104 protein-coding genes, 1 tRNA gene and 5 pseudogenes are annotated in these 99,322 nt (G+C 65.8%); 45 read left to right on the top strand and 65 right to left on the bottom strand.

Going from position 1 to position 99,322, the window contains the following annotated elements:
• Window positions 1-87: 87 nt before the first annotated feature.
• The 12 genes and pseudogenes from IE122_RS18390 to IE122_RS10490 all read right to left on the bottom strand — a co-directional run bounded on the left by IE122_RS18390 (window position 88) and on the right by IE122_RS10490 (window position 10,868).
• On the bottom strand, window positions 88-1,173 hold the full coding sequence (locus IE122_RS18390) for a DUF3363 domain-containing protein (protein WP_373299131.1): 1,086 nt from the start codon (window positions 1,171-1,173) through the stop codon (window positions 88-90).
• 129 nt (window positions 1,174-1,302) lie between these two features.
• Window positions 1,303-1,713: pseudogene (locus IE122_RS18385) on the bottom strand (replication initiator protein A); the annotation flags it as partial.
• Between the two features lie 5 nt (window positions 1,714-1,718).
• A complete protein-coding gene (locus IE122_RS10535; protein ID WP_189621120.1) occupies window positions 1,719-1,976 on the bottom strand; it encodes a helix-turn-helix transcriptional regulator in 258 nt (85 codons plus the stop codon).
• 91 nt (window positions 1,977-2,067) lie between these two features.
• Window positions 2,068-2,589 (bottom strand): DUF2285 domain-containing protein, encoded by a 522-nt coding sequence (locus tag IE122_RS10530; protein ID WP_505831879.1) that lies wholly within the window; start codon window positions 2,587-2,589, stop codon window positions 2,068-2,070.
• 36 nt (window positions 2,590-2,625) lie between these two features.
• Window positions 2,626-3,060: a hypothetical protein gene (locus IE122_RS10525; protein WP_189621118.1), complete on the bottom strand. Its 435-nt coding sequence runs from the start codon at window positions 3,058-3,060 to the stop codon at window positions 2,626-2,628.
• A gap of 657 nt (window positions 3,061-3,717) precedes the next feature.
• A pseudogene (locus tag IE122_RS10520) lies at window positions 3,718-3,960 on the bottom strand (hypothetical protein); the annotation flags it as partial.
• Window positions 3,961-4,000: 40 nt separating this feature from the next.
• Complete coding sequence (locus IE122_RS10515) at window positions 4,001-4,939, bottom strand: SDR family NAD(P)-dependent oxidoreductase (RefSeq protein WP_189621117.1); 939 nt, start codon at window positions 4,937-4,939, stop codon at window positions 4,001-4,003.
• Window positions 4,936-5,703 carry an SDR family NAD(P)-dependent oxidoreductase gene (locus tag IE122_RS10510; protein WP_189621116.1) on the bottom strand — a complete coding sequence of 256 codons (768 nt, stop codon included), beginning with the start codon at window positions 5,701-5,703 and terminating at the stop codon, window positions 4,936-4,938. The genes IE122_RS10515 and IE122_RS10510 overlap by 4 nt, the downstream gene beginning before the upstream one ends.
• 13 nt (window positions 5,704-5,716) lie before the next feature.
• Window positions 5,717-6,505 carry an alpha/beta fold hydrolase gene (locus IE122_RS10505; protein WP_189621115.1) on the bottom strand — a complete coding sequence of 263 codons (789 nt, stop codon included), beginning with the start codon at window positions 6,503-6,505 and terminating at the stop codon, window positions 5,717-5,719.
• A 99-nt stretch (window positions 6,506-6,604) separates the two neighbouring features.
• On the bottom strand, window positions 6,605-8,950 hold the full coding sequence (locus IE122_RS10500; RefSeq protein WP_189621114.1) for a TonB-dependent receptor: 2,346 nt from the start codon (window positions 8,948-8,950) through the stop codon (window positions 6,605-6,607).
• 68 nt (window positions 8,951-9,018) lie between these two features.
• Window positions 9,019-9,552: a 3-phenylpropionate/cinnamic acid dioxygenase subunit beta gene (locus IE122_RS10495; protein WP_189621113.1), complete on the bottom strand. Its 534-nt coding sequence runs from the start codon at window positions 9,550-9,552 to the stop codon at window positions 9,019-9,021.
• Window positions 9,549-10,868, bottom strand: coding sequence for an aromatic ring-hydroxylating oxygenase subunit alpha (locus tag IE122_RS10490; protein ID WP_189621112.1), 1,320 nt, complete (start codon window positions 10,866-10,868; stop codon window positions 9,549-9,551). Before IE122_RS10490 ends, IE122_RS10495 begins: the two co-directional genes overlap by 4 nt.
• 164 nt (window positions 10,869-11,032) lie before the next feature.
• Here IE122_RS10490 and IE122_RS10485 point away from each other — a divergent pair, with 164 nt between their 5' ends.
• Entirely contained in the window at window positions 11,033-11,719 is a 687-nt protein-coding gene (locus IE122_RS10485) for a GntR family transcriptional regulator (RefSeq protein WP_229814009.1), read from the top strand.
• A gap of 48 nt (window positions 11,720-11,767) precedes the next feature.
• Here IE122_RS10485 and leuB read toward each other — a convergent pair whose 3' ends face one another.
• The 3 genes from leuB to IE122_RS10470 all read right to left on the bottom strand — a co-directional run bounded on the left by leuB (window position 11,768) and on the right by IE122_RS10470 (window position 15,580).
• The gene (leuB, locus tag IE122_RS10480; protein ID WP_229814007.1) at window positions 11,768-12,877 is read right to left on the bottom strand and encodes a 3-isopropylmalate dehydrogenase; all 1,110 of its coding nucleotides are present in this window, start codon (window positions 12,875-12,877) and stop codon (window positions 11,768-11,770) included.
• Entirely contained in the window at window positions 12,877-14,553 is a 1,677-nt protein-coding gene (locus tag IE122_RS10475; protein WP_229814005.1) for a CocE/NonD family hydrolase, read from the bottom strand. Before IE122_RS10475 ends, leuB begins: the two co-directional genes overlap by 1 nt.
• An 88-nt stretch (window positions 14,554-14,641) precedes the next feature.
• Window positions 14,642-15,580, bottom strand: a complete 939-nt coding sequence (locus tag IE122_RS10470; RefSeq protein WP_189621110.1) for a LysR family transcriptional regulator — start codon at window positions 15,578-15,580, stop codon at window positions 14,642-14,644.
• 45 nt (window positions 15,581-15,625) lie between these two features.
• Between IE122_RS10470 and IE122_RS10465 the strand changes: the two genes are divergently transcribed.
• The 10 genes from IE122_RS10465 to IE122_RS18380 all read left to right on the top strand — a co-directional run bounded on the left by IE122_RS10465 (window position 15,626) and on the right by IE122_RS18380 (window position 23,786).
• A complete protein-coding gene (locus IE122_RS10465) occupies window positions 15,626-16,828 on the top strand; it encodes a muconate/chloromuconate family cycloisomerase (RefSeq protein WP_373299129.1) in 1,203 nt (400 codons plus the stop codon).
• Between the two features lie 3 nt (window positions 16,829-16,831).
• Entirely contained in the window at window positions 16,832-17,122 is a 291-nt protein-coding gene (gene catC / locus IE122_RS10460) for a muconolactone Delta-isomerase (RefSeq protein ID WP_189621109.1), read from the top strand.
• A gap of 32 nt (window positions 17,123-17,154) precedes the next feature.
• Window positions 17,155-18,051, top strand: a complete 897-nt coding sequence (locus IE122_RS10455; protein WP_189621108.1) for a dioxygenase family protein — start codon at window positions 17,155-17,157, stop codon at window positions 18,049-18,051.
• A gap of 17 nt (window positions 18,052-18,068) precedes the next feature.
• Window positions 18,069-18,776 (top strand): CoA transferase subunit A, encoded by a 708-nt coding sequence (locus IE122_RS10450; protein ID WP_189621107.1) that lies wholly within the window; start codon window positions 18,069-18,071, stop codon window positions 18,774-18,776.
• On the top strand, window positions 18,776-19,435 hold the full coding sequence (locus IE122_RS10445; protein WP_189621106.1) for a 3-oxoacid CoA-transferase subunit B: 660 nt from the start codon (window positions 18,776-18,778) through the stop codon (window positions 19,433-19,435). The genes IE122_RS10450 and IE122_RS10445 overlap by 1 nt, the downstream gene beginning before the upstream one ends.
• Complete coding sequence (locus IE122_RS10440; protein ID WP_189621105.1) at window positions 19,435-20,205, top strand: alpha/beta fold hydrolase; 771 nt, start codon at window positions 19,435-19,437, stop codon at window positions 20,203-20,205. The genes IE122_RS10445 and IE122_RS10440 overlap by 1 nt, the downstream gene beginning before the upstream one ends.
• A gap of 5 nt (window positions 20,206-20,210) precedes the next feature.
• Window positions 20,211-21,413, top strand: a complete 1,203-nt coding sequence (pcaF, locus tag IE122_RS10435) for a 3-oxoadipyl-CoA thiolase (protein WP_189621104.1) — start codon at window positions 20,211-20,213, stop codon at window positions 21,411-21,413.
• A gap of 165 nt (window positions 21,414-21,578) precedes the next feature.
• Window positions 21,579-22,754 (top strand): MFS transporter, encoded by a 1,176-nt coding sequence (locus tag IE122_RS10430; RefSeq protein ID WP_189621103.1) that lies wholly within the window; start codon window positions 21,579-21,581, stop codon window positions 22,752-22,754.
• Window positions 22,755-23,059: 305 nt separating this feature from the next.
• Window positions 23,060-23,599, top strand: coding sequence for a hypothetical protein (locus IE122_RS10425; RefSeq protein WP_229814003.1), 540 nt, complete (start codon window positions 23,060-23,062; stop codon window positions 23,597-23,599).
• On the top strand, window positions 23,538-23,786 hold the full coding sequence (locus IE122_RS18380; RefSeq protein WP_505831884.1) for a hypothetical protein: 249 nt from the start codon (window positions 23,538-23,540) through the stop codon (window positions 23,784-23,786). The genes IE122_RS10425 and IE122_RS18380 overlap by 62 nt, the downstream gene beginning before the upstream one ends.
• A 17-nt stretch (window positions 23,787-23,803) precedes the next feature.
• Here IE122_RS18380 and IE122_RS10420 read toward each other — a convergent pair.
• From IE122_RS10420 to IE122_RS10405, 5 genes and pseudogenes are all read right to left on the bottom strand, one after another.
• A pseudogene (locus IE122_RS10420) lies at window positions 23,804-24,634 on the bottom strand (DUF2493 domain-containing protein); the annotation flags it as partial.
• A gap of 120 nt (window positions 24,635-24,754) precedes the next feature.
• Window positions 24,755-25,261: pseudogene (locus IE122_RS18625) on the bottom strand (DUF7146 domain-containing protein); the annotation flags it as partial.
• Between the two features lie 227 nt (window positions 25,262-25,488).
• Window positions 25,489-27,600, bottom strand: a pseudogene (locus tag IE122_RS18560) (ParB/RepB/Spo0J family partition protein).
• A gap of 172 nt (window positions 27,601-27,772) precedes the next feature.
• Window positions 27,773-28,969 (bottom strand): DUF932 domain-containing protein, encoded by a 1,197-nt coding sequence (locus IE122_RS10410; protein WP_189621102.1) that lies wholly within the window; start codon window positions 28,967-28,969, stop codon window positions 27,773-27,775.
• Between the two features lie 358 nt (window positions 28,970-29,327).
• Window positions 29,328-29,402, bottom strand: a tRNA-Gly gene (locus tag IE122_RS10405).
• Between the two features lie 230 nt (window positions 29,403-29,632).
• On the opposite strand from IE122_RS10405, the gene IE122_RS10400 reads away from it, so the two are divergent.
• Window positions 29,633-30,529 carry a tetratricopeptide repeat protein gene (locus tag IE122_RS10400; protein WP_189621134.1) on the top strand — a complete coding sequence of 299 codons (897 nt, stop codon included), beginning with the start codon at window positions 29,633-29,635 and terminating at the stop codon, window positions 30,527-30,529.
• A gap of 5 nt (window positions 30,530-30,534) precedes the next feature.
• Window positions 30,535-31,149: an LON peptidase substrate-binding domain-containing protein gene (locus IE122_RS10395; protein ID WP_229813995.1), complete on the top strand. Its 615-nt coding sequence runs from the start codon at window positions 30,535-30,537 to the stop codon at window positions 31,147-31,149.
• Between the two features lie 138 nt (window positions 31,150-31,287).
• On the opposite strand, the gene IE122_RS10390 is transcribed toward IE122_RS10395, so the two are convergent.
• The 6 genes from IE122_RS10390 to argB form a co-directional block, all read right to left on the bottom strand.
• A complete protein-coding gene (locus tag IE122_RS10390) occupies window positions 31,288-31,923 on the bottom strand; it encodes a MarC family protein (protein ID WP_189621100.1) in 636 nt (211 codons plus the stop codon).
• Window positions 31,920-32,657, bottom strand: coding sequence for a hypothetical protein (locus IE122_RS10385; protein WP_229813993.1), 738 nt, complete (start codon window positions 32,655-32,657; stop codon window positions 31,920-31,922). The genes IE122_RS10390 and IE122_RS10385 overlap by 4 nt, the downstream gene beginning before the upstream one ends.
• A complete protein-coding gene (gene folD, locus IE122_RS10380; RefSeq protein ID WP_189621099.1) occupies window positions 32,654-33,544 on the bottom strand; it encodes a bifunctional methylenetetrahydrofolate dehydrogenase/methenyltetrahydrofolate cyclohydrolase FolD in 891 nt (296 codons plus the stop codon). The genes IE122_RS10385 and folD overlap by 4 nt, the downstream gene beginning before the upstream one ends.
• Window positions 33,537-33,824 (bottom strand): YggT family protein, encoded by a 288-nt coding sequence (locus IE122_RS10375; protein WP_189621098.1) that lies wholly within the window; start codon window positions 33,822-33,824, stop codon window positions 33,537-33,539. The genes folD and IE122_RS10375 overlap by 8 nt, the downstream gene beginning before the upstream one ends.
• 95 nt (window positions 33,825-33,919) lie before the next feature.
• Window positions 33,920-34,489, bottom strand: a complete 570-nt coding sequence (locus tag IE122_RS10370; RefSeq protein WP_189621097.1) for a hypothetical protein — start codon at window positions 34,487-34,489, stop codon at window positions 33,920-33,922.
• Between the two features lie 75 nt (window positions 34,490-34,564).
• A complete protein-coding gene (gene argB, locus IE122_RS10365) occupies window positions 34,565-35,464 on the bottom strand; it encodes an acetylglutamate kinase (protein ID WP_189621096.1) in 900 nt (299 codons plus the stop codon).
• Between the two features lie 170 nt (window positions 35,465-35,634).
• On the opposite strand from argB, the gene IE122_RS10360 reads away from it, so the two are divergent.
• Window positions 35,635-36,006, top strand: coding sequence for a hypothetical protein (locus IE122_RS10360; protein ID WP_189621095.1), 372 nt, complete (start codon window positions 35,635-35,637; stop codon window positions 36,004-36,006).
• Between the two features lie 12 nt (window positions 36,007-36,018).
• On the opposite strand, the gene IE122_RS10355 is transcribed toward IE122_RS10360, so the two are convergent.
• Window positions 36,019-36,444, bottom strand: a complete 426-nt coding sequence (locus IE122_RS10355; RefSeq protein ID WP_189621094.1) for a DUF1330 domain-containing protein — start codon at window positions 36,442-36,444, stop codon at window positions 36,019-36,021.
• Window positions 36,445-36,503: 59 nt separating this feature from the next.
• Window positions 36,504-36,974 carry a VOC family protein gene (locus IE122_RS10350; protein ID WP_189621093.1) on the bottom strand — a complete coding sequence of 157 codons (471 nt, stop codon included), beginning with the start codon at window positions 36,972-36,974 and terminating at the stop codon, window positions 36,504-36,506.
• 321 nt (window positions 36,975-37,295) lie between these two features.
• Here IE122_RS10350 and IE122_RS10345 point away from each other — a divergent pair, with 321 nt between their 5' ends.
• A complete protein-coding gene (locus tag IE122_RS10345; RefSeq protein WP_189621092.1) occupies window positions 37,296-37,925 on the top strand; it encodes a glutathione S-transferase family protein in 630 nt (209 codons plus the stop codon).
• Window positions 37,926-37,946: 21 nt separating this feature from the next.
• Here the strand turns inward: IE122_RS10345 and IE122_RS10340 are convergent, their stop codons facing one another.
• The 6 genes from IE122_RS10340 to IE122_RS10315 form a co-directional block, all read right to left on the bottom strand.
• Window positions 37,947-40,214: a TonB-dependent receptor gene (locus IE122_RS10340; RefSeq protein ID WP_189621091.1), complete on the bottom strand. Its 2,268-nt coding sequence runs from the start codon at window positions 40,212-40,214 to the stop codon at window positions 37,947-37,949.
• 31 nt (window positions 40,215-40,245) lie between these two features.
• Window positions 40,246-40,764 carry a cytochrome b gene (locus tag IE122_RS10335; protein ID WP_189621090.1) on the bottom strand — a complete coding sequence of 173 codons (519 nt, stop codon included), beginning with the start codon at window positions 40,762-40,764 and terminating at the stop codon, window positions 40,246-40,248.
• 10 nt (window positions 40,765-40,774) lie between these two features.
• Window positions 40,775-42,829 (bottom strand): TonB-dependent receptor, encoded by a 2,055-nt coding sequence (locus IE122_RS10330; RefSeq protein ID WP_229813991.1) that lies wholly within the window; start codon window positions 42,827-42,829, stop codon window positions 40,775-40,777.
• Window positions 42,830-42,960: 131 nt separating this feature from the next.
• Window positions 42,961-44,352: a porin gene (locus IE122_RS10325; RefSeq protein ID WP_189621131.1), complete on the bottom strand. Its 1,392-nt coding sequence runs from the start codon at window positions 44,350-44,352 to the stop codon at window positions 42,961-42,963.
• A gap of 254 nt (window positions 44,353-44,606) precedes the next feature.
• On the bottom strand, window positions 44,607-45,359 hold the full coding sequence (locus tag IE122_RS10320) for an NYN domain-containing protein (RefSeq protein ID WP_189621089.1): 753 nt from the start codon (window positions 45,357-45,359) through the stop codon (window positions 44,607-44,609).
• Window positions 45,359-45,697 carry a hypothetical protein gene (locus tag IE122_RS10315; protein WP_189621088.1) on the bottom strand — a complete coding sequence of 113 codons (339 nt, stop codon included), beginning with the start codon at window positions 45,695-45,697 and terminating at the stop codon, window positions 45,359-45,361. The genes IE122_RS10320 and IE122_RS10315 overlap by 1 nt, the downstream gene beginning before the upstream one ends.
• Before the next feature lie 821 nt (window positions 45,698-46,518).
• On the opposite strand from IE122_RS10315, the gene IE122_RS10310 reads away from it, so the two are divergent.
• Genes IE122_RS10310 through IE122_RS10300 form a run of 3 tightly spaced genes read left to right on the top strand, consistent with a single transcriptional unit; the run spans window position 46,519 to window position 48,190 of the window.
• Entirely contained in the window at window positions 46,519-46,893 is a 375-nt protein-coding gene (locus IE122_RS10310; RefSeq protein ID WP_189621087.1) for a PadR family transcriptional regulator, read from the top strand.
• On the top strand, window positions 46,883-47,461 hold the full coding sequence (locus IE122_RS10305) for a DUF1700 domain-containing protein (RefSeq protein WP_189621086.1): 579 nt from the start codon (window positions 46,883-46,885) through the stop codon (window positions 47,459-47,461). The genes IE122_RS10310 and IE122_RS10305 overlap by 11 nt, the downstream gene beginning before the upstream one ends.
• 12 nt (window positions 47,462-47,473) lie before the next feature.
• On the top strand, window positions 47,474-48,190 hold the full coding sequence (locus tag IE122_RS10300; protein WP_189621085.1) for a GIN domain-containing protein: 717 nt from the start codon (window positions 47,474-47,476) through the stop codon (window positions 48,188-48,190).
• Window positions 48,191-48,281: 91 nt separating this feature from the next.
• Here IE122_RS10300 and IE122_RS10295 read toward each other — a convergent pair whose 3' ends face one another.
• The 3 genes from IE122_RS10295 to IE122_RS10285 all read right to left on the bottom strand — a co-directional run bounded on the left by IE122_RS10295 (window position 48,282) and on the right by IE122_RS10285 (window position 50,408).
• Window positions 48,282-49,148, bottom strand: coding sequence for a metallophosphoesterase family protein (locus tag IE122_RS10295; RefSeq protein ID WP_189621084.1), 867 nt, complete (start codon window positions 49,146-49,148; stop codon window positions 48,282-48,284).
• Window positions 49,149-49,158: 10 nt separating this feature from the next.
• Window positions 49,159-50,034, bottom strand: coding sequence for a diacylglycerol kinase family protein (locus IE122_RS10290; protein ID WP_189621083.1), 876 nt, complete (start codon window positions 50,032-50,034; stop codon window positions 49,159-49,161).
• A gap of 95 nt (window positions 50,035-50,129) precedes the next feature.
• A complete protein-coding gene (locus IE122_RS10285) occupies window positions 50,130-50,408 on the bottom strand; it encodes a hypothetical protein (RefSeq protein ID WP_189621082.1) in 279 nt (92 codons plus the stop codon).
• A 278-nt stretch (window positions 50,409-50,686) separates the two neighbouring features.
• Here IE122_RS10285 and IE122_RS10280 point away from each other — a divergent pair, with 278 nt between their 5' ends.
• Window positions 50,687-50,998, top strand: coding sequence for a UrcA family protein (locus tag IE122_RS10280; RefSeq protein WP_189621081.1), 312 nt, complete (start codon window positions 50,687-50,689; stop codon window positions 50,996-50,998).
• An 800-nt stretch (window positions 50,999-51,798) separates the two neighbouring features.
• On the opposite strand, the gene IE122_RS10275 is transcribed toward IE122_RS10280, so the two are convergent.
• From IE122_RS10275 to IE122_RS10265, 3 genes are all read right to left on the bottom strand, one after another.
• Window positions 51,799-52,527, bottom strand: coding sequence for a LytR/AlgR family response regulator transcription factor (locus IE122_RS10275; protein ID WP_189621130.1), 729 nt, complete (start codon window positions 52,525-52,527; stop codon window positions 51,799-51,801).
• Between the two features lie 90 nt (window positions 52,528-52,617).
• Window positions 52,618-54,018 carry a sensor histidine kinase gene (locus IE122_RS10270; RefSeq protein ID WP_189621080.1) on the bottom strand — a complete coding sequence of 467 codons (1,401 nt, stop codon included), beginning with the start codon at window positions 54,016-54,018 and terminating at the stop codon, window positions 52,618-52,620.
• Window positions 54,019-54,144: 126 nt separating this feature from the next.
• The gene (locus tag IE122_RS10265; protein WP_189621079.1) at window positions 54,145-55,668 is read right to left on the bottom strand and encodes a fumarate hydratase; all 1,524 of its coding nucleotides are present in this window, start codon (window positions 55,666-55,668) and stop codon (window positions 54,145-54,147) included.
• A gap of 190 nt (window positions 55,669-55,858) precedes the next feature.
• On the opposite strand from IE122_RS10265, the gene IE122_RS10260 reads away from it, so the two are divergent.
• The 6 genes from IE122_RS10260 to IE122_RS10235 all read left to right on the top strand — a co-directional run bounded on the left by IE122_RS10260 (window position 55,859) and on the right by IE122_RS10235 (window position 59,632).
• Complete coding sequence (locus IE122_RS10260) at window positions 55,859-56,470, top strand: protein-L-isoaspartate O-methyltransferase family protein (RefSeq protein ID WP_189621078.1); 612 nt, start codon at window positions 55,859-55,861, stop codon at window positions 56,468-56,470.
• Between the two features lie 2 nt (window positions 56,471-56,472).
• Entirely contained in the window at window positions 56,473-57,924 is a 1,452-nt protein-coding gene (locus IE122_RS10255; RefSeq protein WP_189621077.1) for a TolC family outer membrane protein, read from the top strand.
• Between the two features lie 101 nt (window positions 57,925-58,025).
• Entirely contained in the window at window positions 58,026-58,484 is a 459-nt protein-coding gene (locus IE122_RS10250; protein ID WP_189621076.1) for a DUF2497 domain-containing protein, read from the top strand.
• A gap of 45 nt (window positions 58,485-58,529) precedes the next feature.
• The gene (locus IE122_RS10245; RefSeq protein ID WP_189621075.1) at window positions 58,530-58,964 is read left to right on the top strand and encodes an acyl-CoA thioesterase; all 435 of its coding nucleotides are present in this window, start codon (window positions 58,530-58,532) and stop codon (window positions 58,962-58,964) included.
• On the top strand, window positions 58,961-59,335 hold the full coding sequence (locus IE122_RS10240) for a (2Fe-2S) ferredoxin domain-containing protein (protein WP_189621074.1): 375 nt from the start codon (window positions 58,961-58,963) through the stop codon (window positions 59,333-59,335). Before IE122_RS10245 ends, IE122_RS10240 begins: the two co-directional genes overlap by 4 nt.
• Before the next feature lie 87 nt (window positions 59,336-59,422).
• Window positions 59,423-59,632 (top strand): hypothetical protein, encoded by a 210-nt coding sequence (locus IE122_RS10235; protein WP_189621073.1) that lies wholly within the window; start codon window positions 59,423-59,425, stop codon window positions 59,630-59,632.
• A 62-nt stretch (window positions 59,633-59,694) separates the two neighbouring features.
• Here IE122_RS10235 and IE122_RS10230 read toward each other — a convergent pair whose 3' ends face one another.
• Complete coding sequence (locus IE122_RS10230) at window positions 59,695-59,985, bottom strand: hypothetical protein (RefSeq protein ID WP_189621129.1); 291 nt, start codon at window positions 59,983-59,985, stop codon at window positions 59,695-59,697.
• Window positions 59,986-60,807: 822 nt separating this feature from the next.
• Here IE122_RS10230 and IE122_RS10225 point away from each other — a divergent pair.
• The 3 genes from IE122_RS10225 (at window position 60,808) to xth (ending at window position 62,490) form a co-directional block, all read left to right on the top strand.
• Complete coding sequence (locus IE122_RS10225; RefSeq protein ID WP_189621072.1) at window positions 60,808-61,233, top strand: CBS domain-containing protein; 426 nt, start codon at window positions 60,808-60,810, stop codon at window positions 61,231-61,233.
• Between the two features lie 100 nt (window positions 61,234-61,333).
• Complete coding sequence (locus IE122_RS10220; RefSeq protein WP_189621071.1) at window positions 61,334-61,705, top strand: HesB/IscA family protein; 372 nt, start codon at window positions 61,334-61,336, stop codon at window positions 61,703-61,705.
• The gene (gene xth / locus IE122_RS10215; protein ID WP_189621070.1) at window positions 61,702-62,490 is read left to right on the top strand and encodes an exodeoxyribonuclease III; all 789 of its coding nucleotides are present in this window, start codon (window positions 61,702-61,704) and stop codon (window positions 62,488-62,490) included. Before IE122_RS10220 ends, xth begins: the two co-directional genes overlap by 4 nt.
• A 27-nt stretch (window positions 62,491-62,517) precedes the next feature.
• On the opposite strand, the gene IE122_RS10210 is transcribed toward xth, so the two are convergent.
• From IE122_RS10210 to IE122_RS10165, 10 genes are all read right to left on the bottom strand, one after another.
• A complete protein-coding gene (locus IE122_RS10210) occupies window positions 62,518-63,132 on the bottom strand; it encodes a cell wall hydrolase (protein WP_308430414.1) in 615 nt (204 codons plus the stop codon).
• A gap of 226 nt (window positions 63,133-63,358) precedes the next feature.
• Complete coding sequence (locus tag IE122_RS10205) at window positions 63,359-63,697, bottom strand: DUF1491 family protein (protein WP_189621068.1); 339 nt, start codon at window positions 63,695-63,697, stop codon at window positions 63,359-63,361.
• 11 nt (window positions 63,698-63,708) lie between these two features.
• Complete coding sequence (locus tag IE122_RS10200) at window positions 63,709-64,221, bottom strand: PaaI family thioesterase (protein WP_189621067.1); 513 nt, start codon at window positions 64,219-64,221, stop codon at window positions 63,709-63,711.
• Window positions 64,211-64,672 carry a PTS sugar transporter subunit IIA gene (locus IE122_RS10195; protein ID WP_189621066.1) on the bottom strand — a complete coding sequence of 154 codons (462 nt, stop codon included), beginning with the start codon at window positions 64,670-64,672 and terminating at the stop codon, window positions 64,211-64,213. The genes IE122_RS10200 and IE122_RS10195 overlap by 11 nt, the downstream gene beginning before the upstream one ends.
• 142 nt (window positions 64,673-64,814) lie before the next feature.
• Window positions 64,815-65,384 (bottom strand): ribosome hibernation-promoting factor, HPF/YfiA family, encoded by a 570-nt coding sequence (hpf, locus tag IE122_RS10190; RefSeq protein ID WP_189621065.1) that lies wholly within the window; start codon window positions 65,382-65,384, stop codon window positions 64,815-64,817.
• Window positions 65,385-65,409: 25 nt separating this feature from the next.
• On the bottom strand, window positions 65,410-66,093 hold the full coding sequence (dnaQ, locus tag IE122_RS10185; RefSeq protein ID WP_189621064.1) for a DNA polymerase III subunit epsilon: 684 nt from the start codon (window positions 66,091-66,093) through the stop codon (window positions 65,410-65,412).
• Between the two features lie 204 nt (window positions 66,094-66,297).
• The gene (gene coaE / locus IE122_RS10180; RefSeq protein WP_189621063.1) at window positions 66,298-66,894 is read right to left on the bottom strand and encodes a dephospho-CoA kinase; all 597 of its coding nucleotides are present in this window, start codon (window positions 66,892-66,894) and stop codon (window positions 66,298-66,300) included.
• Window positions 66,891-67,700, bottom strand: a complete 810-nt coding sequence (gene aroE, locus IE122_RS10175; protein ID WP_189621062.1) for a shikimate dehydrogenase — start codon at window positions 67,698-67,700, stop codon at window positions 66,891-66,893. The genes coaE and aroE overlap by 4 nt, the downstream gene beginning before the upstream one ends.
• On the bottom strand, window positions 67,697-68,278 hold the full coding sequence (locus IE122_RS10170) for a Maf family protein (protein ID WP_189621061.1): 582 nt from the start codon (window positions 68,276-68,278) through the stop codon (window positions 67,697-67,699). Before IE122_RS10170 ends, aroE begins: the two co-directional genes overlap by 4 nt.
• Window positions 68,279-68,307: 29 nt before the next feature.
• Entirely contained in the window at window positions 68,308-69,156 is an 849-nt protein-coding gene (locus IE122_RS10165) for a pyruvate, water dikinase regulatory protein (protein WP_189621060.1), read from the bottom strand.
• A gap of 340 nt (window positions 69,157-69,496) precedes the next feature.
• Here IE122_RS10165 and hemE point away from each other — a divergent pair, with 340 nt between their 5' ends.
• The 4 genes from hemE to IE122_RS10145 all read left to right on the top strand — a co-directional run bounded on the left by hemE (window position 69,497) and on the right by IE122_RS10145 (window position 73,184).
• Complete coding sequence (hemE, locus tag IE122_RS10160) at window positions 69,497-70,525, top strand: uroporphyrinogen decarboxylase (protein ID WP_189621059.1); 1,029 nt, start codon at window positions 69,497-69,499, stop codon at window positions 70,523-70,525.
• A gap of 23 nt (window positions 70,526-70,548) precedes the next feature.
• Entirely contained in the window at window positions 70,549-70,992 is a 444-nt protein-coding gene (locus IE122_RS10155) for a CopD family protein (protein WP_189621058.1), read from the top strand.
• A 188-nt stretch (window positions 70,993-71,180) separates the two neighbouring features.
• Complete coding sequence (rho, locus tag IE122_RS10150) at window positions 71,181-72,437, top strand: transcription termination factor Rho (protein ID WP_189621057.1); 1,257 nt, start codon at window positions 71,181-71,183, stop codon at window positions 72,435-72,437.
• Between the two features lie 18 nt (window positions 72,438-72,455).
• Window positions 72,456-73,184 carry a TerC family protein gene (locus IE122_RS10145; RefSeq protein WP_189621056.1) on the top strand — a complete coding sequence of 243 codons (729 nt, stop codon included), beginning with the start codon at window positions 72,456-72,458 and terminating at the stop codon, window positions 73,182-73,184.
• A 6-nt stretch (window positions 73,185-73,190) separates the two neighbouring features.
• On the opposite strand, the gene IE122_RS10140 is transcribed toward IE122_RS10145, so the two are convergent.
• Genes IE122_RS10140 through IE122_RS10130 form a run of 3 tightly spaced genes read right to left on the bottom strand, consistent with a single transcriptional unit; the run spans window position 73,191 to window position 76,481 of the window.
• Window positions 73,191-74,159: a quinone oxidoreductase family protein gene (locus tag IE122_RS10140; RefSeq protein WP_189621055.1), complete on the bottom strand. Its 969-nt coding sequence runs from the start codon at window positions 74,157-74,159 to the stop codon at window positions 73,191-73,193.
• 24 nt (window positions 74,160-74,183) lie between these two features.
• Window positions 74,184-75,767 carry an FMN-binding glutamate synthase family protein gene (locus IE122_RS10135; protein ID WP_189621054.1) on the bottom strand — a complete coding sequence of 528 codons (1,584 nt, stop codon included), beginning with the start codon at window positions 75,765-75,767 and terminating at the stop codon, window positions 74,184-74,186.
• Between the two features lie 15 nt (window positions 75,768-75,782).
• Window positions 75,783-76,481, bottom strand: coding sequence for a dienelactone hydrolase family protein (locus IE122_RS10130; RefSeq protein ID WP_189621053.1), 699 nt, complete (start codon window positions 76,479-76,481; stop codon window positions 75,783-75,785).
• 118 nt (window positions 76,482-76,599) lie between these two features.
• Between IE122_RS10130 and IE122_RS10125 the strand changes: the two genes are divergently transcribed.
• The 6 genes from IE122_RS10125 to IE122_RS10100 all read left to right on the top strand — a co-directional run bounded on the left by IE122_RS10125 (window position 76,600) and on the right by IE122_RS10100 (window position 82,544).
• On the top strand, window positions 76,600-76,878 hold the full coding sequence (locus IE122_RS10125; RefSeq protein WP_189621052.1) for a DUF6489 family protein: 279 nt from the start codon (window positions 76,600-76,602) through the stop codon (window positions 76,876-76,878).
• 61 nt (window positions 76,879-76,939) lie between these two features.
• Window positions 76,940-78,229, top strand: a complete 1,290-nt coding sequence (gene mnmE / locus IE122_RS10120) for a tRNA uridine-5-carboxymethylaminomethyl(34) synthesis GTPase MnmE (protein ID WP_189621051.1) — start codon at window positions 76,940-76,942, stop codon at window positions 78,227-78,229.
• A 69-nt stretch (window positions 78,230-78,298) separates the two neighbouring features.
• Window positions 78,299-80,146 (top strand): tRNA uridine-5-carboxymethylaminomethyl(34) synthesis enzyme MnmG, encoded by a 1,848-nt coding sequence (mnmG, locus tag IE122_RS10115; protein WP_189621050.1) that lies wholly within the window; start codon window positions 78,299-78,301, stop codon window positions 80,144-80,146.
• A complete protein-coding gene (gene rsmG, locus IE122_RS10110; protein ID WP_189621049.1) occupies window positions 80,143-80,778 on the top strand; it encodes a 16S rRNA (guanine(527)-N(7))-methyltransferase RsmG in 636 nt (211 codons plus the stop codon). Before mnmG ends, rsmG begins: the two co-directional genes overlap by 4 nt.
• A 6-nt stretch (window positions 80,779-80,784) precedes the next feature.
• A complete protein-coding gene (locus IE122_RS10105) occupies window positions 80,785-81,561 on the top strand; it encodes a ParA family protein (protein WP_189621048.1) in 777 nt (258 codons plus the stop codon).
• Window positions 81,558-82,544 carry a ParB/RepB/Spo0J family partition protein gene (locus IE122_RS10100; RefSeq protein WP_189621047.1) on the top strand — a complete coding sequence of 329 codons (987 nt, stop codon included), beginning with the start codon at window positions 81,558-81,560 and terminating at the stop codon, window positions 82,542-82,544. The genes IE122_RS10105 and IE122_RS10100 overlap by 4 nt, the downstream gene beginning before the upstream one ends.
• Before the next feature lie 134 nt (window positions 82,545-82,678).
• On the opposite strand, the gene IE122_RS10095 is transcribed toward IE122_RS10100, so the two are convergent.
• Both IE122_RS10095 and msrC read right to left on the bottom strand, forming a co-directional pair.
• Complete coding sequence (locus tag IE122_RS10095; RefSeq protein WP_189621046.1) at window positions 82,679-83,344, bottom strand: glycine zipper 2TM domain-containing protein; 666 nt, start codon at window positions 83,342-83,344, stop codon at window positions 82,679-82,681.
• Between the two features lie 181 nt (window positions 83,345-83,525).
• Window positions 83,526-84,008, bottom strand: a complete 483-nt coding sequence (msrC, locus tag IE122_RS10090) for a free L-methionine (R)-S-oxide reductase MsrC (protein WP_189621045.1) — start codon at window positions 84,006-84,008, stop codon at window positions 83,526-83,528.
• Window positions 84,009-84,073: 65 nt separating this feature from the next.
• Between msrC and IE122_RS10085 the strand changes: the two genes are divergently transcribed.
• Window positions 84,074-85,552: a PQQ-dependent sugar dehydrogenase gene (locus IE122_RS10085; RefSeq protein ID WP_189621128.1), complete on the top strand. Its 1,479-nt coding sequence runs from the start codon at window positions 84,074-84,076 to the stop codon at window positions 85,550-85,552.
• Window positions 85,553-85,585: 33 nt separating this feature from the next.
• On the opposite strand, the gene IE122_RS10080 is transcribed toward IE122_RS10085, so the two are convergent.
• Complete coding sequence (locus IE122_RS10080) at window positions 85,586-86,437, bottom strand: ATP-binding protein (protein ID WP_189621044.1); 852 nt, start codon at window positions 86,435-86,437, stop codon at window positions 85,586-85,588.
• A 91-nt stretch (window positions 86,438-86,528) separates the two neighbouring features.
• On the opposite strand from IE122_RS10080, the gene IE122_RS10075 reads away from it, so the two are divergent.
• Window positions 86,529-87,497 carry an L-threonylcarbamoyladenylate synthase gene (locus tag IE122_RS10075; RefSeq protein ID WP_373299128.1) on the top strand — a complete coding sequence of 323 codons (969 nt, stop codon included), beginning with the start codon at window positions 86,529-86,531 and terminating at the stop codon, window positions 87,495-87,497.
• Between the two features lie 5 nt (window positions 87,498-87,502).
• Here the strand turns inward: IE122_RS10075 and IE122_RS10070 are convergent, their stop codons facing one another.
• The 5 genes from IE122_RS10070 to IE122_RS10050 form a co-directional block, all read right to left on the bottom strand.
• Entirely contained in the window at window positions 87,503-87,832 is a 330-nt protein-coding gene (locus tag IE122_RS10070) for a hypothetical protein (protein WP_189621043.1), read from the bottom strand.
• A 134-nt stretch (window positions 87,833-87,966) separates the two neighbouring features.
• Window positions 87,967-88,500 carry a CarD family transcriptional regulator gene (locus IE122_RS10065; RefSeq protein WP_189621042.1) on the bottom strand — a complete coding sequence of 178 codons (534 nt, stop codon included), beginning with the start codon at window positions 88,498-88,500 and terminating at the stop codon, window positions 87,967-87,969.
• Window positions 88,501-88,801: 301 nt separating this feature from the next.
• Window positions 88,802-89,140, bottom strand: a complete 339-nt coding sequence (fdxA, locus tag IE122_RS10060) for a ferredoxin FdxA (protein WP_189621041.1) — start codon at window positions 89,138-89,140, stop codon at window positions 88,802-88,804.
• Window positions 89,141-89,149: 9 nt separating this feature from the next.
• Entirely contained in the window at window positions 89,150-89,458 is a 309-nt protein-coding gene (locus IE122_RS10055) for an RNA-binding S4 domain-containing protein (RefSeq protein WP_229813989.1), read from the bottom strand.
• On the bottom strand, window positions 89,455-92,013 hold the full coding sequence (locus IE122_RS10050) for a helicase-related protein (protein WP_373299130.1): 2,559 nt from the start codon (window positions 92,011-92,013) through the stop codon (window positions 89,455-89,457). The genes IE122_RS10055 and IE122_RS10050 overlap by 4 nt, the downstream gene beginning before the upstream one ends.
• A gap of 190 nt (window positions 92,014-92,203) precedes the next feature.
• Between IE122_RS10050 and IE122_RS10045 the strand changes: the two genes are divergently transcribed.
• Genes IE122_RS10045 through IE122_RS10025 form a run of 5 tightly spaced genes read left to right on the top strand, consistent with a single transcriptional unit; the run spans window position 92,204 to window position 96,304 of the window.
• Window positions 92,204-93,844 (top strand): M23 family metallopeptidase, encoded by a 1,641-nt coding sequence (locus IE122_RS10045; RefSeq protein WP_189621038.1) that lies wholly within the window; start codon window positions 92,204-92,206, stop codon window positions 93,842-93,844.
• A gap of 58 nt (window positions 93,845-93,902) precedes the next feature.
• Entirely contained in the window at window positions 93,903-94,898 is a 996-nt protein-coding gene (hemB, locus tag IE122_RS10040) for a porphobilinogen synthase (protein WP_189621037.1), read from the top strand.
• On the top strand, window positions 94,891-95,472 hold the full coding sequence (locus IE122_RS10035; RefSeq protein WP_189621036.1) for a GNAT family N-acetyltransferase: 582 nt from the start codon (window positions 94,891-94,893) through the stop codon (window positions 95,470-95,472). The genes hemB and IE122_RS10035 overlap by 8 nt, the downstream gene beginning before the upstream one ends.
• Entirely contained in the window at window positions 95,469-96,026 is a 558-nt protein-coding gene (locus IE122_RS10030; protein ID WP_189621035.1) for a gamma carbonic anhydrase family protein, read from the top strand. Before IE122_RS10035 ends, IE122_RS10030 begins: the two co-directional genes overlap by 4 nt.
• Window positions 96,026-96,304: a DUF167 domain-containing protein gene (locus IE122_RS10025; protein WP_189621034.1), complete on the top strand. Its 279-nt coding sequence runs from the start codon at window positions 96,026-96,028 to the stop codon at window positions 96,302-96,304. Before IE122_RS10030 ends, IE122_RS10025 begins: the two co-directional genes overlap by 1 nt.
• A gap of 44 nt (window positions 96,305-96,348) precedes the next feature.
• On the opposite strand, the gene IE122_RS10020 is transcribed toward IE122_RS10025, so the two are convergent.
• The 3 genes from IE122_RS10020 to IE122_RS10010 all read right to left on the bottom strand — a co-directional run bounded on the left by IE122_RS10020 (window position 96,349) and on the right by IE122_RS10010 (window position 99,105).
• Window positions 96,349-96,957, bottom strand: coding sequence for a YoaK family protein (locus IE122_RS10020; protein ID WP_229813988.1), 609 nt, complete (start codon window positions 96,955-96,957; stop codon window positions 96,349-96,351).
• Window positions 96,958-96,988: 31 nt separating this feature from the next.
• Complete coding sequence (locus IE122_RS10015; protein WP_189621033.1) at window positions 96,989-97,402, bottom strand: group II truncated hemoglobin; 414 nt, start codon at window positions 97,400-97,402, stop codon at window positions 96,989-96,991.
• A gap of 95 nt (window positions 97,403-97,497) precedes the next feature.
• Complete coding sequence (locus IE122_RS10010) at window positions 97,498-99,105, bottom strand: cisplatin damage response ATP-dependent DNA ligase (protein WP_189621032.1); 1,608 nt, start codon at window positions 99,103-99,105, stop codon at window positions 97,498-97,500.
• Between the last annotated feature and the right edge of the window lie 217 nt (window positions 99,106-99,322).

Here is a 99,322-nt window from a genome sequence, read left to right as displayed (position 1 = left end):
CGAAGGCTGAAGCCAGCATCCGACTGAAGTCGGAGGGTTTGCTCCTCACTTGGGACACTGAATTTTGCAACAATGCCGCGCGTCCCGTCACAGCCCGATCCCCCGGCCGCGCCCCAAGGCCCAATCGACGCCGCCGCCCGGCGCCATGGTGCCGGTGATGTGCGCGCCGAGATGTTTGTCGAGCGCCGGGCACCAGGGTACGAGCTGGAAGCTCAGTCCCTCGTCGATCATGGCGAAGCGCCCGGAGGATAGCGTCACGCGCTCGCGATAGGTCCCGCTCACCAGATCGCCGGCGGCCGAGGCCTTGTGCGCAAGGCCGGTGCGATCGGCGATGGTCTGCACCGCCTGTTCGATCTCCCGGGAGCGGAGCGTGTCGATCAGATCGCGCGCGAGGATCAATCGCTGGCCCTGACGTCGGGCAAGCCCGAGCGATTCGAGGTGGCCAGCGCGCGCATCCATCGCCGCGCGGACTTCGAGACCGAAGCCATCGCTGGCGGCGCTGGGTTCGCCCGACAGGAGCTGGCGATCGAGCCATGTGGCACCGGGCGCCGCCACCTGTTCGGCGAGGGGCCCGTCGCTGCGGGTTGCCAGCGACAGGCGGGCCCGCCCTTTCGCGTCACCCCAGGACCGCAGTTCGACGATCGAACCGGGGGCGGCATCTCCGGTCATGTCGATGTCATCGAAACGCAGATGATGAACATGTCCGTCGATGCCATCGATTACGGCATAGGCGCTGCCGGTGAGTTCGTCGTGAAGCCCGCGTTCGACGAGGCGGCCGATAACCGGATCGGCCGGTGGCTGATCGTGGAGTTCCAGCGCCGCGGGATCAAAGGCGCGGTCTTGCCGGCTCATCGCCCGGTGCATGGTCTTGATCACGTCGCCGCGGATATCAAGATCGCGCAGCACCTGTTCGGCGCCCGCTTCCATCGTCCAGAGACCAACGTCTTCGCGCGAGACGAGGCCGAGTTCCTCCAGCCTGGCGGCACGGCCCAGCAGCAGGCGACGCATGGCAGGGTCAGCGTCGCCGCCTGGCCTCAGGTCGATCAGCCCCGCCGTCTCGCGGGCCATGTTCTGCAACCGGCGATCAAGGCTCGTCCATCGCTCGGCATCGACTTCGCGTTCGAACGCGGTGCGGATCTCGAGGTCGCTGCGAGGTCCAAGCTCGAGTGTCACGCGCTCCTCGGCCTGGGCACGAAAGCCGGAACTGATATAGCCCCGGTCGATGACGAGATCGGCGCCGTCCCCGGTCACCCCGCGTACGAGCACATGGACATGGGGGTTGTCGGTGTTCCAGTGATCGACCGCGACCGTAGTCGACTGCAGCCGGTCGAATGCGGCTTTCAGGCGATCGTAATTGTCCCGGCTGGTACCGCGGCCGATATAGGAAAGGATCGCGTGCGGTGTCGTGGCCATCAGCCGCGACGTCGGACGCCCGGCATCGCGCGCCTCGACGATCTGGCTGGCGGCCCAGATCAGGATATCGGCATCCCAGATGGCCGCCATGCCGTGTTCGGGCACGGCTTCGACCGAGATCCAGGTCTCGCCCATGCGAAAGTCGATCGGCGCAACGCGGCGCGACTTGGCGAGGCTGAAGAAGGGCCAGGTCATGAGATCCTGCGCGTCGCGCAGGGCGACAGGACCGGGCGCCGGTCGAAAGAGCTCCAGTTGCTCGCCGTGAAGAGCTGCCGGTTCGAGGGATCGGGATGACGGCACGCCGATCAGCCTTCAGCCGGGCGGCGCTTGGCGGGATAGACGGTGCCGACGCCGGGGTCGGAGGTCGAACGGCGGGTGCCGAGGTCTGCCCAGGCCTCGAGATCGTCGAGGGCATAGACCACGCGCCCGCCGAGCCGGCGAAAGACCGGACCGGTCCCATAGCAGCGGTGCTTTTCAAGCGTGCGCGGCGAGAGACCGAGCAGCTTCGCGGCATCGGGGGTTCTGAGGTAGCGCGGGCCGGAATGGGCGGCGGACGTGTGCATAGGGGTACTCCTCGGCGTCTGGGGCCAATCGCCGGGCGGCGTGGAAGGCCCGGTCGGACAGTCGCGGAGTTCCGGCGGCGCGGGGGAGCGGCTATTTTGAGCCGGCGCTTTTTGTCGCACCGGCTGGACGCCCCCGCAGCAGAGCGCGATAGCCGCCGTTCATGAGCGCGAGCGCCTCGTCGATCAGCCGCTGGGTACGGCGGCGCTCGGAGGATGCTTTCCATTCGGCACCGCGACCGATCGCGAGGCGCGGGTAGATCAGCCGTTCGGCGATCTCATGCGTGCTGGGTCGCCCTTTGCCCGGCGCCTGCAGCGCATCGAGAATGTCGAGGAGCAGATAAAGGCGGCGCGCCTGAAAGGCGGTCGGCCGCATGGCGCCGGGGCAGCGGCCGGGCGGAACGCCCGAGAGCCGCAGATCAAGCCGCCGGGTTGCCTCGGCCCGCCGAACCATCGCGCCGTCGCGCGGGATCACATAGGCGAGCGCCTGTCCTGCCCGCGGATCACGTATCCAGAGATGATGGGCGCCGCCACAATCGCCCAGGACGGCGTGGCACCCAAAGATCCCGCCCCGCTCGACTTTACTTCGTAAGCAAACGACCGGCGCGCAGCGCAAGACGCTTTCTCGTCATGTCCCTGCGGACCAAACGAGTCAGGCTGATCGGACGGGCCGATCCGACAATTCGGCAGTGGCGATCATTCGAGTGAATGCCGCCGCGCCGACCACGACCGAACCAATTGCGGCGAGCGCGATCTGCCAGAATCCCGACGGCATGAGGTGGCGCACGATGCCGTAGGTAGCGAGATAACCTGCCAAGGCAGCCGGAGCGACGAAGGCAAGCGTCACAGCAATCTTCAGCCAGGTCGGACGCAAGGCGATCAGCAGGAACCGGCCAATAGCAAGCGTTGCACCCGCCACGGTCAGTCCGACGGCAACGGAGCCTGCAATGCCCGTACCCGCCTGATGCGCCCATATGCTGACGCTGAGGCCGGCCATCACGGGTAGCGCGCTGACGGAAAGTGCGAACAGCAGCCAGCACAGCGCGCCAACGGCGGCGAGCGATGCGATGATAGCAATGACGATCATGGTGGTGGTCTCCGCGAAATCATGCCCAACGGGAGCGCCATCCACCACCACCTCGGCGCGGCCTGAAGTATAACGAGAAATTGCCTGTATCGGGAGCGGAATTCGTGCAGTTCGCCACTCCCGGACAAGCGTCCTGGCTGGTCACGTCGCGAAGGGATCGATTTCCGCGACGACTTCGGCATCGCCATCGAATTCGCTGGAGGGGACGACCGAGAGGGTTCCGTCTCCGGCGCGGAAGATGACAATTACGGCCATCAGAGAGTATGCGAGGCTTGAGGCGAAGGCTTGGGCTTGCGAGAGCGACATCGTTCCGGCTCCTGTCTTGGAGGCGGGGGACCGTCCCCCGCGCGACAGGCGCCCGATGTGTCCGGGCAAGGGCTGCAATCACCGCAGAGGCGCAGCCTCAAGGCCGCACGCCCAGCGTAGCGGACCCTTCACGGGTTGATGGCGTCAGGCCCTTGGCTGGGCCAAGGATCAGCGCTCAGGAAGCGGGGGTGGTGGACTGCAATTGGGACTTTCCTGCCGATGCCGGTGCAACCGTTGAATGTCATCTTATGCCGGAACCCGCCATTCCAAAGTCGATAAGCCGCTGGACGCCGCTCTCGAATCCGGCGGCATAACCGTCCGCAGGCCGCTCTCACATCCACACCATCTACATTAGATGTTTGGTCCCAGCATGTGATGGGTTGGCTGAACGATAAATGCTTGGGGCTTTGATTTCCAGAGTTCGTCGATAGCTTGGTAAGGCGTCCTGAACTTGAGAGCCTTGAGTTGCTTGGCGAAGTTGTAGGCGATCAGCCAGTCGCCGACGCGCCGCCAAGTGGCTTCTGCGGATCGTTCCGCAGCCTTTCGGAGCAGGTGCTTGAGCTTGGCGAAGACCTGCCCGATCGGATTGTGGTCGGCCCCTGCTGACCGACGGCGTCGATCCTCGCCTCAGACCTCAGATTGGCGTGCCACTCAGCCTGGCCAGCCGGGCAAACGTTGTGCCGACCGCACTCAGCGCATTGTCAGGCATGAGAATGCCGGCGGTGTCGGCGATCTCGGCGTTGTGCGCGTGGATGGCCTCCGCAGATATGCCCGCCGGGTTGTCGATGTCGATCCCTGTGGTTTCGCTGACCCGGGCGCGGGCGAAGTGTCCGCCACCGGCGATCAGTATTTCGCCGTTCCAGTCGCACCGGTCGCTTGCCATCCAGGTCACCGCAGGCGCAACCAGCGCCGGATCGATGTAGGGGCGCATCGCCTCGGGAAAAGTGCCCTCTCCCATGCGCGTGAGCGCGAAGGGTGCGATGGCGTTGACACGGATGCCGCGGGTCGGGGCTTCCAACTTCATCGCGTGGAGCAGGCCCATGACGCCCATCTTGGCCGTGCCGTAGGCCGCCGCATCGAGTTGGCCGTACATGCCGACCTGGCTGGTGGTCAGCACGATGGCACCCCCGCCCTGCGCCGCCATGTGCGTCCAGGCGGCGCGGCTCACCAGGTAGCTGCCAAGCACATGGACCTGAAAATGATCGGTGAAATCCGCCACGCTCGATTGCGAGAAGGTCAGCTTGCGCATCTGCCCGGCGTTGTTGACGACAATGTCGATCCGCCCCCAGCGCGAGACCGCCGCATCGACCATGTCGCGCGCATCATCGGCATCGGCCACGTTGCCGAGGTGCACGACTGCCTCGCCGCCATTGGCCGTGATCTGGGCGACAACGTCCTCCGCCGGCGTCGCGCCTTCCAGCCGGCCACCCGACATATCCACATTGGCATCGTTGACCACTACCTTGGCACCACGCCGCGCCAGATCGAGCGCATAGGCCCGACCGAGGCCGCGCCCCGCGCCGGTGACCAGCGCTACCTTGCCGTCGAAGCGGATTTCGCCGGTGCCGCTCATTCGGCGAGATATCCGCCGTCGACCGGCAGCGTCGTGCCGGTGACCCAATCGGACGCGCGCGAAGCAAGGAATTGCGCCGGTCCTGCCATCTCGGCCGGCTCGACCATGCGGCCCATCGCCATCTTGCCCACCAGCCAATCCCCGAACGAGGGATCGAGCTCGCCCGCGCCCAGCGCCGTGGCAAAGCCAGCCGGCGCGATACCGTTGACGTTGATGCCGTGGGGAGCCAGTTCCAGCGCGAGCTGCCGGGTCAGGCTGACGATCGCGCCCTTCGACGACATGTAGGCGGCGACTTGCGCCGGCCGCGCGCCGCGAATGCCCCATACCGACGCGGTGAACACGATCTTGCCGCACCCCGCCGCCTTCATCTTCACCGCCGCAGCCTGGGCCGTGATGAAGGCGCCATCGAGGTTGACCGCGTGAACCTTGCGCCAGTTGTCGAGGTCCATGTCGATGGCGGGGCCAGCCCGGCCCGCAACACCGGCGTTGATGAACACGGCATCCAGCTTGCCATGCTCCGCAACGATCGCGTTAGTCGCCGCCTTGACCGCGACCTCATCGGTAACGTCGATATGGGCGGTGTGGACCGTGAGGCCGGCAGACGCCGCCTCGTCCGCCGTCTGGGCCAGTCCCTCGTCGTTGACGTCCCAGGCAATGACCCGGGCCCCCGCCCCGGCAAGGCCCATGACGATGCCCTTGCCGATGCCGGCCCCGCCACCGGTGACGAGAATGACGTTGCCGCGAATGTCGAACAGATCGTTCATGGATAGGCTGCCCTTAGCGATCGTGGATACGGTCGAGGAAATTCAGGATGGCGCGGTTGGCCAGCTCGGGTGCTTCCAGGTTGGCGGTATGGCCGACGCCGGCGAACTTGTGCAGCGTCAGGTCGGATATCTCCATGACCATCGACAACACCCGTTCGAGCGGAAGCGGGACGTCCTCCTCGCCATGGAGCATGAGGACCGGCACCCTGATCTCCTTCAGGCGATCCGTGTAGTCCGCCTTGTGGGTCCAGCTTGTGCTTTGCGCCCACACCGCGCGGGCGGGGATCACAGTGGCCCAGCGGTCGATCCAGTGCTGCACCAGCGGCATGTTGTTCGCGTAAGTGGTCGATCCGAAGCAGAACGGGGCTGACCATTCGGCGATGTCGCGCGGCACCGGGCCGTCGATCTGCAACTCGTCGAACTTGGCCTTGAAGGCTTCCTTCTCATGGTCGGGATAATCAACCGCCATGGTATCGATGAAGATCACCGCATCGCAGCGATCCTGATATTTGAGCGCGAAGTTGATGGTGGAGAACGCGCCGACCGACATGCCGGCGGCCACGAAGGTTTCGATGCCCAGATCATCGGCAAGCCGGGCGGTATCGTCGGCCAGATCGTCGAGGCTGTGGGCCTGGGGATTGTCCTCCAGCAGCGCCCGGCTGTTCATCGAGATCACCCGGTATCCGCACTCGGCCAGGAAATCCATCTGCGGCGCGAACATCGTCGCGTCCATCAGCGTCCCGTGGTTGAGGATGATGGCGGGGCCGGAGCCCTTCTCGATGTAGCGTTCAAAACCGGCCATGCGCGACTCCTTATGATTGGCCCGATGGGTACAAGAACCCTGCCGGCTGGCACAATGGCCGGGCCGGCAGGGCGATCGCAGGTTTGGGTGGGATCGCGATCAGAAGTGGTAGCCGATGGCTGCCGTCAGCCAGCGCGGCGTGCCATAGGCGGATTCGGTGCAACCGCAGACCGAGGTCAGATCGACCTGGGTGACGAGGTAGCGCTTGTCGAAGATGTTGTTGGCGGTCAGCGTCACGTCCCACTGGCGCGATACGTCCTGCCAGCGCACGGTCGCGCCCCACAGGCTGTATCCGGGCACGTACTGGTTCGTGAAGTTCTGGTTGTTGGTGTAGAAGCCGGCGGTGTAATAGTAATTGCCGGAAAGCGTCAGATCACCCTGGGCGATGGCCCCCGGCAGAGTGTACGACACCAGCGCCGAGGCTTGGCTCTTGGCCGCGAACGGCGTACGCACGGTCTGGGGATCCAGCCCGTTCGCGACGGTCACGTCCTTGACCTTGGCGTTCAGCAACGAGCCCGAGAAATCGAACTGCAGGTTGGGCACCGGTTTGACCGTCAGGCTGCCTTCCACGCCATAATTGCGCGCGGGCTTGTTGAGCACGTAAGTGGTCAGCGCGCGCGAGCTGTAGGCTTGGTAGTTCTTGTAGTCATAGTAATAGGCCGCCGCGTTGAAGCGGGCCTTGCCGTCCCAGAACGTCAGCTTGGTACCCACTTCGTAAGCCAGCAGGGTCTCGTCACCATAAGGTATGCTGGCGTCGCCGATCGAGCTGATGGCAAGAAGGACGTTGTAGTTGCCGCTCTTGGTGCCGCGGTTGATGCCGGCGTAGACCAGCGCATCGGGATTGGGCATCCACTGCAGCTGCAGTTTGCCCGCCCACAGATGCTGGGTGCGCTTGTCGGAATAGTCTGCGCCGAACGAATAGAGGTAATCCGCCGGGTCAGTGTTGATCTCGTAAGGATCGGCATTGGTAAAGGCATAGGCACCGTAGAAGAAATTCTGCTTGTCGACGATGCCGCGCAGGCCTGCGGTGACAGAGATGGTGGGGGTAATCTTGTATTCCACCTGCCCGAACACCGAAGCCGACTGGGTGTGCAGCTTGGCGACGTTCACCGTGTCGATACCGGTGTCGGTCGCATCGAACAGGTCAGCGAAGAGCGAGCCGATCGGACCGACGAGGCCGACGTTGAAATTCGACTTGATGTCCAGCAGATAGATGCCGGTGGACCAATCGAGGCTGTCGGTAGAGCCCTGCAGGCGCAGTTCCTCCGACCAGTTGGTGGCACGGCCCTTGCTGCCGAAGTTCAGGAAGTTGGTCGGCGAGGCATCGGCGTCGAATAGCGTCTTTTTCCAGAACCGGCGGTAGCTGGTGACCGAGACCAGCTTGGCACTGCCCATGTCGTAATCGATGTGCAGGTTGACGTCGTTGCTATAGGAGAAATCGACGTTTTTCTTCGCCAGATCGGAGGAAATCTCGCGATCGCCGATGTCCGGCGGGGTATAGCCCAGTGCGTCCTTGTCGGTGAACACGGTGTCCACGATAACGCCGTCGGCGTTGGTCACGGCAACGCTCGGACGCTCGGCATAAGCGGCGGTCGAATAGCGCTGGCGATTGATGGAGCCCATGAGCCGTATGCTGAGATCGTTCGTGGGCTTGTATTCGAGCTGGAGACGTCCGGCGATGTTGCGCTTGCCGCCAAGGTCGGCACAGCACGGCTCAACGGTGGACGAACCGGCACCCGATGCGATGTCGGAAGCGGCCTGGTTCTTCCAGAACGCACCGTTGCGATCATAGAGGAACGAGACACGGGCCGAAAGGGTATCGCTGATGGGGCCGCCGACAGCCCCTTCGAGGCGCACTTGGTCGTAGCTGCCGTATGTCGCCTGACCATACCCTTCGAGCCGGTCGCTCGGCTTGTTGATGATATAGTGGACCAGACCACCGGTGGCGTTGCGCCCGAACAGGATGCCCTGCGGACCCTTCAGGACTTCCACGCGCTGCATGTCGTAAAAGCCGAAGTTCTGGCCCTGAAGGTTAGGGATGTAGCTGTCATCGACATAGACCGCGATCGGGCCCTCGGCGATTTCGGCGTAGTCGTTCTGCGTAACGCCGCGCATCGAATACTGTGCGTTCTCGCCACCCGAGCTGGACGAGATCGACACGCCCGGGGTTAGCCGGATGATGTCGGTGGAACGGGTAAGACCAAGGTCGCGCAGCTTGTCGCCGCTGACCGCCGTGATCGAGATCGGCACCTGCTGGAGGTTCTGCTCGCGCCTCTGGGCGGTGACGACGATATCGCCGATGCCTTCACTTTCGCTGCTGGTGCTTGCGGTCTCCGACGCAGTATCCTGTGCGAAGGCCGGGTTGACGACGGCCAGCGAAAGGCTGAGCGCCAGCGCGACGAGGCTCGGGGAAGGCAGGGAGCGCAAGGTAGCTAGGTTGGTCATAAACAATTCCCTCATGTCTGGTGCGGCCCAATCCCTCTCCGGTTGGTCCTTTGTGTTGCTTGCATTCATCAAAGAAAGGTCGTGATGCTGCGCGCGGTCAGTACCGATTGCGCGAAGATGATCTTGCGGCGAGCAAGGCGCAGTTCGCCGTCAACCCGGCGCAGCACGTCCTCGCGCACGCCGTGGTAGCTGTCCTCCTCAGTCTCCAGCCGCGAACGGAATAGGTAGAAGCACGAGCGCACCGGGATGTCCTCCGCGCCTTGCTCACCTACCTCGACGTTGGAGATCAGCCGGGTCATGCGCGAAGGCGGCACTTCTGCCCAGGCACCAGGAAAGCCGAGCCGGGCCACCCGCATGCCCAGCGTCGCGCGGGTATCGTCGAAGTAGGCGCTTTCATCCGCGGCAGCGACGTAGTGCCCGGCGCGATGACGCCGCTCGCGGCTTTCGACCACCGGGGCCCAGTAGTGGATGTCGTCAGTGACGAGTTCCAGCCAGGCCTTGTAATTTTGGGTATCGAGCAGCCGCGCCTCTGCATAGAGGAACTGCTGGGCTTCGAAGGTCAGCGCCATCCGGGCGAGCAGATCTTGCGAGGGCGCGCTCATCTGCTGATCTCCCCGGAGTGCGAGCGGCAGGCGGCGGGCACTTGCGGCGGCGGCGGGTCCATCGCCATCAGCTCGGCCCAGCGCGCGTACATGTTGCGCTGGTTGATGTCCGAACTCTTGTTGTCGATCCGGCCGGGAATGTCGTCGCGGGTATGTTCGTGGCCCATGCCCATCTGGTAATTGGCCATCAGCCCGCGCGCGGTGGGACTAAGCGAGGAATACGTGGTCTGCGACCAGTTATCCATGTCGTCCTGCTCCCAGGTCCCTGCCGGGCCCTGGCGCAGCATGCAGTGTCGGCGCAGCATGTCCTTCATCTCGGCTGGCATCGCCTTGTCGACGATGGTCAGGTCGCGCACTTCGGTCTTCAGCGGCCCGCGCGGGTGCCAGATGTGCAGCGAGGCAAACGGGAACTCGATCGAGAAGTTGGGAAAGATCGTCGCATGCACCGGGGTCAGCCGCGTCGCCCGCAATTCGCCGAGTTTGGCGACGAGCTGGTCCTGGATCGACTTCAGGTAATCGTCGATCCCGGCAAGGTGTCCGTAGCCGCCGCGTGCGTTGTCCTCCGATGCCATCCACATGCCCACGCCGTGCCCGTTGTCGAGCGCGGCTTGGTATCCGACCACGTCCTTGACCCGGCCGCCGGCACCTTCAAGCCCCGGCACCCGCATGATCGAGGCGTGCGTGGCCGCAGCATGATAGCTGTCGCCCACGAAATTCTCTGCGGCATGCTTCCAGTTGGTCGGAATGATCCACCGGCGCATGCCGCCGACCAGCTCGGTCCCGCCCTCGACCCGGTCGAGTAGGCAATCGAGATAGAAGCGCGCGTCGCCGAGAAATTCCTCGAGCGGCTCGACTTCGGGGTTCCAGCTCGCGAAGATGAGGCCCTTGTAGGTTGCGACCCGAGGGGCTTCGAGGAGGCCCCACTGGGTCGGGTCGATGCCGTGACGGTAATCCGCCTCCAGCCCCGGCACCACTTTCAGGGTGCCATCGGGATTGTACGACCAGCCGTGGTAGGGACACAGGAACAGCTTGGCATTGCCGCGATCGACGCGGCAGACGGTGCCGCCCCGGTGGCGGCACATGTTGAGCATCACCTTGATGCCTTGCGCAGTGCGCGAGACGATGACGGGGTCGGCCCCCATCCAGGTGGTGAAGAAATCGTTGGTCTCGGCAATTTCGCTCTCATGGCCGAGCGCAAGCCAGGTGCGACGGAAAATGCGATCCATTTCCGCGTCGTAGATTTCGGCGTCGGAAAAGATCCGACGGTCGATCAGCCCGTTTTCCAGGTCGACCAGGCGAGATACATCGAACGTCACGAAACCCCCGTGAATGTCGCACAAAGTGGTGGATTGTCGCCGCAGCTTTTTCGGATTGCTGCGGTTCGTGCTGAAAAGTTGTACGACAATTTGATCTGTGTCAACGACGTTTCTTGAGATTGTACGACAAACTTGATAGTCCGCATTCACACAGGAGTTGAAACGTGGCGGAAGCAGACCCGGGAATTGCCAGAAAAGCAGCGAATCCCACGCTTGCGCAGACGCTGGTCGAGCAGATCGAGCAGCGCATCGTGCGGGGGGATTATCGCCCCGGCGAACGGCTGGTGGAGGCGGAGCTGGCGGCCGATTTCGGCGTTGGACGGGGGAGCATCCGCGAGGCGCTCCGCCGACTCGAGGCGAATCGCTACATCCGGTTCGAGCCCAATCGCGGGGCCATGGTGTCCCGCCCGACGGCCAAGCAGGTGACCGACATGCTGCGCATCCGGGGCGCGATCGCCGGGCTTGGAGCGCGCGCGGCGGCGGAGCGGATCGCCCTGCCCGGCCACCGCGATACCATGCGGAGCTTGCTGGCCGGTATCGAGCAGGAATTGTCGGACATGCACCCGGCGCATCACCGCAAGGGCAATGGCCGCTTCCATCGCACGCTGAACGAACTGTCGGGGATCGAGGACATCGGCGCGCTGATGGATCAGGTTAACATCCCGATGCTCTACGAAATCTACTTCCGCGACCTCACCGAGGACCAGTGGCGCACGAACCTTGACGATCACTTCGACCTGGCGCGCGCGGTCCTTGCGGGCGACGGTGATGCGGCGGAGGCGATTGCCAAGCGCCACATGCACCGGATGATCGAACGCGCCACCCTGATCGCGGAACGCTGGGCGACCTGACCGGCCGGGGCCGTTACGCCGGCCGGTCAGGTCGCTGTTGCAGGAGCTTCAGGCCGCTTCCAGTTCCTCCGCCAACGCGGCGATGATGGCCGCGCCCATCGCCGTGGTCCCCACCGGCGTGCCGGCCCCCGCCACATCGGCGGTGCGCGTTCCCGTGGCCAAGGCGGCGGCGATGGCGCGATCCAGCGCGTCGGCGAGGTCATGCCGAGCCATCGAATGGCGCAGCAGCATGCCAAGGCTGGCGATCATCGCGATCGGATTGGCGATGCCCTTGCCGGCGATGTCGGGGGCGGAGCCGTGGACCGGCTCGTAAAGCGCTGCCAGCCGCCCCTGCGCATCGGGGGCACCAAGCGACGCCGATGGCAGCATGCCCAACGATCCTGCCGCCATCGCAGCCACGTCCGACAGCATGTCCCCGAACAGGTTGTCGGCGAGGATCACATCAAACTGCTTGGGCCGGCGGACGAGCTGCATGGCGCAATTGTCCGCCAGCAGATGGACCAGTTCCACCTGCGGATAAAGGTCGTGCTGCATCCGGCTGACCACCTGACGCCACAGCAGCCCGCTCTTCATCACGTTGCTTTTCTCGACCGAGGCGAGCCGCCCCTGCCGTTCGCCGGCGAGCCGGAAGGCGACGTAGGCGATCCGCTCGATCTCGTCCTCGTCGTAGACCTGGGTATCGACCGCGCGGCGGCGGCCGTTCTCCTGGGTGACGATTTCCTTGGGCTCGCCGAAGTAGACCCCGCCGGTCAGTTCGCGCACGATCATCAGGTCCAGCCCATCGACCAACTCGGGCTTGAGGCTGGAAGCCCCCGCCAGCGCCGGCGGGCAAACCGCCGGGCGCAAGTTGGCGAACAGGTCCATCTCCTTGCGCAGCCGCATGAAGCCGATTTCCGGGCGCAAGTGGTACGGCACATGATCCCATTGCTCACCGCCCACCGCGCCGAACAGGACGGTGCCGCAGGCCTGCGCCCTGGCAAGCGTAGCATCGCCGAGCGGGTGTCCGTGGCGATCGTAAGCGGTGCCGCCGGCAAGGTCGGCCTCGGTGCGGATATCGGTGAGGCCGGTGCGGTTGAGGAATGCGATCACCGCCTCCGCCTGCCCCATCACTTCGCCGCCGATGCCGTCGCCGGGCAGCAGGAGAACATCGAACGGCATCAGGCGTCTCCCTCGATCACCGGAAGGCTCAGCCAGCTGTCATATCCTCCGCCGAAATGGACGGTGTGCCAGCCGCGATTGACCTTTTCCTCAAACCCGATCGCCACATCCGAAGGCGGGATGGAGGTTCCCTGGATCACCAGCATCAGCGTCTCGCCCGCCTCGAACCGGGTCGAGGTGGGGTGGATTTCAACGGTCATCTCGGTCGGGACGCCGGCTTCCAGAGGGATCTGGCGCTTGTGCCTGAGGACGGGGCGGAACGACGTGCTCGCCTCCGACAACTCGCGATGCGAGGCGCGCAGCCAGCCGCGCGAGACGATGTCGTTCGGGTTATTGCCGCTCTCGCCAAGGAAGAACACCTCGTTGCCCTCGGCATCGAACTTCTTGAGGCCCACGAACAAGTCAGCATCGTCACCATCCTCGATCGAGAGCCACAGGTGCAGGTGGCTGTGGCCGACCAGATCGATGTCCCGATCGAAGCGGATGGAGAAGCTGGCCCGCCCGGTTTCGCTGTCATACACTTGGCTACCCTCGCCTCCCGGTGCCGCCGAACGCAGAGCGCCGTCGGCACCGAGGTGGAAGCGGGTCTGAACCGCCTGCGGCAAAGGCCAGCGCGGGCCGGTGACCGGAGCCCAGCGCGTGAGCCCGGAAAACACCTTGCCAAATACGCGCGGGGTCTCTTCCCAGCCGTTGTCGATGCCCTTGACGAAGTGGTCGAAGAACCGGCGCTGCAGCGCGAGACCGGACTCGTCGTAATAGGCCGCCCATTCGGGATCGCGGTGGATATACAGCCACTTGTCCGACGATCCGACCGTCATGAAGTTCTCGAAGGCATCGCGCGTGTGCTTGGCCTGATCCGAGATGGAGCCGCCGATCAGCGTCGGCACCGCCACGTCGGGCAGCATTGCCAGCATCTCCAGCTTCTCGGCATGATAGGGATCATCGATAAGGCGTGGCGCTCCGGCGATGTCAGTGAAGGCACGCATGCCCTCGGCGTGGACGGGATCGTTCAGCGAGGGGATCGTGAAATTCTCGAAGATCCAGCGTGACATATAAGTGTTCGGAATGCCGCCCAGGTAATCCGAACGGAAGCGGTCAGTGCGCGCGTCCCAGGGGTTGATCGCCACCAGCGCCGGCGGCCGCATCGCGGCAAGGAAATACTGGTTAGTGCCGAGGTACGAGACGCCCGAAGTCGCCACCCGACCGTTGCACCAGGGCTGCGCCCCGACCCATTCGACGATTTCGTAGAAATCCCGGAACGCTGGTATCGAGAACGGCTTGGCGACGCCCGGCGACTTGCCGAAGCCGCGCGCATCGACGTGGACCACACCATAGCCGTGCGGCACCCAATGCGCGGGATCGGGACCCTCGAAGGTCGCATCGTCGCTGAAGCGCATGACGCCGAGGTGAGTATTCTCGATCGGCAGGAACACGTCGTAGTGCTTCTTGTGCTCTTCCTTGCGATAGATCGTCATCGCGCAGATTACCGGCACCGGATCATCGCCTTCCGGCAGGTAGCAGTTGCCGGACAGCACCGTGCCGTCGGGCATCGGCACCGGAACATCAATCAGCCGGCGCATGCGCGGATAGGATGGGCCCACCGCCACATCGAAATTCGCCTGCCGCTCGAAAAATGGGCTCGCTTCGCCTTCAAGCACGGAAACTTCTCCAATCATGTACGACAATGATATTGCCTTCCGACCCAATTTCGAAGCTTATGCGCAAGACGTCAATATATTTGTCGTACAATTTTTGGATTAGCCATCAGTCCGTCGTCGGCGTCGCTTTCGCCTCACCGCTGAACACATGGCGGGCGATGGTGCGAAACAGATCGCCGGCAGCGCTGGCGTCATTGTCGCGCTGGCTCAGGATCACAGGGGACCGGGCTTGCCGATCGGCTAGCGGCACGTAGCGGATCTCGCCCCGGTGAAGCTGCTGCATCGATTGCGGCACAATGGCGATCCCGGCCTCTGCCGATACCAGCCCCAGCGCGGTCTGGATCTCGCGCACTTCGATCACCTTGGCAGGCGCCAGCCCATGATCGCGGAACAGGCCCAGCACCTGATCGGCATAGCTTGGCCGCGGCATCAGCGGATAAGCGATCAGCGGATAGCGGGCCAGAACTTCCAGCGTGACCCTGGGCGTTCGGTCAGCGTCGGCACCGGGGTCGGGGTCAGTCAGGGCCATGGCCACCGGAAGCGCTGCGACCAGCGGCTCATGCAGCAGGATTTCGCGGCGGATGGCGGCATCGTCGATCCGGACGCGGCCAAGGCCGGCATCGATCCGCCCGTCTTTCAGCGCGCCTACCTGTTCCAGTGTGGTCATTTCCACCAGATCGAGTTCGACGCCGTGCGACTGTTCGCGAAAGCGGCGCAGCGTCTCGGGCAGGCCGCCGTGCATGATCGAGCCCACCACCCCGACAACAAACCGCGCGGGCCCGGCGATGCGAAGCTGCTGCACCGCCTGGCGCATCTGCTGCACCCCGGCGAGGATCTGCGTGGTCGCCTGATAGCAGAGCCGCCCCGCCTCGGTCAGCCGCACCGGACGTTGTTCCCGCTCGAACAGCGCCGTGCCCAGTTCTTCCTCCAGCGCCCGGATCTGCCGGCTGAGCGCGGGCTGGGCAACGTGGAGCAGGCGGGCGGCCCGCGTGAAGCTGCGTTCGCGGGCGACCGCTTCAAAATAGCGCAAGTGGCGAAGTTCCATGATACCTTTCCGGCATAGAGGTAGATCGAGACAGCCTTAGCCCGGATGCCGGCAATCTCCTATGCCGGAGTGATGAAGCCGGATCGCGCAGCGCCTCGAATTTCGTCGATCGTGACCACGTTGGTCGATGTTCCCACGATCCGCCCGCACGTGCTCGCCATGGCGACGATGAAGGTCCAGACGATCTGCCTCGTGCAGATCGCATGCTCTGACGGCATCACCGGCCTGGGCGAGGCGACGACCATCGGCGGTCTCGTCTATGGTCCCGAAGCGCCCGAAAGCATCAAGCTGCTGATCGACACCTACTTTGCCCCCCTGCTGCACGACCAGCCTGCCGACCATCCGCGCAAACTGATGGCAGCGATCGACCGGCACATCGTCGGCAATGCCTTTGCCCGGTGCGCGATCGAGACGGCGCTGTTCGATGCGCAGGGGCAGCGGGCCGGATTGCCGGTCAGCGAACTGCTGGGTGGCCGCGTCCACGACCGGCTGCCCGTCCTGTGGACCCTGGCCAGCGGGGAAACCGCGCGCGATGTGACCGAGGCGCAGGAGATGATCGACCGGCGGCGACACAACGCCTTCAAGCTCAAGATCGGCAAGCGCCCCATCGCAGAAGACGTGGCCCATGTCGCCGCAATCAAACGCGCTCTGGGCGATCAGGCTTCGATCCGGGTGGACGTCAACATGGCTTGGGACGAGACTTCGGCACGCCGGGGCATCGCCATGCTCGCCGATGTCGGCTGCGATCTTGTCGAGCAACCGGTGCATCGCAGCAACCGCGCCGGGATGGCGCGGCTGCGCGCCGGTGCCCGCATCCCGATCATGGCCGACGAAGCGCTGCAGGGGCCGGCCAGCGCATTCGATTATGTCAGTGCGGCCGCCGCGGACGTACTGGCGGTCAAGATCGAGCAGTCCGGCGGCCTGTTGCCCGCCTGCGAAGTGCGGGCGATCGCCGATGCCGCCGACGTAGCGCTGTATGGCGGGACGATGCTGGAGGCGGCAGTCGGCACCGCCGCGTCAGCGCATGCCTTTGCCACTTTCCCGCGCCTGGCTTTCGGGACCGAACTGTTTGGTCCGCTGCTGCTGACCGAGGAAATCCTCGCCGAACCGCTCGAATACGCAGACTTCAGGCTGACCGTACCAACCGGGCCCGGCCTCGGCGTCCGCCTCGATGCCGATCGGGTGGCCTTCCATGCCCGTGACGCGCTGCGGCGCACCATCAGCATTCCCACCGTGCAGGAGAACTGAGCCATGCTGTTCATGGTGGAAATGGATGTGAACATTCCGCTCGATTTCGATCGGGCCGAGGCCGCGCGGATCAAGGCTGCGGAGAAGGCCTATTTCCAGAGCCTTCAGGCGGCCGGCACCTGGCGCCATATCTGGAGAAAGGCCGGCCACTATGCGAACGTCTCGATCTTCGCTGTCGATAGCAACGCCGCGCTCCACGACACGCTGATGGGGCTTCCGCTCTACCCCTTCATGACGATGAAGGTGACGCCGCTATGCCGTCACCCCTCGTCGCTCCACGACGACGACCGCTGACAGGCGACGCACGAGAGGCAACCAGAGAGATCATGGACACCAGCTTCGTAAAGACCCCGCAAATCCAGCAATTGCTCGACAAGGCCGCAGGTCTGCAGGAAAGCGGTGGCAACCCCCGGCTGAAGGCGATCGTCCGCGATCTGACCGAGGCGCTGATGGCCCTGATCGTCCGCCACGATATCTCGGAGAGCGAGTTCTGGCTGGCGATGAAGTTCCTTGGCGAAGGCGCGGGTGAGATCGGCCTGATCGTTCCCGGCTCCGGGCTGGAGCATTTCCTCGACCTCTACATGGATGCCAAGGACGCCGAGGCGGGCCGGAGCGGCGGCACGCCACGCACGATCGAAGGCCCGCTCTATGTCGCCGACGCGCCGCTGGTCGAAGGGAACGCCGATCTCAGTTCCGACCCCGATCCCGACGCACAGGTCCTGCACATGACCGGCACCGTGACCGGCCCGGAAGGCGAACCGGTGGGCGATGCGATCGTCCACGTCTGGCATGCGAACTCGAAGGGCTGGTATTCCCATTTCGACCCAACTGGCGAACAGACGCCTTTCAACAACCGCCGCCGCATCAAGCTGGCGCCCGACGGCCGCTATGCCTTTCATTCGCGGATGCCGAGCGGCTATTCGGTGCCGCCCGGCGGCGCAACCGACCAACTAATGCAGGCACTGGGGCGCCATGGCAGCCGACCTGCCCATGTCCACTTCTTCATCGAAGCGCCGGGCTATCGCACGCTGACGACGCAGATAAACTTCGGCGACGATCCCTTCGCCGCTGACGACTTTGCGTTCGGAACCCGTGAAGGGTTGCTGCCGGTGCCCAGCCGCCAGGGAGACAGCGCGTACATTGCATTCGACTTCCAGCTACAGCGCGCCGCCACCGCGGCCGAGCAGGGCTTTTCCGCGCGCAGCCGCGCCGAAGCCGGCTGAGCGGAGGGCAATCGCGCATGTCGAAAATCTATCCTTCACCTGCCGCAGCGCTGTCCGGACTGCTGCGCGACGGGATGACGATTATGTCCGGCGGTTTCGGGCTTTCCGGTAATCCCGAAAGCCTGATCCCGGAAATCCGGGCAAGCGGTATCCGCGATCTGACCGTCATCTCCAACAACGCCGGAGCCGACGGCTTTGGCCTGTGGATGTTGCTGGAGAGCCGCCAGGTCCGCAAGATGATCAGCTCGTACGTGGGCGAGAATAAGCTGTTTGAACAGCAGTACCTCTCATGTGATCTCGAACTCGAATTGAACCCGCAAGGAACCTTGGCCGAACGCATCCGCGCCGGCGGCGCCGGCATCCCCGCGTTCTACACGCGCACGGGCGTCGGCACCGTCGTGGCGGACGGCAAGCCGGCGGAAATCTTCGAGGGTGAGGAATACGTGCGCGAAACCTGGCTTCGGGCCGATCTGTCGATCATCAAGGCTTGGCGCGCCGATTCTGCTGGCAACCTCCGGTTCCGCAAAACCGCGCGCAACTTCAACCCCAACATGGCGACCGCGGGCAAGGTGACGGTGGCGGAAGTCGAGGAGATCGTCCCCGATGGCACGTTCGATCCCGACTGCATCCACACGCCAGGCATCTATGTGGATCGGGTGGTACTCTCCACCATCAACGAGAAGCGGATCGAAAAGCGCACCGTACGCCAGAGGGAAAGCGTCTGATGGCCTGGACCCGCGACGAAATGGCCGCCCGCGCCGCGCGGGAGCTACGCGACGGCTATTACGTGAATCTTGGCATCGGCATCCCGACACTGATCGCCAACCACGTGCCCGAAGGCGTCAATGTCACGCTGCAAAGCGAGAACGGCATGCTTGCGATCGGCCCGTTCCCGTTCGACGAGGACGTAGACCCCGACCTCATCAACGCCGGCAAGCAGACGATCACTGCGCTACCCACCAGCAGTTTCTTCTCCTCGGCAGACAGTTTCGCGATGATCCGCGGCGGCCACATCGACATGGCCGTGCTCGGCGCCATGGAGGTTTCGGCGGCGGGCGACCTCGCCAACTGGACGATCCCCGGCAAGATGGTGAAGGGCATGGGCGGCGCCATGGATCTTGTCGCCGGAGTCAAGCGCGTGGTCGTGGTGATGGAGCACGTCTCAAGGAACGGCAGCGCCAAGATTCTGCCGAAATGCACACTGCCGCTCACTGGCAAAGCATGTGTCGACCTTATCGTAACCGACATGGCCGTCATCGCAATCGATCGGACGAGTGGAGGGCTTACGCTGGTGGAACTGGCGCCGGGCGTCAGCGTCGGCGAAGTGATTGCCAAGACCGCAGCGCCCTTGGCTCTTTCCGCCAGACTTGAGGCACACGCCTGATGCCGTTCCTACAGATTGACGGTGTTCGGCTTTACTGGAAGCGCGACGGGCTCGATCATGCTCCGGGGCTGGTGCTGCTCAACTCGATCGGCACCGACATGGACTTGTGGGAGCCCGTCCTTGGGAATCTGAGCAAGAGCTTCGCCATCCTGCGTCTCGATGCCCGCGGGCATGGTGCTTCAGACGCGGTGCCGGGTGACCTCACTCTGGCCCGACTGGCACAGGATGTCCTGGCGGTCGCCAATGCCGGGGGCTTGGCCCGCTTCTCGCTGGCTGGCGTATCACTTGGCGGGATGATCGGGATGGAGCTGGCGCTGCGCACGCCCGATAGGCTCGACAAGCTGGCTCTCGTCTGCACCTCGGCCACGATGGACTGCAACGCATGGGCGGATCGCGTCGCGACCGTGCGCAGCCGAGGCATGGCGGCGATAGTCGATCTGGCAATGGGCCGCTTTCTTTCCAACGATGCCGATCGCTCCATAAAGGAAACCGTGCGCCGCCAGCTTTTGAGCATGGATCCACAAGGCTATGCAGCGTGCGGTGCCGCTATCCGCGACATGGACCTTGCCGGCCGTATCGCGGCCATCGCGGCCCCTACGCTGGTCGTCACGGGCCATCTTGACACCTCGACCCCGCTTTCCGGCCATGGCGAGTATCTGCTCTCCCATATCCCGGGAGCGCGCCATGTCGCGCTCGAAGCCGCGCACCTCGCGCCGTTGGAAGCCGCTGAAGCGCTGGCGCGCACTCTCACCACCTTTCTGAAAAGCTGACGATCATGCCCGAAGCTTTCCTCTGCGACGCCATTCGCACGCCGATCGGCAAGCTGAACGGTGCGCTTTCAACCATCCGCACCGACGATCTCGCTGCGCTGCCGCTCCAGGCGTTGATGGCGCGCAATTCGGCCGCCGATTGGAGCGCGCTCGACGACCTGATTATGGGGTGCGCTAACCAGGCGGGCGAAGACAATCGCAACGTCGGGCGTATGGCCGCGCTGCTGGCAGGCATGCCCGAGACCGTTCCGGGCATCACCGTAAACCGCCTCTGCGGCTCAGGGCTGAATGCCGTGGGCATGGCGGCCCAGGCGATCCGTAGCGGCGACGCCGACTTCCTCATCGCCGGAGGCGTCGAGAACATGACTCGCGCGCCCTATGTGATGGGCAAGGCACTGAACGCGTTCGACCGGGCACAGACGATCGAGGACACCACGCTGGGCTGGCGCTTTGTGAACCCGGCGCTGAAAGCCGCCTACGGTGTCGATACGATGCCGCAAACGGGCGAAAACGTGGCTGAGCAGTGGAAGGTCTCGCGCAAGGATCAGGACAAGTTCGCGCTGGCCAGCCAGGAGAAGGCGGCAAGGGCACAAGCAAGCGGACGTTTCGCCGCCGAGATCGTTCCGGTACCAGTTCCCCAGCGCCGCGGCGAACCCGTTCTGTTCGAGCACGACGAACACCTCCGCCCCACCAGTCGCGAGGCGCTGGCCGCGCTCATGCCGGTGGTGAAGCCGAGCGGCACGGTGACTGCGGGCAACGCCTCGGGACTGAACGACGGCGCTGCCGCCATGGTGATCGCTTCGGAACACGCCGCCAGCCGGCATGGCCTGATCCCGCGTGTCCGCATTGTCGGCATGGCGGCGGCGGGGATCGCTCCGCGCATAATGGGCGTCGGCCCCGTCGAGGCGGCCCGTAAGTTGCTTGCCCGACACAGCCTGAATCCAGTCGATCTATCCGTCATCGAGCTCAACGAGGCCTTTGCCAGCCAGGCCATTGCCACCTTGCGCGATCTTGGCATCCACCCGGCAGATCCGCGCGTCAATCCCAACGTGGGTGCGATCGCTCTTGGTCATCCGCTGGGCATGTCAGGAGCAAGGATCGCGCTCTCTGCCGCCGGGGAGTTGCAGCGCACGCGTGGCCGCCATGCCCTGGTTTTCCTTTGCGTCGGTGTAGGGCAGGGGCTGGCGATGCTGCTCGAGCGAACCTAATTCCGGGGCGGCGCGGCATGCGCCGACCGTGCTCGGCGGCAGGCCCCGCGAATGAGCAGAACGACCCGTCCGGCTCCCCTGCTCAGGCCAGCGACCCCCAACATTCATCCAGGAGGCCAGAAACCGATGTCTACGAGCGCTCATTCATCTATCGGATCGCGACCGATGGTCGTCGCCTTTCCGGTGTATGCCGCCGCCTTACTGCTGGGGGCGACGCTCGTCACGGTCCCTTCCAGCAGTGCCGTCATCATCGCCAGCCTCAGGCTGGATCCGGGCCGTTACGGCAGCGTGTTCATGGCCCAGCTTGTCGGCGCGCTGGTCTGCGGCGTCGGGCTGGCGGCGCTCGGCCGCAGGGTATCGCTGCACGCGACGCTGCTGCTAGCGATCGCCTGCCTTGCCGGCGCGCAGGCGCTGCTGGCGATCAGCCAGTTCGTCGCCCCGGCCACCGGCTACCTGATGCTAATGGCGGTGATGCTGTTGGTCGGCGGGGGCATCGGCATCGGCGGCGGCCCGCTCAACGCCTACCCGGCGCTGCTCTTCCCTCGCTTCCCGGGCTCCGCGGTGACGGCGGTGCACGTTGTCGCAGGGGTCGGGATGATGATGTCCCCACTCTACCATGCGCTGACCGCAAGCCTTGGCCACTGGGTCGGCGGGCTGCTCGGCCTTGCCGCATTCGGCGGAATGATCCTGATCGCTGCTGCATCAGCCCAGCTTCCGCTGGCGGCACCGGATGATACTGCCGATCACCAAGGCACCGGCTCGCCGGCGCGCGATGTGGCGACGTGGCTGCTGGTGGCTACGGCTGTCATCTACTCAATCGCTGAAGGCATATTCACCAACTGGACGATCCTGTACCTGCGCGGCAAAGCGATGGACGGTGCCACAGCATCGCTCGCGCTGACGGCCTTCTTGGGAGGGATCACCGCAGGTCGGCTACTGGCCTCGTTCCTCGCGATTAGCGTTCGCCCGCTGGTATTTCTCTACACGCTGCCGATCCTGATCGCCTTTGCATTCCTTGCGCTGCCCGACGTGAACTCGGCAGGCGGCGCGATTCTGGCATTCGGCTTCGCCGGTCTTGCCTGTTCGGCCTATTTCCCGATGCTCATTACTCACGCCGCAAGCGCCTATCCGGCAGCAATGGGCTGGATCGCCACTCTGATGATCAGCGCACAGATGGTCGGCATCGGAATCGGCACCTTCGTCGTCGGCGGGTTGGTAGGCTTGGTGCCGTTCGAGCGACTTTACCAGACATCGATAGCCTTGCCGATCGCCACCCTCGTCCTGCTGGCGCTCGCTTCACGGGTGCGCGAGGCGAAGCGTCAAATCGCGATGCCAGCTTGACCGCAGCCATTTTCCCCCGACCGCAAGGCGTCAAATTCGCCGAATTCCGCCCAGAGCTCGTAACGGCAAGGCAATGCTGGTGTCGATGTAGGGCCGTCAACAAACCTGTTCCCAATGGCAAGTTTCGTATCACCCGGACATTCAAAACCTTACCGGGAACGACGTGAATTGGTCGGGAACTGTCACTTCCGGCAAGCACAGGCACCAGGTCCATAGCCGCCAACATTGCCGACGTTCCCGGACCCAGGCTGGCTCGTCGGATTCCGCCATTGTGCTTCCACCGCGATTTCTCCGATAAAGGGTGGATGGCTCCCCTGCACCCAATCTCCGATCCAGCAGTCGCTATGCGCCATTCGCCGATGTTGCGCGCCGTTTGCCTGACACTTGATTATGTGCTCGAGAAAGGACCGATCGGCCTGACGGCAACGGGCGCGCTGAAGCGATATTTCGTCGAATGGGCAGCAGCGGAATTCGATTGGCCTTTCTACACCACCGAAGATCTCTATGCTGTGAATAAGGTCCTCAACGAATGCGACTTCCCGCCGTTGATGATCATGCATGACCTGCTGCTGAGCGCAAAACTGGCGGGGCGCAGAAATGGTGCCCTGCATATGACACGGCTTGCGAGACAACTCAGGGCCGAACCCGCAGCATTGTGGTCACTGCTTGCCCAGCAGTTTCTCTTCGCCACCGATCACACCGGTTACACGCGGTACGGCGATCAGCCGATGGGAAACTGGGACATCTTTCTGAACGTCATCAAATGTCGAAGCCCAGCATGGCCTGAGCGAGGACCGGCTCAGTCTGGTCCTGTACGGCCCCGGCGAAGGGCAAGGCTGGCGTGACGAAATTCGGATGAAGGCGGCACTCTACATTCATGTGCTCCGCCCGCTGTGCTGGATGGGACTGCTCGAAGAGGTCCGTTCCGGGGAAGGCTTCAAGCGCGATGAGACCTACTTCAAGACCGCGCTCTGGCACGAGGCCTTCAAGTTGGAGACGGACGTCCATCTCGACCCGGTGACGCAGCACTGACAAAGGCTCCAGCGCATTCATGTGAACCGCAAGACCGGAATGCCGAGCTTTCTCGCCTTGTCGGCAAGGTTTTCCTGAATTCCCGTGCCGGGGAAGACGATGACGCCGATCGGCAGCACGTCCAGCATCTGATCGTTGCGCTTGAAGGGCGCAGCGCGGCCGTGCCTGGACCAGTCCGGCGCAAAACCGATCTGCGGCACGCCGCGATGATCCGCCCAGCGCGAGGCGATCTTTTCGGCGCCCTTGGGGGACTTGCCGTGCATCAGCACCATGTCGGGATGCCGGGCGTGGACCTGGTCGAGCTTGGTCCAGATCAGCTGATGATCGTTGAAATCAAGGCCCCCGGTGAACGCGATCTTCGGACCGGTAGGGAGCAGGACCTGCTGCTCGGCGCGCTTCCTGGCGGCGAGGAAATCGCGGCTGTCGATCATCGCCGAGGTGAGATTGCGGTGATTGACCCTGGAGCCGCTATGCGGGAGCCATGGCTTGCCGGCGTGACGCTCGTAGTGATCACCGGCCTGGTCGCGCATCAGTTCGAAGGCATCCTGACGTTCGACCAGCGTCCTGCCCTCGGCGACCAGGCGCTCGAGTTCGACCGACCGGACTTCGCTGCCATCCTGCTCGCGCTGTGATCGGCGCTGCGCCTGCTCGTTGTCATCGAGTTCGCGGCCCATGCGTTCGGCAGCGCGGTGGAAGAGATTGACGGTCGACCACAGGAGATCGTCGAGATCGGGTTCAAGCCGGGTATCGGTCAAGGTGGCAATGAACGCATCGAAGATGTCGGCGACGGCCCCGGCGAGCAAGTTGCCTTCCGGCAGCGGGCGCGGGTCGGGCTCGTCGGCAAAGGGGTGCGCCGCCGAGAGTGCGGCCACCATCGGCATGGACGGCAAGATTGAGCGGAGCGACAGCATGGTCTCGATGCCTTCACCGGCAGTCATGGCCGGGCCTGCCTCGCCGAAGCGGACGGCGTTCCCCAGAAGGTCACCCATAGCCCGGCGCGGTGTCTCGATCGGAGCCTTGCCAAGCGTCGCCTCGCTGAAGCCTGCCGGATCGAGCCATGTTCGGTGCAGACCGGTCAGCTTTCCGCTGAGGTCAGTGACGGCCGCGAGCATCGCGGGCCGCATTTCGGTGGGCGCATGCTCGTCGGGCCGATAGTAGCAGCGCGGATGGAAGCGAAGCGCACTGGTCCCCTCCAAGCTGGTGATGCCACGGCTGCGCAAGTAGCTCTCGGCGAGTGTGCCACTTATCGATTGTCCAATGGCAAAGAGTCGGCGCGCCGCGCCGGGTGATCCGGATGGTGGCTTCGGTTTTCGCCGCGAACGCACGTTCGACTGCGGCTCGGGTGGTGGGAGGCTCAAGAAACGGCAGGCTTCCTCGGCAACATCCCTGAACGCGGCAAGGCCGCAAGTCTCTCGGATCACGTCGAGCAGGTCGCCATGCTCTCCCGTTGCCGCGTCGGTCCATTTGCCCGCCATGCCCTTGGCGCTGTCGTGCAGGCGGACGAACATGGATCGCCCAGGCGTGTTGCGAACGTCGCCGACCTGCCAGTAGTTGCCCTGTCGCGTGCCGCTGGCGAGATAGTACCTGCAGACATGCTCGGCCCGGTCGACAAGGGCGCGGGCGAGATTATGGGCGTCGCGGGCCATGGGGTCTCCTCCATGAGAAAAGGCCCGGCGGGCCAGTTTTCGCGAGTTACGGCAAACTATTCGGCGGCTATCGCGTGAACTTCTACGTCGGCGGGTTCATTGTCGCCGACGGGCTCGACTTCGCCCATATCCGTTTTGCCGCCGTCCTCCGCCGATTGTGCGATCCCCGCGCTTTCATCGCCGGATTGGTCCGACGACGTCTCGCCAGCTTCAGCGTGGACCGTGCGAAGCGGCTCGGGCAGCCAGCCGGTCTCCGCCAGCAGCGCCTCGGCATGCGATGCCATGTCGCCCTTCTTGAGATGGGCGATCCGATCGGCGGCGTCCTGGCCCTTCGCTTCGGCGACCGCCTGCAGGATGCGCGCCTTGGTCACCCTGCCGAAGAAGGTATCAACGCTGGGGCGCCAGTCTGCGGCCGCCATGTCGAGATCGACGGCCCTGGCCAGACGATCGGCATGGGCGAGCGCGCGCGGCCTACGGTTCCAGGCTTCGTGGACCGCATTTATCGAAAGGCTGACGACGTGGGCGAAGAGCGCTGCCCGGCGCGTATCGTCCCAGGCGCCAAGAGAATCCCACAGATCCTCCGATTCCTTGGGAAGGGCCGCTGCCCAGCGCTCGTGCCGCTTGGAGATCGCCTCGGCGCAAGTGCTGTCGTTCAATCCCGGCGCCTGCGCCCCGAAGCTGACGCTCTTGAGATCGAGCTCGAGACAGCTGTCCGAGCCGTAGTGATAGAACACCTTGAGCGTCAGTGCGTGAAGCGCGGCGAGGAAGGCCGTCTCGGGCCGTTCGCCAAGCGCCTGGCGCAAGCCGAGCGTGCGGTGCGCGGTCAGCTCGGTCAGCAGCCGGTCCGGGATCGGCGTCAGGCCTTCGTCCTCCTCAGGCTCAATCGGCGCCTGCGCAACTTCGGCGGTGACGAAGCCGTCATCGGCGCGACTGGCCATTGCCGCAGTAGCGTCGGCGGCCCCGGCTTCGTCGCCTTCCGGTTCGATCGGCTGCTCGTCCTCGGGACGCACATAGCCGCGCTCGACACGCAAGGTGCCGGAAGGCGCAATGCTGATGAAGGCGCCTGCCCGCGCGACATCGTCCGGCTCGAACCGCATCGGTCGCGCTTCGAAGCCTTCGAGCGCCGTCTCGATTTCACCCAGGCGCTCGTCGATGTCGTCGGGGAGTTCGTCGGCCTCCGAATATTCTTCGGTCAGCCGGTCGAGTTCGGCCTAGAAGGCATCGCAGGCCTTTTCCTCCTCATCCGTCAGTGCGACGGGTTCGCCGCGAAGCTGGCGCAGCCCGTGAGTGTGCCCGTAGGGGAAGTCGGGGGCGACCTCGATCCACTTCCAGCCTTCCGCGGCGATCGCGTTCGCTTCCTCATTGAGCCGCTCGGTCACCATCATGTCGACCAGGGCAACGTCCTGGAGCCAACCGCCATCGTCACCCTGGAACAGGTCGCGCATCACGCATCCGCCGGCCTCCACATAGGCGTCGAGGCCGATGAACCGCGCCCGCTTGTCGCAGGCCCGCACGGCGCCTTCGGTCAGCATACGCCGGATGGCATAGGGCTGCTTGTCGTAGGACTGGCTCAGCCGGTCGAAGACCTGCTCCTGACGCTCGTGGTCACTCGAGACGGTGAAGGCCATGAGCTGGTCGAGGGTCAAGCCGTCCTCGGCATAGACGTCGAGCAGCCTTGGCGAGACCGAGGCGAACTTCAGGCGCTGCTTGACGACGTTAACCGAGACGAAGAAGGCAGCGGCGATTTCCTCCTCGGACTGGCCCTTCTCGCGCAGCGCAAGGAAGGCGCGGAACTGGTCAAGCGGATGCAGCGGCGCGCGCTGGATATTCTCGGCCAAGGAGTCCTCCTCGGCGATCCCGTCCTCGCGCACCACGCAGGGCACGGGCGCGACCCGGGCGAGACGCTTCTGCTTCACGAGGATTTCGAGCGCGCGGTAGCGGCGACCGCCAGCCGGGATCTCGAACATGCCGGTCTCGGCTCCGGCGTCGTCGGTGACGGGCCGGACGCTGAGGCCCTGGAGCAGGCCGCGTCGGGCGATGTCCTCGGCCAGTTCCTCGATCGAGACGCCGGCCTTGATCTTCCGGACGTTCGACTGGCTCAGCAAGAGCTTGTTGAAGGGAATGTCGCGCGAGGACGACAGGGTGATCTTCTTCGCAGCAGTAGCCATGACATATACTCCGCGACGGGCGGTCGGGAGCCTCTCTCTCTCGGCCTTCAACCCGTCACGAAGCGAAGCGCCGCCCTCTTACTCGAGGACGGCGCCGCACGAACGAAGGCAGAAGGCAGACGCACCCGCCGACGCCCGGAGACACAGTCGTTGTGCCTCCGGCTTCCGGGTTTCAGGTCACGCGGTCGAACAGCTTCTTCGCCCGCGCCTCCATGTCGAGCCGGGCATCCTGATGGGCCTTGTCCCGCGCCACCGCCGTGATGCCCTGCACGAAATCGAAGACACTCGAGGGCGGATGACCTTCCTCGGCAAGCACGGTGCCGATAATCCTTGCGGTATCGGCCTTCGAGAAGCCGCGCTTGCGCAAGAAATCCGCGCGGTCCTCATCGCTTCCGGCGACGACGCGCTCGCGCGCTGCTTTGATGCCGTTGACGAAGGGCAAGGGCGAGGAATCGGCAAAGCGGGTCAGCGCCGGAGCCGCTTCATGGGCGAACCGCGAGGCGGCATATTTGGAATGCCGGATCGTGATCTCCTCGAATTGCTCGACGCCCCACAGGTTGCGGTTCTGGCACACGGCACGCAGGTAGAAGCTGGCGATGCCCAGCGTCTTGGCGCCCACTTCCGAGTTCCAGCAATAGAAGCCCCGGAAGTAGAGATCGGGCGATCCGTCGGGCAGCTTGCCGGCCTCGATCGGATTGAGATCGTCGACGAGGAACAGGAAGACATCGCGGTCCGAGGCGTAGAGCGTCGTCGTGTGTTGGGTGACGTCGACGCACGGATTATAGATGCCGGTCGACCAGTCGAGCACGCCGGGTACTTTCCAGCGGGTATCGCCCGTGCCGTTGCCGGCGATGCGCTGTACCGCCGAGACCAGTTCGTGGTCATGGATGCGCCCATAGTCAGGGCCGGTGACGGCGCGCAGTTCGGTCCGGCCATCGTCGGTCTCGAGCGTCTTCACCTGCTCCGCACGATGCGAGGTCAGGCCATATTGCAGGTTGATCCCGGCAAGCGGCGCGGGAAGCTGGCGCAGGTAGGCCGCCGGCGCGCCGACCAGGCTGGCAAGTTGGCCGAAGCTCCAATGGGTGGGCGCAACTGGCCGGTCCGAGCCGGGCAGCATCAGGGCGAGGCGTTCGGCATCGTCGCGGCTCGCTTCCACCCTGATCGCCGCGCTCTCGACCGTCCGCGTCCGGCTGCGCTCGGCGCGGCCATGGACGGCGGCGAACAAGTCCGACAGCGAGAGATAGCGCTCATCGGCCGGGCGGGAAAACCACTCCGAGGACACCCGTCCGACGCGTTCTCCCCGGCTCACATCCACCTTGTAGCCGCCAGCGCCTTCGCGCGCGGCGTCCAGAACTTGCACCTGGGTCATGGGACATCTCCATGACGGGTGCCGGGAGCCTCTCTCCCAGACCTTAACCCGTCACGGAATTCCCTCGGACCTCTACCTCTCGCGGGATGAGACCGCACCCTTCGAAAGACGTGACGCCGGAGCGGCGCACCCCGAGGCGACCTCTAATCGCGCGCGAGCGGATCGCCGGGAAAAAGCCTCGGAATGGTTGGTGTCTCGGGCGGATGCGGTTGGAAAGGCCCGCCGATTGCACGCCGGAGATGCCCGAGAATGCGGTCCCGGCATATTACGTCCTTATTACTTTGCCCTTTTGACAGGTGCGCGTAATAAGATTTTCCGCCTCAGCGAATTTCTAAATATCTGATTTTCGGAGGAAAACTGGAGCGGGCGAAGGGATTCGAACCCTCGACCCCAACCTTGGCAAGGTTGTGCTCTACCCCTGAGCTACGCCCGCTCTGACGTCTCGAACCGCGCGGGCGAAGCCGGCGGGTCCGGGGTGGAGGCGCGCCACTAGCAGTCGATTCCGAACCCGGCAAGAGGGAAAACGACAAAATCGCGCGCTCGCCCGCAGCCCCCCGTGCAATTGTCTTTTGACCCTTCACAAACGGCCGCGCAGGACCGATTTACAGCAGGGCCAGCGATCTTTTGCGGGCGGTAATGACGGGAGCATGGACTTTGGCCAGCATGGGGCTGAACCTCGACGAGCAGAAGGCGGTGGATCGCTTCCGCAAGAATGTCGTCGAACCCTCGATGACGCAGCTCGTCATCCTCGATTTCTGGGCCGAATGGTGCGGGCCGTGCAAGGCGTTGACGCCGGTGCTGGAAAAGGTCGCCGCCGACTATGCCGACAAGGGCGTGATCCTCGCCAAGGTGAATGTCGACGAGGACCAGTTCATCGCCTCGCAGTTCCAGGTGCGCTCCATCCCCACCGTCTACGCGCTGTTCCAGGGGCAGCCCGTGGCCGACCTCACCAGCGCCCGCACCGAGAGCCAGCTTGCCGGGGTGCTCGATCAGTTGCTGGCCAAGCTGCCGGTGCAGGCCGGGCCGCCCGCCGCCGATCTCGCCCCGCTGATCGCGATGGGCGAGGAAGCGCTGGCCGGGGGCGATGGCGAGCGGGGGGCGAGCATTTTCATGCAGATCCTCGACATGGCACCGGACAACGCAGAGGCCGCCGCCGGGCTGCTGCGCGGGCTGGTCATGGCCGGACGGCTGGACGAAGCGCAAGGCGTGCTGGACCAGCTTGCGCCCGAGATGGCCGGTGACGCGCATATCGAACGCGCCCGCGCGGCGCTGGAACTCGCGCGTGCAAAACCCGCCGATGCCGAGCTGGAGAACCTGCGCAAGGCTGCTGCCGAGCGGCCGGCCGACATGGACGCGCAGTTCGCGTTCGCCAGTGCCGCTTTCGCCAGCGGCGAGCGCGATGCCGCCGCCGACACGCTGCTGGCGATGATCCGCGCCGATCGCGAATGGAACGAGGGTGCCGCCAAGGCCAAGCTGCTGCAGATCTTCGAGGTGGTCGGTCTGGAAGACCCCTGGGCGACGACGACGCGGCGCAAGCTGTCGACCATCCTGTTCGGCTGACGCGGGTGGCGCGCGTCTCGATCTTTCCGCTGTCCGGCGCGCTGCTCTATCCCGGGCTGCAACTGCCGTTGCACATCTTCGAGCCGCGCTATCGGGCGATGATCAGCGATGCCCTGGCGCGCGACCGGCGCATCGGCATGATCCAGCCGGTGCGCGCGGAGGAAGGCGCGCCGCTGTTCGCGGTGGGGTGCCTGGGCCGTATCCAGGATGTCGAGGCGCTGGACGACGGCCGCTTCAATATCGTGCTCGAAGGCGAAAAGCGCTTCCGCGTCCTGCGCGAACTGACCGTGACCACGCCGTTCCGCCAGGTCGAGGCGGAACTGCTGGAGGAGGACGAGAGCTGCGTACTGGCTCCGATCGAGCGCGCCAGCTTCGAGCGTGAGGCGCGCCGGTTTGCCGATGCGCAGGGCTATTCGATCGACTGGGATCAGGTGTCGCGGCTGGATGACGTCGCGCTGATCAACGGCGTCTCGCAGATCGCGCCGTTCGATGCGGCGGCCAAGCAGGCGCTGCTGGAAGCGGAAACGATATCGGTTCGCTGCGAGCTGCTGGTCCAGCTCATGCAGTTCTTCGGCCACCGCGTGGATGACGATGACGAGGACGGAGTGACGCTGCAGTAAGGCCGGAAGGCCTGATCTTGACCTTCGTCTCTGGCCGGATCCTGTTCGTGTCGAGCGAAGTCGAGACACCCGGCGCGAGCATGTCTCGACTTCGCTCGACACGAACGGGGCAGGGCAAAGGGTGCAGTCTTCCGCACCCTACGTGCGCAGCACCACTTTCACGCCGTCGATCACATATTGCGCCGCCAGCGCGGCCAGCAGGACGCCGAGCAGGCGGGTAATGACCGCTTCCACCTTGTCGCCCAGCACCCGCATCAGCGGGCCGGCGCTGGCGAGCGCGAGGAAGCTCAGCACCATGACGCTGGCCATGGCCGCCAGCACCGTCAGCGATTGCGTCAGACCCTGCGCGCGCGCCGACAGCAGCATCATCGTCGCGATCGATCCGGGCCCGGCCAGCATCGGCATGGCCATCGGGAACACCGAGACATCCTCTACCTCGGGCGTTTCGGTGTTGTGGGCCCGGATCTTTTCTGCGCGCTGTTCGCGGCGCTGGGTGCGCTTTTCGAACACCATGTCGATGGCGATCATGAACAGCATGATGCCGCCGGCAATGCGGAACGCGTTGAGCTCGATGTGGAGGAAATTGAGCAGATCCTCGCCGAACAACGCGAAGAACAGCAGGATCGCGGCGGCGATCAGGCAGGCCCGTGCGGCCATCGAAACCGACTGGCTGCGGCTCGCCCCGGCCGACAGCCCGGCATAGATCGGCGCGCAGCCCGGCGGATCGATGATCACGAACAGGGTGACGAAGGCCGAGGTGAACAGCTCCATCATCCGGCCGGTGCCGCCGCCACTTGGGTGCGCAGCACCTCGACCATCGCCCCGCCCTTGCGCAGGGTGACGGTGAACAGCCGCGCGCCGTTATCGGCGACAGACCATTGCCAGCCCAGCGTGCCGTCGCGCGATGTGCCGCCGCCGGTCTTGCCGGGCGGCTGCGGCGGGGCGTCGTCTTCCGCGGTTTCATCGCCGGGCGGCGGGCCGGTGCGGCTGCCGCGTGCCGGGCATTCGCCGACGCTGGCGTGGAGCATGTCGTCGGGCGCGCTCGGCGCGGCGGCACTGTCGCCTTGGTCGAGCAGCCACAGATAGCCGCCCTTGCCCCGGCCCTTGCTCTGCCGCTGCCAGACCGTGGTGAACCAGCCGGTGGTCCCGTCAGGCCGCTGCCAGGTGCCGCGGGTGACGCCCAGCGTGCCGTCGCAGCTCATCCACACGGTGTCCGGCTGCCATTGCAGCGCGGTGGCGGGGTTGGCGCGGTCCTTGAGCCAGGCACGCGCCAGCACCGGCTGCGGAGTGAACATCACCGCACCGTCGGCGGCAAATTCGCGAAAGGCGGTCCACTGGCCCTTTTCCCGCGCGGCGCGGGCGAAGGCGATCTCGGCGGCGACGAGCGCGCTCGGATTGGCGGTGCCCGCTCCGGCCCGGCCCGGCGGGCGATCGCGGGCGGCGGCGGGCGACGCGGCGAAGGCAGCCGCGCAGGCGAGCGCCAGCGCGAGCGGCCCGGCGCGCTTCACAGCGCGCTCTCGTCCAGGACAACGCCGGCATTGCGGTGCGCGGCGACGAGGGTGTTGCGCAGCAGCACCGCGATGGTCATCGGCCCGACCCCGCCCGGAACCGGGGTGATCGCTCCGGCGACGGTGCTGGCAGAGGCATAATCGACATCGCCGACCAGCCTGGTCTTGCCCGGTTCGGCCGCCGGGACCCGGTTGATGCCGACATCGATCACGGTCGCGCCGGGCTTCAGCCATGCGCCCTTGACCATTTCCGGGCGGCCGACCGCTGCCACCACGATATCGGCGCGGCTGACCACGGCGGGCAGATCGTGCGTGCGGCTGTGCGCCACGGTGACCGTGCAGCTTTCCGCCAGCAGCAGTTGCGCCATCGGCTTGCCGACGATGTTCGAGCGGCCGATGACGACCGCCTCCATGCCCGCCAGCGAGCCCAGCCGGTCACGCAGCAGCATCACGCAGCCCAGCGGCGTGCACGGCACGAAGCCGGGCATGCCCGTGGCGAGCCGGCCGACATTGACGACGTGGAAGCCGTCCACGTCCTTGTCGGGATTGATCGCGGCGATCACGGTCTGCTCGTTCAGGTGCGCGGGGAGCGGCAACTGGACGAGGATGCCATCGACGGCCGGATCGGTGTTGAGCTGCGCGATCAGCGCCAGCAGGTCGGCCTCTGTGGTGTCGGCCGGCAGCTTGTGTTCGAAGCTGGCCATGCCGCAGGCGACGGTCTGCTTGCCCTTGTTGCGCACATAGACCTGGCTGGCCGGGTCTTCGCCCACCAGCACCACCGCCAGCCCGGCGGGGCGGCCCGCCGCTGCGGTGAACGCGGTGGACGCCACCGCGATACGTTCACGCAGGCCTTCGGCGAAGGCCTTGCCGTCGATCACCTCAGCCATAATAGACCATCGGTTCCAGCAGCTTGACGATCACCGTCAGCCCGATCAGCAGCACCATCGGCGAAAAGTCGATCGCTCCGGTATTGGGCATGATCCGCCGGATCGGTGCCAGCAGCGGATCGAGCAGCGCGTTCAGCGCGCGCCAGATCGCCGCGACGAAATCGTTGCTCATGTTCACGACGTTGAAATTGATGAGCAGGGCCAGGACGAACTGGACGAGGATGATCGTCTGGAGGACCTGGATAAGATAGATGAGGGCGTTGAACAGACCGCCGAGCATGAAGGACGTGCCCTTTCACTGGGAATAGGCACCGGCTGATAGCCGAGGCGGCCGGGTCGGGGCAAGAGCGCGAGGCGATTGCCCGCGATTACGACCTAAAGCAGCGTTGACGTCCGCTCGATCCGCCAGTTGAGCTGTTCCTCGCTCGCCCCGGGCACGTCGTTGACGCGGCGCAGGACGATCGTGCCGCGCTTCGACGCGCGACCGTCAGCGAAATCGACCACCAGCGGCGCTTCGTAATAGAGCGAGCCCGCCGCGCCTTCGACATCGCCCTTGCCCACTGCCAGCTTGGGCCCGGCGGCACCGCCGAATTCGGCTTCCAGCTTGGCCGGGGTCATCTGGGCATCGAGGCTCCACGCGCGGGCGGCACTGGCCCAGTCACCGATGCGGATGGCGTTGGTGTAGTAGCGCAGCAGGCGTTCGGGGTCGGCGCGTTCGCGCAGCGCGCCGCTATCGAGCCCGGTGGCGATGGCGCTGCTGCCGGTCCCGCTCGGATCGCCCGAGGGCAGCGCGGAGGGCGCATCGGTTTCCAGCAGGCCGACCGCATCGCCGCTGGGTGCGGCCGCAGGATCGCCGCCGCCGCATCCGGTCAGCAGCAGCGCTGCGGCGGCAACTGTAGCCGACAGGGCAATGCGCCGTGGCGGACGTGCAGTGTCGATGCGCATGGGTTTCAGGATGCCTTTCAGTCTCGCCTGCTCCGTACCGTCCCCTTGCGGGCAATCGCCCCCGGGAACAAGGATTTATCCCGCACGGATCAGGGTACCGGCCCCTTCCTGCGTGAAGATTTCCAGCAACATGGCATGCGATACGCGCCCGTCAAGCACGACGGCCGCCTCGCACCCGGCATCGACCGCGTGGATGCAGGTTTCGAGCTTGGGGATCATCCCGCCCGAGATCGTCCCGTCCTGCCGCAGCGCGGCGATATCGGCGGGCCTGAGGTCGGTCAGCAGCTCGCCCTGCTTGTCGAGCACGCCGCGCACGTCGGTCAGCAGGAACAGCCGCGCCGCGCCCAGCGCGGCGGCGATCGCCCCGGCCATCGTATCGGCGTTGACGTTGTAGGTCTCGCCATCGGCTCCGGGTGCGATCGGGGCGATCACCGGGATCATCCCGGCGGCAGAGATCGTCTCGATCACCGTGGTGTCGATCCGGTGCGGTTCGCCGACGAAGCCGAGATCGACGACCTTCTCGATGTTGCTGTCCGGGTCCTTGCTGGTGCGTTCGACCTTGCGGGCGATGGCGAGGCCGCCGTCCTTGCCCGAAATGCCCATCGCCTTGCCGCCGGCTTTGGCGATCCAGCCGACGATTTCCTTGTTGATCGCGCCGCACAGCACCATCTCGGCCACTTCGGCTGTGGCCTTGTCGGTCACCCGCAGGCCGTCGATGAACCGGCTTTCCACGCCCACCTTCTTGAGCATCGCGCCGATCTGCGGGCCGCCGCCGTGGACGACCACCGGATTGATGCCCACGGCCTTGAGCAGCACGATATCCTGCGCGAAATCGTGCGCCAGGTCGGGATCGCCCATCGCATGGCCGCCGTATTTGACCACGAAAGTGCGGCCGGCATAGCGCTGGAGATAGGGCAGGGCGTCGACAAGCGTTTCGGCCTTGGCGAGCAGGTGCGGATCGTGCGGGTTGACCATGGCTGGTGCTTTAGACGTCTGGCGCGCAATTTGAAGCCGATTCGGCAGCCCCGGCCATCGCGACCCGCTCCAAGCGCCTGCGGTGGCGAGAGTTTCTATCGCTGGTGCGGCGGCTTGACGACATGATAGACTGCGCGGCGATCGATCCCGCCCGTCAGGAGGTGCCGCCCATGCCCGCTTTTTCGCTTGCCCCGGCCGATGCCAATCCCTTCCAGGTCAGCCTCGCGCCGGACAAGCTGTGGCAGGCGATCAACCCGTGGACGTGGAATATCGATCACAACCAGCTCGGTCTCATCAACATCTCGCTGGGCGAAACCAGCTACCCCGAGACCGAGCGCCGGATCCTCGACGAGGTCGGTAGCTACGGCAAGCAACTGGGCCATATCGCCGATGCGCTCGAAGTGCTGATCCGCCACTTCGATACCGCCAAGCTGACGCCGAAGGAATCCGACGCGCTCGATGTCCTCAAAGGCGATCTCGCGCAGATTCGCGGCATCAAGGCGCGCGACATCCCTGGAGCCGCCGCCGCGATGGCAGCGTGAAGGGCGGCTGCGTCAGTCGCCGCCGGCCAGCTCGTTCCTGACGATCACCAGCAGCCGCGAATCGCGCAGCGCGGCGGTCCGGTGGATCGCGTTTTCCTGATAGGCCGGGTCAGCACCGAGCCCCAGGAGCATCCCGATATCAGGATATTCCAGCATCAGGATATCGTCCCAGTGCTCGCCCGGCGGGCAGATCGGGTGGCTGACGGCCGATCCGCTCAGCAACAGCCTGCCCCCCAGCGCCAGCGCGATCGGCACGGTAACACTGGCGTAGCGATCATAATACGCGGTCCGGCCGCTGCACGGCGCGTGGCCGCTCCCTTCTGGATAGAGCGCGGTGTCCCGGAACCGCAGCAGATTGAGCGATACGATCGGTACGCCCGGCGCGACGCACGCGCTCAGGTCACTCCAGGCGTCGTCAGTGATGGCGATGGTCTGCACCGGCGGGTTCCTTTTCGGTATTGCGAGCGAACGGTCGGTCAGCCTTGGCCACGCCGCGCTCAGGAGGGCGGGGCGATCCGGTTCCACGCAATCAGTTCGACGATGTTATCGTCCGGATCGCGGGCATAGACGAAGTCCGCCCGGCCCACTCCGGGGACCTCGCCGGAATCGACGATTTCGCCGAGCACCCGGCCACCTGCGGCAAGGATGCGATCGAGCGTTTCCTGCGCATCATCTACCTCGAAGCACAAGTGCATCAGCCCGGGGCGGGTGACCTGCGCCGGCGCGGCAGCTTCGGCCCCGGCGACGCGGAAGATCTCCAGCCGGGGGGCGGTCTGCCCGAAGCCGGGCAGGCGCAGCATCACCCCGGTGATCGTCGCCCCGGCAAGGCCGGTGCCCCGCTCTATCCAGTCGCCAGACAGATGGCGCTCCGGCCCTTCGCGTTCGCAACCGAAGACATCAATGTAGAACCGGGCCAGGCGATCGGGATCGTGGGACACAATGTTGGTATGGTGAAATACGGCGGGCATCGTTCTCTCCGGTAAGCGCACGGCCGTCTCTTGCGGCTTCGTGCAAAAAGCGGGTCAGATAACGGCAACGCTTTCCCATCCGGGCGCGGTCTCGTGCGCTCCGCGTATCATGGTGCGCTGTTCGTGCGTCAGATCGGCGCGGCGCTTGTAGAAACCAAGGTTGATGATCATCGGGCATCCTCCATGCTGCGCAGCAAGTCTAGGGCCCGGACCCTAGCTCCTTCGCTCGCTCCACGCGTCATTAGAAAAAGCTATGACCCGCCAGCCGATCCAGGCCGATATGGTGCTCAATGAAACGCAATTCCGGCCAAAGGAAACGACATGCTGACCGTTCACCACTTGGGTTTATCGCAATCGGAACGGATCGTCTGGCTCTGCGAAGAGCTGGGGATCGACTATGATCTCAAGCTCTATCAACGCCGGGCGGACGATGGCTTCGCCCCCCAGGAATACAAGGCGCTGCACCCGATGGGCATTGCCCCGGTGGTGACCGACGGCGATCTGGTGCTGGGCGAAAGCGCCGCCATCTGCGAATATATCGCTGTCAAACATGGCGATGGCCGGCTCATTCCTTCGCCCGACAGCCCCGATTACGCCGGGCACCTGTTCTGGTTCCACTTTTCCAACGGCACTTTCATGGCCAACAGCATGATGGAAGTGGCCTGCCTGCGCGCCGGGGCGGAACCGGCGGCCTTCGCCATGGATCGTAAAGCCAAGGCTTGGCGACTCGCCGATGAACGGCTGGCCACGTCACCCTTTTTCGGCGGCACCGAACTGACCCTGGCCGATATCATGATGGGCTTCGCGCTGACGACGATGCGCGTGCTGGCAGACTTCCCGCTGGATGGCTATCCCAACATCCTCGCCTATCTCGGCCGGATCGGGGACCGCCCGGCATACCAGCGGGCAATGGCCAGGGCAGAGCCGGGACTTGCGCCCAAGCTGACTTGACGGCGGGCCGCTCGCCCCGGCTCAGAACGTCGCCAGCAGCGATACCGTCAGCCGCCGGGGCGCACCGGGAGCATAGGCGCGCGGGTCGGATGCCTCGGGCGCTTCCGCCAGCTCGATATCATTGATCTCGGCGAACGCCCCGGCGGTGGCGTAGCGCCGGTCCAGCAGGTTGCGCAGTTCGGCGACCAGCGAGATCGCGGGCGTCAGCGCGGCGCGCCCGGTCAGGTCGAACACCGCATAGGTCGGGGTCTTGCGATTGTCGTTGCCTTCATCGCCCACAAGATACTGGCCCGCACGCGCCCGCATCCGCAGCGCCAGGTCCCAGCCCGCACCGCTGCGCCCCAGTTCCGCATCCAGCGCATGTCTCGGCACGCCGGGCAGAGCGTCCCCGCGCCGCACCGCGATCAGCCCGTCTTCGTCCGCCGCCGGGTTGGCCGGGCTGGACAGGGCAAAGGCCTTGCGAAACCGCGCCATCGTCAGCGCATAGCTTCCCGCAAGGTGCCAGCCGCTGTCCGGCCGCTGCCACCGCGCCGACAGCTCAAGCCCCTCGCGCCGGGTTGCGCCGAGGTTGGCGAAATAGCCGCGCCCGCGCACTTGCGACGCGATCATGCGGATATCGTTGCGGGTATCAGCGCGCCACAGCCCCGCGCGCCAGTTCAGCCCGCCGGCTTCCCCCGCCACCCCGGCGTGCCAGTTGCGCGCCGTCACCGGCTTGAGCGGGGGATCGGCAACGAAGAAATTGGCGAGCGTGCAGGGCGCATCGGGATCGGCGCAGGACAGTTCCGCCGGGGTCGGGTTGCGGCTGGTGCGCGCGACCCCGGCGCTGAAGCGCAGTCCGTCCCCCAGCGCATAGTCCAGTTCGATCGACGGGTTGATCCGGCTGAACCGGTGCGCGCCGTTCAGCGCCGTGCCGATCCGGTCGGTCAGCACCACCCGGTTGCGGGCCCAGCGCAAGCCCAGATCGACGCCCAACCGCGACGTCAGCGGCAGTTCGGCGCTGGCGAACAACGCCAGGTCGGTCAGGGCGGAGCGCACGTCTACGGGGGCCACCGTGCCGTCCGCGCTTGACAGCACCAGCCCGAGGCCGGTGACCGCGCGATCCTCGTCCAGCTCGCCCAGTTCGCTCGTCGCCCCGAACCGGGTGCGCGCCCGTTCCCAGCTTGCCCCCAGCGCCAGCCGCCGGGTGCCGTGGCCGGTCTCGCGCACATCAAGCCATTGCAGGGTCGCCCCGCCGGCGCGGGTCCGCTCGCGCCCGCGATTGAACGCGGCGTAATCGTCAACCCCGGCCACCGCCGCGACCGGCACGCCGCCCGCGCTCAGCGGATCGGTGAAGCCATCGTCATCGCTTCCCAGGCACAGATGGCCGGCATCGTCGTCACAGGGGCCGAAGTCGGCAAGATCGCCGTTGGCGCTGCGGCGAGACAACACCTGACCGTGGACGCGCAGTTCGATGCGGCCGGTGGTGCCGACCGCGATCCACGGTGCCGCCACCAGTCGGGCGAACCGGGTGCGCGTCCGGTCCGGCCGGGTGAACACGGCTTTCCAGTCTGCCGCCAGCAGCTCCACCGGGGCAACGCCGTTGCCGGTCAGATTGGTCGCGGCGGCCAGGCCGGACAGCTCGATGCCCCAGCCATCCCCGGCGTGGCGGCCCTTCGCCAGCACCCGCGCCAGCCGCGACGGGCTGGCCCGCCGCCACCCGCGATCGCGCCGCGCCTCCGCTACCACCAGCAGATCGTCATCCCCGTGCGCCGTGCCCAGCGAGACCGAACCGCCGGCGCTGCCCACGCTGTCGCCGTCCACCTGCACCCGCAGGCCGGGGCGCGAGGTGCCGTCAGCGGTTTCCAGCGCCAGCGAACCCGCCAGCGCATTGCGGCCCAGCACCGGGTTCGCCTCGTTCAGCCGTACCGTCGCCAGCGCCGCTTCCGGGATCGCATCGAACAGGACAGTATCGCCGAACGGCTGGTTGAAGCGCACCCCATCAAGGTAGACCGCCAGACCCTGCTCCGCGCCCTGCAACGGCGAGGCCGAGAACCCGCGCCAGCCGATCGCCGCCTGCCAGGCATTGCCGGTCGCTTCCGACAAGGTAAGCCCCGGCACCTGGCGCTCCAGCGCCCGGCCCAGATCGGGCTTGCCGGCCGCAGCCAGCGCCGTTTCGCCGATCGTCCTGGCTTCATCGCCATCGATATCGCCGCCCGGCGCGGTGACGATGATCGTCGCGCCTTCATCCGCCAGCGCCGGCACCGCCAACGCCGCGGCCAGCAGCACTGCAATGCGTGCCGTGTCTGACATATCCCGTCCCTCGTTGTTCCAGGTTGAGGTCCTACAGCATGCGTCGCAGCACGCCGTCGCGGAGGATGAAATGGTGGCGCAGCGCGGCCAGCGCATGCCCCGCCACCAGCGCCAGCATGATCCAGCCACCCAGCTCGTGAAATTCATGCGCGAACCCTGCCAGCGCACTGCCTTTGGCCACCGCCAGCTTGGGTACCGCGAACAGCCCGAACCAGCTCAGCGGATAAGTGCTCGCCGAGGACATGATCCATCCGCTCAGCGGCATTGCGATCATAAGCGCATAGAGCACGACATGAACGCCGCGCGCCGCCGCAATCTCTGCCGCGCCCATGCCGGGCAGCGTCGGCGGCGCGGTCCACGCCAGCCGCCACCCCAGCCGCGCGCAGGACAGCACCAGCACAGTCAGCCCCAGCGCCTTGTGGAACGGCATCAGCCGGATCAGCTTTTCCAGCGGATCATGCAGCAGGCCGGTCGCCAGATTGATCGCGATCATCGCCGCGATCAGCCAGTGCAGCAGGCGTGCAACGGCGTTGTAACGATCTGCCTGCATGCCCTTCCCCCTACATCGTGAAGTGCAGCCCAGCCCACAGCGTGCGCGGCGTGCCAAGGTCGATCGTGCCGCCCGAATTGCGCGTCACGATCTCTTCGTTGAACAGGTTCTCCGCCCGCAGCGTCAGCGATGCGCCGGCCACCAGCGGCACGCGCGCCACCATGTCGAGCGTGGTCGCCGCAGGCAGGACGTCGGTCTGGAGATCGTCCTCGTACTGCTTGCCGACATGGCGCAGCGTCGCCGCCACTTCCCAGCCCTTGGCCGGCACCACACCCAGCGTGCCCGATGCGGCGAATTTGGGGGTCTGCGACGGCAGCATCCCGGTCAGCGGCGAGGCCGCGCCGTTGCGCACTTCGGCATCGGTCCAGGTCAACGAGCCGTCGAAGCGCAGCGGGCCGGTGGCGGCGTGAGCGCCCAGCTCAATACCCCGCGAACGCAGGCGATCGACGTTCTGCCGTTCGCGCAGGTTCGTGCCGATCGTGACATTGGCGATGGCATCGCGGATGCGGTTGTCGAAGGCGGTGGCGGTGATCTGCACGCCCTCCATCGGGGTCAGATCGATCCCCGCCTCGAACCCACGCAGCTTCTCGGCGGTCAGCGCGGCATTCGCGCGGGTGACCACCGGGAACACCGTGAAAGGCCGATACAGCTCGTTCAGCGTCGGCTGGCGCAATCCGGTATAGGCCGCCGCGCGCAGCGCCGCGATCGACCCCAGATGGACCAGCGCCCCGCCGCGCCAGGTCACGGTCCAGTCGCTTTGGGTGGCATAGTCGGTACGGCTGGTGACCGTCCCGGCGGGGTCCAGCACCTGGTAGTAACCGCCAGCCTGGCGCGTCCGGTCAGCGCGCAGGCCACCGGTCAGCACCAGCGGGCCGACCGTCACGTCGCCGTCGGCATAAAAGCCCACGTCCGAATTGACCCCGCCCGCCTCATGCTGCTCGCGAACTTTGCCCACATTGGGCCCGCTGGTGAAATAGGCCCGCTCCTTCATCGTCCCCGATGCCCGGCGCCAGTCGACCCCCAGGCGCAAGCTGCGTCCCTCGCCCACCGGCGGGCGCAGTTCGAACTTGCCGCCTAGCCCGCTCGATGGCGTCTTGTACTGATCGAGCGACTTGAGGAAATTGCTGGAGGAGATCACCACGTTGCTGAAGTTGCGCACCTGGACATAGCCCAGCGCATCGAACTGCCAGTCTCCCCGGCCCACAAGCCGGATGCTGGCGTCCTCGCCCTCGCTGGCGCTGTCCGCACCGGCGAAGCGCAGCGTGCGATCATCGCGGAACACCAGCAGGCGGCTTTGCAACTCGATGTCCGAGGTCAGCGGGGCGACGATGCGCGCACCGGTGGACCACGATTCGTACCGCGCCTGCACGCTCGCGGCCACGCGCTGGTCCTTCGGCGTGGTCCAGAACCCCTCGCCCCGATCCCAGCGCCCGGTAATAACCGCGAAGCCGCCGCCCAGACGCGGTGCCACGCTGCCGGAAACCTGGGTCTCGCCGCGCTGATCGACCAGCGCATCGGCGGATATCAGGCCCAGCTCGTCGGGCCCCGCGCTTTCCAGCTCGATCGTGCCCGACAGCGAACCCAGCCCGAACGGGCCCGACCCGCCCCCGCGCGTGACGCGGATGCGCGACAATGTTTCGGGCACCAGCGCCGGATAGGGCACATAGCCGAAGAACGGATCGGCCATCGGCACGCCATCCAGCAGCACCAGCGCACGGCTGGTGGCATTGCCGCCCAGCGCCCGCAAGGTCACCCCTTGCGCCGAAGGATTGGAGGATCGGCTGTCCGAACGCCGGAATTGCTGGAAACCCGCGACCGAGGACAGAACGTCCTCCGCCCGGCCCGATGCCGATGCGGTGATCTGCGTGCGATCCAGTTCCACGGTGGAATAGGCCGGGGTTCCGGGCGTCTGTTCAAGCCCATGCCCGGTGACGATGATCGCCGCCCCGTCCGCCTCCTCGGCGTGGGCAACATGGGGGGCCAGCGCCGCCATCAGCGCGAACGCCATGGCGCGCGGGGCGCTCGACCGGGCAAGCCGGCCCGCCAGGTAGTGGGTGTCTGCCATAATCTGCGACTTTCACGGAAGACGGGTGGAAAGAGATCGGCAGCCTTAGCGCGATTGCGGCTATGAGGAAGACCGGGCGAAAGGGGTCGCCCGGCAAGTGGGGATAACTTGCCGGGCTCTCGGTGGTCGGTTCAGAAGAACAGGATGCCGCCCAGCGCCATGGCGTCGCTCGACGCCTGGTTGCCCGAATGCGCCTTGGCCTTCGAATGGACGTATTCGCCGATCAGCGTCACCCAGCTCGTCAGGTTGTAGCGCAACTGCCCGACATAGCTGGAATTGACCTTCACCAGGTCGGGATTGGCCGCAGCGTCCGCGGCATTGGCGTACTTGAGCGAGCTTTCACCGTAGCTGCCGCCGACGCCGATCTTGCCGAAAGTGGCCAGCGCCTGGGCATAGAAGCCGTTGCTCTTGCGCGGGTTACCCACGGCATCGGTATCGAACAGCCCCAGCACGGTGGTGCCAAGGCCCTTGGCGGTGTAGTAATACCCGGTGACGGCGATCGGCCCGGCCGTCACCTTGCCGCCCGCATCGATGCCCTGCCCGGTATAGCTGCCGCCCGTGACGATATCGTGCTTCTGCGTCACCCCCGAAACCCAGAACCGCGTGCCGACCCCGGCCAGCTTGCCGTCATATGTCAGCTTGCCCTGGAAGCCGGGGGACGAACCGGACTGCGCCGGCCCCGTCAGCGACTGCAGCGGCTGGAACACGCCCACGGACGCCTGCACCCCGCTGAAATTGGGCGAGGTATAGGTGATCTGCGGCTGGAAATCCGTGTAGATATACCCCACTCCGATCCGGCCGAGCGTGGTGTTGCCCGGAGCGACATTGCCGCCCGGCGTGCCCGAGGACAGCAGCGTGATATCGTTCAGGATGCCTTCGGAACCGAACAGGCCGATGTCGCGGCCGATCTTGAACGTGCCCACGTTCTTGCGTCCGAACGTCAGGTAGGTCTGGCGGAAATCGATCCCGGCGGTGGCGAGCGCAGTGGGCTGGCCGCCGTTGTTCGCACCCAGCGTGCCCCACGCGGTGCTGTTGATGCCGGGATACATCCCGAAGAACGCGCCCACATCCCAGCCTTCCTGCTGGCTGGTGACCGATACGGTCAGGAAGCCGGGCAGCAGGCCGTTGCGGACCGCGCTCGAATTCTTGCCGCCCACGCTGGCGACACCGCCGACGACGCTGGTGGTGGCCGAAGGCGTGTCCGGATTGTCGTGGACGTAGAACCCGTTGACCGACCCCGCGAACTTGATCGTCGCCGGGCCGACCTGCAGGCCGATGCCGCTGTCGGTCATCTTCACCATCTTGCTCAGGTCCAGCCCGGCCCCGTCGCCACCGCTGGCGGGCGTGGCGCGCGCTTCGGACTTTTCGTCGCTCAGAAGCTCGTTGTATTCCTCGTCGCTCAAGATGCCCTTTTCGTGCAGCCGCTTGAGCAGCGCCTCACTGCTGCCGGCAAAAGCCGGCGCGGCCGTAGCCGCCAGAACGCCAAGCGCGACAGTGCCGCGCAGCATGATCCTGGAGATCATCATCCATCCCCCTATTGGTGGTTACAGTCGTTTGTTGGCTCGACTGGGACGGAAGATGAGCCGGACGCGCCCGGCGCGGTATTGGACTTTGGGCAGTTGTACTTTGGGAGGATGGGGTGGTTGCCGCGAGCATAGCGTGAATTTCGAAAATCCATACCATCTTTGAAATACAAAGAAATTGCAAAAGCATACCTGTCGCTTCAGCAAAGTGCTGGCTTTGGAGATAAATTTGCTGCGAGTGTGAAAGGCGGCAGCTAGCCTTCTTGTTCTGATGGATCCACAACCGTATCAAGATCAGACGGAGCGGCCTCGGGCTTTTCTGACCGGACCTCTAATTCAGTCTCTCGATTTTTGTCTTTTTCATCATTCGATAATAGCGCCAAATCCATAAATTCTTGAGGGAAAAACATCTCGTTCAGTTTCAAGTCCGAAACAACATCGTAGGTATCAGCCTCCCGCACCAAATCCATGTTGGGCGGAATCGAAGACGTCAAATGTATCAAACTGATATTAGCCCCAAACTCCTTGATCGCCCTAAACAACGGTAGAAAATCACCATCGTTAGTTAAAAGAAAAAGTCTTTCCAACCGCGATGCGCTAGCCAACTTTAACGCATCGCAGCATATTTCAATGTCGACCCCTTTTTCACTCTTTTGGAATCTATTGTGGAATTTCGGGGGGACTAATTCATCTACGAATTTCTCAAATTCAGCAGATTTCTTTAATTTATGTCCGCAATACTTAAATTGCAAGTCGCGAACCTTGCCTGGAGTGGCGTACTCCGGGGAACGGAAGAATTCACCAACGTTGGCCTCATCACCGCTCGCAAAATAAAACGTAGCTCTTTTATAATTTCCCCCATGCAAATCCAACAGCGATCGCATCTGGTAATTGACAAATGTGTGAACACACAACTTTCTATTCTTGAATATTGGCTGGGCGCGTTGAAGTTGGCGAATTTGCGCCATGAGAGCCGAGCCATCAATAAAAAAATAGTTACCATTCATCAGCACGTAACGTCGCCGTTTTCTGGCATTGCGCTGGCACATGCCTCATAAAACAAAGTGTCGCAATGCAGCAAAAATGACTCAATGAAGCGTCCATGATAAATGGCGTACTCGGCTGAAGTCAATTTGGTTTCACGGGGCGCAAGAATGTAAAATACCAACTCTGAACCGTCCGTAATTTTCGGTCTAAGCCAAGCCTTCTCAAACCATTGTGGGGCGGTGTGAGTAAAGTCGCCTTCACCATCGTACGACCACGTTTCAATATGCTCGTCGTCAATCGCCTTCTTGTAAGTAGCAAGAAGCTTTTTTGGTGTAGTAGTTTTGAAGTGAATCGCCATCGCTTGTCCTATACCCGATCACCTTATGGCTCAGAATGGTCGAAGGGAAGCCCATGGTCGAAATGAGGGGCTGATGTAATCGCTGGTCTAGCGGACTTCCCTCCTTCACCGATCACCCTCCCAGCCCCAAGGCCCATCTCCAGCAGGAATCGTCGCCGCCACCTTCATAATTACGGTGATAGTGCATTAAATTGACAGCACCGGTCCCCCCGCACAGGCGATCTGACATCGTGCTGCCGATGATCGCCATGTCGGCCCCGGTTTCCTACACTTCCACCCCCTGCTAAAATCCGTGCCGCACCAGCGCCGCTCTTTCGCATCGTAGCTCCGCCTATCCCCGGCACGCTTGATTTTTGCGCGCAAGGTGTAACTTTCGCAAATCGTCAATAAGCACCTGACAAACCATCACAAAATGTCAAAATCGAAAGTTACACGGTGTAACCTTTGTAAACTTCGCCCCCCGGCCAGCGCGTCCTCATCCGCCCAGCGCCACGCCCCACGGCCCATCGCCGGCGGGGATCGTCGCCGTTGGTTTCAGCGTGGTCAGGTCCACGCAAACAGATTGCCTTTCACCCAGCACTCGTACTGAGCGGCGATGGACGGAGCCTTCTCAGGGGCCAGGTCCGCCGCCGCAACGCGCCATATCTGCGCCGTCTTGCAGACGCCTCATCGCCCATGGAAAACCTCTTTGGTAGCCAGCGCGCATGGCCAGATACCTTCTTAAAACAGGTACCTTTCATCGATATGTATTTTTCTATGCATGGTACCTTGCATCACACAATAGCTTGCGATACATGATGTTCATCCACAGGAGATGATTCGTGTCCGAAGCCATCGAAGTCCAACTGAAGAAAGGGGTTCTCGGCCTGTGCGTGCTCGCCCTGCTGTCACGTGGTGACAGCTATGCCTATGAAATCGCCAGCCGCATGGCTGACGCGGTCGATATGGGCGAAGGGACGATCTATCCGCTGATGCGGCGCATGCAGTCCGAAGGCCTTGTCGCCACGTACCTTGAGGAATCGCCCTCGGGTCCGCCCCGCAAGTATTACCGCATCACCGAAGTCGGCCGCGATCGGCTGGCGGCGCAGGTGGCCGAATGGCGCGCCTTCGTCACCGCTGTCGAAGGCCTGATCGAAAGCCCCGCACCGGCTGCCACGCCCGTCGCGCAAGAGGGGGAGCAAGTCCATGACGCGTAACGAATTTATCCGCCGCCTCAAGGCCGGCCTGAAAGGCATTCCCGAAGCCGATCTGGCCGATATCGTCGCGGACTATGACGCCCACTTCGATGCCGCGCTGGCCGAAGGGCGCTCCGAAGCCGAAGTCGCCGAAGCGCTCGGCAATCCGGGCCGGCTGGCGCGCGAGCTGCGGCTGGAAGCGGGCATCCGCAACTGGCAGAGCGACCGCACCCCGTCCTCGGCGTGGGCCGCCGTGCTGGCCTTCATGGGGCTCGCCACGATCGACATCCTGATCCTGCTGCCGATCGTGCTGCCGGTTCTGGGCGTGATGTTCGGCCTGTTCGTGGCGGTGGTCGCCATCTTCATCGCCGGCGGCTTCGTGATGATCGCCGGGCCGTTCAGCGGCTTTCCCGGTGGTGCCTTCGTGGCCGTTTTCGCGGGGCTCGGGCTGATGGCCGCCGCTGTCGGAGCCGGAGCGCTGCTCACGCTGGTCGGCATCTGGGTGGTCAACGCCCTGATGTGGTTCGGCCGCCTTCACTATCGGGTCATCGAACCCGCCATCCACCCCGCCGATCCGGCGCGGGCCTGAGGAGTCATACCCATGGTCAGGAAACTGCTCATCGTTTTCGCCAGTGGCATGGTGCTTGCCGTGCTTGCCTTCTCCGCCGCCTGGCTGGTCGGCGGCAAGACCCTCCACGACCAGATCGCCAGCGGCGACGGGTTCGAATGGACCATCGACGATGATGGTCACGAGGAGCACGGCCCCCGCAAGCGGATCAACCTGCCGCTCGATCCGGGCAAGACGGTGGCCATCGCCGTCCCGGTCAGCCTGGAATTCGCCCGGGGCGACCAGGCCCGGCTCGAGATCGCCGGCCCCGCCGCTGCCGTGGAACGGCTGGCATGGAAGGACGGACGGCTTTCGCTGCGCGGCGGCGGGAAGCTCGATCGCACCCTGCATGTCACGCTCTATGCCCCGCAGGTCCCTGCCCTCGCCCTCGATGCCCCGGCCGACGTGACCCTGGCCGGGCTCGACCAGGAGGATCTGCGGATCGATGCCGATGGTGCCGTCTCGCTCGACGCTTCGGGCAAGGTGCGCCGGATGGTGGTCAATGCCCGGGGCGCGGGGAGCTTCGATCTTGCCGATGTCGAAGGCGATGACGCGACCGTGCGCGTCGATGGTGCCGGCAGCGTGGACATTGCGCCGCGCCATCTCGCCGATGTGGAGATTCGCGGCGTCGGTTCGGTATCGCTGCACCGCAAGCCCCAGGTTCTGCGCAGCAACGTCTACGGCATCGGCTCGATCGATCACGATTACTGATCGTCCCTGAGCACAAGACGGCCCCCGCAAGGAAAGGGCCGCGTCGGCATGTCCGGCGCGGCCCTTTTCCGTTCGGCAAGGCCGGGGCGGATCAGTGCACCGGCGGATCGACAGCCGGGACATGCGCGACCGGGGCCACCGGCTCGCCCGGCTCACGTGGCGGCAGCGCGTTTTCAGGCAGCGCCGGGATCTGCATGTCCGCAGTGTGCACCTGTTCCAGATTGCGCGCGGTCACCCGCACCGTATCGCCGATGACCACCAGTTCGTTGAAACTGGGCGGGGTGGAGCGAATCCGCCGCGACAGCGTGCCCGCGCCGATCATCCGCAGCGGCCCCTGCTCCGTTTGCGCCGTCAGGTCGAACGGATCGTGGATATGGCCGGACAGCACCGCCAGCACATTGCGCCCTGCCAGCGCCGCCATCGCATGGTCACCGTTGATAGTCAGCAGCTTGCCGTCCTTTTCGCGCCGCTCGGGCAGCGGATGGTGGCAAGCCACCAGCGCGCGGGTGCCGGCGGGCAGCGCGTCGATCGCCGTGAGCGTCTGTTGCAGCGCCGCCGCGGTCACCCAGCCGTTGGACCACGGAAAACGCTGCCATTGCGCCCGCGTCGTGGTCTTGAGCGGGACGATCGCCAGCCCCGGCAGATCGATCTCCGCCTCCACCAGATGCTCGATCGCGCGAAAGCGGCGGTAGGGCGCGAAGAAGCGCTCATACAGGTTGAAATAGGGGATGTCGTGGTTGCCGACCTCGACCGAGACCGGCACGTCCAGCGCCTGGATCCAGTGGCAGGCAGCGGTGAATTCGCGGCTGCGCGCGCGCATCGTCAGATCGCCGGTGATGATCACCGCGTCGGGCCGTTCATCCGCCACCGCATCCTGCGCCCAACGGATCGCGCGCGCATCTTCCAGCCCGAAATGGATATCGCTGATATGGAACAGCCGGATCGGGCGCTCTGTCATCAAGGGTCCTTCAGGTCGCGGGCCCGGCTTGGGGGCAAGTCGCCAGCATATCGACGCGCGACGGCGCCAGTTCCACCACTTCCTCAGCCGCACCGTCGAACGGTTCGCCATCGATCAGCAGTTCCATCGGCTCGCCGGTGGTGCTGCGCAAGTGCAGCGTCCGGTGATGGCCCAGCTCATCGTGCGGCCCTTCGCGGAAGTTGCGCCCCAGCATGGCCAGCCCCTGCCCGGCGAGATCGCCCAGCGTATCGGCATAGTAGCCATTGGTTTCAAGGCCGGCGTCGAGCGGGGTCACATTGATCGCCGCATAGCCGTCCTCACGGCCGCCGTCGACACCGTCGCAGATGACGCGCGGCCCCTGGGTAGTACGGGCGATCGCCTCCGTGGTGGTGCTGACCAGTTCCATGAGATTGGCCTCGCGCATCGCCTCGCGGACATCGGACCATACCGCGCCGGGCCCCGCCAGCATATCGGCATAGCCATCGCCATGCCGCGTATGCAGCACCGGGGGGCGGATCCGCCGCCCTTCCCCACCCCCGACCCGGCCGACGATCTCGCCCGGCGGAACATCGCCGTGCAACCGCTTGGACAAGAGGTTCTGCGTGCCGCCGGGCAGCACCAGCACCGCCCCGCCCCAGCCTTGCACCGCGCCGAGCACGGCATGGGTTGTGCCATCGCCGGCAAACACCGCGAGGATATCGACCGAGGCTTCATCGAGCCGATCCGGTGACGGGGCGGGGTCGTCGGGAAAGAGGATTTCGCGCGCCAGATCGAGCCCGGCCTCGGCAAAAGCCGCCTTCAGCGTCGCGCAGGCGTCTTCGTCGTTGCTGCCGCTGGCCGGGTTGCGAACCAGCCAGATCCGGGGCGAGGTGCGGGCGTGGTCCATGTCGGTTCCTTGTCGCGGGGGCCCTGCGGCCTGGTTGGCGGAAAAATGCCGGTTCTTGCGGAGGAACCGGGCGCGGCGGCGCAGGTTCCCTGTCGCTATACCCGGCCGCGCAGGACCATCCAGGCGGATACCAGATTGCCGAGCGAATAGAGCGCGTAGAACAGGGTAAGACCGGGTGCGCTGGCCGGCGCGGCCACATTGATGAGCGCCATCACCGCCAGCAGCACCGCGAATTCGATCAGCAGGCTGGGGCGCAGGCCGTCGCGTCCGAACAGGAACGCCATGCGCGTGATGATCGGATGGCCGCTTTCCAGCACCGCCTTGTGCGCGGCGAAGTTGGCGATGCCCAGCAGGAAGACAATGAACAGGACCATGAACGCAAAATCCGCGTGCGAGGACAGAACCGGGGAAGTTCCGGCGCACTATGCGCCCCACGCGATTCGCCCGCAAGTCTGTGCGCGCCGCCGCCGGCATGTCGTTCGTCGTGCCCAGATGTCGTTCGTGGCAGCCGCTTGTCCTTGGTCGAGCCGGTTCGGCGACAGATCGACCTTCGCGTGAAGCGGCACGCGATTGCCGCCAAACAGGCTTCACACCGATCGCCTGCCCCCGCAACACCCCCCGCAGCGGCGATCGACCAGAGGAGGACTTTGACATGACCCGCACTTTCGCCATCGCCACGATCGCCGCCGCTCTCGTTGCTGCCGCCGCCCCTTCGTTCGCCGCCGAACCCGCCGGCAAGAGCATCGCCGTCTCGTTCAAGGACCTCGACCTGTCGAGCGCCGAGGGCCAGCGCACCCTCGAACACCGGATCGACAAGGCCGCCCGCTCGGTCTGCGGCATGGACGATGTGACCACCGGCACCCGCATTCCCAGCGCCGAATCGCGCCAGTGCTACGCCGGCGTTTCGAGCCGGACCCGCACCGCGATCGCCGAAAAGGTCAACAACGCCCGCCTGGGCGGCTGATCCGCGGCCAACGCTTCCGGCGACCGGGACCGGCTGACGACCCTTACCCCCCGCTTCGTCGCAGCCCCGCCGCCGTCCATGGAGTGTCCCCGAAGAAGGCATGCGTGACCAGACTTGAAAGGCCGTCCGGCAATCCGCCGGGCGGCCTTTTTCCTTGGCCCGGCCGCCGGGGCGAAAGTTACAAAGGTTACACTGTGTAACTTTCGTTTTTCCGATTTTATCTAGTTTTTTCAACTTTCTATGTACGAAATGCGAAAGTTACACTGTGCAGGCCAAAAACGCTCTCAGACCGCCGGAATCTGCCGATGACCATGAGAAGAACCGGGGTGGATCATGCCTCAAAGCGCAGGTTGTAGGAAAGGGCGCGATCCGGATCGCGCCGGGCATGGGCGCATGCAAAGACCAGGAAGAAAAGATCAGTAAGAATGATTCACGCGGAGGCGCGGAGGCGCAGAGAACTTGGTGAGTGCCGCAAGATTCTGCTCACCCTCAACGTGGAGGCAAACGCCCCGTTGAATAAGGATGCAGCGCTGCGCCAAGCGCAACACCTCTGCGCCTCCGCGCCTCCGCGTGAACCATTTTCGCCACCGGCCGGCCAAAGGCACAGCCATCCTTCCAATAAATCGTCGCCCTGAACTTGGTTCAGGGCCCATCAGGCCGTTGGCCCCGCCGCTTCGGTGGTGCGCCGCCTCGCGGTCACGCAGCCGAAACGCAAGGTCGCGCACCATGCCGAACACCGGCAAGGCGGCCCGATGGATGCTGAAACAAGTTCAGCATGACCAATCGGGAGACGATGAAGTCTACCGCCCTGCCATCTTCTTCACCGCCGGCAGATACGTCCGGCCGATCCGCAGCGCTTCGCCGTCTGCGGTTTCGGCGGACCATACGCCTACGCCATCGTGGCGCAGGCCGGTGACGGTATCGCGGTTGAGGATGCAACTGCGGTGGATGCGGATGAAGCGCTCGGGGTCGAGCTTTTCCTCCAGGCCGGTGATCGTCTGGAGCATAAGGTAGCTCTGATCGCCGGTGTGGAGCCTTACATAGTCACGCTCGGCGTCGATGCGGCGGACGGTTTCGGCGGCGATGCGGATCAGTTCGGAGCGGTGGGGGACCCAGAATTCGGTGAGCCAGCAGGCTTCCTGCTCGGGCTCTGCCATGACCGGCGCGCCGCTGCGGCGGGCCTGGACGCGGCTGACGGCGCGGGCGAGGCGATCGGGCGCGACCGGCTTCAGGACATAATCGACCGCATCGAGATCGAACGCTTCGACCGCGAATTCATCGTGCGCGGTGACGAAGATCAGCGCCGGAGCCTCGGCCTGGTCGGACAGGCGGCGGGCGACGGTGAGGCCATCGATCCCCGGCATGGTCAGATCAAGCAGCACCAGATCGGGTTCCAGGGCCGCGACCAGCCGCAGCGCGCTTTCGCCGTCGCTGGCGGTGCCCACCACCTGCACGCCGTCCTGCCGGGCGCAGATGACCTGCAACCGTTCCACCGCGAGCGGTTCGTCATCGACGATCAGGGTTCGCAGCACCCGGACAAACTCCCGTAACCTGGAGCATCGTGCGTTCAATCTGCGCCACAAGTGATTCAGATCTTACGCGCTTGGCTCTAACCGGGCTCAGGAGTGCCCGTTTGCGCCGTTCCATTCAAGCGGCAGGGTGAGCATGGTGGCAAATCCGCCTTCGGGCCGCTGGCCGAAGCGCACCTTGGCAGCAGCGCCATAGCGCGCGCGCAGGCGATCGCGGACGTTGCCGAGGCCGATGCCGAAGCCGGGCTTGTCGCCTTCGCCGGGGCGGCCGGGACCGTCGTCACTGACACTGAGATCGAGATAGTCGATCCCGCCGAGGCGCGATTGCCGTGCCGTGATCGAGATCGTCACCGGTGCCTGGCTGGCGGCGACCGCGTACTTGACCGAATTTTCCACCAGCGGCTGCAGGATCATGCCCGGCACCATCGCCGCCCCCAGCGCGGGATCGATATCGAATTGCGTGCGCAAGCGATCGGGGAAGCGCACCGCCTCGATCGCGAGGTAGAGCTTCTGCAGTTCCACCTCGTCCGCCAGCGTCAGGTCGCTGGTGGGATCGCCGGTCAGCGTGCGGCGATAGAAGTTGGAAAGGGTCTGGATCATCCGCTCGGCATCGTCGTGCCGGTTGGTCAGCACCAGCGCCGACAGCGAATTCAGCGTGTTGAACAGGAAGTGCGGGTTCACCTGATAGCGCAGTGATCGCAGTTCCGCTGCCGCTGCCGCGCGCCGGAATTCCCCCTCGCGATGTTCGGCGGCGCGTGCTTCCTCGGCCTTGGCGAAGGCGAAATAAAGCGCGGCCCAGGCGAGGACGAGGAAATAGCGGCTGAAGGCGGCATCGACGATTTCGAACCAGCCTTCGTCCTTGGCTTTGACCACGGTGTGCGTGGTCTTGCCGGTGTGGATTTCGATCCGCTGGGTGCCTTTGGACGGCGTTTCCGCTTCAGACGGCACGTCGGGCAGGGCCGGAATCGGCGGCGGCGTGGCGCTGTCTCCCGAAGGTGGCACGGGCGGGACAGGCGGGGCCGGGGCCTTGGGCGTGCGGATGATGGTCACGCCCGGCACATCGACCAGCAGGTTGCCGCTTTCATCCCGCTCTATGCGGACCTTGCCTTCCTCCCTTTCGGCCTCCTCGTCGGCGGCGGCGGCCGCTTCATCGGGACTAGCCATCCGCGCATCGATTTCGGCGAACACCGAATTGTTGATGACACTGAGCAGGAGCGCCAGCGGCAGCGCGCCGGTGACCACGACTGCCAGCCGCAGCCACGGCGGTCGGCGTTCAAGCAATTGCAGCAGCGGCCAGACCGCCAGCATCGTGAACAGCGACAGGACGCAGATCGTCAGCCGCCGCGAGACAATGTCCCAACCCAGATCAAGGCCGAGGAACGCGCCGCGCAAGGTGGCGACAACGAAGTAGCAGGCCCATAGCGCCACCAGCGACAGCACGACCAGCCTGGTGGGAACGCGGGGGGTGTTGGTGTTCTGGTCGACCGTCATTGCCGCCGGGATAGCGCGAAACACGGGTCTTGCGCCAGTTCCCCGGTCGGGCGGAATCGGCGCTTGGTCGAAACACGCCGGACGAAGGTGACGGCCCGGCTGCACGCAAGCCGGGCCACCCTGTTTTTACTGAGTCAGAAGGCCTTCCTTGGCGATCTTGTCCTTCCAGTGCAGCGGGGCGATCTGGTGGACGTTGTTGCCTTCCGAATCGACCGCGACCGTCACCGGCATGTCTTCCACGGTGAATTCGTAGATCGCTTCCATGCCGAGGTCCTCGAACCCGACGACCTTTGCCTGCTTGATCGCGCGGGCAACAAGGTAAGCCGCACCGCCCACCGCCATCAGATAGGCCGACTTGTGGTCGGCGATCGAGCGCGTGGCCGCAGGGCCACGCTCGGACTTGCCGATGCTGGCGAGGAGGCCGAGGTCCAGCATCGTATCGGAGAACGAATCCATGCGGGTGGCGGTGGTCGGTCCGGCGGGGCCGACCACTTCGTCGCGCACCGGATCGACCGGCCCGACATAGTAGATCACGCGGCCCCGGAAATCGACCGGCAGCGCCTCGCCACGCGCCAGCATGTCGGCGATGCGCTTGTGCGCGGCATCGCGGCCGGTGAGCATCTTGCCGTTCAGCAGCAGGCGATCGCCCTGCTTCCAGCTCTGCACCTCTTCGGCGGTCAGCGTGTCGAGGTTGACCTTCTTCGCCGCCGCGCTCGGCGTCCAGTGGACCTGCGGCCATTCATCGAGCTTGGGGGTTTCGAGGAAGCGTGGCCCCGATCCGTCCAGCGTGAAGTGCGCGTGACGGGTCGCGGCGCAGTTGGGGATCATCGCCACCGGCTTGCCGGCGGCGTGGCACGGCCAATCCAGGATCTTGACGTCGAGGATGGTCGAAAGCCCGCCCAGCCCCTGCGCGCCGATGCCCAGCGCGTTGACCTTGTCGAAGATTTCGACGCGCAGCTTCTCGATATCGGTCTGCGGCCCGCGCTCCTTGAGCTGGGCCATGTCGATCGGCTCCATCAGCGATTTCTTGGCCAGCGCGACGCAGTGCTCCGCCGTGCCGCCGATGCCGATGCCCAGCATGCCGGGCGGGCACCAGCCGGCCCCCATCTGCGGCAGCATCTCGATCACCCAGTCGACGATCGAATCGCTGGGGTTCATCATCTTGAACTTGGACTTGTTTTCCGAGCCGCCGCCCTTGGCCGCGACATCGACCGACACCTTCGAGCCCGGTACCATCGACACAGACAGCACGCAGGGCGTGTTGTCCTTCGTGTTGCGGCGGGTAAAGGCGGGATCGGCAAGCACCGAGGCGCGCAGCTTGTTTTCCGGATGGTTATAGGCCCGGCGCACGCCCTCATCGACGACGTCCTGCAGCGACCTGTCCGATTCCAGCCGGCAGTTCTGGCCCCATTCGATGAAGACATTGACGATGCCGGTGTCCTGGCAGATCGGCCGGTGACCCTCGGCGCACATCCGGCTGTTGGTCAGGATCTGGGCGATGGCGTCCTTGGCGGCGGGGCCCTGTTCGGCCTTGTAGGCCTCACCCAGCGCGCGGATGTAGTCCATCGGATGAAAGTAGCTGATATATTGCAGTGCATCGGCGACGCTTTCGATAAGGTCGTCTTCGCGGATGGTCACCATTTCGGCCATGACGTGCGGGCTCCCGGGTTGAACGGTTTGCGGCCCCCATAGTCCCCGATCGGGGACGCAGTCAAAGAGCTTGGCGAGATTGCGCGCTTGGCTTAGAAGGCCCGTCGCGCGCGCCGGCGACGGTGCGCCGGGCTCCGGCATCGCGCCGTACCGCCGGGGCTGCCGTGAACGACATGAGGAAACCCGTCTGATGACCCTGACCGAGGATCGGTCCACCCCTTCCGCCACCGCCATCCCTGCCGCCCGGCGCGCCATGATCGTCAGCCAGCTTCGCACCTGCGGCGTGAACGAGCAGTGGGTGCTCGAAGCGATGGGTCAGGTCGCGCGCGAGGATTTCGTGCCCGCGGACCTCAAGGAAGCGGCCTATATCGATCGCGGCATTGCCCTGGGCGACGGCCGCTGGCTCGCCTCGCCGCTGGTCTGTGCCAAAGTGCTGGCGGAAGCCGCGCCGGAAAAGAGCGATACCGCGCTGCTGGTGGGTGATGGTGCGGGCTATCTGGCCGCGCTGCTGCGCCCGTTCGTCGGCTCGCTCGACAGCGTGGCCCCGGCCGATGCCGCCAATGCGGCGGGTGCCGGCACGTACTCGCTGATCGTGATCGACGGCGCGGTCGAGGAACTGCCCGCTGCGCTGGTTGCCCGGCTGGCCGAAGGCGGCCGCGTGGTCACCGGTCTATCGCTGCGCGGCGTCACCCGCCTCGCCGCCGGTTGCAAGGCTTCGGGCCAGGTGGCGCTGCAGCCGCTGGCCGAGCTGGGGTTCGCCGTCCTTCCCGAGTTCGCGGCGCCCAAACGCTGGAGCTTCTGACCATGGACCGGCGGGCGGCGCGCGCCGGGCTTATGGCCTGCGCGTGCCTTGCGGTCATCTCGGCCCCGGTGAGCGCGGATACGCTGCGCGACGCGCTGGCCCAGGCCTATGCCGATAACCCGACTCTTGCGGCCGCGCGCGCGCAGCTCCGCGAGACGGACGAGGATGTGGCCATCGCCAAGGCCGCCGGCCGCCCGAGCGCCTCGGCTGACAACACCTACTTCGAAAACATCCAAAGCAGCCAGAACTCGTCGACCTTTTCGGTCAAGCGCGGGATCAACCTCCAGCCGAGCCTGACCGTGCCGATCTATCAGGGCGGCGGGGTGAAGAACCAGATCAAGGTCGCCCGGTCGCAAGTGAAAGCCGGCGAGGCGGACCTGCGATCGACCGAATCGCAGATCTTCAGCCAGGTCGTCGCCGCCTATATGGACGTGATCCAGAACGAGGCGCTGGTCCGGCTGAACCGCAACAATGCCGATGTCCTGACCACCAACCTGCAAGCCACGAGCGACCGGTTCGAGATCGGCGACCTGACCCGCACCGACGTCGCCCAGTCGCAGAGCCGGCTTGCGCTGGCGCGCGGCGACGTGCGCAGCGCCGAAGCGAACCTTGCGTCCGCGCGCGAACGGTACATCCAGCTCGTCGGCCGGGCCCCGGGCACGCTGGCCCCGCCCCCTCCCCTCCCCGGCCTGCCGCAGACGCCGCAGGAGGCGGTTGACGTGGCGCTGGACAACAACCCCGATCTGGTCGCCGCCCGCGAACGGATCGAGGCGGCGGACCACGCGATCGACGTGGCCGGTGCCGCGCGGCTACCCACGGTGAGCGCCGGGGTGACCGATACCTATAACAACTCGCTGGGATCGGCCTCCACCACCGTTCCCGGCTTTCCGGTCACGCAGAGCAGCAACGACGCCCAGTTCACCGTTCGCCTGTCGATACCGCTTTACCAAGGCGGTCGCCCCGCCGCGCAGCGCCGTCAGGCACAGGCGCTGGCCGGTGCCGCAATGGAGCAGGAAATCGCTGCCGAACGCAACGTCATTGCCCAGGTGCGTTCGGCCTGGACCGCCTGGCAGGCCGCGACCCGGCTGATCGACCTCAACCAGACGGCGGTCGATGCCGCCGCGCTCAGCCTCGAAGGGGTGCGCGCCGAAAACAGCGTGGGCAACCGCACCATCCTCGATATCCTCGATGCCGAGCAGGAAGCGTTGCGGGCGCAAGTGCAACTGGTGGTCGCGCGGCGCAACGCCTACGTGGCCGGGTTCACTCTGCTGGCGGCGATGGGCCGGGCTGAGGCGCGTGACCTCAATCTCGACAACCTCACGCTGTACGATCCCAAGGTGAACGCCGACCGGGCGAGCGGCAAGTGGTTCGACTGGGAGAACGATCCCGCCCCCGCAGCCAAGGCGACCCGGACCGTTGACACGCCGGTACAGGACGGCGAAATTCACGATTAACAGGCCGTTTGCACTGCTTGATTCCATGCCCCCGTCCGTGGCAGGATCAGGATAGTGCGATCGCCGGTGCTGTCCGGGCTCGCAGATCAGGGGGCTTATTGATGCGTCAGGCTGGCGAACCTTCGGTTGAGGATATCCTCGCCTCGATCAAGAAAGTGATCGCGCGCGATGGCAGCGGCGATATGACCGCTTACGCCGAACCGCGCCGCCCGCAGCCGCCTGCGCCCGAACCGGATGCCCCGAACGATGTGCTGGAACTGTCCGCCGAAGCGCAGTGGATCGGCTCCTCCGAGGCCACGGCCCGCGATGCAGGCGGCGAAGCGCCGCTGGTCGGCGAAGCAGTGCGCGAATCGATGCGCGATTCGCTGGCCGCGCTGGCGATGCTGTCCGAACCGGGCGTGCCGCCGCAGATCGTCCGCTCGGGCGAAACCTCGCTCGAAGGGCTGACGCGCGAACTGCTCAAGCCTGCCCTTGCCGAATGGCTGGAAAAGAACCTGCCGCCGCTGGTGGAGCGGATGGTCGCCGCCGAAATCGCCCGGATCGTCGGCAAGAGGGACTGATCGTCCCGGCTGGACCTCATCCCTGGGCTTGCCTAGGGAGTGCCGATGCCCAAGCCCGATCCCAGCCTTCTGAACCCGTCGCGATACACCGGACGGCATGTCATCATGCCGCGTTTCGGCGATCTCGATTACAACATGCACGTCAACAATGCCGCCATGGCCATGTTCATGGAAGACGCGCGGTTCTGCTTCAATCGCAGCAACGGCTTTTACGACGATCTGGGTGAAAGCAAGTCGATGCTGGTCAGCATCGCGATCGAATTTCTCGAACAGACGCACGTCGACACGCCGGTGACGGTCCACAGTGCTTATGAGCGCCTTGGCCGCTCCAGCCTGACGCTGCTCCAGCTCGCCACGCAAGACAATCGCGCGGTGGCCTTCGCGCGCAGTGTCGTCGTCACCGCGACATCGGCGGGGGTGGCAATGCCATTGCCGGCAGCCTTCGTCGAAAAGGCGCACACGCTGATGTTGCGGCCATGACCGCCGGACCGGCCGAAATCGCCCGCGCCCGCGCCGCGCTGGAAAAGACCGGGGCCGACAGCGCCCGCCGCCACATCTTCCTGTGCGCGCAGCCGGAAAAGGGCGAATGCTGCACCCCGGCGCGGGGCAAGGCGGCGTGGAACTATCTGAAGAAGCGGCTCAAGCAACTGGGCCTCGATGCCCCGGACGAAGGCGGCGGCGTGCTGCGCACCAAGGCCGATTGCCTGCGCGTCTGCGCTGCCGGGCCGGTCGCCGTGGTCTGGCCCGATGGCGTCTGGTATCATTCATGCGATGAGACGGCGCTCGAACGGATCATCCAGGAACACCTCATCGGCGGCGTCCCGGTGGAGGACTTCCGCCTGCGCTCCTAGGGTCAGGGCCCTAGGGCGCGTGGACAAAATTCTAACGTCCGGTTTCGCCCCGTTGCAGACATTCCCCCGCGTGGATAACGTGCCACCATGCCGATAGTAGAAGCCTTTGACCACGAAGACGCCTTGGAGCCGCTATTCACGACTGAGTTTGAGTTCCTGCCGCGCATTGGCGAATATCTTTCAATCGACACTCCGCCCGGTTATTTCAAATACTACCATATTGTTGAAGTCTGGCACCGGCAGGAAACAAAGGGTGGCGCTTTCCGCGCTTGCATACGCCTTGAAGAAAGGGACTGACGAACGTCCTCTCCCCACCCTATCTCGGTCGTTAAGGGCTGCGCTGAATTTGTTCGCGCCGCCTAGTCCCGCTCCTCGTCCAGCGGATCGATGATCGCGTCGTCGTGCCCCGTGCCACTCGACAAAAAAACCAGCCCCATCAGTGCCGAGGCCAGCAGCATCGTGAACCCGACGCCCAGCGCGGTAGCGATATAGAAATGGACCGAGACCATGCCGTTCTCGCGGTAGAGCAGGATCACCGAGGCGATGACCAGCCCCACCGTCACGGTCATCATCCACCGCATGATCCGCCGATAGCGCGCCCAGGCGTGTGCCGCCTTGTGCGGATCGTCGAGAGGAGACCGGGGAATCATCGCCCCCTCATGAAACGCGCCCGCGCCCGCCGCAAGGGCGATGACTGTCTGAGGAGGCGCGAACCCGGTACGCACCCCTACGCAGAGCGCGCGCTCGACCGGATCGGTCGAAAGACGGTTCACGCGGAGGCGCGGAGGTGTTGCGCCCTGGTTCCGCCACGCGCCTCTATTCAACGGAGGCGTTTGTCTCCACGTTGAGGGTGAGCAGAATCCTGCGGCACTCGGCAAGCTCTCTGCGCCTCCGCGTCTCCGCGTGATCCATTCTTCCCGATCTTTGCATGCCCCGAAACCGCCGATGAGGCTTGCATGGTGAACCCGGCTCCGTCTTGCTGAACTTGTTTCAGCATCCATGGGGCCGCCTTGCCGGTGTTCGGCGTGGCGCGCGACCTTGCGTCTCGGTTTCCTGACCTCAAGGCAGCGCACCACCGAAGCGGCGGGGCCAACGGCCTGATGGGCCCTGAACCAAGTTCAGGGCGACGATTATTGGGAGGGCGGCGGCGCGTTTGGCCGCCGGTGGCGAAAATGGTTCACGCGGAGGCGCGGAGGCGCAGAGGTGTTGCGATTGGCGCAGCCCGGCACTCCTGTTCAACCATGCGTTTTCCGCGACGTTGAGAATGAGCAGGAGCCTGCGGTGCCGTGCAGGTTCTCTGCGCCTCCGCGTCTCCGCGTGAACCATTCTTCCTGATCTTTCCCACGCCCCCTGACCACCAACAACGTCTGCACGGCGCAAGGACCTGCCGCCCGCGTTTGGAACTTGTCGCAATTGTGTTACACTCTTCCTGCTCCAGCGAGGGCGAAAATCAGAAAAAGGGAGAGCCATACATGACCATTGGTCGGATTATTGTGGGTCGTCGTGCCCCGATTACCTGCTCTGTCGCTACGGCCGTCAGCAAGGCTATTGAATTGCTTGCCGAACAACGCATCGGCGCGCTGCCGGTGATGGATGGGCAGGAACTGGTCGGCATCTTTTCCGAACGAGACGTGATTTATCGCCTGCGCGAATCAGGTGCCGGCGTTCTGGCCCTGCCGGTGGGCCAGGTGATGACCACGCCGCCGGTCACCGCCACGGCCGAAACATCGGCGCTCGAAGCGCTGACGCTGATGACCCAGCGCCGCATCCGCCATCTGCCGATCGTCGAAGGCAAGCGGATGATCGCGTTCGTCTCGATCGGCGATCTGGTGAAGCACCGGCTCGACAAGGTGGAACGCGAAGCCGCGCAGATGCGGACCTATATCCAGACGGCCTGACGGGTTTCCCGTCTGCCTTGCGGGCGGGGCGCGAGCGCGCCGCCCTTCCCTTTTCGCGCACGCCTTGTGGTGATGCGCGGCGCGGCCTACATTCGGTGGCATGGATCAGCCCGCACCCCAGTCTTCCGCCCTCCCCGATGCCGGCCCGGCACCCGTCAGCCTGAGCACGGCGGCCGCCACCCGCGTGGCCGCGATCGCCGGCAAACAGGGAAAACCCGCGATCCTGCGCCTGTCGGTCGAAGGCGGCGGCTGCTCCGGCTTCCAGTACCGGTTCGGGCTGGCGGACGATGTCGATGCCGAGGATGCGGTTTCGGAAACCGCCGGGGTGCGGCTGGTGGTTGATCCCGCCAGCCTTGATCTCGTCAGCGGCTGCGTGGTGGACTACGTCGAATCGCTGGGCGGGGCGGCGTTCCGGGTGGACAATCCCAACGCCGCATCGGGCTGTGGTTGCGGATCGAGCTTCTCGATTTGAAAATCGCCAGCTTCAATATCAACGGCGTCAAGGCGCGGCTGCCGCGGCTGCTCGAATGGCTGGAGGAAACCCGCCCCGCCGTCGCCTGCCTGCAGGAAATCAAGAGCCAGGACGAAGGCTTCCCGATCGCCGAGTTCGAGAAGCTGGGCTATCACGGCATCTGGCACGGCCAGAAAGGCTTCAACGGCGTCGCCATCCTGGCGGACGGCGAAGCTCCCCGCGAAGTCCGTCGCGGGCTTGAGGGCGAGCCTGAGGACGAACATTCGCGTTACCTGGAGGCGGACGTGTTCGGCGTCCGGGTGGTGTGCATCTACCTGCCGAACGGCAACCCCGTCTTCCACGATGGCGAGCCGGGGCCCAAATTCGCCTACAAGCTGCGCTGGATGGAACGCCTGCGCACGCGCATGGCGCAGATCCGTGCCGAGGAAGTGCCCGCGATCGTCACCGGAGACTATAACGTCATCCCGACCGACCGCGACGTCTGGTCACCCCCGGCGATGGCAAGCGATGCGCTGATGCAGCCGCAATCGCGCGATGCCTATATCCGGCTGCTGGGCGATGGCTGGACCGATGCGCTGGCGCTGCACAATCCGCGTGGCGGAGTGTGGACCTATTGGGATTACCAGGCCGGAGCCTGGCAGCGCGACCACGGGTTTCGGATCGATCACGCCCTGCTCTCCCCCGAACTGGCCGACCGGCTGGTCGAATGCGGGGTGGACAAGGCGCATCGTGGCCGGGAAAAGGCCAGCGATCACGCCCCCGTCTGGGTGCGGATCGCCGCCTGACGGCCGGGGCCGCGCCCCGGCCCTTCCTCAGCGATAGAATACGTGATTGTCGACGCGGGCGATGCGTTGCAGGCGCCAGCGTGGGGAGACGCGCGTCGCGTGGAAGAACAGCGCGCCCTTGGCCGGGCTGGCCCACGATCCGGCATCGGCGATGCGGGCGATGGCCACCGCTTCACGCCAGTCACGCGATGCCTCGCGCGCACCGGGTATCCGGCCACCCCGCAGGAACGAGAATTGCGATGGCTGGAGCACGACGCCGCAATAGCTGGCCGGGAAGCGGCCCGATTGCGACCGGTTGACGATCACCCGGCCGACGGCAAGCTGGCCTTCCAGCGATTCGCCGCGTGCTTCGAAATAGATGGCCGAAGCGAGGCAGCGCAACTGGCTTCCCAGCGTATCGTCGACCGGCTGATCGGCGACGGCTTCCTGCAAGGTGGCAGCGTCATCGTCGCTGTTTTCGACGGCGGGGGCCGGGTTGCCGGGCACTTGCTGCACTACCGGCTCGGCCACGAAATGCACCTGTCGACCGGCCTCGACGGCTGCGGTCACGGGTTCCGATTGGACCAGCACCGGGATCATTTCCGATGCGATCGCGCCCGAACCCTGGGCGCTTAACACGATGGTCGCGAGCGACCCGGCCACCGCAACCGCGCTGGCCCATTTAACTTTGCTTCGCATTCGATCAGAATCGAGTGCGGTGAACCGATCCGACGCAGGAGGAAGCGGTTGACACCTGTAACAGCGTCCTGACCCAACCCGATCCTGCCGACAGTTCCCCGTCTGCGTGCTAGCCCGGTATGCCGAAATGCCCCCAGAGCCGCTTCCGCGTTTGCGAGGCGGCCTTTAACTTGCAAAGCTTGCAAGTCAATCAGCAATCGTCGCCATTGCCGATGAGCCGTTCGCCCTGTGCGACATCAAGTTCGACCACCCACAGGTCCGGATCGCGATCTCCCCTCCGGTTCAGGTAGTCGGCGAAGTCCTGTTTGTTTTCAGCGTCTTCCTGCCTGGTACAGGCCCATTTCCGGGTGCCATCAGCTTGCGGAATACGCTCGAAAAGTCGCGCATTCCGGCCATTTTCCAGCAATACGATTAGGATCGTCCCGGCATCGGGTTCGCCCTTGCGCAAGACCGCCGCGAAGCCGCCGGCAGCACTCACCCGGCGAATCAGTCCGCTCACTTCGAGGTGTGCAGGCAGGCGACCGGTCATGGCCGTGCCGTTCAATCGCCGCGCGGTGCGGCGTACCCGGGCAGGCCGGAAAGGGCGATGTGCGAGCGCATGAAGGTGCCGGTGCCGCGCCCCACTTCTTCGCCATCGGCATCGACCAGCCGCGATTCCGCCACCAGCACCCGGCGACGGCCGCTGACCCACCGGCCTTCGGCAACGATGCGGCCGCCCCGGATCGGCTGGCTGAAATGAAGGTTGAACGATGTGGTCAGCAGGAACCGGTCGGTCACCAGCGTATTCGCCGCATAGAACGCGGCATCATCCAGCATCTTGAAATAGATCGTCCCGTGCGCCGCACCGGCAGCGTGGAAGCAGGTCTCGTCAACATCGAAGGTGATGCAGGCCAGCCCTTCGCCGTCGATGTTGATGTGCGAGCGGAACAGCCGGTTGACGGGGGCGGAGGCATAGAGGCTCTCCAACGCGCGCCAGTGCCGCGCCGCGCCGGGGGTGGAGGGGCCGGGGATCGACGGAACCGCGCCCGTCGCGGACTTTTCGTCAGGCAGCATCGCGATCGATCGAGTTGCTGAGCAGGCTGAACAGCGCCTCGTGGCCGGGGGCGGCCAGCAGGGCGGCGTGCATGCGATCATCGCGCATCAGCCGGGAAATGGCAGCCAAGGCGTGGAGATGGGTGGCACCGGCCCCTTCGGGCGACAGCAGGCCGAACACCAGATCGATCGGCATGCCGTCGGCGGCATCGAATTCGACCGGAGCGGCCAGCCGGATGAAGGCGGCGACCGGACGGCTGAGTCCGGGAAGGCGCGCATGCGGAATCGCAATCGACCGCCCGAATCCCGTGCTGCCGAGCTGCTCACGCTCGACGATGCGGGCCAGGACGGCCTTGCGATCGAGCTGATAGACCTCTGCAAAGAGGCCCGACAGCCGATCCAGAATGGCGTTCTTGCTGTCCGCGCTGTCAATGGCAACGGCATCGGGCAGCAGAGTGAAGAGACTACTCATCGCACTTCTTGTTCTAATCTCGATCGGTTTACGATTGCTGCACAAAGCCAGCTTCCGGACGTTCCGGAAGCTGGACCCTCTCCTCCGATCTGGATGGCGCCTGGGGGCCAGAAGCGAGCACCGCAGGCATGCGCCTGCGAACTCAGTGCGGTTCAACCCAGCCGATCGACCCGTCGCCGCGGCGGTAAACCATATTATGGCGGCCAGTGCCAGCGTTTTTGAACAGAAGCGCGGTGGTATTGCGCAAGTCGAGCATCATCACCGCATCCGAAACGGTGGCTTCGGGAACGTCCACGCGGGTCTCGGCGATGACGACCGGCGCGTCCATCTCGACCTCTTCCTCGTGGTCGACCGGCGGTTCCTCGAAGATGGTGTACGCGGCTTCTTCGGCAGCGGCGACGAAAGCCGTCTGTTCGTGACGGTCCTTGAGGCGGCGCTTGTAACGGCGAAGCTGCTTGTCGATCTTTTCCGAAGCCTGATCGAGCGCGATGTGCGCGTCATGGGCGACGCCGGTGCCCTTGAGCACGAGGTTCTGCATGACATGCATGATGATGTCGCATCGGAACGCGCCGGCAGGCGCTCGGCCGAACGTCACGTGCGACGACAGCGCCCGGTTGAAATACTTCGCGATGATCGCAGTCAGTCGCTCGCTGGCGTGGGTCTGAAGGGCTGCACCCGTATCGACCTGATGACCGGAAACGCGGATATCCATGGGCGTATTCTCCTCTTGCTAGAGCTCAAGTGCCCCAGAGCGGGGCATCGACCGACTGGAGGAAGATCGCATGCGCGGCGAGTTCCTCAGCGGTGGCCGCGTGGGGACGCGGCTGACGGTATTGCCGGTCCGTTCGGACGAGGACCTTGATTTCCGTCACGATTTCGGTGGTTTCGGCGACCAGTTCCAGACCGATCTGGCGGCCGCCGCGCAATTCGACATAAACCTGCGCCAGCAGTTCGGCATCGAGCAGCGCGCCGTGCAGGGTGCGGTGGCTGCGATCGATGCCGTAGCGGCTGCACAGCGCATCGAGCGAGAGCTTGGCCCCGGGATGGCGCACACGGGCGAGCGCAACCGTATCGACCATCCGGCCGCGATCGACCTCGGGCAGGCCACAAAGCCTGAGTTCGGCGTTGATGAAGCCGAAATCGAAGCCGGCATTGTGCGCCACCATCGGCGCATCGCCGATGAATTCGAGGAAATCCGCCGCCACTTCGGCAAAGCGCGGCTTGTCGGCCAGGAACGCGGCGGACAGGCCGTGGACCGCTTCGGCTTCGGCCGGCATGTCCCTTTCGGGGTTTACATAGACGTGGAAGGTGCGGCCGGTGGTGACCCGATTGACCATTTCGATGCAGCCGATCTCGACCAGCCGGTCTCCGGTCTTGGGATCCAGACCGGTCGTCTCCGTATCGAAGATGATCTCTCGCATTACGTCACATATCTGCCTCATGCGGGCGGGGCGCAAGGGCCATCACAGGATAAATCTGAACGGCCTGGATGGAAGCTTCATCCCGTCATCGTCACCCCGGGCTTCGACCCGGGGCCCCGCTTGCGAAGCGCTTTTTCCAGGAAAGAAGCGGGGTACCGGGTCAAAGCCCGGGACGACGAAAAGTCAGGCCACCGTACTTTAGCTTCAGCCGCGCAAGCGGCGAACCAGCGCCTCGACCTGCGCCCGCGTGTCGGCCAGGGAAAGGCCGGTGTCGATGACATAATCGCCCAGTTGCCGCTTCTGCGCGTCGGGCACCTGGAGGCCGAGGATGCGCTCGAACTTTTCCTCGGTCATTCCCGGCCGGGCCAGCACCCGGGCCCTCTGCGTTTCGGCGGGGGCAGAGACCACCGCGACCGCATCGATCCGGGGATCGCGGCCCTTTTCGAACAGCAGCGGGATATCGAAGACCAGCAGCGGTGCCTGCGCATATTCGCGCACGAAATCGGCGCGCATGCGATGGACCGCCGGGTGAACGATCGCTTCAAGCCGGGCGAGGGCGGCGGGGTTGCCGAACACCATGGCCCCCAGCTTCACCCGCTCCACCCCTTGCGGACCGGTCGAGCCGGGAAATTCGGCCTCGATCGGGGCCAGCAGTACGCCGCCCGGGCCTTGCAGTTGGTGGACGGCGGCGTCGGCATCGAATACCGGCACATCGAGCGCGCGCAGCATGCCCGCCACGGTGGACTTGCCCATGCCGATGGAGCCGGTGAGGCCGAGCACGAAGGGCTGGCCCGCGGTCATGCCGTCAATACTTTGCGCAATTCGGCATCGCGTTCGCGCGGCGGAACCGCGCCGAAAAACCGGCGGAAAGCGTGGTCTGCCTGGCCGATCAGCATCGCCAGCCCATCCACCGTCGCCAGCCCGCGCTGGCGCGCCGCGATCAGCAGCGCGGTATCGAGCGGACTGGTGACGATATCGTAGACCACGCCGGTTTCCCGCACCCGGCCGAGCAGATCGAGCGGGAAGGGCGCTTGCCCGACCATGCCCATCGCCGAGGTGTTGACCAGCAGGTCCACCGCAGTGCCTGCGGTGCCGATCGGCTCGACCGTCCCGGCGATGCCGAATTCGGCCAGCAGCGCCTCGGCCTTGGCCAGGCTGCGGTTCTGGAGGGTGATGGTCGCCACCCCGGCATCTGCCAGCGCCGCCAGGACGGCGCGCGCCGCACCGCCCGCGCCGACGACGAGCGCGCTGGCAAAGGATCGGCCGGCCAGCGGTTCCCAGAAGCCCGGCACATCGGTGTTGTAGCCGGTCAGCGTGCCGTCCTCCGCAGGGATCACGGTATTCACCGCACCGACCCGCGCTGCCAGCGGATCGAGCCGGTCGAGCAGCGGCATCACCGATTGCTTGTGCGGCATGGTGACATTGCAGCCGCGCCAGGCGGCGTCCGTGCGCCGCGCGGTGATGTAGTCAGCGGGTGAAGCGGTTTCGACGAGGGCCCGGTCATAGCGCCCGGCCAGGCCCAGCGCGGAAAGCCAGAACCCATGGATAGCGGGCGACTTGGACTGGGCGATGGGGTTGCCGATCACTTCGGCATAAGGCGTCGTCATCGCGCCAGCTCCCCCAGATCGCGCAGTGCACCCAGCACTTTCATCAGCGGCATGCCCAGGATGGTGAAATAGTCGCCCTCGATTCGCTCGAACAGCGTCACCCCGCGCGCCTCGATGCGGAACACGCCGACACAGCCCGCCACTGCGGGCCATTCGGCATCGAGATAGGCGGCGATGAATTCAGGCGACATCGCGATCACGTGCAGCGCCGCCAGATCCGGGGCGGACCACAGCACCACGCCATCGCGCGCCAGCGCCGCCGCGCTATGCAAGTGCATAACCTTGCCGGAAAAGGCGCGCAAATGTTCGGCCGCCTGTGCACGGCTGGCGGGCTTGTCGAACCGCCGGCCATCGCACACCACCAGCGAATCGCTGCCCAGTACCAGTTCACCCGGCTGCGTGGCCGAAACCGCGAGCGCCTTGGCGCGGGCCAGCTCCAGCGCCACCGTTGCCGCCGGCGCACCGGCCAGCGCCGCTTCCAGCGCGCGTTCGTCCACGTCTGCGGGTTGGCTGGCGAACGACAGGCCCGCCGCTTCGAGCATCGCCCGGCGCGAGGCGCTGTTGGAAGCGAGAATCATCCTTGGCGGGTCCTGTCTGTAATGCGGGGTCAGATCGGCTTGGGCCCGGTCGGCCCTTGCGCCCCGGCGGCGATCCGTTCGTTGTAGAGGTTGATCACCGCCGCCGCGGTTTCCTCGATCGAGCGCCGGGTGACGTCGATCACCGGCCACGAATTGTCCGCGAACATGCGCCGGGCGAACTTGATCTCGTCCTCCACCCGCTCGCTCTTGACGTAATCGGTGTCGGGCGACTGGCTGAGCGACAGCAGACGGTTGCGACGGATCTGGATCAGCCGTTCGGGCGCTGTGGTCAGCCCGACCACCAACGGGCGCTTGAGCCCATAGAGGGCAGGGGGCGGCGGGCTTTCCACCACGATCGGGATATTGGCGACCTTGTAGCCGCGATTGGCGAGATAGATGCTGGTGGGCGTCTTGCTGGTGCGCGAAACGCCCGCCAGCACGATATGCGCTTCCTCCCAATCATCCCAGGCGATCCCGTCATCATGGGCGATGGTGAACTGGATCGCTTCGACCCGCGCGAAATAGGCATCGTCCAGCCGGTGCTGGCGGCCGGGACGGCCCTTGGCTTCCTGGCCCAGCATCGCTTCCAGCGCATCGGTCACGCCATCGAGCACGGCCAGCGCCGGGATGTCCAGCGCCTGGCAGCGTTCCTGCAGCGCCTTGCGGGTATCTTCGTTGACGAGGGTGAAGAACACCAGTCCGCGCGTTTCGGCGATGTCCTTCATGATCCGGTCGAGGTGCTGGTGCGAGCGGACCATGGGCCAGAAGTGGCGCTGGACGTCGGTATCGTCATCGAACTGGGCGAGCGCCGCCTTGGCGATCATCTCCAGCGTTTCGCCGGTCGAATCCGAGAGGAGATGAAGGTGGAAACGCGCCATGTGCGATCAGGACCCGGGGCTTGTGGACAAACCCATGCATAACCACGGGAACACTCGGCTGACAACTCGGGGGACAATCCAAACCGCGATTCCATGCCCGTTACCGGCAATTGCACTGCCCGTTTGTGGACAGGGGCGCTACGCGATCCACAGGCTGGGGATAAGGCGGACAACATCCGTTTGACTCAACCACAGCCCGGAGTCGGTAGGCCGGTTTGGGACTGGCCAGCCGGGCACAAATCGGGCAATGCCGCCCCGTCCCCAGTATCCACAGGGCCAACAGACTCCATCATCCTTCTTAAATATATCTCTTTTTATTATTTTGAGCGGACCCTCATCGATGCCTGGCCCTCTTCTTGAAACCCTGCGCGGCGCCAATCTGGCAAAGCGTCCGATGTGGCTCATGCGCCAGGCGGGGCGCTATCTGCCCGAATACCGTGCGTTGCGGGCGGAAAAGGGCGGCTTCCTGGCGCTGGTGTACGATACCGATGCTGCGGCCGAGATAACGCTGCAGCCGCTGCGCCGGTTCCGGTTCGATGGCGCGATCCTGTTCTCCGATATCCTGATCGTGCCTTATGCGATGGGCCAGGACCTCGAATTCCTTGCCGGCGAAGGCCCGCGCCTGTCGCCGCGCCTTGTCGATCACGCGCTGGACAGCCTCGCCGCGGTCCCCGAACGCCTTTCGCCGATCTATGAGACTGTGGCCAAGGTGCGCGCGGCGCTGTCTGCCGGAGAGACGATGCTGGGTTTTGCCGGCAGCGCCTGGACCGTCGCGACCTATATGGTGGCGGGTGAGGGCAGTCGCGATCATCACGAGACGCGGGCGATGGCCTATCGCGATCCGGCCGCTTTCCAGGCGATCATCGACGCGATCGTGGGCGTGACGGTTGAGTACCTGTCCGGCCAGATCGTCGCCGGGGCCGAAGCGGTGCAACTGTTCGATAGCTGGGCCGGATCGCTGTCGCCGGCGCAGTTCGAACGCTGGGTGATCGCGCCCAATGCCGCCATCGCCAGTGCCGTGAAGGCGCGGCATCCCGATACGCCGATCATCGGTTTCCCCAAGGGCGCGGGCGAAAAGCTCGCCGCCTATGCGCGCGAGACCGGGGTGGACGCGGTGGGGGTGGACGAAACCATCGATCCGGTCTGGGCCGCCGCCACTTTGCCCGCCGCAATGCCGGTGCAGGGCAATCTCGACCCGCTGCTGCTGCTATCGGGCGGCCCCGAGCTGGATGTGCAGGTGGGCAGGGTGCTTGATGCCTTCGCCGACCGGCCCCATGTCTTCAACCTCGGCCACGGCATCGGCCAGCACACCCCGATCGCCCATGTCGAGCAGTTGATCGCCGCCGTCCGCGGCTGGCAACGGCCCTGATAGTCTGAAAGGTTTTCGAGGCGATGGAGCAGGTTCTGGCAAGCTTGTACCCCTGGCTCAAGGCCGGCCACGTGATCTTCGTGATCTTCTGGATGGCCGGCCTGTTCATGCTGCCGCGCTATTTCGTCTACCATCAGGAAAGCGAGCCCGGCTCGGCCGAGGAAGCGCGCTGGGTCGATCGCGAGGCCAAGCTGCGCAAGATCATCCTCACCCCGTCGCTGATCGCGGTGTGGGTGTTCGGGCTGCTGCTGGCGTCCAGCATCGGTGCTTTTGCCCAGGGGTGGTTCCACGCCAAGCTTCTGCTGGTGGTGGCGCTTTCGGGCTATCACGGCTGGCTGACAGGCTATGCGAAGAAGCTGGCGCGCGGCGAACGCAAGCTTTCGGGCAAGGCCCTGCGGCTGCTGAACGAGGTGCCGGGGCTGGTGGCGGTGGTGGTGGTGATCCTGGTGATCGTGAAGCCGTTCTGACCGTCCGTCCGCCGCATTTGCCCACGTCCGGTCGATGATCCGTTGACCAGCACCCCTGCTGCGACTATCTAGAAACCGTCCCGGCACGGGGTGCGCGAACCCGTTCGCTTGCCCGGATCCGCTTTCCCCAAGCCCATTGATCCCGCCGGCCGCAATCAAACTGTTTCCATCCGGAATTTACAAAAATCATGCATCTCAAAGAACTGAAAACGAAAAACGCGGCCGAACTGGTCGAAATGGCAGAGGATCTGGGCGTCGAGGGTGCATCCACCATGCGCCGCCAGGACCTGATGTTCGGCATTCTCAAGGAAGTGGCCGAGGACGGCGAGGAAATCGTCGGTCAGGGCACGATCGAAGTGCTGACCGACGGCTTCGGCTTCCTGCGCAGCCCCGAGGCCAACTATCTGGCCGGTCCTGACGATATCTACGTTTCGCCCAACCAGGTCCGCAAATGGGGCCTGCGCACCGGCGATACGGTCGAAGGCGAAATCCGCGCCCCCAAGGACGGCGAGCGCTATTTTGCCATCACCAAGCTGATCAGCGTCAACTACGACGATCCCGATGTGGTCCGCCACCGCGTCAATTTCGACAACCTGACGCCGCTCTATCCCGATCGTCGGCTCAAGCTCGATGGCTCGGACCCGACGGTCAAGGACAAGTCGGCCCGGGTGATCGATCTCATCAGCCCGCAGGGCAAGGGCCAGCGCGCGCTGATCGTGGCACCGCCGCGCACCGGCAAGACGGTGCTGCTGCAGAACATCGCCAAGGCGATCACCGACAACCACCCCGAGGTGTTCCTGCTCGTCCTGCTGGTCGACGAACGCCCCGAGGAAGTCACCGACATGCAGCGCAGCGTGAAGGGCGAGGTGATCTCCTCGACCTTCGACGAACCTGCCAGCCGTCACGTCCAGGTCGCCGAAATGGTGATCGAGAAGGCCAAGCGCCTGGTCGAACACAAGCGCGACGTGGTGATCCTGCTGGACTCGATCACCCGCCTTGGCCGGGCCTACAACACGGTGGTGCCCAGCTCCGGCAAGGTGCTGACCGGCGGCGTCGATGCCAATGCCCTGCAGCGTCCCAAGCGCTTCTTTGGTGCCGCCCGCAACATCGAGGAAGGCGGATCGCTGTCGATCATCGCCACGGCACTGATCGATACCGGCAGCCGCATGGACGAAGTGATCTTCGAAGAGTTCAAGGGCACCGGCAACTCGGAAATCGTGCTGGACCGCAAGGTCGCGGACAAGCGCATCTTCCCGGCGCTGGATGTCGGAAAGTCCGGCACCCGCAAGGAAGAACTGCTGGTTCCCAAGGATCAGCTCACCAAGATGTGGGTGCTGCGCCGCATCCTCATGCAGATGGGCACGATCGATGCGATGGAATTCCTGCTCGACAAGATGAAGGATTCCAAGACCAACGAGGATTTCTTCGCGACGATGAACCAGTAAGCAGGAACGGAGACAATCTTGGACCTGTTGAATATCCTGGCCGCCGCAGCGCCGGCCGTCCAGAGTCCGGTGGAGCTGTGGCAGCATATCGTCGACGATTTCTCCAATATCACCGAACCGGCGGCGCTTTCGGCGTTCCTGCAGGTGCTGATGATCGACGTAGTGCTGGCGGGGGACAATGCGATCGTGGTCGGCGCGCTGGCGGCGGGGCTGCCGGCGGATCAGCGCAAGAAGGTCATCGCCATCGGCGTGATCGCCGCATTGGTCCTGCGCGTCGCCTTTGCCCTGATGGTCACCTGGCTGCTGGGGATCGTCGGTCTGGTGTTCGCGGGTGGCCTGCTGCTGCTGTGGGTCGCGTGGAAGATGTACCGCGAACTGCACAGCCACGGCGGTGCCGACGTCCATTCGCACGGTTCGCCGGAAATCGAGGGCGATGAGCATTCCGGCCTGCCCGCGTCCAAGACGTTTGCCAGCGCGGCGCTTTCGGTGGCGGTTGCCGACGTATCGATGTCGATCGACAACGTGCTGGGTGTAGCCGGTGCTGCCCGGGACCATCCCGGTATCCTGATCGTCGGGCTGATCGTCGCGGTCGCGCTGATGGGCCTCGCTGCCAATTTCATCGCCCGCTACATCGAACGCTTCCGCTGGATCGGCTGGCTGGGGCTGGCGGTGATCGTCTATGTCGCGATCAAGATGATCTACGAAGGCTGGATAGATCCGCAGCTTGGCATCTCATCGCTGCTTTAAGGCTGCTCAGGGCAGGAGGACGGTGGACCCGGTAGTCTCCCGTCCCTCCAGCGCCCGATGCGCCTCAGCGGCCTCCGCAAGCGCAAATGTCTGGCCAATGCCGGCCCGGATCACGCCGCGCCGCAGCCGATTGAACAGTCGGTCGGCGTTCGTCGTCAGCGTGTCGTTCGTGGCGATATAGTCGAACAGCGTCGGCCGGGTGATGTAGAGCGATCCCGCCCGCATGATGTCGAGCAGCGAAACCGGCGGGACCGGGCCTGACGCATTGCCGAAGCTGACCATCATGCCGCGTTTCTTGAGGCTGGCGATCGAGGCTTCCCAGGATGTCGCGCCTACCCCGTCGTAGACAACGTCGCACAGTGCGCCGCCGGTCAAGTCGTGGACCGCAGCGGCAAGCTGGTCGAACGGGCAGGAGAGGGCGTGCGTGGCTACAATGCCCGCCGCCTTTTCGGGTGTCCCGGCATGGGCGATCACGGTCACGCCCTTGTCGATCAGCCAGGGCACCAGCAGCGATCCGACCCCGCCCGCTGCCGAATGCACCAGCGCGATCTGCCCCGGCGCGGGAATGTAGGTCTCCTCGGTCAGATAGCTGGTTGTCAGGCCTTTCAGCAGGATCGCCGCCACGGTTGCGGCATCGACCCCGGCCGGCACCTTGACCGCCTCGTCGGCCGGGATCAGCCGGTGGCTGGCGTAGGCCCCGCCGCTGCGCACCGTGGCAATGCGATCGCCCGGCACGATCGTGCTCACTCCGTCACCGACGGCTATCACGCGGCCGGCGCTTTCCGAGCCCAGGCAGAACGGTACGGCGGCGGGGTACAGCCCCTTGCGATAATAGGTATCGATGAAGTTGAGCCCGACCGCCTCGGTTTCGATCAGGACTTCGCCGGGGCCGGGCGATCCGATCCGGAACGCCTCGCGCTCGATCGCATCGGGGCCGCCAAACTGCCGCACGACCATCCTGTAACCATCGATCATTTCATATAACCCATTGAAAACAAATCATAGTACCCTGCGGAACGTCTCCGCACTCGATACCCGCCAGGAACGGGCATATTGGGTCTGTTCGGGGGCCTGCAAGAGTTCACCGGGTTTGAGGAAGCGATAGACTTCGTCGATCGCCCCGGCCCGCGCGCTGTCGATCCTCTGGTAGATGTCGTGCTGGGTCAGGTCCCACGGGCTGTCATAGCCCATCGCGACAACGATCTCGCGCAGCGCTTTCAGGGTTTCCTTCTGGAACCGGGCGACCCGTTCCGCCTTGTCATCGACCACAAGGCCCTTTTGTCGCCAGCCGACCTGGGTGGCGACGCCGGTCGGGCAATCGCCGGTGTGGCACTTCATCGACTGGACACAGCCGAGCGAGAACATGAAGGCGCGGGCAGCGTTGCACCAGTCCGCCCCCAGCGCAAAGGCGCGGGCCATGCCGGCACCCGAATGAATGCGACCCGAAGCGCCCAATCGGACGCGATCCTTGAGCCCTGTGCCGACCAGCGCATTGCGCATCAGGATCAGCCCTTCGCGCAGCGGCATGCCGACGTTGTCGGTCAGCTCCTGCGGGGCGGCTCCGGTGCCGCCCTCGGCCCCGTCGACGACGATGAAATCAGGCGTGATCCGCGTTTCGACCATCGCCTTGACCAGCGCGAACACTTCGTGCGGCTGGCCGACGCACAGCTTGATGCCGACCGGCTTGCGACCGGACAGATCACGCAGTTGCTCGACCCATTCGAGCAGGCCGACAGGCGTGGAGAACGTGGAATGGGCGGCGGGAGACAGGCAATCCTCGCCGACTTCCACCTTGCGTGCCTCGGCGATTTCCTCGGTTACCTTGGCACCGGGAAGCACGCCGCCATGGCCGGGCTTGGCACCCTGGCTCAGCTTGATCTCGATCATCCGCACCTGATCGCTGGCGGCCTGCTGCGCGAACAGTTCCTCGTTGAAGGAGCCATCGCGGTGGCGGCAGCCGAAATAGCCGCTGCCGATTTCCCAGATCAGATCGCCGCCGTGGATGCGGTGGTAGCGCGAGATCGATCCCTCGCCGGTATCGTGGGCAAACCCGCCCATCGCCGCGCCCTTGTTCAGCGCCTGGATGGCGTTGGCCGACAGCGAGCCGAAGCTCATCGCCGAAATGTTGAGCAGGGCGGAATGGTACGGGCGGGTGCAGCTTTCGCCGCCGATCCGCACGTGCCAGGTATCGGGCGCTTCCTCGGTCGGGGTGATCGAGTGGCCGAGCCATTCGTATTCGTCGGAATAGACGTCGAGTTCGGTGCCGAAGGGGTGAGTGGAAACCTCACCCTTGGCGCGGGCATAGACGAGGCCGCGCTCGTCGATTGTGAATGGACGGCCCTCGCGGTCGCTCTCGACGACGTAGGCGCGGATGAACGGGCGCAGGTCTTCGAACAGCCAGCGGACGCGGGCGATCAGCGGATAGTTGCGGCGCAGGGCATGGCGGCCCTGCAGGAAGTCCCACAAGGTCAGCAGCAGCACCGGGACCATGATCCACACGGTCCATCGCGTGGCGGCGATGGCGAACCCGGCGGCCGTGAGGACCACGACCGCCAGCGGCACGAAGTAGCGCGGAGCCACCATTTCCGGTGCGCTGCCTTAGCCGATATGTTCGGCGATGAACGCCTCGGTGCGGCTGTCGGCCAGCCGTGCACCTTCCTCGTCGCGGCGCGAACCCATCTCGGCAGCGAAGCCGTGATCGAGCCCTTCGTAATCGTGCAAGGTCACGCGCGGATGATCGTCCAGCCCTTCATGCATGGCCTTTTGCGCTTCGGGCCCGACAAACCCGTCGGCGGTGGGAATGTGCAGCATGAGCGGGCGGGCGATAGCGTGCTTTTCGCCCAGCATCTGATCGATCATGACGCCGTAGTAGCCGACCGAGGCATCGATATCGGTACGGGTCGCGGTCATATAGGCGATCTTGCCGCCCATGCAGAAGCCGATCAGCGCTACTTTGGCGACGCCGGCCTCGTTGCGGATCCAGTGGATCACCGCTTCGATGTCTTGCATCCCAAGGTCGAAATCGTGCGCGGTCATCAGTGCGACCGCCTTCTCGAACTCGCCAGGGTTTTCCGGCTCCAGCTCGATGCCGGGTTGCTGCCGCCAGAAGGTGTCCGGTGCGACGGCCAGATAGCCTTTGGCCGCCCAGCCTTGCGCCTTTTGCATGATGCCGGGATTGACGCCGAAAATCTCCTGCTGGACGATGATCGCGCCGCGTGGGGTGCCTTCGGGCTTGACGACGTAGGCCGGGATGGAACCTTTGCCGTCAAGGGTCGGAATCGCGGTGTTGGTGGACATTCCTCTGGCTCCTTCAGGATGCGGTGATGCGCGGTTTTGTCGGGAAACTAGGCGCGAAAGTTGGACTTTGCCAAGCGGTTGTGTCAGCAAGATGGAATTTCCCGCATAGGAGGCGACGATGAAGGTGAACGTCGAGATCGAATGCTCGCCGGAAGAAGCGCGTCGCTTTCTCGGCCTGCCTGATGTGACCCGCGCGAACGAGGTCTATGTCGATGCGCTGACCAAGGCGATGCAGGGCGTCGGCAGCTTCGACCAGCTTCAGGAACTGACCAAATCGATCACCCCGATGGGCCAGATCGGGCTGAAGATGTTTCAGCAATTCCTGGAAAGCGGCGCGGCCATGGCGATGAGCGGTGCCGCGATGGGGACCGGCACTTCGCGCAAGAAGGACGGCTGAGCCGGGTCGCCCGCGCCATTTGGCGGCGGGCCGAAGCGCAGACATTCACGCCTGTATTGCCATGGACGACACCATCTTTGCCTTGTCGAGCGGGATGCCTCCCGCCGCGATTGCCGTGGTACGCATTTCAGGGCCCGCGGCTGCTACCGCGCTGACGGCGCTGGCGGGGAGCTTGCCGTCGCCGCGCCGGGCGTCGTTCCGCACTTTGCGAGCGGCTGAAGGCGAGCTTGACCGTGCGCTGGTGCTGTACTTTCCGGGTCCGGCGACGGCGACCGGTGAGGACCTGGCCGAACTCCATCTGCACGGCGGCAGGGCGGTGGTCGCCGCGGTAGAGAATGCGCTGGCGGCGCTCGATCTGGGCGGTGCGGTTTTGCGCCGGGCCACGCCGGGGGAGTTCACCCGCCGGGCCTTTGCCAATGGCCGCATCGATCTGGCCGAAGCCGAAGGGCTCGCCGATCTGCTGTCCGCCGAGACCGAGTTGCAACGGCGCAGCGCGATGGCGCTGGCGGGCGGGGCGTTCTCGAAGCAGGTGGAGCAATGGCGCGATCGCGTGCTGACGGCCTCGGCGAGCGTCGAGGCCGCGCTCGATTTCGATGACGAGGATGACGTTGGCGAACTGCCCGCCGACTTTCGCGCCGGGTTGGAAATGTTCCACGTGGAACTTTGCGAATGGCTGGCCCGCCCCCGCGCAGAGGCGCTGCGCGACGGCATCCGGGTGGCGCTGGCCGGCCCGCCTAACGCCGGCAAGAGCACGCTGTTCAACGCGCTGGTGGGGGATGAGAGCGCAGCGATCGTCACTCCGTTGGCCGGCACCACCCGCGATGTTCTGACCCGGCCGATCGCGCTGGCGGGCATTCCGTTCACCTTCATCGATACCGCCGGGCTGCGCGATGAGACCGACGACAGCATCGAAGCGATCGGCATCGCCCGCGCGCGCGATGCGCTGGGCCAGGCCGACATCGTGCTGTGGCTGGGGCCGGAAGGGGAGGGTCCTGCGGGGGCCTGGGAGATCACCGCGCAGACTGACCGCACGGGCGGACCGGGCAAGCGCACCCCCCGGCACGCCATCTCGGCGATCACCGGCGCGGGTATGGAAGCATTGCGCGATGACCTCATCGCCACTGCCGCGACGCTGCTGCCGAAGGGAGGGGCTGTGGCCCTGAATGCCAGGCAGCACCGGCTGATCGGGCAGGCGGCGGACGGGCTGGGCATCGCCTGCGGCTCGGGCGATCCGCTGATCGTCGCCGAGGGGCTGCGGCTAGCGCGGCTGTCGTTCGATGCCCTGATCGGCCGATCGACCACAGAGGACATGCTCGACGCGCTGTTTGGCCGCTTCTGCATCGGCAAATGAGCGGCATTGTTTCACGTGGAACACACCAGCGGCTTTGACCGCGCGCGCGCGGTGGAGTAAGCGCCGGGCATGCATTCCTTCGACGTGATTGTCATCGGCGGCGGTCACGCCGGTTGCGAGGCGGCGGCCGTTGCCGCGCGCATGGGCGCGCGCACGGCGCTGGTCAGCTTCGACCTCGATGCCGTCGGCGCGATGAGCTGCAACCCGGCGATCGGCGGGTTGGGCAAGGGCCATCTGGTCCGCGAGGTCGATGCCTTCGACGGATTGATCGGCCGCGCGGCGGACGCTGCCGCGATCCACTATCGCATGCTCAATCGCTCCAAGGGCAGCGCCGTGCAGGGCCCGCGTGTGCAGGCGGACAGGCGGCTGTTCAAGGCGGCGATCCATCGGCTGCTCAAGGAGCAGGGCGATCTGACGCTGGTGGCGGGCGAAGCGGCGGCCTTGCGAATAGATGCGGGCAGGGTGAGCGGCATCGAGCTGGCCGATGGCACCGCGCTGGTTGCGCCGGCCGTGATCCTGTGCACCGGCACTTTCCTTGGCGGGACGCTGTTTCGCGGAGAGGAGCGGATGGAGGGCGGGCGGATCGGCGAAGCCAGCGCCCAGCGTTTGGCCGCGCAACTGCGCGATGCCGATCTGCCGATGGCCCGGCTCAAGACCGGAACCCCGCCCCGACTGGACGGGCGGACGATCGACTGGGCCCGGCTGGAAGAGCAGCCATCGGACAGCGATCCCTGGACGATGTCGGCCATGGAACCCCGGCGCGTGAACCCGCAGGTGTTCTGCGCCATCACCCGAACCAATCCGGCCACCCACGATACCATCCGCGCCAACCTGCATCGCTCGCCGCTGTTCAGCGGTGCCATCGGCGCGCGGGGGCCGCGCTATTGCCCGTCGATCGAGGACAAGATTCACCGCTTCGCCGATCGGGACGGCCACCAGATCTTCCTGGAGCCGGAAGGCCTGAGCACCCATCTGGTCTACCCCAATGGTGTCAGCACTTCGCTCCCCGCTGATGTCCAGTTGGCGATGATGCGGACCATGGACGGGCTGGAAGCGGTGGAGATCGTCGTTCCGGGCTATGCCGTCGAATACGATCATATCGATCCGCGTGCGCTGCGCCCGACGCTGGAACTGCGCGCGATGCCCGGTCTGTGGTGCGCCGGGCAGATCAACGGGACAACCGGATATGAGGAGGCGGCCGCACAGGGGCTGGTCGCGGGGCTTCATGCGGCCGCGCATGTGCTGGGTCGCCCGGGGCCCGCGCTCGATCGGGCCAACAGCTACATGGCGGTGATGATCGACGACCTGACCCTCCATGGCGTGTCCGAACCCTATCGCATGCTGACGGCGCGGGCCGAGTATCGCCTGCGGTTGCGCGCGAACAACGCCGGCACCCGCCTGACCCCGCTGGCGTTGTCGTGCGGTGCGGTGGGCCCGGCGCGCCGGGAATGGTTCGAGCGGCGCGAGAGCGCGCGTGCCGCGCTGGAGCAGGCGCTGGATCGCAGCGAAACCGGCTCCGCGCTGCAAGCCGCCGGTCTTCCGGTGCGCGCCGATGCCGGGCGTATGACCCTGCGCGAGTGGTTGCGCTTCGATGGGGTCGATCTTTCGGCGCTGTCCCCTTGGCTCGATGCCGGGCTGATCGACGATCCCGCCCTGGCCGAGGAAGTCGGCGAGGATGCCGCCTACGCGCCGTACCTTGACCGGCAGGAGCGCGAGCTGCGCGAATTGCGCGCCAGCGAGGCGCTGCCGCTGGGCGATGACTTCCCCTATGACGAGGTGGCAGGGCTGTCGCGCGAGATGGTCGAGCGTCTCAGCGCCGCGCGGCCGGCAACGCTGGCAGCGGCAGGGCGGATCGCCGGGATCACCCCGGCGGCGCTCTCGGCGCTGCTGGTGCGGGCCCGGCGGCGCGCGGCATGATCGCGGATGAGAACGCCGCGCGCGAATGGGTGCGCGCCTTGCCCGGCGTCGACGATGCGGCGATGGCCCGCCTGGAACTGCTGGTCGAACTTCTGATCGACGAGAACAGCCGCCAGAACCTCGTCTCCGCTGCCAGCCTCGAATCGGTGTGGGTGCGCCACATCGTCGATAGCGCGCAGTTGCTGGCCTATGCGCCGGAGGTATTGCCGGGCCCTTGGCTGGACCTTGGCACCGGGGCGGGGTTCCCCGGCCTCGTGATCGCGGCACTGCGTCCGCAGGCTGAAGTGCTGATGGTCGAATCGCGCGCCCGGCGAATCGCCTGGCTCGAACGCGCGCGGTTGGCGATGGGTCTTGATCGTGCGCAAGTGATCGGGTTGCGGCTCGAAATGGTCGAAACCCGTCCGGTTTCTGTCATATCCGCGCGTGCTTTTGCGCCGTTGGACAAACTGCTGGGCTTATCCGCACGCTTTTCCACAGCGCACACCCGTTGGCTGTTGCCGAAGGGGCAGTCCGCCGGTCAAGAATTGTCACAGCTTAGAAAGTGGCAGCATATGTTCCACGTGGAACAATCGCTGACGGACCCGCAGGCGGGAATCGTCGTCGGCACGCTTGCAGGCATGACCAAGAGGTAAGGCCCCATGATCCGCATCGCGATTGCCAACCAGAAGGGCGGCGTCGGCAAGACCACCACCGCCATCAACGTCGCCACCGCGCTGGCGGCGACGGGGTGGAAAACCCTGCTGGTCGATCTCGATCCGCAAGGCAACGCCTCGACCGGGATCGGCGTCTATGCCGCAGACCGGGAGCGCTCGTCCTATGACGTGCTGGTCGATCGCATGCCGATCATGGATGCGGTGATGACGAGCCGCATCCCCAACCTCGATCTGCTTCCCGCCACGCAGGACCTGTCCGGCGCGGAAGTGGAACTGGTGGGCGAGGAAGACCGCGCCTATCGCCTGTCGCAGGCACTGCGTCCCGATCTGGGCTATGATGTGTGCCTGATCGATTGCCCGCCGTCGCTCGGCCTGCTTACGCTGAACGCGCTGTGCGGAGCGGATACGCTGCTGGTGCCGCTGCAATGCGAGTTCTTTGCGCTCGAAGGGCTCAGCCAGCTTCTGCAGACGGTGGAGCGGGTGCAGCAGCGGTTCAATTCGGACCTTGGCATCATCGGCATTGCCCTGACGATGTTCGACCGGCGCAACCGCCTGACCGAGCAGGTATCGGAGGATGTGCGCAGTTGCCTTGGCAATCTGGTGTTCGAAACCACCATTCCGCGCAACGTGCGCCTGTCTGAAGCACCCAGCCACGGCGTGCCGGCGCTGATCTATGACCACACCTGCGCGGGCAGCCGGGCCTACATGGCGTTGGCCCGTGAACTGCTGTCCAGACTGCCCGAGAAGAGGAAAGCGGCATGAACGACGATCAGATCGTGCGCATCACCGCCCCGGCCGCCGCCGTGCGCCAAAAGCCGAAGGGGCTGGGCCGTGGGCTTGGCGCGCTGCTGGGGGAAACCCGCCGCGAGGCACCCGTGGCTTCCGCCGGCGGCGGCGAGCCGGGTGAGGGCGGCACCGTCGTCTCCGGCGCGCGGCCCAGCGCCGCCGGCCTGATGGTCCTGCCGATCGCCGATATTGTCCCGCACCCGGACCAGCCGCGTCGCCGGTTCGACGAGGCCGCGCTGGAGGAACTGGCCGCATCGATCGCGCAGCGCGGGGTGATCCAGCCGGTGATCGTCCGGCCGCACGCCGGCCGCTACCAGTTGGTTGCCGGCGAACGCCGCTGGCGGGCCGCCCAGAAGGCGCGGCTGCACGAGATCCCGGCGCTGGTCCGCGAGCTGACCGAGCGCGAGGTGATGGCGCTGGCGCTGATCGAGAACCTGCAGCGTGAAGACCTCAATCCGGTCGAAGAAGCGCGCGCCTACAACCGGCTGGCCGAGCTGGAGAACATGACCCAGGCCGAAATCGCCCGGATGGTCGACAAGAGCCGCAGCCATGTCGCCAACTTCCAGCGCTTGCTGGCGCTGCCCGAGGAGGTGCTGGACCTTGTCGAATGCGGCCGCCTGTCGATGGGCCACGCCCGCGCGCTGATCGGCTGCGACGATGCGATCGATATCGCCCAGACGGCGGTGGACAAGCAGCTTTCGGTGCGTGACGTCGAAAAGCAGGTCCGCAAGGTGATGCGCGGCGATGCTACCCCCGCCGTCCGCCGCGCACGCCCCTCGCGCAATGCGGCTGACGATGCCGATATCGCGGCTGTCCAGGGTCACCTTGAAGAAGTGCTGGGTCTGCCGGTCAAGATCCAGGCCGATGCCGACCCGCGATCGGGCACGGTAACGATCCGCTATACCACGCTCGACCAGCTTGACCTGATCTGCCAGCGGCTGTCAGGCGGAACAATCTGAGCAGGGCAAGAGGTTGGCCCTCACGCCTCCGAGCGCCGTTCGTGTCGAGCGAAGTCGAGACACGGGTGCAGCGTGTCTCGACTTCGCTCGACACGAACAGGCTTTCTTCGATAAGTAATTGAAGTAAAATATTATTACTTCATCGGCACCAGCTTGGTGCGCTTGTCCGGGACGATCTTGCTCGGGCGGTAGACGCGCTTGTGGCGGCGGGCCGGGACCCATTCGGTCACGTATTCGACGGTTTCCTTGCACTCGGGCTTGGGCTGCACCACCGGCACCATCATGACCGGGACCATCATCATCGGCTGCGCCATGCAGCAGCCGCCCTGCGCGTACCCGTAGCCGTAGCCGGCGGGGTAGCCATAACCATACCCGGGATAGCCGTAGCCCGGCTGGGTATATCGGGCATAGTAATCGTCGAGGTAGGCCTCGCACTCGTCGCGGTTGCGGCCGCGATCTTCGGCCTTGTCGATCACGGTGCCGGCGACGGCACCCACCGCCGCGCCGGCAATGGTGCCGACGGTGCGATTGCCGCGTCCGGCGATGCGATTACCGGCAAGCGCGCCCACCGCGCCGCCGATCAGCGCCCCGCCCACGCCGTTATCGCGCGAGGACAGGCGCTGGCGGCAATCCGCCAGCCAGGCATCGCGCGCGGCGGAATCATAGGGCGCATAGTGCTGCTGCGGGCCGGACATCGGTGCCGGCATCGGCGGGGCCATCTCTTCACCCGGATGGGCGAGGGCGGGGGCGGTGGTGGCGAGCATGGCGGCGGCGCCGGCAAGGATCAGGCTAAGGCGCATCGAAAAATCCCCTGTTTGCTGAGCGCCGTGCAATGGCACGGGCGCGTTCGCGCGATGACGGTGGGTTAGTCCCGTCAGTTAACGCGAAATTTAGCATCGGGATGCGGGGATAACCAAGCCTCTGCGGCGGGAGACACAGGTGGTGTCCCGTTTCGGTTCAGATCGATCGCGGGAGCTTTACCTAGATATGGGCGGCAATGCGCGCGGCCAGCGCCTCTATCCCCGCAGCATCCCGGGCATCGAAGCGGGCGGGCAGGGGGCTATCGAGATCGATGACCGCGATCACATGCCCGTCGCGCAGCACCGGGACGACCAGCTCGGACCGGCTGGCCGCATCGCAGGCGATGTGTCCCGGGAAGGCATGGACATCCTCCACCCGCTGAGTCGCAGCCGTAACCGCCGCCGCGCCGCAGACGCCCCGGCCGAACGGGATGCGGATGCAGGCGGGCTTGCCGATGAACGGGCCGAGCACCAGCTCGGTGCCGATCGCCCGGTAGAAACCGGCCCAGTTGAGATCGGGCACGAACTGCCAGATCAGCGCGGCGATGTTGGCCATGTTGGCGACGGCATCGGGCTCGCCATCGACCAGCGCGGCGGCCGCCTCGCCCAGTTGCGCGTAGCATTGGGCCTTGTCGGCGGTGGACGGGGGAGCGAAATCGTACATGGCTATCGCGCATCGTAGCGTAGGGGGCAGTTGCCGCCTAGCTGTTGCGGGCCTATCTGCCGTTCATGCGCTCGTTCTTCATCAAGCTCGCCATCGGCATTGCCGTCCTGATCGTCGCCGTGGCCGGCTATGTCGCCTATTCGCAGTATGCGGCCACCTCGAAGCTGCCGCTCTCCGATACCGAGGGGCGCGACCCCAAGCTGGGCAAGGCGGACCCGCAGACGATCCCCGGCGTGCGCCTGGTCGAAACGCAGGGGTGGGCCGATGGCGAAGCGCCGATCGCGGCCAAGGGGCTGGCGGTCAGCCGCTTTGCCGAAAAGCTCGATCATCCGCGCACCATGCTGACGCTGCCGAACGGCGATGTGCTGGTGGCCGAAACCAATGCGCCGGCCAAATCGGCGATGGACGGGTTCACCGGGATGGTCGCCGGCTGGATGATGAAGAAAGTTGGCGCAGGAGTGCCTTCGCCGAACAAGATCGTATTACTGCGCGACGAAGATGGCGACGGCAGGGCCGAGAAGCGCTTCGATTTCCGCACCGACGACATGGATTCGCCATCCGGTATGGCGTTCGGTGACGGGCGGATCTACATCGCCAATCACGATGCCGTGCTGGCCTGGAACTTCGAACCGGGGCCAACCAAGCTGACGGGCAAGCCGCGCCGGATCATGAACCTGCCCGAAGCCGGGCAGCACTGGATGCGGAACCTGCTGCTGAGCGACGACGGCAAGCACCTCTACGTCGCCGTCGGCTCGGCCACCAATATCGCCGATGGCGGGATGGAGGCGGAAGCCGGGCGCGCGGCGATCTGGGAGATCGATACCGACACCGGCCGCCGTCGCCAGTTCGCCGCCGGCATGCGCAATCCCAACGGCCTGGGCTGGAGCCCGTGGACCGGGGAAATGTGGGCCACCGTGCAGGAGCGCGACATGCTGGGCCCCGACCTGGTGCCGGACTATTTCACCAACGTGCCCGTCGGCGCGCAGTACGGTTGGCCGTGGGTCTACTGGAAGAACGTGTTCGATGATCGTGTCCGCTGGGACATGCAGACCTACATGATCGAATATACCCGCAAGCCCGAATACGCGATGGGCGCGCATGCCGGGGTGCTGGGGATGGTGTTCCCGGCGGCCGGAAACCGCATGGGCGCGGCCTTTGCCAACGGTGCTTTCATCGCCCGCCACGGTTCGTGGAACCGCAATCCGGCGGTCGGCTATGACGTGGTCTTCGTGGGCTTCGATGCCCATGGCAACCCGCTGGATGCCAAGCCGGTGCCGGTGCTGACCGGTTTCCTCACTGCAGATGGCAAGAATACGCATGGCCGGCCGACGTGGCTGGCGTGGGACAAGACCGGCGGGCTGCTGGTCAGCGACGATACCGCCGGGATTATCTGGCGCGTCGCCGCGCCGGACGCCAAGCCTGCCGCTGCCATCCGCCCGGTGGTGACCGCGCACCTCAAGCCGCTCAAGGAAATCAAGACGCCCGAGGAACGCGCCATGATCGGCGGCTTCAAGCCCGAGGATGACCGCCTGCTGCCGCAATAGGCGAGGCACGAGGCCCGCGCCGGAACGGGCCCTTCAGACCGTCTTGCCTGCCCGCCCGGCCAGTTCGACGATGTATTGCCAGGCCACGCGGCCCGAGCGCGCGCCGCGGCGCTGGGACCATTCCAGCGCGTCGCCCCGGCATTGCGGATCGTCGGCCCGCCAGCCCAGCCCGAGGTCCGCCGCATAGCCGGCGATGATGGCGAGATAGGCGTCCTGATCCACGCGGTGGAAGCCGATCGACAGGCCGAAGCGGTCGGCGAGGGCGAGCCGGTCGTCCACAACGTCGCGCGGGTTGATCGGATCGTCCTGCTCGCCCATCGACCGGGCGACGATGGCGCGGCGATTCGAGGTGACGGCCAGACGGACATTGGCCGGCCGTGCCTCCACCCCGCCTTCCAGCCACGATCGCAGCAGGCGCGGGCCGGTGCTGTCGTTGTCCTCGAAGCCCAGGTCGTCGATGTAGACGAGGAACTGGCGGCTTACCCCGCGCAGCGCGGCGAACAGCGTGGTGACGCCAGTGAGCGCGTCCTGCGCCACCTGCACCAGCGCCAGCCGTCCTGGCCCGGCCTGCTGGCTGGCCCGGATCGCGGCGCGCACCAGCGCCGATTTGCCGGTGCCGCGCGCGCCCCACAGCAGCATGTCGTGGGCAGCGGCCCCGGCGGCATGACGCCGGACGTTGGCGGCGACGGTATCCTTTTGCGCATCGATGCCGACCAGCAGCCCCAGATCCGGCGCTTCGAGCACGTCCACGCCATGGCCATGATCGCCGGTCCAGACGTAGGCGGGGCAGGCCAGCCAGTCGATCGGCGGCGGCGCGGGCGGGGCCAAGCGGGTCAGGGCATCGGCGATGCGCTGGATGTTTGCGGCGATTTCGGGGCTGGTCACGGGCGGTCCTTGGTCGAAAGTGCGGGCAACCGGCGCGGCGAAACGCGCGGCAGCCCTTGGCAAGCGTCGCGCCGGGCTATAGCGGCGGGGAATGGAGCCTGCCAAGATGGACCCTGCCGATGCCCGCCCGGCGCGGCTGGCGGCCGATGCCGCCGGCTTCGCGCGCGCGGCGACGATCCTTGTTGCCGGCGGGCTGGTCGCGTTGCCGACCGAGACGGTCTATGGCCTTGCCGCGCGCGCCGACAGCGCCGATGCGGTGGCGACGATCTATCGCGCCAAGGGTCGGCCCAGCTTCAATCCGCTCATCGTCCACGTTCCCGACTGCGCCGCCGCCGAGCGGCTTGCCGCGTTCGATGCGCGGGCGCGGTTGCTGGCGCAGCGGTTCTGGCCCGGCCCGCTGACCATGGTGCTGCCGCTGCTGCCGGGCGCGGCGATAGCATCTTCGGTCACCGCCGGGCTGGCGACGATCGCTATCCGCGTACCGGCGCATCCGGTCATGCGGGCGGTGCTGACCGCTTGCGGGCTGCCGCTGGCGGCTCCTTCCGCCAACCGCAGCGGGGCGGTCAGCCCGACGACGGCTGAGCATGTGGTGGCTTCGCTCGGTGCGCGAATCGACGCCGTGGTGGACGGCGGCGCGTGCGCGGCGGGGATCGAATCGACGATCGTCGCCTTGCGCGATGACGGTAGCTGGCAAATCCTGCGCCCCGGGCCGATCGGGCACGATGCGCTGGCCGAAGTGCTGGGCACCTCGGCGCTGGCGGTGACCGACCACGCGATCGAGGCACCGGGCCAACTCGCAAGCCATTATGCGCCGGGCAAGCCGGTGCGGCTGGACGCGCTGGAGGCGGCTGCGGACGAATTCCTGATCGGCTTCGGCGCGATCTCCGGCCACGCCAGCCTGTCGCCGCGCGGTGATCCGGCCGAAGCGGCCTCGCGCCTTTACGCGCTGCTGCACCGGGCGGCGGCCGCGCCGGAACCGCGCATCGCTATTGCTCCGATCCCGGACCACGGCATCGGTACCGCCATCAACGACCGCCTGCGCCGCGCCGCCGCCGGTTGATCTGTCTATCGCGGCGGCAGACTGGCGCGCAGGTTCTGAATCTCGCCGTATTCGGTGCGGGCGGTGTAGCAGGCGTCCTCGTTGCCGTTCTGGCACTGGCGTATGTGCCGGGCATAGGATTTCTCGACATCGCCGAGGCGTTCTTCACGGTGGCGCATGTTCCGGCCGCGGTTCTCGTCAGCTTCGGACTGGCTGGTGGTCATCAGGTCTACCGATTTTCCGGCAACCTTGACCGGCGCGGTGACGATGCTTTTCGCGGTGCTGAGACATCCCGACAGCGCCAGGGTGCCAAGGGCAGCGAGGAGCATGCGGCGCAAGACGGGGTGAGGGGTCATGATGGCGCTGAACGTCTCACGCCCGATCGATTCCCGCAATCGGTTCGCGACGGGTGGTTGGGGACCCTGCCCCCATACGAAGAAGGCCGCCCCCTTGCAGGAGCGGCCTTCTGCAGACGCCGTGGCTGCCCTGATCAGGCGGTCTCGGCGCTTTCGTAGTACTTGGGGGCATGCTCGTTGAGGATCGCGAGGATCTTCCTGAGCGCGGCCGGTTCGTCGGTCTTTTCCATCGCAGCCAGTTCGCGGGCCAGCCGCGAGGAAGCGGCTTCGAATATCTGGCGTTCGGAATAGCTCTGTTCCGGCTGATCGTCGGCCCGGAACAGGTCGCGAGTCACTTCGGCGATCGAGACAAGATCGCCCGAGTTGATCTTGGCTTCGTATTCCTGGGCCCGGCGCGACCACATGGTGCGCTTGACCTTGGGCTTGCCCTTGAGCGTATCGAGCGCCTCGCGCAGGGTCTTGTCAGACGACAGCTTGCGCATGCCGATCGATTCGACCTTGTTGAGCGGGACGCGCAGGGTCATCCGTTCCTTTTCGAAACGCAGCACGTAGAGTTCAAGCTGCATGCCCGCGATTTCCTGCTTTTGCAGTTCGATCACGCGGCCCACGCCGTGCTTGGGATAAACGACGTAGTCACCAACATCGAAGGCTTCGGCCTTTGTTGCCATGTATCGTCCTTTCAATGCAGGGGTGGCACGCGGAGGTTCCGGGTAAGCAACCGGGTGCGCGACTTGGAAAGATGACAGACACCTTTCCCGCCCGGTCAGATCGCTCTCCCAACCGCTTGCTTTCGAACCCTGCCTCGCAATGAAAAATCCTGCCGGAATGGGGGCAAAACCCCTGACAGTCCCGGACTATATAGCATCGATGTGACAAAAATGCCAGAGGCGAGAATCCCGCGCCGGGATTCCCGCCTCTGGCGGTATCTCATCTGATGAAAACCGGGGCGCGCGAGCGGCCCGGTCCGCCTCAGTCGCCCTCGCCGGGCTCTGCGGAGAAGTACTTGTCGAACTTGCCCTCTTCGCCCTTGAACGCATCGGCGTCCTCGGGCGTGTCCTTCTTCGAGGTCAGGTTGGGCCACTCCGCCGAATACTTGGCGTTCAGCTCCAGCCACTGCTCAAGCCCGCTTTCGGTATCGGGCAGGATGGCTTCGGCCGGGCATTCCGGCTCGCAGACGCCGCAGTCGATGCATTCGCTGGGGTTGATGACGAGCATGTTCTCGCCCTCGTAGAAGCAGTCCACCGGACACACCTCGACGCAGTCCATGTACTTGCACTTGATGCAGGCGTCGGTGACTACGTAAGTCATGAGTGCTTCCTATCCCTTCGATATGCTGACATCGGCGTGAATGGGTGCAGCTATGGGATTAGTCCGGCCCTCGTCAAGCACTCTGTAACAGGCTTGTGCTTCGGGGGCGGGTCCGCGCCGCACCGGCAGCACCAGAATTTCGATCACCCGGACCCCCGCCGGCAGCGGCACGGTGAGGACATCGCCGCAACCGACCTTGTGATGCGCGCGCTCGATTCGCCGGCCGTTGATGCGGATATGCCCCGCCTCGGCCATGGCCTGCGCCACCGGGCGGCTCTTGGCCAGCCGCAGGTACCACAGGAGCTTGTCGACCCTCACCGCACCAGCTCGGCCAGCGCCGCGAACGATCCGCCAGGCGCAATCGGAGCCGGGGCGGGTGGCGGTACCCGGCCATTGTGAGGGGGCTGCCAGCGCCATCGCACCGGGGCCGGTGGGCCGAAACTGTCGGCCCGCAACGGGCGGGTTGGCAGCGGCCGGAACCCGCCGCCGCGCAGCAGCCGCGCGTATGTGGCGGTAGACAGGCCCATCGACACCGCCCGGGCCGGGTCGAGCACGAACGGGCCCGGACCCGCGCGGCCGCGCCGCTCGTGCGCCTCACGCAGCAGCTTTTCCACCATGTCGATGCGCACTTGCTGCTTGCCGAGCGCGCGATAGCCGAAACGCGCGGCGTGGCCGTGCAGCGGCAGCGCAGCGGGCAGAGCACCTGCTGCTTGCGGCGGGGTGCCTTGCCCTGAGGATAGCTGGCTCCACAAAGCCTGCGGCCGCGCGCGCAGCATAGCAGGGAGGAACAGGTCGAGCGAGCCGACCCGCACGCCCAGCCGGGCAAGCTGGGCGCGCCGTGCCTTGTCGAGCCGCTCGATTCCCGATCCCGCGCGCGCCATCGCCCCGCCTGCCGCGACTAGCGCGATCAGCAGGGCGCGCAAGTCCGGGCCGGTCTCGGTCGCGCGGCTGGCCTCGTCGAGCCGGCGCAGCGGGTCGAGCGGGGCCAGCGCGCGGTCCAGCCACACTTCGAGCGCGGCGGTCAGGCTCTTGCGCTGCGGCTGGGGAATGGCATCGAGCGCGCGATCCGCCACCAGTGCCGGGGTCAGCACCGAGCGGCCGGGGCGGATGCGGGCGATGGCATCGCCGTCCCAGACGATCGCGCCCGCTTCGAGCGTCAGGTCAGCGGTGCCGGCATGGATCGCTTCGGTCAACAGCTCGGCGCGGCGCGCGAGCTGGGAGGGAAGGTGCTTTTCCGCCGCCGCCAGCAGCAGCTTGCGGTCCGACAGGCGCGCGCCCGGATCGACCTGGAAGGCGAAGCCGCGCAAGGTGCCGATGTGCTCGCCCTCTACCAGCACTTCCTCGTCCTCCAGCCGCACGTTGAGCAGCCGCGAATCGACGCCGAGGTTCTTCATCAGCACCGCCGTGCGGCGGTTGACGAAGCGCTCGGTCAGGCGGCCGTGGAGCGCGTCCGACAGCCGCGCTTCCACCGCGCGGGCGCGGGCGGCCATCTCGTCGCGGGCCAGCACCCAGTCCGGCCGCTGGGCGATATAGGCCCAAGAGCGGATGGCGGCGATCCGGCCCTGCAGCGCGTGGATATCGCCCGAAGTCTGGTCAAGCTGGGCGATCGCCTGCGCCACGTAATCCGCGCCCAGCTCGCCATCGCGCAAGTCCTGCCACAGCCGGGCGACGAACCGCGCGTGGGTTTCCACCCCCTGGCTGCGAAAATCGGGCAGACGGCATACGTCCCAGAAGCGCCGCACCATGCCGGGCCCGCGCACCGCATCGGCGATCGACGCTTCGTCCGCCAGCCGGCGCAGCACCGCGAGGTCGATCGCCTCGGGCGCGGGGGCGAGTTGCGGGCGATCGGGCGGCGATTCGAGATCAGCGATCAGCGCGGCGATGCTGTCGAAGCGCGGCTCCGGTTCACGCCAGAACAGCCGGGTGAGCGGCGGGAAGCGGTGCTCCTCGATCGCGTAGACTTCCTCATCCAGGAACGCGGCGTCATGGCCGCTACCGGCGAGGGTGCCGAAGGTGCCGTCAGTCTGGTGCCGTCCGGCGCGCCCGGCGATCTGCGCCATTTCCGCTGTGGTCAGCCGCCGCTGGCGCTGGCCGTCGAACTTGGACAAGCCGGCGAAGGCGACATGGCGGACGTCGAGGTTGAGGCCCATCCCGATCGCGTCGGTGGCAACGAGATAGTCCACCTCGCCCGACTGGTAGAGCGCCACCTGCGCGTTGCGCGTCTGCGGGCTCAGCGCCCCCATCACCACCGCCGCGCCGCCCCGGAACCGGCGCAGCATTTCGGCGATGGCATAGACCTGCTCGGCCGAAAAGGCGACGATGGCGCTGCGCGGCGGCACCCGCGACAGTTTCTTCGCCCCGGCATGGGTCAGCTCGGAAAACCGGGGTCGGGTGATGATTTCCGCTTCGGGCACCAGCGCCCTGACCATCGGTTCGAGGGTGGAGGAGCCCAGGATCATGGTTTCTTCGCGGCCGCGCGCGTGCAGCAGGCGGTCAGTGAATACGTGGCCCCGCTCGTGGTCGGCAGCAAGCTGCGCCTCGTCGAGCGCAACGAAAGCGAGATCGCGGTCGGTCACCGGCATCGCTTCGACGGTGCACAGGAGATAGCGCGCGCCCTTGGGCTCGATCCGCTCCTCGCCGGTGATCAGGGCGACGCTGCTTTCGCCCTTGATCGCGCAGACCCGGTCATAGACCTCGCGCGCCAGCAGCCGCAGCGGAAAGCCGATCATGCCGCTGGAATGGGCGCAGAGCCGTTCGATCGCGAGGTGGGTCTTGCCGGTGTTGGTCGGGCCGAGCACCGCCTTCACCCGCGCGCCGGCGTCCTGGGGCCGGGGGGCATCCCGATGCGGAAAAGCGGGCCGGTGCTGCGCCATTTCATCGGAATGTGGCATCGCCGCCCCCGCCCCGCAAGGCGCGGGGCCGGGAAATGCACACCCGTTTCGCGAAGGTACGGGCCACCGCTCGCCGCATTTCGTCGATCGCGCTTAGCGGCGTGTTAACTTTGAGCGTGCAGGAGATTTCCGACGCGAAAGCTGTTCGCGCGTCGCCAGGGGACGCCCGCGCTTGTTCAAGGCCATTGCACAGGATCACGCCGAAGCGCTGCCGGACAGCCGGTCAGCGATCGCGGACCTGTCGCACGATCAGGTTCTGAACGATGACGGTGGCGATCCGGTAGCAGCAGAGCCCTGCGTTCGCGCGATCCGTTCGGGCCCCTCGTTCGCCGATCGCGTTCGCGCCCGCGTGCTCGCTTTCGAACACTGGTGCCACCGGATCGACCTCGCGCCCGATCTCGCCACCGACATCGGCAGTCGCCGCTGGTATCGCGGCTTTCTGACCCTGTCCGGGCTGACCGCTGCCGCGCTGGCGTTCTGGCCCGATTTCTCCAGCGTCGAAGCGGCAACGACGATGCCGGTCAACGCCGCCTCGCGCGATGAATTCCTCAGCCAGACGATCGCCCCGATCGCGCTCGGTTCCGACACGGGCCGCCACATGGGAGCCACCTTGCGGGTCCGCCCGCTGGCGAGCGTGCCCGAGCGCCCGCAAGTGCAACTGGTGGCGACGCTCGCGCAGGGTGACAGTTTCGCGCGGATGCTCGAACGCGTCGGCGTCGGCCCGCTCGATGCCGGGCGCGCCGCCGCGCTGGTCGGCCAGACAATGCCGCTCGATCAGATCGCGCCGGGCACGCAATTCGACATTACGCTGGGCCGGCGGCCTGCGGGCAACCAGCCGCGCGCGTTGCAGGACATGGCCTTCCGCGCCCGTTTCGACCTTGATCTGTCGGTCCGCCGCGCCGGTGGCAGTGACGGCGCGCTGGCGCTGGTGCGCCACCCGGTCGCGGTCGATGCCACGCCGCTGCGTATTCGTGGTACTGTCGGCCAGAGCCTCTACCTGTCCGCCCGCAATGCCGGCGCGCCGATCGCGGCGATCCAGTCCTATCTCCAGGCGATCGACCGCCAGGTCTCGCTGCAGAGCGATGTCTCGCCCGGCGATACCTTCGACATGATCCTGTCCTACCGCCGTTCGGCGCGGGGCGAGCGGCAGGTGGGCGATCTGCTCTACGCCGGCATCGAGCACGGCGGCAAGCCGAGCGTGCAACTGCTGGCCTGGGGCAAGGACCACCAGCTCATGCCCTCGCCCGACAGCGTGCAGAGCACGACCCTGTCGATCGGCGCACCGGTGGCAGGGCGCATCACCTCGCTGTTCGGTATGCGCCGCCACCCGATCCTGGGCTATGTGCGGATGCACGCCGGGGTCGATTTCGGAGCGGCGTGGGGTTCGCCAATCTATGCGGTGGCCGATGGCGTGGTAAATTACGCCGGGCCCCACGGCGGCCACGGCAACTATGTGCGGCTCGACAACGGCGGCGGCATCGGCACCGGCTATGCCCATATGAGCCGGATCGCGGTCAGCTATGGCATGCGGGTCCGCGCCGGGCAGGTGATCGGCTATGTCGGCTCCAGCGGCCTGTCGACCGGGCCGCACCTCCATTTCGAAGCCTACCGCAACGGCCAGGTGGTCAACCCGCTGGGCATGCGCTTCGTCTCGCGCCCGACCATCGATCCGGCCGAACGCACCGCCTATCGCGCGCGGCTCGACGCGCTGATGAAAGTGCGCCCCGGCGCGGCGCTGGGCGATATGGCCCCGTCGCATGCCGATGGCCCGGCCACGGCAACCCGCGAGATTGATCGGTTGGCTGGAGACTAGGAGGCGGGCGCCTAGCCCTCGGATTGAACCCGCGCCTGCTTAAGTCTATCAGCCCCCTATGACCGCCCGTTTCCCCGATCTTCGCCTGCGCCGCACCCGTTCCACCGGCTGGAGCCGGGCGCTCTATCGCGAAACCGTCGTTACCCCTGCCGATCTCATCTGGCCTTTGTTCGTGACCGAGGGGCAGGGGGTGGAAGAACCGATCGGCTCGTTGCCCGGCGTATCGCGCTGGTCGGTGGACGGGATGGTTGCGCGCGCCAAGGAAGCGGTCGCCCTCGGCATTCCATGCCTGGCGCTGTTTCCCAACACCCAGGCCGAGCGGCGCAGCGAGGACGGGGCGGAGGCGCTCAATCCCGATAACCTGATGTGCCGCGCGATCCGCGCGATCCGCGATGCCTGTGGCGACGATATCGGCATCCTCACCGATGTCGCGCTCGATCCCTATACCAGCCATGGGCAGGACGGGCTGATCGACCAGGCGGGATATGTGCTGAACGACGCTACGGTCGAGGTGCTGGTCGGCCAGGCGCTGAACCAGGCGGCGGCCGGGGCCGACGTGATCGCGCCGTCGGACATGATGGACGGCCGCATCGCCGCGATCCGCGCCGCGCTGGAAGCGGCGGGCCACGTCAACGTCCAGATCATGAGTTATGCCGCCAAGTACGCCTCGGCGTTCTATGGCCCGTTTCGGGATGCGGTGGGCAGCAGCGGGCTGCTCAAGGGTAACAAGAAGACCTACCAGATGGACCCGGCCAATGCCGAGGAAGCCCTGCGTGAGGTGGCGATGGACCTGGCCGAAGGCGCGGACAGCGTGATGGTCAAGCCGGGCCTGCCCTATCTCGATATCGTGCGCAGCGTGAAACAGCGCTTCGAGGTGCCGGTATTCGCCTATCAGGTATCGGGCGAATACGCGATGATCGAGGCGGCAGTGGCCGCGGGCGCGGCGGACCGCGATGCCTTGGTGCTGGAAACGCTGACCGCGTTCAAGCGCGCCGGGTGTTCGGGCGTGCTGACGTATCACGCCGCCCATGCGGCGCGGCTGCTTCATGGCTGACGATCGCGCTTTCCGGGTCGAGACCGCGCGGCTGATCCTGCGGGACTGGGCACCGGGCGATTTCGCGCGCTTTGCCGCCGTGACCAACACCGATGCCGTCATGCGCTGGCTGGGCGGGACGATGGATGCGGCGCAACTGGCGGTGCTGGAACAGCGCTTGCTGGGCTTCCAGCGCGATCTCGGCCGCACCTTCTGGCTGGTCGAACGCAAGGCCGATGGCGGGCACCTGACGGGCGAAGTGCTGGGCTTCTGCGGGCTCAAGGTGATCGACGCACCGGGAGCCGGGTTCGCCGGGGAATGCGAGATCGGCTGGCGGTTGCGCGAAGACGCCTGGGGCCTGGGCTATGCGCGCGAGGCCGCCGCCGCCGCGCTCGAAGCCGGGTTCGCGCGTTTCGGTGCCGATACCATATTCGCGATCACCAACATCGAAAACCGCGCAAGCTGGGGGCTGATGGAACGGCTGGGCATGCTGCGCCGTCCCGCGCTCGATTTCGTCGATCCGCGCTTTGCGCCGCCGGTGGGCGATACCATCGTCTATTCGATCGCCCGTGCGGCATGGGAGGACCAAGCATGACCCGTTCCGACATCACTATCGCGCCGTTCAACGGTCACCATCCGCGCATCCATTCCAGCGCCTTCATCGCGCCGGGCTGCCGGATCATCGGCAACGTCGAGATCGGGCCTGATGCCAGCATCTGGTACAACTGCGTGGTACGCGCGGATGTCAATCGCGTGATCATCGGCGCGCGCACCAATGTCCAGGATGGCAGCGTCATCCACTGCGACAGCCCCAAGCCGCACAACCCAAACGGCCACCCGACGATCATCGGCGATGATGTGCTGATCGGGCACATGGCGATGGTTCACGGCTGCGTGCTGGAAGATCGTGCCTTTGTGGGGCTGGGGGCGATCGTGATGGACGGCAGCGTGATCGAGAGCGACGGCATGCTCGCCGCCGGGGCCCAGCTAACCGGCAAGCGCATCGGTGCGCGCCAGCTCTGGATGGGCCGTCCGGCGAAGTATGCCCGCGATCTGGACGATGCCACGGTGGCGGCCAATCAGGCGGGCGTCGCCGGCTATGTCCGCAACGCCCGTGCCCATGCCGAGGCGCTTGGCCTGACGGCCTGATGGCGCGGCCGGCACCGGGTCTGCCGCCTGCCGGGGACATCCGCGCGCTGATTGACGGCGAGGGGCGGCTGGCGGTGCGCGTCACGCCCGGCGCGCGGGTTGAACAGGTCGCGATCGAAGCGGGCCGCGTCGCGGTGCGGGTCCGCGCCAGGCCCGAGGATGGCAAGGCGACCGAGGCGGTGCGCCGGCTGCTGGCGCAGGCGCTGGACATCGCGCCATCCCGGCTCACCCTGTTGCGCGGCGCAACTTCGCGCGAAAAACAGTTCCGGGTGGAATAAGTCCTCGCTCGCGTTTTCCGGTCGCACCGCGACCGAGGGAGCTTTCAGGTCCGGCGGGCTATCAGCCACCCGCCAACGGTGAGAAACGCGCCGGTCGCCACGGCGACGCCCAGGCAAGCAACCCCGATGCGCAGATAAGCCGCCGCGCCCAGCGCCGCGCCGCTGGCGAGCGAGACCCACAAGGCGAGGAACGCGCCGAGCCCGGCGTGCGGATGGCCGCGTGCGATGGCGGCCAGCGCCTGACCGATGCGCACCAGCGCGCCGGTCATATAGGTGAGCGCGACCGGCGCGTCGCCCTGCTGCAGGGTGTTGTTGAGCGCGCCCATCGCCAGCACCAGCATGGCCAGCAGTGCGGCGGGAAGTCCGGCCAGCCCGAAGGCCGCGCCGCTCGCCAGAAGGGCGGTGACCAGCGCCAGCACGGCCGGCTTGCGCCAGCGCCCGGCGGCGTGGCCGACAAGGCTGCCCGACGCCACCCCCAGCACGAAGCCGAGGATCAGCAACGCCGGGATCGCGGCGCTGGCCGGCTCGCGCACGAAATCGGTGGCCATGCGGGTGGTGTTGCCCGACATGAAGGAGACGAAATAGCGATTGGCCGAAAGATAGCCCACGGCATCGACGAACCCGGCCAGGCCCGCGACCGCGAAGGCCAGCACCTGCCGGGATCGGTCGAGCGCGTGAATCGGGTCAGTCCCGTGCCATGCCGCGCGCCATATGCGCCAGTACTTCGCCCATGGCCTTGGCGACATCGGCCGGTTCCGGGCTTACGTCGGCAATCGCGCGTTCCATCGCGTCGGCCCACTGGCCGGCGGTCTTGCGGTCGATCGGAAAGGGCTTGTGCATGCTCATCATGCACTTGCCGGGATTGGCGTCGAACCAGTCACGCGGGCCGCCGGCCCAGCCGGCCAGGAATTGCGGCAGCAGTTCGCGCATCGGCGACAGGTCTGGCGCGTGCATCCGGCGCAGGTCGTCATAGGCCGGGTCCTGATCCATGAGATCGTAGAAGCGCTCGCAGATGGCCTCGAACACGGGCGCGCCGCCAAGGCGATAGAACGGCGTCTGCGGAGTTTGCGTCTGAACGGGGGCTTCGGCGGTCGTCACGGCATATCTCTCCGGAAATAGCGTCGGTCCGAACAGGCAGGACCGCGCTATCGTCGGCTGGTAGTCTTCATCATGCGATACCGCCTTGATCGGCGTCAATCGCGGATCATCGCGCGCAGAGTGTCGATGCGGTCGGCTTCGTGAGCAGGCTTGTCGGCGCGGATGCGGTGGATGCGGGGGAAGCGCATCGCCACGCCCGACTTGTGGCGGCGGCTCTCGTGCACCGAATCGAAGGCGACTTCGAGGACCAGTGACTTGTCGGTCTCGCGCACCGGGCCGAAGCGGTTGACGGTGTGCGTGCGCACGTGGCGATCGAGCCCCTTCAGCTCCTCGTCGGTAAAGCCGAAATAGGCCTTGCCCACCGGCAGCAGTTCCGCCCCGGCACCGGGATCGCCGTCCCAGCAGCCGAAGGTGAAATCGGAATAGAACGACGATCGCTTGCCGCTGCCGCGCTGGGCGTACATCAGCACGCAATCGATCAGCAGCGGATCGCGCTTCCACTTGTACCACAACCCGGCGCGCCGCCCGGCGATATAGGGCGCATCGCGGCGCTTGAGCATCACGCCTTCGATGGCATCGTCGCGGGCTTTCTCGCGGATCAGGGCCAGCCCGGCGAAATCGTCGGCGGCGATGATGCCGCTGATGTCGAACCGCGCCGGATCGAGACGAGTGACCAGCGCTTCGAGCGCGGCGCGGCGTTCGGTCCACGGCAGCGGCCGCAGGTCTTCGCCTTCCAGCGCCAGCACATCGTAGAGCCGCACGAATGCAGGGTATTCGGTCAGCATCTTCTTCGACACGGTCTTGCGGCCAAGGCGCTGCTGGAGCGCGTTGAAGCTGGCCGCACCGCCTTGCGTGCGGTCATTGGCCTCACCACCCTGATGGCTGCCGCGCACCAGCAGTTCGCCGTCGAGCACGGCATCGATCTCCAGTGCCTGCGCCACTTCGGGGAACGTGGTGGAGATATCGTCGCCCGATCGCGAATAGACGCGGGTCTCGCCCCCGGCGCGGACCACCTGCACGCGGATGCCGTCCCATTTCCACTCCGCCACGTAGTCGGCCAGATCGACGGTGCCGTCCTCCAGCGGATGGGCCAGCATGAACGGGCGGAACAGCGGCAGGTTCGCGCTGTCCGGCGGCGGTGCGCCATGCGCGGCCCAGTCGAACAGCGGGGCATAGGGCGGGGCCTGGCCGTGCCAGTGCTCCTCCACGTCCTCTACCGCCACGTCGAACGCCTGCGCGAAGGCGGTCTTGGCGAGGCGCGCGGAAATGCCGATGCGCATGGCTCCCGTGGCCAGCTTGAGCAGGGCATAACGGCCGCTGGCATCGAGCCGATCGAGCAGGCGCGGCAGCTCGGTCATCACCGTGGCACGGGTCATTCGCGACAGCGCATCGACCGCATTGGCCACGCTGGGCGGATCGTGCGGCGCATCGCTGCCGGGCCACAGCAGGCTCGCGGTTTCAGCCGAATCGCCGACATAGTCGCGGCTGAGCGTCCACAGCACCGGGTCTACCCGTTCGGACATCATGTTGCGGATCGTTGCGCTCTTGACCGCCGGGAAATCGAGCCCGTCGGTCAACGCCGCCAGCGCCCAGCCGCGATCGGGGTCCGGCGTCTCGCGCAGATAGGCGGCGAGCAGCGCCAGCTTGGCATTGCGGCTGCGGGTATAGACCAACGCATCGAGCAGGGCGGCGAAGCCTTCCACTTACCGGTTCTCGCCAGCTTTGGATTCGCGCAAAGGCGCAAAGGTGCAAAGAGCAGGAACCTGCGGCGCAGCCGCTTTCCGATCAACTCCTGGCCCCGTGCGGGACCCGTGGATCGCCAGAATGGCCTGTGGAGCCGTAGGGCCCCTTTGCGCCTTTGCGCCTTTGCGCGAATTTATTCCTCCGCGTCTCCGCGCCTCCGCGTGCAAAACAGATTGC

Origin of the sequence: Novosphingobium colocasiae (genome assembly GCF_014652555.1) — a bacterium.
Classification (GTDB): Bacteria; Pseudomonadota; Alphaproteobacteria; order Sphingomonadales; family Sphingomonadaceae; genus Novosphingobium; species Novosphingobium colocasiae.
The sequence above is the reverse complement of the archived record's forward strand: the minus strand, read 5'-3'. Positions and strand labels throughout refer to the sequence as shown.

Coding starts and splice junctions, on each gene's coding strand:
- IE122_RS10535 (WP_189621120.1), bottom strand. CDS start 1,976: ATGCACACGTCCGCCGCCCATTCCGGCCCGCGCTACCTCAGAACCCCC.
- IE122_RS10525 (WP_189621118.1), bottom strand. CDS start 3,060: ATGATCGTCATTGCTATCATCGCATCGCTCGCCGCCGTTGGCGCGCTG.
- IE122_RS10515 (WP_189621117.1), bottom strand. CDS start 4,939: ATGAGCGGCACCGGCGAAATCCGCTTCGACGGCAAGGTAGCGCTGGTC.
- IE122_RS10510 (WP_189621116.1), bottom strand. CDS start 5,703: ATGAACGATCTGTTCGACATTCGCGGCAACGTCATTCTCGTCACCGGT.
- IE122_RS10505 (WP_189621115.1), bottom strand. CDS start 6,505: ATGGCCGGTTTTGAACGCTACATCGAGAAGGGCTCCGGCCCCGCCATC.
- IE122_RS10500 (WP_189621114.1), bottom strand. CDS start 8,950: ATGACCAACCTAGCTACCTTGCGCTCCCTGCCTTCCCCGAGCCTCGTC.
- IE122_RS10495 (WP_189621113.1), bottom strand. CDS start 9,552: ATGAGCGCGCCCTCGCAAGATCTGCTCGCCCGGATGGCGCTGACCTTC.
- leuB (WP_229814007.1), bottom strand. CDS start 12,877: ATGCCGTTCGATGTTCTCCTGCTGCCCGGCGACGGCATCGGCGGCGAA.
- IE122_RS10475 (WP_229814005.1), bottom strand. CDS start 14,553: ATGATTGGAGAAGTTTCCGTGCTTGAAGGCGAAGCGAGCCCATTTTTC.
- IE122_RS10470 (WP_189621110.1), bottom strand. CDS start 15,580: ATGGAACTTCGCCACTTGCGCTATTTTGAAGCGGTCGCCCGCGAACGC.
- IE122_RS10465 (WP_373299129.1), top strand. CDS start 15,626: ATGCCGGCAATCTCCTATGCCGGAGTGATGAAGCCGGATCGCGCAGCG.
- catC (WP_189621109.1), top strand. CDS start 16,832: ATGCTGTTCATGGTGGAAATGGATGTGAACATTCCGCTCGATTTCGAT.
- IE122_RS10455 (WP_189621108.1), top strand. CDS start 17,155: ATGGACACCAGCTTCGTAAAGACCCCGCAAATCCAGCAATTGCTCGAC.
- IE122_RS10450 (WP_189621107.1), top strand. CDS start 18,069: ATGTCGAAAATCTATCCTTCACCTGCCGCAGCGCTGTCCGGACTGCTG.
- IE122_RS10445 (WP_189621106.1), top strand. CDS start 18,776: ATGGCCTGGACCCGCGACGAAATGGCCGCCCGCGCCGCGCGGGAGCTA.
- IE122_RS10440 (WP_189621105.1), top strand. CDS start 19,435: ATGCCGTTCCTACAGATTGACGGTGTTCGGCTTTACTGGAAGCGCGAC.
- pcaF (WP_189621104.1), top strand. CDS start 20,211: ATGCCCGAAGCTTTCCTCTGCGACGCCATTCGCACGCCGATCGGCAAG.
- IE122_RS10430 (WP_189621103.1), top strand. CDS start 21,579: ATGGTCGTCGCCTTTCCGGTGTATGCCGCCGCCTTACTGCTGGGGGCG.
- IE122_RS10425 (WP_229814003.1), top strand. CDS start 23,060: ATGGCTCCCCTGCACCCAATCTCCGATCCAGCAGTCGCTATGCGCCAT.
- IE122_RS10410 (WP_189621102.1), bottom strand. CDS start 28,969: ATGACCCAGGTGCAAGTTCTGGACGCCGCGCGCGAAGGCGCTGGCGGC.
- IE122_RS10400 (WP_189621134.1), top strand. CDS start 29,633: ATGGGGCTGAACCTCGACGAGCAGAAGGCGGTGGATCGCTTCCGCAAG.
- IE122_RS10390 (WP_189621100.1), bottom strand. CDS start 31,923: ATGATGGAGCTGTTCACCTCGGCCTTCGTCACCCTGTTCGTGATCATC.
- folD (WP_189621099.1), bottom strand. CDS start 33,544: ATGGCTGAGGTGATCGACGGCAAGGCCTTCGCCGAAGGCCTGCGTGAA.
- IE122_RS10375 (WP_189621098.1), bottom strand. CDS start 33,824: ATGCTCGGCGGTCTGTTCAACGCCCTCATCTATCTTATCCAGGTCCTC.
- IE122_RS10370 (WP_189621097.1), bottom strand. CDS start 34,489: ATGCGCATCGACACTGCACGTCCGCCACGGCGCATTGCCCTGTCGGCT.
- argB (WP_189621096.1), bottom strand. CDS start 35,464: ATGGTCAACCCGCACGATCCGCACCTGCTCGCCAAGGCCGAAACGCTT.
- IE122_RS10360 (WP_189621095.1), top strand. CDS start 35,635: ATGCCCGCTTTTTCGCTTGCCCCGGCCGATGCCAATCCCTTCCAGGTC.
- IE122_RS10350 (WP_189621093.1), bottom strand. CDS start 36,974: ATGCCCGCCGTATTTCACCATACCAACATTGTGTCCCACGATCCCGAT.
- IE122_RS10345 (WP_189621092.1), top strand. CDS start 37,296: ATGCTGACCGTTCACCACTTGGGTTTATCGCAATCGGAACGGATCGTC.
- IE122_RS10340 (WP_189621091.1), bottom strand. CDS start 40,214: ATGTCAGACACGGCACGCATTGCAGTGCTGCTGGCCGCGGCGTTGGCG.
- IE122_RS10335 (WP_189621090.1), bottom strand. CDS start 40,764: ATGCAGGCAGATCGTTACAACGCCGTTGCACGCCTGCTGCACTGGCTG.
- IE122_RS10330 (WP_229813991.1), bottom strand. CDS start 42,829: ATGGCAGACACCCACTACCTGGCGGGCCGGCTTGCCCGGTCGAGCGCC.
- IE122_RS10325 (WP_189621131.1), bottom strand. CDS start 44,352: ATGATCTCCAGGATCATGCTGCGCGGCACTGTCGCGCTTGGCGTTCTG.
- IE122_RS10320 (WP_189621089.1), bottom strand. CDS start 45,359: ATGAATGGTAACTATTTTTTTATTGATGGCTCGGCTCTCATGGCGCAA.
- IE122_RS10315 (WP_189621088.1), bottom strand. CDS start 45,697: ATGGCGATTCACTTCAAAACTACTACACCAAAAAAGCTTCTTGCTACT.
- IE122_RS10305 (WP_189621086.1), top strand. CDS start 46,883: ATGACGCGTAACGAATTTATCCGCCGCCTCAAGGCCGGCCTGAAAGGC.
- IE122_RS10300 (WP_189621085.1), top strand. CDS start 47,474: ATGGTCAGGAAACTGCTCATCGTTTTCGCCAGTGGCATGGTGCTTGCC.
- IE122_RS10295 (WP_189621084.1), bottom strand. CDS start 49,148: ATGACAGAGCGCCCGATCCGGCTGTTCCATATCAGCGATATCCATTTC.
- IE122_RS10290 (WP_189621083.1), bottom strand. CDS start 50,034: ATGGACCACGCCCGCACCTCGCCCCGGATCTGGCTGGTTCGCAACCCG.
- IE122_RS10285 (WP_189621082.1), bottom strand. CDS start 50,408: ATGGTCCTGTTCATTGTCTTCCTGCTGGGCATCGCCAACTTCGCCGCG.
- IE122_RS10280 (WP_189621081.1), top strand. CDS start 50,687: ATGACCCGCACTTTCGCCATCGCCACGATCGCCGCCGCTCTCGTTGCT.
- IE122_RS10270 (WP_189621080.1), bottom strand. CDS start 54,018: ATGACGGTCGACCAGAACACCAACACCCCCCGCGTTCCCACCAGGCTG.
- IE122_RS10265 (WP_189621079.1), bottom strand. CDS start 55,668: ATGGCCGAAATGGTGACCATCCGCGAAGACGACCTTATCGAAAGCGTC.
- IE122_RS10260 (WP_189621078.1), top strand. CDS start 55,859: ATGACCCTGACCGAGGATCGGTCCACCCCTTCCGCCACCGCCATCCCT.
- IE122_RS10255 (WP_189621077.1), top strand. CDS start 56,473: ATGGACCGGCGGGCGGCGCGCGCCGGGCTTATGGCCTGCGCGTGCCTT.
- IE122_RS10250 (WP_189621076.1), top strand. CDS start 58,026: ATGCGTCAGGCTGGCGAACCTTCGGTTGAGGATATCCTCGCCTCGATC.
- IE122_RS10245 (WP_189621075.1), top strand. CDS start 58,530: ATGCCCAAGCCCGATCCCAGCCTTCTGAACCCGTCGCGATACACCGGA.
- IE122_RS10240 (WP_189621074.1), top strand. CDS start 58,961: ATGACCGCCGGACCGGCCGAAATCGCCCGCGCCCGCGCCGCGCTGGAA.
- IE122_RS10235 (WP_189621073.1), top strand. CDS start 59,423: ATGCCGATAGTAGAAGCCTTTGACCACGAAGACGCCTTGGAGCCGCTA.
- IE122_RS10230 (WP_189621129.1), bottom strand. CDS start 59,985: ATGATTCCCCGGTCTCCTCTCGACGATCCGCACAAGGCGGCACACGCC.
- IE122_RS10225 (WP_189621072.1), top strand. CDS start 60,808: ATGACCATTGGTCGGATTATTGTGGGTCGTCGTGCCCCGATTACCTGC.
- IE122_RS10220 (WP_189621071.1), top strand. CDS start 61,334: ATGGATCAGCCCGCACCCCAGTCTTCCGCCCTCCCCGATGCCGGCCCG.
- IE122_RS10205 (WP_189621068.1), bottom strand. CDS start 63,697: ATGACCGGTCGCCTGCCTGCACACCTCGAAGTGAGCGGACTGATTCGC.
- IE122_RS10200 (WP_189621067.1), bottom strand. CDS start 64,221: ATGCTGCCTGACGAAAAGTCCGCGACGGGCGCGGTTCCGTCGATCCCC.
- IE122_RS10195 (WP_189621066.1), bottom strand. CDS start 64,672: ATGAGTAGTCTCTTCACTCTGCTGCCCGATGCCGTTGCCATTGACAGC.
- hpf (WP_189621065.1), bottom strand. CDS start 65,384: ATGGATATCCGCGTTTCCGGTCATCAGGTCGATACGGGTGCAGCCCTT.
- dnaQ (WP_189621064.1), bottom strand. CDS start 66,093: ATGCGAGAGATCATCTTCGATACGGAGACGACCGGTCTGGATCCCAAG.
- coaE (WP_189621063.1), bottom strand. CDS start 66,894: ATGACCGCGGGCCAGCCCTTCGTGCTCGGCCTCACCGGCTCCATCGGC.
- aroE (WP_189621062.1), bottom strand. CDS start 67,700: ATGACGACGCCTTATGCCGAAGTGATCGGCAACCCCATCGCCCAGTCC.
- IE122_RS10170 (WP_189621061.1), bottom strand. CDS start 68,278: ATGATTCTCGCTTCCAACAGCGCCTCGCGCCGGGCGATGCTCGAAGCG.
- IE122_RS10165 (WP_189621060.1), bottom strand. CDS start 69,156: ATGGCGCGTTTCCACCTTCATCTCCTCTCGGATTCGACCGGCGAAACG.
- hemE (WP_189621059.1), top strand. CDS start 69,497: ATGCCTGGCCCTCTTCTTGAAACCCTGCGCGGCGCCAATCTGGCAAAG.
- IE122_RS10155 (WP_189621058.1), top strand. CDS start 70,549: ATGGAGCAGGTTCTGGCAAGCTTGTACCCCTGGCTCAAGGCCGGCCAC.
- rho (WP_189621057.1), top strand. CDS start 71,181: ATGCATCTCAAAGAACTGAAAACGAAAAACGCGGCCGAACTGGTCGAA.
- IE122_RS10140 (WP_189621055.1), bottom strand. CDS start 74,159: ATGATCGATGGTTACAGGATGGTCGTGCGGCAGTTTGGCGGCCCCGAT.
- IE122_RS10135 (WP_189621054.1), bottom strand. CDS start 75,767: ATGGTGGCTCCGCGCTACTTCGTGCCGCTGGCGGTCGTGGTCCTCACG.
- IE122_RS10130 (WP_189621053.1), bottom strand. CDS start 76,481: ATGTCCACCAACACCGCGATTCCGACCCTTGACGGCAAAGGTTCCATC.
- IE122_RS10125 (WP_189621052.1), top strand. CDS start 76,600: ATGAAGGTGAACGTCGAGATCGAATGCTCGCCGGAAGAAGCGCGTCGC.
- mnmE (WP_189621051.1), top strand. CDS start 76,940: ATGGACGACACCATCTTTGCCTTGTCGAGCGGGATGCCTCCCGCCGCG.
- mnmG (WP_189621050.1), top strand. CDS start 78,299: ATGCATTCCTTCGACGTGATTGTCATCGGCGGCGGTCACGCCGGTTGC.
- rsmG (WP_189621049.1), top strand. CDS start 80,143: ATGATCGCGGATGAGAACGCCGCGCGCGAATGGGTGCGCGCCTTGCCC.
- IE122_RS10105 (WP_189621048.1), top strand. CDS start 80,785: ATGATCCGCATCGCGATTGCCAACCAGAAGGGCGGCGTCGGCAAGACC.
- IE122_RS10100 (WP_189621047.1), top strand. CDS start 81,558: ATGAACGACGATCAGATCGTGCGCATCACCGCCCCGGCCGCCGCCGTG.
- IE122_RS10095 (WP_189621046.1), bottom strand. CDS start 83,344: ATGCGCCTTAGCCTGATCCTTGCCGGCGCCGCCGCCATGCTCGCCACC.
- msrC (WP_189621045.1), bottom strand. CDS start 84,008: ATGTACGATTTCGCTCCCCCGTCCACCGCCGACAAGGCCCAATGCTAC.
- IE122_RS10085 (WP_189621128.1), top strand. CDS start 84,074: ATGCGCTCGTTCTTCATCAAGCTCGCCATCGGCATTGCCGTCCTGATC.
- IE122_RS10075 (WP_373299128.1), top strand. CDS start 86,529: ATGGAGCCTGCCAAGATGGACCCTGCCGATGCCCGCCCGGCGCGGCTG.
- IE122_RS10070 (WP_189621043.1), bottom strand. CDS start 87,832: ATGACCCCTCACCCCGTCTTGCGCCGCATGCTCCTCGCTGCCCTTGGC.
- IE122_RS10065 (WP_189621042.1), bottom strand. CDS start 88,500: ATGGCAACAAAGGCCGAAGCCTTCGATGTTGGTGACTACGTCGTTTAT.
- fdxA (WP_189621041.1), bottom strand. CDS start 89,140: ATGACTTACGTAGTCACCGACGCCTGCATCAAGTGCAAGTACATGGAC.
- IE122_RS10050 (WP_373299130.1), bottom strand. CDS start 92,013: ATGGCGCAGCACCGGCCCGCTTTTCCGCATCGGGATGCCCCCCGGCCC.
- hemB (WP_189621037.1), top strand. CDS start 93,903: ATGACCGCCCGTTTCCCCGATCTTCGCCTGCGCCGCACCCGTTCCACC.
- IE122_RS10035 (WP_189621036.1), top strand. CDS start 94,891: ATGGCTGACGATCGCGCTTTCCGGGTCGAGACCGCGCGGCTGATCCTG.
- IE122_RS10030 (WP_189621035.1), top strand. CDS start 95,469: ATGACCCGTTCCGACATCACTATCGCGCCGTTCAACGGTCACCATCCG.
- IE122_RS10025 (WP_189621034.1), top strand. CDS start 96,026: ATGGCGCGGCCGGCACCGGGTCTGCCGCCTGCCGGGGACATCCGCGCG.